This window comes from Massilia sp. METH4 (assembly GCF_037094685.1).
Taxonomy (GTDB): Bacteria; Pseudomonadota; Gammaproteobacteria; order Burkholderiales; family Burkholderiaceae_D; genus Rugamonas.
The window spans coordinates 114403-225358 of sequence record NZ_CP146614.1 but is presented as its reverse complement, the minus strand read 5'-3'; the positions used below and the strand labels follow the sequence as shown (position 1 = coordinate 225358).

At 66.2% G+C, this 110956-nt stretch carries 111 protein-coding genes, 1 tRNA gene and 1 pseudogene (2 of these 113 running past the window's edge); 81 read left to right on the top strand and 32 right to left on the bottom strand.

The window, feature by feature from the left end:
* The 5 genes from V6Z91_RS01090 to V6Z91_RS01070 form a co-directional block, all read left to right on the top strand.
* Window positions 1–983 carry the 3' portion of an ATP-dependent DNA ligase gene (locus V6Z91_RS01090; protein ID WP_338765493.1) on the top strand. Its footprint begins 652 nt before the window's first position, so 983 of the gene's 1635 nt are visible here — the last part of the coding sequence; its start codon lies beyond the left edge, outside the window; the stop codon is at window positions 981–983.
* Window positions 980–3427, top strand: a complete 2448-nt coding sequence (locus tag V6Z91_RS01085) for a ligase-associated DNA damage response DEXH box helicase (protein ID WP_338765490.1) — start codon at window positions 980–982, stop codon at window positions 3425–3427. The genes V6Z91_RS01090 and V6Z91_RS01085 overlap by 4 nt, the downstream gene beginning before the upstream one ends.
* Window positions 3424–4107, top strand: coding sequence for a ligase-associated DNA damage response endonuclease PdeM (gene pdeM, locus V6Z91_RS01080; RefSeq protein ID WP_338765487.1), 684 nt, complete (start codon window positions 3424–3426; stop codon window positions 4105–4107). The genes V6Z91_RS01085 and pdeM overlap by 4 nt, the downstream gene beginning before the upstream one ends.
* A gap of 194 nt (window positions 4108–4301) precedes the next feature.
* Window positions 4302–4613 carry a KGG domain-containing protein gene (locus V6Z91_RS01075; protein WP_338765484.1) on the top strand — a complete coding sequence of 104 codons (312 nt, stop codon included), beginning with the start codon at window positions 4302–4304 and terminating at the stop codon, window positions 4611–4613.
* Window positions 4614–4645: 32 nt separating this feature from the next.
* Window positions 4646–4912, top strand: a complete 267-nt coding sequence (locus V6Z91_RS01070) for a hypothetical protein (RefSeq protein ID WP_338765482.1) — start codon at window positions 4646–4648, stop codon at window positions 4910–4912.
* 107 nt (window positions 4913–5019) lie between these two features.
* Here V6Z91_RS01070 and V6Z91_RS01065 read toward each other — a convergent pair whose 3' ends face one another.
* Window positions 5020–5517 carry a pyridoxamine 5'-phosphate oxidase family protein gene (locus V6Z91_RS01065; RefSeq protein WP_338765479.1) on the bottom strand — a complete coding sequence of 166 codons (498 nt, stop codon included), beginning with the start codon at window positions 5515–5517 and terminating at the stop codon, window positions 5020–5022.
* Window positions 5518–5716: 199 nt separating this feature from the next.
* On the opposite strand from V6Z91_RS01065, the gene V6Z91_RS01060 reads away from it, so the two are divergent.
* Genes V6Z91_RS01060 through V6Z91_RS01040 form a run of 5 tightly spaced genes read left to right on the top strand, consistent with a single transcriptional unit; the run spans window position 5717 to window position 10110 of the window.
* Window positions 5717–6367 carry a PepSY-associated TM helix domain-containing protein gene (locus tag V6Z91_RS01060; RefSeq protein ID WP_338765475.1) on the top strand — a complete coding sequence of 217 codons (651 nt, stop codon included), beginning with the start codon at window positions 5717–5719 and terminating at the stop codon, window positions 6365–6367.
* Between the two features lie 15 nt (window positions 6368–6382).
* Window positions 6383–6898 carry a DUF2271 domain-containing protein gene (locus V6Z91_RS01055; protein WP_338765472.1) on the top strand — a complete coding sequence of 172 codons (516 nt, stop codon included), beginning with the start codon at window positions 6383–6385 and terminating at the stop codon, window positions 6896–6898.
* Window positions 6899–6908: 10 nt separating this feature from the next.
* Window positions 6909–7745, top strand: a complete 837-nt coding sequence (locus tag V6Z91_RS01050; protein WP_338765469.1) for a DUF4198 domain-containing protein — start codon at window positions 6909–6911, stop codon at window positions 7743–7745.
* The gene (locus V6Z91_RS01045) at window positions 7745–8764 is read left to right on the top strand and encodes an FAD:protein FMN transferase (protein ID WP_338765466.1); all 1020 of its coding nucleotides are present in this window, start codon (window positions 7745–7747) and stop codon (window positions 8762–8764) included. The genes V6Z91_RS01050 and V6Z91_RS01045 overlap by 1 nt, the downstream gene beginning before the upstream one ends.
* Window positions 8761–10110: a sulfite reductase subunit alpha gene (locus V6Z91_RS01040; protein WP_338765463.1), complete on the top strand. Its 1350-nt coding sequence runs from the start codon at window positions 8761–8763 to the stop codon at window positions 10108–10110. The genes V6Z91_RS01045 and V6Z91_RS01040 overlap by 4 nt, the downstream gene beginning before the upstream one ends.
* A 225-nt stretch (window positions 10111–10335) precedes the next feature.
* Here V6Z91_RS01040 and V6Z91_RS01035 read toward each other — a convergent pair whose 3' ends face one another.
* From V6Z91_RS01035 to V6Z91_RS01010, 6 genes are all read right to left on the bottom strand, one after another.
* Window positions 10336–11505 (bottom strand): DUF2325 domain-containing protein, encoded by a 1170-nt coding sequence (locus V6Z91_RS01035; protein ID WP_338765460.1) that lies wholly within the window; start codon window positions 11503–11505, stop codon window positions 10336–10338.
* 2 nt (window positions 11506–11507) lie between these two features.
* Window positions 11508–11837, bottom strand: coding sequence for a hypothetical protein (locus V6Z91_RS01030; RefSeq protein WP_338765458.1), 330 nt, complete (start codon window positions 11835–11837; stop codon window positions 11508–11510).
* A gap of 50 nt (window positions 11838–11887) precedes the next feature.
* Window positions 11888–12064 carry a hemin uptake protein HemP gene (gene hemP / locus V6Z91_RS01025; protein WP_338765456.1) on the bottom strand — a complete coding sequence of 59 codons (177 nt, stop codon included), beginning with the start codon at window positions 12062–12064 and terminating at the stop codon, window positions 11888–11890.
* 206 nt (window positions 12065–12270) lie between these two features.
* A complete protein-coding gene (locus V6Z91_RS01020; protein WP_338772137.1) occupies window positions 12271–13074 on the bottom strand; it encodes a helix-turn-helix domain-containing protein in 804 nt (267 codons plus the stop codon).
* A gap of 393 nt (window positions 13075–13467) precedes the next feature.
* Complete coding sequence (locus V6Z91_RS01015) at window positions 13468–14112, bottom strand: response regulator transcription factor (RefSeq protein ID WP_131144470.1); 645 nt, start codon at window positions 14110–14112, stop codon at window positions 13468–13470.
* A gap of 91 nt (window positions 14113–14203) precedes the next feature.
* Window positions 14204–14671: a universal stress protein gene (locus V6Z91_RS01010; protein ID WP_338765452.1), complete on the bottom strand. Its 468-nt coding sequence runs from the start codon at window positions 14669–14671 to the stop codon at window positions 14204–14206.
* A 341-nt stretch (window positions 14672–15012) separates the two neighbouring features.
* Here V6Z91_RS01010 and V6Z91_RS01005 point away from each other — a divergent pair, with 341 nt between their 5' ends.
* The 7 genes from V6Z91_RS01005 (at window position 15013) to asd (ending at window position 22837) form a co-directional block, all read left to right on the top strand.
* Window positions 15013–15852, top strand: coding sequence for a protein phosphatase CheZ (locus V6Z91_RS01005; RefSeq protein ID WP_338765450.1), 840 nt, complete (start codon window positions 15013–15015; stop codon window positions 15850–15852).
* Complete coding sequence (locus V6Z91_RS01000; protein ID WP_338765448.1) at window positions 15852–17753, top strand: chemotaxis protein CheA; 1902 nt, start codon at window positions 15852–15854, stop codon at window positions 17751–17753. Before V6Z91_RS01005 ends, V6Z91_RS01000 begins: the two co-directional genes overlap by 1 nt.
* A gap of 378 nt (window positions 17754–18131) precedes the next feature.
* On the top strand, window positions 18132–19532 hold the full coding sequence (gene leuC, locus V6Z91_RS00995; protein WP_338765445.1) for a 3-isopropylmalate dehydratase large subunit: 1401 nt from the start codon (window positions 18132–18134) through the stop codon (window positions 19530–19532).
* A 218-nt stretch (window positions 19533–19750) separates the two neighbouring features.
* Window positions 19751–19873, top strand: a complete 123-nt coding sequence (locus V6Z91_RS00990; protein WP_155710630.1) for an entericidin A/B family lipoprotein — start codon at window positions 19751–19753, stop codon at window positions 19871–19873.
* 43 nt (window positions 19874–19916) lie between these two features.
* Complete coding sequence (leuD, locus tag V6Z91_RS00985; RefSeq protein WP_338765437.1) at window positions 19917–20564, top strand: 3-isopropylmalate dehydratase small subunit; 648 nt, start codon at window positions 19917–19919, stop codon at window positions 20562–20564.
* 8 nt (window positions 20565–20572) lie between these two features.
* The gene (gene leuB / locus V6Z91_RS00980) at window positions 20573–21646 is read left to right on the top strand and encodes a 3-isopropylmalate dehydrogenase (RefSeq protein ID WP_338765434.1); all 1074 of its coding nucleotides are present in this window, start codon (window positions 20573–20575) and stop codon (window positions 21644–21646) included.
* Window positions 21647–21709: 63 nt separating this feature from the next.
* A complete protein-coding gene (gene asd, locus V6Z91_RS00975; RefSeq protein WP_338765431.1) occupies window positions 21710–22837 on the top strand; it encodes an aspartate-semialdehyde dehydrogenase in 1128 nt (375 codons plus the stop codon).
* 120 nt (window positions 22838–22957) lie between these two features.
* On the opposite strand, the gene V6Z91_RS00970 is transcribed toward asd, so the two are convergent.
* Window positions 22958–23932, bottom strand: a complete 975-nt coding sequence (locus tag V6Z91_RS00970) for an IS1595 family transposase (RefSeq protein ID WP_338765428.1) — start codon at window positions 23930–23932, stop codon at window positions 22958–22960.
* Between the two features lie 320 nt (window positions 23933–24252).
* Here V6Z91_RS00970 and V6Z91_RS00965 point away from each other — a divergent pair, with 320 nt between their 5' ends.
* The 12 genes from V6Z91_RS00965 to V6Z91_RS00910 all read left to right on the top strand — a co-directional run bounded on the left by V6Z91_RS00965 (window position 24253) and on the right by V6Z91_RS00910 (window position 38863).
* A complete protein-coding gene (locus V6Z91_RS00965) occupies window positions 24253–27021 on the top strand; it encodes a FimV/HubP family polar landmark protein (protein ID WP_338765426.1) in 2769 nt (922 codons plus the stop codon).
* An 82-nt stretch (window positions 27022–27103) separates the two neighbouring features.
* The gene (truA, locus tag V6Z91_RS00960) at window positions 27104–27928 is read left to right on the top strand and encodes a tRNA pseudouridine(38-40) synthase TruA (protein WP_338765424.1); all 825 of its coding nucleotides are present in this window, start codon (window positions 27104–27106) and stop codon (window positions 27926–27928) included.
* A 10-nt stretch (window positions 27929–27938) separates the two neighbouring features.
* Window positions 27939–28613, top strand: coding sequence for a phosphoribosylanthranilate isomerase (locus V6Z91_RS00955; RefSeq protein WP_338765421.1), 675 nt, complete (start codon window positions 27939–27941; stop codon window positions 28611–28613).
* 45 nt (window positions 28614–28658) lie between these two features.
* Window positions 28659–29894 carry a tryptophan synthase subunit beta gene (trpB, locus tag V6Z91_RS00950; protein WP_338765418.1) on the top strand — a complete coding sequence of 412 codons (1236 nt, stop codon included), beginning with the start codon at window positions 28659–28661 and terminating at the stop codon, window positions 29892–29894.
* A 205-nt stretch (window positions 29895–30099) separates the two neighbouring features.
* Window positions 30100–30897, top strand: a complete 798-nt coding sequence (trpA, locus tag V6Z91_RS00945; protein WP_338765415.1) for a tryptophan synthase subunit alpha — start codon at window positions 30100–30102, stop codon at window positions 30895–30897.
* Between the two features lie 315 nt (window positions 30898–31212).
* On the top strand, window positions 31213–32085 hold the full coding sequence (accD, locus tag V6Z91_RS00940; RefSeq protein WP_338765413.1) for an acetyl-CoA carboxylase, carboxyltransferase subunit beta: 873 nt from the start codon (window positions 31213–31215) through the stop codon (window positions 32083–32085).
* Between the two features lie 163 nt (window positions 32086–32248).
* Complete coding sequence (folC, locus tag V6Z91_RS00935) at window positions 32249–33535, top strand: bifunctional tetrahydrofolate synthase/dihydrofolate synthase (protein WP_338765410.1); 1287 nt, start codon at window positions 32249–32251, stop codon at window positions 33533–33535.
* Between the two features lie 7 nt (window positions 33536–33542).
* Window positions 33543–34520: an SPOR domain-containing protein gene (locus V6Z91_RS00930; protein ID WP_338765407.1), complete on the top strand. Its 978-nt coding sequence runs from the start codon at window positions 33543–33545 to the stop codon at window positions 34518–34520.
* A 48-nt stretch (window positions 34521–34568) separates the two neighbouring features.
* Window positions 34569–35057 carry a CvpA family protein gene (locus V6Z91_RS00925; protein ID WP_338765406.1) on the top strand — a complete coding sequence of 163 codons (489 nt, stop codon included), beginning with the start codon at window positions 34569–34571 and terminating at the stop codon, window positions 35055–35057.
* A 62-nt stretch (window positions 35058–35119) separates the two neighbouring features.
* Window positions 35120–36643: an amidophosphoribosyltransferase gene (gene purF, locus V6Z91_RS00920; protein ID WP_338765404.1), complete on the top strand. Its 1524-nt coding sequence runs from the start codon at window positions 35120–35122 to the stop codon at window positions 36641–36643.
* Between the two features lie 151 nt (window positions 36644–36794).
* Window positions 36795–38036 (top strand): cystathionine gamma-synthase family protein, encoded by a 1242-nt coding sequence (locus V6Z91_RS00915; protein ID WP_338765401.1) that lies wholly within the window; start codon window positions 36795–36797, stop codon window positions 38034–38036.
* Window positions 38033–38863 (top strand): hypothetical protein, encoded by an 831-nt coding sequence (locus tag V6Z91_RS00910; protein WP_338765398.1) that lies wholly within the window; start codon window positions 38033–38035, stop codon window positions 38861–38863. Before V6Z91_RS00915 ends, V6Z91_RS00910 begins: the two co-directional genes overlap by 4 nt.
* Before the next feature lie 244 nt (window positions 38864–39107).
* Here V6Z91_RS00910 and lexA read toward each other — a convergent pair whose 3' ends face one another.
* Window positions 39108–39785: a transcriptional repressor LexA gene (lexA, locus tag V6Z91_RS00905; RefSeq protein WP_338765395.1), complete on the bottom strand. Its 678-nt coding sequence runs from the start codon at window positions 39783–39785 to the stop codon at window positions 39108–39110.
* Window positions 39786–40106: 321 nt separating this feature from the next.
* Between lexA and rpsF the strand changes: the two genes are divergently transcribed.
* From rpsF to V6Z91_RS00855, 10 genes are all read left to right on the top strand, one after another.
* Window positions 40107–40490, top strand: coding sequence for a 30S ribosomal protein S6 (rpsF, locus tag V6Z91_RS00900; RefSeq protein ID WP_338765392.1), 384 nt, complete (start codon window positions 40107–40109; stop codon window positions 40488–40490).
* Between the two features lie 15 nt (window positions 40491–40505).
* Window positions 40506–40826 carry a primosomal replication protein N gene (gene priB, locus V6Z91_RS00895; RefSeq protein ID WP_338772136.1) on the top strand — a complete coding sequence of 107 codons (321 nt, stop codon included), beginning with the start codon at window positions 40506–40508 and terminating at the stop codon, window positions 40824–40826.
* Window position 40827: 1 nt separating this feature from the next.
* Window positions 40828–41118 carry a 30S ribosomal protein S18 gene (gene rpsR / locus V6Z91_RS00890; protein WP_107143310.1) on the top strand — a complete coding sequence of 97 codons (291 nt, stop codon included), beginning with the start codon at window positions 40828–40830 and terminating at the stop codon, window positions 41116–41118.
* A 33-nt stretch (window positions 41119–41151) separates the two neighbouring features.
* On the top strand, window positions 41152–41604 hold the full coding sequence (gene rplI, locus V6Z91_RS00885) for a 50S ribosomal protein L9 (protein WP_338765371.1): 453 nt from the start codon (window positions 41152–41154) through the stop codon (window positions 41602–41604).
* A gap of 243 nt (window positions 41605–41847) precedes the next feature.
* Window positions 41848–43233: a replicative DNA helicase gene (locus tag V6Z91_RS00880; RefSeq protein ID WP_338765368.1), complete on the top strand. Its 1386-nt coding sequence runs from the start codon at window positions 41848–41850 to the stop codon at window positions 43231–43233.
* Between the two features lie 72 nt (window positions 43234–43305).
* A complete protein-coding gene (locus V6Z91_RS00875; RefSeq protein WP_131144494.1) occupies window positions 43306–43932 on the top strand; it encodes a DUF47 domain-containing protein in 627 nt (208 codons plus the stop codon).
* A gap of 24 nt (window positions 43933–43956) precedes the next feature.
* Complete coding sequence (locus V6Z91_RS00870) at window positions 43957–44967, top strand: inorganic phosphate transporter (protein ID WP_338765364.1); 1011 nt, start codon at window positions 43957–43959, stop codon at window positions 44965–44967.
* A 66-nt stretch (window positions 44968–45033) separates the two neighbouring features.
* Entirely contained in the window at window positions 45034–46065 is a 1032-nt protein-coding gene (locus V6Z91_RS00865) for a bile acid:sodium symporter family protein (RefSeq protein ID WP_338765362.1), read from the top strand.
* A 33-nt stretch (window positions 46066–46098) separates the two neighbouring features.
* Window positions 46099–46665: an XRE family transcriptional regulator gene (locus tag V6Z91_RS00860; protein ID WP_338765360.1), complete on the top strand. Its 567-nt coding sequence runs from the start codon at window positions 46099–46101 to the stop codon at window positions 46663–46665.
* Window positions 46662–47624, top strand: a complete 963-nt coding sequence (locus V6Z91_RS00855; protein WP_338765358.1) for a GNAT family N-acetyltransferase — start codon at window positions 46662–46664, stop codon at window positions 47622–47624. The genes V6Z91_RS00860 and V6Z91_RS00855 overlap by 4 nt, the downstream gene beginning before the upstream one ends.
* A gap of 6 nt (window positions 47625–47630) precedes the next feature.
* On the opposite strand, the gene V6Z91_RS00850 is transcribed toward V6Z91_RS00855, so the two are convergent.
* The 3 genes from V6Z91_RS00850 to V6Z91_RS00840 are packed head-to-tail and all read right to left on the bottom strand — an operon-like array spanning window position 47631 to window position 50304.
* Window positions 47631–48017 carry a VOC family protein gene (locus tag V6Z91_RS00850; protein WP_338765357.1) on the bottom strand — a complete coding sequence of 129 codons (387 nt, stop codon included), beginning with the start codon at window positions 48015–48017 and terminating at the stop codon, window positions 47631–47633.
* 14 nt (window positions 48018–48031) lie between these two features.
* Window positions 48032–48457: a hypothetical protein gene (locus V6Z91_RS00845; RefSeq protein ID WP_338765354.1), complete on the bottom strand. Its 426-nt coding sequence runs from the start codon at window positions 48455–48457 to the stop codon at window positions 48032–48034.
* 8 nt (window positions 48458–48465) lie between these two features.
* Window positions 48466–50304, bottom strand: a complete 1839-nt coding sequence (locus tag V6Z91_RS00840; protein WP_338765351.1) for an ATPase, T2SS/T4P/T4SS family — start codon at window positions 50302–50304, stop codon at window positions 48466–48468.
* A gap of 379 nt (window positions 50305–50683) precedes the next feature.
* Here V6Z91_RS00840 and V6Z91_RS00835 point away from each other — a divergent pair, with 379 nt between their 5' ends.
* The 3 genes from V6Z91_RS00835 (at window position 50684) to V6Z91_RS00825 (ending at window position 54090) form a co-directional block, all read left to right on the top strand.
* A complete protein-coding gene (locus tag V6Z91_RS00835; protein WP_338765348.1) occupies window positions 50684–52903 on the top strand; it encodes a heavy metal translocating P-type ATPase in 2220 nt (739 codons plus the stop codon).
* Window positions 52900–53295: a Cu(I)-responsive transcriptional regulator gene (cueR, locus tag V6Z91_RS00830; RefSeq protein WP_338765345.1), complete on the top strand. Its 396-nt coding sequence runs from the start codon at window positions 52900–52902 to the stop codon at window positions 53293–53295. The genes V6Z91_RS00835 and cueR overlap by 4 nt, the downstream gene beginning before the upstream one ends.
* Before the next feature lie 75 nt (window positions 53296–53370).
* Window positions 53371–54090 carry a glutathione S-transferase gene (locus V6Z91_RS00825; protein WP_338765342.1) on the top strand — a complete coding sequence of 240 codons (720 nt, stop codon included), beginning with the start codon at window positions 53371–53373 and terminating at the stop codon, window positions 54088–54090.
* Window positions 54091–54093: 3 nt separating this feature from the next.
* Here V6Z91_RS00825 and V6Z91_RS00820 read toward each other — a convergent pair whose 3' ends face one another.
* Window positions 54094–54294 (bottom strand): heavy-metal-associated domain-containing protein, encoded by a 201-nt coding sequence (locus tag V6Z91_RS00820; RefSeq protein WP_131144510.1) that lies wholly within the window; start codon window positions 54292–54294, stop codon window positions 54094–54096.
* An 83-nt stretch (window positions 54295–54377) separates the two neighbouring features.
* Here V6Z91_RS00820 and V6Z91_RS00815 point away from each other — a divergent pair, with 83 nt between their 5' ends.
* Complete coding sequence (locus tag V6Z91_RS00815; RefSeq protein WP_338765334.1) at window positions 54378–54806, top strand: VOC family protein; 429 nt, start codon at window positions 54378–54380, stop codon at window positions 54804–54806.
* Between the two features lie 40 nt (window positions 54807–54846).
* Here the strand turns inward: V6Z91_RS00815 and V6Z91_RS00810 are convergent, their stop codons facing one another.
* A complete protein-coding gene (locus tag V6Z91_RS00810; protein WP_338765331.1) occupies window positions 54847–55599 on the bottom strand; it encodes a LytTR family DNA-binding domain-containing protein in 753 nt (250 codons plus the stop codon).
* A gap of 1 nt (window position 55600) precedes the next feature.
* On the bottom strand, window positions 55601–56683 hold the full coding sequence (locus V6Z91_RS00805) for a histidine kinase (RefSeq protein ID WP_338765328.1): 1083 nt from the start codon (window positions 56681–56683) through the stop codon (window positions 55601–55603).
* Between the two features lie 166 nt (window positions 56684–56849).
* On the opposite strand from V6Z91_RS00805, the gene V6Z91_RS00800 reads away from it, so the two are divergent.
* Entirely contained in the window at window positions 56850–57809 is a 960-nt protein-coding gene (locus V6Z91_RS00800; RefSeq protein WP_338765325.1) for an alpha/beta hydrolase-fold protein, read from the top strand.
* A gap of 168 nt (window positions 57810–57977) precedes the next feature.
* On the opposite strand, the gene V6Z91_RS00795 is transcribed toward V6Z91_RS00800, so the two are convergent.
* From V6Z91_RS00795 to V6Z91_RS00785, 3 genes are all read right to left on the bottom strand, one after another.
* A complete protein-coding gene (locus tag V6Z91_RS00795) occupies window positions 57978–59840 on the bottom strand; it encodes a PhoH family protein (protein ID WP_338765322.1) in 1863 nt (620 codons plus the stop codon).
* A 285-nt stretch (window positions 59841–60125) separates the two neighbouring features.
* Window positions 60126–60548: a peroxiredoxin gene (locus tag V6Z91_RS00790; protein WP_338772135.1), complete on the bottom strand. Its 423-nt coding sequence runs from the start codon at window positions 60546–60548 to the stop codon at window positions 60126–60128.
* Between the two features lie 202 nt (window positions 60549–60750).
* Complete coding sequence (locus tag V6Z91_RS00785; RefSeq protein WP_338765319.1) at window positions 60751–61125, bottom strand: Mth938-like domain-containing protein; 375 nt, start codon at window positions 61123–61125, stop codon at window positions 60751–60753.
* Between the two features lie 177 nt (window positions 61126–61302).
* On the opposite strand from V6Z91_RS00785, the gene V6Z91_RS00780 reads away from it, so the two are divergent.
* On the top strand, window positions 61303–62532 hold the full coding sequence (locus V6Z91_RS00780; protein WP_338765316.1) for a pyridoxal phosphate-dependent aminotransferase: 1230 nt from the start codon (window positions 61303–61305) through the stop codon (window positions 62530–62532).
* A 64-nt stretch (window positions 62533–62596) separates the two neighbouring features.
* On the top strand, window positions 62597–63919 hold the full coding sequence (locus V6Z91_RS00775) for a homoserine dehydrogenase (protein WP_338765314.1): 1323 nt from the start codon (window positions 62597–62599) through the stop codon (window positions 63917–63919).
* Between the two features lie 59 nt (window positions 63920–63978).
* Here the strand turns inward: V6Z91_RS00775 and V6Z91_RS00770 are convergent, their stop codons facing one another.
* The 7 genes from V6Z91_RS00770 to V6Z91_RS00740 form a co-directional block, all read right to left on the bottom strand.
* A complete protein-coding gene (locus V6Z91_RS00770) occupies window positions 63979–64728 on the bottom strand; it encodes a PEP-CTERM sorting domain-containing protein (protein ID WP_338765311.1) in 750 nt (249 codons plus the stop codon).
* 71 nt (window positions 64729–64799) lie between these two features.
* Window positions 64800–65603: a PEP-CTERM sorting domain-containing protein gene (locus V6Z91_RS00765; RefSeq protein ID WP_338765309.1), complete on the bottom strand. Its 804-nt coding sequence runs from the start codon at window positions 65601–65603 to the stop codon at window positions 64800–64802.
* Between the two features lie 90 nt (window positions 65604–65693).
* Window positions 65694–66482 carry a PEP-CTERM sorting domain-containing protein gene (locus V6Z91_RS00760; protein WP_338765307.1) on the bottom strand — a complete coding sequence of 263 codons (789 nt, stop codon included), beginning with the start codon at window positions 66480–66482 and terminating at the stop codon, window positions 65694–65696.
* A gap of 392 nt (window positions 66483–66874) precedes the next feature.
* Window positions 66875–67192 (bottom strand): BON domain-containing protein, encoded by a 318-nt coding sequence (locus tag V6Z91_RS00755; protein WP_338765304.1) that lies wholly within the window; start codon window positions 67190–67192, stop codon window positions 66875–66877.
* A gap of 223 nt (window positions 67193–67415) precedes the next feature.
* A complete protein-coding gene (locus V6Z91_RS00750; protein ID WP_338772133.1) occupies window positions 67416–68804 on the bottom strand; it encodes a sigma 54-interacting transcriptional regulator in 1389 nt (462 codons plus the stop codon).
* Entirely contained in the window at window positions 68804–69400 is a 597-nt protein-coding gene (locus tag V6Z91_RS00745) for a hypothetical protein (protein ID WP_338765301.1), read from the bottom strand. Before V6Z91_RS00745 ends, V6Z91_RS00750 begins: the two co-directional genes overlap by 1 nt.
* 7 nt (window positions 69401–69407) lie before the next feature.
* On the bottom strand, window positions 69408–70829 hold the full coding sequence (locus V6Z91_RS00740; RefSeq protein ID WP_338765298.1) for a HAMP domain-containing sensor histidine kinase: 1422 nt from the start codon (window positions 70827–70829) through the stop codon (window positions 69408–69410).
* A 435-nt stretch (window positions 70830–71264) separates the two neighbouring features.
* Between V6Z91_RS00740 and V6Z91_RS00735 the strand changes: the two genes are divergently transcribed.
* The 20 genes from V6Z91_RS00735 to V6Z91_RS00640 are packed head-to-tail and all read left to right on the top strand — an operon-like array spanning window position 71265 to window position 88881.
* Window positions 71265–71999, top strand: coding sequence for a beta-ketoacyl synthase chain length factor (locus tag V6Z91_RS00735; RefSeq protein ID WP_338765295.1), 735 nt, complete (start codon window positions 71265–71267; stop codon window positions 71997–71999).
* Complete coding sequence (locus V6Z91_RS00730; protein WP_338765292.1) at window positions 71992–72780, top strand: lysophospholipid acyltransferase family protein; 789 nt, start codon at window positions 71992–71994, stop codon at window positions 72778–72780. The genes V6Z91_RS00735 and V6Z91_RS00730 overlap by 8 nt, the downstream gene beginning before the upstream one ends.
* Window positions 72773–73027, top strand: a complete 255-nt coding sequence (locus V6Z91_RS00725; RefSeq protein WP_338765289.1) for a phosphopantetheine-binding protein — start codon at window positions 72773–72775, stop codon at window positions 73025–73027. Before V6Z91_RS00730 ends, V6Z91_RS00725 begins: the two co-directional genes overlap by 8 nt.
* Before the next feature lie 28 nt (window positions 73028–73055).
* A complete protein-coding gene (locus tag V6Z91_RS00720) occupies window positions 73056–73307 on the top strand; it encodes an acyl carrier protein (RefSeq protein WP_338772132.1) in 252 nt (83 codons plus the stop codon).
* Between the two features lie 4 nt (window positions 73308–73311).
* Window positions 73312–73872, top strand: a complete 561-nt coding sequence (locus tag V6Z91_RS00715) for a hypothetical protein (RefSeq protein WP_338765286.1) — start codon at window positions 73312–73314, stop codon at window positions 73870–73872.
* 6 nt (window positions 73873–73878) lie between these two features.
* Window positions 73879–75612, top strand: coding sequence for an AMP-binding protein (locus tag V6Z91_RS00710; RefSeq protein ID WP_338765283.1), 1734 nt, complete (start codon window positions 73879–73881; stop codon window positions 75610–75612).
* Complete coding sequence (locus tag V6Z91_RS00705; RefSeq protein ID WP_338765281.1) at window positions 75605–76348, top strand: glycosyltransferase family 2 protein; 744 nt, start codon at window positions 75605–75607, stop codon at window positions 76346–76348. The genes V6Z91_RS00710 and V6Z91_RS00705 overlap by 8 nt, the downstream gene beginning before the upstream one ends.
* Window positions 76345–77379 (top strand): acyltransferase, encoded by a 1035-nt coding sequence (locus V6Z91_RS00700; RefSeq protein ID WP_338765279.1) that lies wholly within the window; start codon window positions 76345–76347, stop codon window positions 77377–77379. Before V6Z91_RS00705 ends, V6Z91_RS00700 begins: the two co-directional genes overlap by 4 nt.
* Entirely contained in the window at window positions 77366–78916 is a 1551-nt protein-coding gene (locus V6Z91_RS00695; RefSeq protein WP_338765276.1) for an aromatic amino acid ammonia-lyase, read from the top strand. Before V6Z91_RS00700 ends, V6Z91_RS00695 begins: the two co-directional genes overlap by 14 nt.
* Window positions 78909–79358 carry an acyl-CoA thioesterase gene (locus V6Z91_RS00690; RefSeq protein ID WP_338765274.1) on the top strand — a complete coding sequence of 150 codons (450 nt, stop codon included), beginning with the start codon at window positions 78909–78911 and terminating at the stop codon, window positions 79356–79358. Before V6Z91_RS00695 ends, V6Z91_RS00690 begins: the two co-directional genes overlap by 8 nt.
* A 17-nt stretch (window positions 79359–79375) precedes the next feature.
* Window positions 79376–79987 (top strand): outer membrane lipoprotein carrier protein LolA, encoded by a 612-nt coding sequence (locus V6Z91_RS00685; protein ID WP_338772130.1) that lies wholly within the window; start codon window positions 79376–79378, stop codon window positions 79985–79987.
* Window positions 79987–82380: an MMPL family transporter gene (locus tag V6Z91_RS00680; RefSeq protein ID WP_338765272.1), complete on the top strand. Its 2394-nt coding sequence runs from the start codon at window positions 79987–79989 to the stop codon at window positions 82378–82380. The genes V6Z91_RS00685 and V6Z91_RS00680 overlap by 1 nt, the downstream gene beginning before the upstream one ends.
* Window positions 82361–83602 (top strand): NAD(P)/FAD-dependent oxidoreductase, encoded by a 1242-nt coding sequence (locus tag V6Z91_RS00675; RefSeq protein ID WP_338772128.1) that lies wholly within the window; start codon window positions 82361–82363, stop codon window positions 83600–83602. Before V6Z91_RS00680 ends, V6Z91_RS00675 begins: the two co-directional genes overlap by 20 nt.
* Window positions 83587–84120 carry a DUF3261 domain-containing protein gene (locus V6Z91_RS00670; protein WP_338765270.1) on the top strand — a complete coding sequence of 178 codons (534 nt, stop codon included), beginning with the start codon at window positions 83587–83589 and terminating at the stop codon, window positions 84118–84120. Before V6Z91_RS00675 ends, V6Z91_RS00670 begins: the two co-directional genes overlap by 16 nt.
* A gap of 14 nt (window positions 84121–84134) precedes the next feature.
* Complete coding sequence (locus tag V6Z91_RS00665; protein WP_338772126.1) at window positions 84135–85316, top strand: beta-ketoacyl-ACP synthase; 1182 nt, start codon at window positions 84135–84137, stop codon at window positions 85314–85316.
* Complete coding sequence (locus tag V6Z91_RS00660; protein ID WP_338765268.1) at window positions 85313–85777, top strand: hotdog family protein; 465 nt, start codon at window positions 85313–85315, stop codon at window positions 85775–85777. Before V6Z91_RS00665 ends, V6Z91_RS00660 begins: the two co-directional genes overlap by 4 nt.
* Entirely contained in the window at window positions 85774–86583 is an 810-nt protein-coding gene (locus tag V6Z91_RS00655) for a 3-ketoacyl-ACP reductase FabG2 (RefSeq protein ID WP_338765266.1), read from the top strand. Before V6Z91_RS00660 ends, V6Z91_RS00655 begins: the two co-directional genes overlap by 4 nt.
* On the top strand, window positions 86580–87809 hold the full coding sequence (locus tag V6Z91_RS00650; RefSeq protein WP_338765264.1) for a beta-ketoacyl-ACP synthase: 1230 nt from the start codon (window positions 86580–86582) through the stop codon (window positions 87807–87809). Before V6Z91_RS00655 ends, V6Z91_RS00650 begins: the two co-directional genes overlap by 4 nt.
* A gap of 43 nt (window positions 87810–87852) precedes the next feature.
* A complete protein-coding gene (locus V6Z91_RS00645; RefSeq protein ID WP_338765261.1) occupies window positions 87853–88284 on the top strand; it encodes an excinuclease ATPase subunit in 432 nt (143 codons plus the stop codon).
* Window positions 88285–88881 (top strand): 4-phosphopantetheinyl transferase, encoded by a 597-nt coding sequence (locus tag V6Z91_RS00640; protein WP_338765258.1) that lies wholly within the window; start codon window positions 88285–88287, stop codon window positions 88879–88881.
* A 169-nt stretch (window positions 88882–89050) separates the two neighbouring features.
* Here the strand turns inward: V6Z91_RS00640 and V6Z91_RS00635 are convergent, their stop codons facing one another.
* Window positions 89051–90055: a polysaccharide deacetylase family protein gene (locus V6Z91_RS00635; RefSeq protein ID WP_338765255.1), complete on the bottom strand. Its 1005-nt coding sequence runs from the start codon at window positions 90053–90055 to the stop codon at window positions 89051–89053.
* Window positions 90056–90135: 80 nt separating this feature from the next.
* Here V6Z91_RS00635 and V6Z91_RS00630 point away from each other — a divergent pair, with 80 nt between their 5' ends.
* The 6 genes from V6Z91_RS00630 (at window position 90136) to V6Z91_RS00605 (ending at window position 100051) form a co-directional block, all read left to right on the top strand.
* Window positions 90136–90858: a class I SAM-dependent methyltransferase gene (locus V6Z91_RS00630; RefSeq protein WP_338765253.1), complete on the top strand. Its 723-nt coding sequence runs from the start codon at window positions 90136–90138 to the stop codon at window positions 90856–90858.
* A 110-nt stretch (window positions 90859–90968) separates the two neighbouring features.
* Entirely contained in the window at window positions 90969–92885 is a 1917-nt protein-coding gene (locus tag V6Z91_RS00625; protein ID WP_338765251.1) for an MFS transporter, read from the top strand.
* Between the two features lie 107 nt (window positions 92886–92992).
* Entirely contained in the window at window positions 92993–93772 is a 780-nt protein-coding gene (locus V6Z91_RS00620; protein WP_338765248.1) for a hypothetical protein, read from the top strand.
* 494 nt (window positions 93773–94266) lie between these two features.
* Window positions 94267–95472, top strand: a complete 1206-nt coding sequence (locus V6Z91_RS00615) for an efflux RND transporter periplasmic adaptor subunit (protein ID WP_338765245.1) — start codon at window positions 94267–94269, stop codon at window positions 95470–95472.
* Window positions 95473–95487: 15 nt separating this feature from the next.
* Entirely contained in the window at window positions 95488–98628 is a 3141-nt protein-coding gene (locus tag V6Z91_RS00610; protein ID WP_338765243.1) for an efflux RND transporter permease subunit, read from the top strand.
* A 13-nt stretch (window positions 98629–98641) separates the two neighbouring features.
* Entirely contained in the window at window positions 98642–100051 is a 1410-nt protein-coding gene (locus tag V6Z91_RS00605; protein WP_338765240.1) for an efflux transporter outer membrane subunit, read from the top strand.
* 119 nt (window positions 100052–100170) lie between these two features.
* Here V6Z91_RS00605 and V6Z91_RS00600 read toward each other — a convergent pair whose 3' ends face one another.
* Complete coding sequence (locus tag V6Z91_RS00600) at window positions 100171–100665, bottom strand: GNAT family N-acetyltransferase (protein ID WP_338765237.1); 495 nt, start codon at window positions 100663–100665, stop codon at window positions 100171–100173.
* A 125-nt stretch (window positions 100666–100790) separates the two neighbouring features.
* Between V6Z91_RS00600 and V6Z91_RS00595 the strand changes: the two genes are divergently transcribed.
* Both V6Z91_RS00595 and V6Z91_RS00590 read left to right on the top strand, forming a co-directional pair.
* Window positions 100791–101402 carry a TetR/AcrR family transcriptional regulator gene (locus V6Z91_RS00595; protein ID WP_338765234.1) on the top strand — a complete coding sequence of 204 codons (612 nt, stop codon included), beginning with the start codon at window positions 100791–100793 and terminating at the stop codon, window positions 101400–101402.
* 44 nt (window positions 101403–101446) lie between these two features.
* Window positions 101447–102155 (top strand): annotated as a pseudogene (locus V6Z91_RS00590) (fumarylacetoacetate hydrolase family protein).
* On the opposite strand, the gene V6Z91_RS00585 reads toward V6Z91_RS00590, so the two are convergent.
* Complete coding sequence (locus V6Z91_RS00585; protein ID WP_338765232.1) at window positions 102156–102989, bottom strand: Sir2 family NAD-dependent protein deacetylase; 834 nt, start codon at window positions 102987–102989, stop codon at window positions 102156–102158.
* A gap of 125 nt (window positions 102990–103114) precedes the next feature.
* Here V6Z91_RS00585 and V6Z91_RS00580 point away from each other — a divergent pair.
* Window positions 103115–103191: transfer RNA gene (locus V6Z91_RS00580), tRNA-Pro, on the top strand.
* Window positions 103192–103682: 491 nt separating this feature from the next.
* Here V6Z91_RS00580 and V6Z91_RS00575 read toward each other — a convergent pair.
* Complete coding sequence (locus V6Z91_RS00575; RefSeq protein WP_338765230.1) at window positions 103683–104165, bottom strand: PEP-CTERM sorting domain-containing protein; 483 nt, start codon at window positions 104163–104165, stop codon at window positions 103683–103685.
* A gap of 461 nt (window positions 104166–104626) precedes the next feature.
* On the opposite strand from V6Z91_RS00575, the gene V6Z91_RS00570 reads away from it, so the two are divergent.
* Complete coding sequence (locus V6Z91_RS00570; protein ID WP_338765227.1) at window positions 104627–104971, top strand: DUF6152 family protein; 345 nt, start codon at window positions 104627–104629, stop codon at window positions 104969–104971.
* A complete protein-coding gene (locus V6Z91_RS00565) occupies window positions 104971–105465 on the top strand; it encodes a hypothetical protein (RefSeq protein ID WP_338765224.1) in 495 nt (164 codons plus the stop codon). The genes V6Z91_RS00570 and V6Z91_RS00565 overlap by 1 nt, the downstream gene beginning before the upstream one ends.
* On the opposite strand, the gene V6Z91_RS00560 is transcribed toward V6Z91_RS00565, so the two are convergent.
* Together V6Z91_RS00560 and V6Z91_RS00555 are read right to left on the bottom strand one after the other, a co-directional pair.
* Window positions 105456–105701 (bottom strand): hypothetical protein, encoded by a 246-nt coding sequence (locus V6Z91_RS00560; RefSeq protein ID WP_338765221.1) that lies wholly within the window; start codon window positions 105699–105701, stop codon window positions 105456–105458. The genes V6Z91_RS00565 and V6Z91_RS00560 overlap by 10 nt on opposite strands.
* Before the next feature lie 110 nt (window positions 105702–105811).
* Window positions 105812–106456: a PEP-CTERM sorting domain-containing protein gene (locus V6Z91_RS00555; protein ID WP_338765218.1), complete on the bottom strand. Its 645-nt coding sequence runs from the start codon at window positions 106454–106456 to the stop codon at window positions 105812–105814.
* Window positions 106457–106602: 146 nt separating this feature from the next.
* On the opposite strand from V6Z91_RS00555, the gene V6Z91_RS00550 reads away from it, so the two are divergent.
* From V6Z91_RS00550 to V6Z91_RS00540, 3 genes are all read left to right on the top strand, one after another.
* Entirely contained in the window at window positions 106603–107340 is a 738-nt protein-coding gene (locus tag V6Z91_RS00550) for a metallophosphoesterase family protein (RefSeq protein WP_338765215.1), read from the top strand.
* A 248-nt stretch (window positions 107341–107588) separates the two neighbouring features.
* Window positions 107589–108524, top strand: coding sequence for a nucleoside recognition domain-containing protein (locus V6Z91_RS00545; RefSeq protein WP_338765213.1), 936 nt, complete (start codon window positions 107589–107591; stop codon window positions 108522–108524).
* 330 nt (window positions 108525–108854) lie between these two features.
* Window positions 108855–109523, top strand: a complete 669-nt coding sequence (locus V6Z91_RS00540; RefSeq protein WP_338765210.1) for a PEP-CTERM sorting domain-containing protein — start codon at window positions 108855–108857, stop codon at window positions 109521–109523.
* A 255-nt stretch (window positions 109524–109778) separates the two neighbouring features.
* On the opposite strand, the gene V6Z91_RS00535 is transcribed toward V6Z91_RS00540, so the two are convergent.
* Window positions 109779–110657 (bottom strand): LysR family transcriptional regulator, encoded by an 879-nt coding sequence (locus V6Z91_RS00535; RefSeq protein WP_338765207.1) that lies wholly within the window; start codon window positions 110655–110657, stop codon window positions 109779–109781.
* A 109-nt stretch (window positions 110658–110766) separates the two neighbouring features.
* Between V6Z91_RS00535 and V6Z91_RS00530 the strand changes: the two genes are divergently transcribed.
* Window positions 110767–110956, top strand: partial view of an acetyl-CoA hydrolase/transferase family protein gene (locus V6Z91_RS00530; RefSeq protein ID WP_338765205.1) — the 5' portion only. Its footprint extends 1343 nt past the window's final position; the window shows 190 of its 1533 coding nt (coding positions 1–190); the start codon lies at window positions 110767–110769; the stop codon falls past the right edge of the window.

The window sequence follows — 110956 nt, the reverse complement described above, 5'->3', positions numbered from 1 at the left end:
TCAATGCCGATCCGGCCACGCTGGGCGAGCTCGATCGCTGGCAGGTCGAATGGAAGTACGACGGCATGCGCGCACAGATCGTCAACCGGGGCGGCAGCTGGGTATGGTCGCGCGGCGAAGACCTGATCACCGAGCGCTTTCCCGAACTGGCCGCGCTGCGCCTCCCTGATGGCACGGTAGTCGACGGTGAAATCCTGGTCTGGCGGGACGGCGATTCACCGGCGCCGTTCGCCGACCTGCAAAAGCGCATCGGCCGCAAATCGCTGTCGCCCAAGTTCCTGGCCGAGTATCCGGCCGTGCTGGTGGCCTACGACCTGCTTGAGCGCGATGGCGTCGATTTGCGCAAGCTGCCCCAGTGCGAACGCCGCACCCTGCTCGAGCAGCTGGTGGCGGAGATGAACGTGCCGCAACTGCGCCTGTCGCCACTGGTGGAGGCGCAGAGCTGGGAAGAACTGGCGACGATCCGCGAAGAATCGCGCGGGCGCGGTGTCGAGGGCATGATGCTCAAGGCCAAGGAGGCGCAATATGGCGTGGGGCGCACGAAGGACGTGGGCACGTGGTGGAAATGGAAGATCGACCCCTACAGCGTGGATGCGGTGCTGATCTACGCCCAGGCCGGCCATGGCCGCCGCGCCTCGCTGTACACGGATTACACGTTCGCGGTGTGGGCCAGCGACGGCAATGGCGGCCGCCAGCTGGTACCGTTCGCGAAGGCGTATTCCGGCCTCACGGATGCCGAGATCGCCCAGGTGGACAATGCGGTGCGCCGCACCACGGTCGAGCGCTTCGGCCCCGTGCGCCACGTGCGGCCGACGATGGTGTTCGAGATCGGCTTCGAAGGCATCCAGGCTTCGCCGCGCCACAAGTCGGGCATCGCCGTGCGCTTCCCGCGCATCCTGCGGCGGCGCGACGACAAGGCCGTGGAGGAGGCGGACACGCTCGACATGCTGCAAGGCTTGCTGGCGCAGGCATCGGGCGCATGACGGCGGTCGACGACTGGTTCGCCGCGCGTGGCTGGACGGTCTTCCCGTTCCAGCGCGCGGTGTGGGATGCCGCGCTGGCCGGGGAGTCGGGCATGCTGCACGCCACCACGGGTTCGGGCAAGACCTATGCCGTGTGGTTCGCCGCGCTGCTGCGGGCCATGGCCGCGCCGCAACGCCGGAAGGCGGGCTTGCGGGTGCTGTGGCTGACGCCGATGCGGGCGCTCGCCGCCGACACGTTGCGGGCGCTTGGCGAATCGGCGGCGGACCTGATGCCGGGGTGGAGCATCGACGCGCGCACCGGCGATACCTCGTCGGCCGCCCGGGCGCGGCAGGCGAAACGCTTGCCCGACGCGCTGGTGACGACGCCGGAAAGCCTGTCGCTGATGCTGTCGAAGGCCGACGCGCAGGAACAGTTCTCGCTGCTGGACATGGTGATCGTCGACGAATGGCACGAACTGATGGGCAACAAGCGGGGCGTGCAGGCGCAGCTCGCGCTGGCGCGGCTGCGGCGCTGGAATCCGAGCCTCGTCGTGTGGGGCCTGTCCGCCACGCTGGGAAACCTGCAACGGGCCCGGGAAGTGCTGCTGGGGCCCGAACTGCCCGGCACGATCGTCGAGGGCAGCCTGCGCAAGGAAATCGTCGTCGACACGCTGATTCCGGCGAATCCGTCGCGCTTTCCGTGGGCCGGCCACCTGGGCATCCAGATGCTGGGGCCCGTGATCGGCGAAATCGAGCGGCACGCCACCACGCTGGTGTTCTGCAACACCCGCTCGCAGGCCGAGCTGTGGTACCAGAACATGCTCGATGCGCGGCCCGACTGGGCCGGCCTGATCGCGCTGCACCACGGCTCGCTGGACAAGGAAGTGCGCGACTGGGTCGAGCTGGGCTTGAAGAAAGGGCAGCTCAAGGCCGTGGTGTGCACGTCGAGCCTCGACCTGGGCGTCGACTTCCTGCCCGTCGAGCGGGTATTGCAGATCGGCAGCGCCAAGGGCATCGCCCGCCTGTTGCAACGGGCCGGCCGCTCCGGCCATGCCCCCGGGCGCGTGTCGCGGGTGACCCTGGTGCCCACGCAAAGCCTGGAATTGCTGGAAGCGGCGGCCGCCATCCAGGCCGTGAAGGACCGCGACATCGAATCGCGCCCCGTGCCGGACAAGCCGCTCGACGTGCTCGTGCAGCACCTGGTGACCGTGGCGCTGGGCGGCGGCTTCCGTTCCGAGGCGCTGTACGAGGAAGTGCGCACGGCCTGGTCCTACCGCGACCTGACGCCGGAGGAATGGCAATGGGCGCTCGATTTCGTGGCCCGTGGCGGGCAGAGCCTGACCGTATATCCGGAATACCGGCGCGTGCTGCCGGACGAGGAGGGCGTCTACCGCGTGCCGGACGCGGCCATTGGGCGGCGGCACCGGATGGGCATCGGCACCATCGTCTCGGAGGCCATGATCCAGGTGAAGTTCCAGAGCGGCGGGCGGATCGGCACCGTCGAGGAAGGGTTTATCGCCCGGCTGAACAAGGGCGACCACTTCCTGTTCGGCGGGCGCATCCTCGAATTCATCCGCGTGCACGAGATGACGGCCTATGTGAAGCGCGCCACGGGCGCGAAGGGCGCGGTGCCGCGCTGGCAGGGCGGCAAGATGCCGATGTCGTCGGAACTGGCGCACGCCGCGCTGGAACAGATGCGGCTGGCCACGGAAGGCATCTACCGGGGCCCGGAGATGGAAGCGGTGCGGCCCTTGCTGGAAATCCAGGCGCGCTGGTCGGCATTGCCGACGCCGCAGCGCACCGTCATCGAAAGCGTGCACAGCCGCGAGGGACATCACCTGTTCATGTATCCGTTCGCCGGGCGTTCGGTGCACATCGGGCTGGCTTCGCTGCTGTCCTATCGGGTGGGGCGCATGCGGCCGGCCACGTTTTCGATCGCCGTCAACGACTACGGCTTCGAATTGCTGGCGCCGGAAGACATTCCTTGGCCGGACGTGTTCGCCGCCAGCGCGGGGCGGGACGTGGGCCTGTTCACGACGGAAGGCTTGCTGGAAGACGTGCTGGCCAGCCTGAACGCCACCGAGCTGTCGCAGCGGCGCTTCCGGGAGATCGCCCGCATTGCCGGACTGATCTTCCAGGGTTACCCGGGGCAGCCGAAAAGCAACCGGCAATTGCAGGCATCGTCATCGCTGTTCTTCGAAGTGTTCCGCAAGCATGACGCGGGCAACCTGCTGCTGACGCAGGCCCAGCGCGAAGTGCTGGAGCAGGAGCTGGAACTGAAGCGCCTGCGCGCCACGCTGGAGCAATTGCAGTCCCGCGCCGTCAGCTACCATGAGACGAAGCGGGCGACGCCATTCGGCTTCGCACTGATGGTGGAACGCTTCCGCGAAAAACTCAGTACCGAAAAGCTGTCGGACCGCGTGGTGCGCGTGCTGCGCGAACTGGAGAAGGCGGCCGGGCCATGAAGGAAGCGGCGGCGAACGGGGGCAAGGCGATCGAACTGGCCGGGGAGCAGGTAGCGCTGCTGCCGCAGAAGGCCCTGTACTGGCCACGGGCGCGCATGCTGGTGGTGGCCGACATTCACTTCGGCAAGGCCGCCTCGTTTCGCGCGCTCGGCGTGCCGGTGCCGCGCGGCACCACGAGCGAAAACCTGGCGGGCCTGGACGCGTTGCTGGCGGCCCACGATACCGGGCACATCCTGTTCCTGGGCGACTTCCTGCACGCGCGGGCGGCGCATGCCAGCGCCACGCTGCAGGCGATGCTGGCATGGCGCGAGCGCCACCCCACGCTGGCGCTGACGCTGGTGCGCGGCAACCACGACCGGCATGCGGGCGACCCGTCGCGCCTGCTGCGGATCGACCTGGTCGACGAGCCGCACCGGATCGGCCCGTTCGCGTTTTGCCACCACCCTGACCTGCCCGATGAACAGGTGGGTGACGGCTATGTGCTGGCGGGCCATGTGCATCCCGTGTACCGCCTGGCCGGGCGCCGCGAGAGCTTGCGGCTGCCCTGTTTCGCCGTCGGCGTGCGGCGCGCGATCCTGCCGTCGTTCGGCGCGTTCACTGGCGGGCATCCGGTCGAACCGGGGCCGGGCGAGCGGTTTTTTCTCGTGGCCGATGACGATATCCACTCGATAAGTCTTTAGTAGGCATTCTCCTACAGGTAGACATGTAGCCGTCCTATATTTGCTGTTCAGTGCTTCCACTACCATGAAGTCTCCTGTTGCCCGAACGTTATTACAAAGATCGTCGCTGGTCGGTATCCCGCTCGGGCACGGGAGCCTTCCTCACTGCACCCACGTCAACGTTCCCCCAATGCGTCACTTCAGGAGAATCCATCATGGCTTCAAATCAGGGTAACAATCGAGGCAATCGACAAGGCGAAGGACAAGGCAACAAGCAAAGCACGACCCGCAACCGCGGCTTCGCGTCGATGGACCCCCAGCGGCAGCGTGAAATCGCTTCCGAAGGCGGCCGCGCCGCGCACGCCAAGGGCACCGCCCACGAGTTCACCTCGGAAGAGGCACGCCGCGCCGGGGCCATGAGCCACAAGAACGGCAACCGCCAGAGCGCCGCGCGCTCGAACGCCAACAGCGACCAGGGCAACCAGGCCGGACAAAACGACACCCGCAACGACAATCGCCAGGGCTGATCCCACCGCAGGAACAGGCGCAGGAGAATTGCATGACTCCACCTGACACCTCCCGCAAGAACAAAAACAGCGAAGATACGTTCGTTCTGGTCGATACCGAGCACCCCGGCATCGGCAATGTCGACCTGCCCGAGACGGAAGTACGCCGCCTGGACAAGCCCATTCCCGGCAACCGCCAGGGAGCGGACCAGGGTTCACAGGGTTCACGACAGGGCGGCGACCACTCGTCCCGCCAGGGCGCGAATCCACCGGGTACCGAAGGCGGTGCCCCAGGACCGGAAGCCAGTTCCGGCGTATGACGATGCCCCGGCCACGCGCCGGGGTTTTTGCTTGGCTACAGGCTGACTACAGGCGCGGGAGACAGCGCCTTTCGTGTGCGCTGCCCGCGACGAGCAGCGCCTTCCTTTCAGTGCCCCAGGTGGCGGTGTTCGCCCACATTGGTCGGCGGCTTGCCGGTGATGGCGGCTTTCGCCATCGCGAACAGCGTGACCATCTTGCTGTTGGCGGTGTCCCAATATTCCGCCGCCTGCACGCGCACGCGCAGCAGGGCCAGATGCGGATCGTCCAATCCTTGCGGGAACCAGGCCTTCACCGCCGGATTCCACAGTTCTTCCGCCTTGGCGCGGTCGCGCAGCAGTTCGGCGCGGCCCGAGACGGAGACGTACAGGTGGTCGCCGACATCGGCGAACGACACATTGACCGACGGGTTGTCCACCAGTTCAAGGGTGAACGCTTCCTGGTCCGAGACGAAGAACCAGATGCTGCCTTCGTCATCGAGCTGCTGGGTGGTCAGGGGGCGGCTCGTCAGCAAGCCCGATGCGTCCTGCGTCGTTAACATGCCGAACTTCACGTCCTTGATACGGTCGCGCAACTCGTGCAATTCCTCGGTTGTGAATGTGGTCATGGTGCATCCTTTCAAATTGTCCAGTACAAGCAACGAGGGTAAGCCGCAACGGCTGGTACATCTGTACGCTGGCGTACTTAGCCCCCCGGCGGTCCGCGGAGATTTGTTTCGTTTGTAACAGCCGGGCTGCCGTCGGTTGACGCTCCAAATGATAATCATTATCATCTACTGATTAATACAAGATGCTATCGGGGAAAATTTGAGTAACAAGGAAACGCAGGCGGCGGCGAAGAGCGCCAGCCGGGCCGTCTGGTTGAAGCAATTGCACCAGTGGCATTGGATTTCCTCGGCGCTGTGCCTGCTCGGCATGTTCCTGTTCAGTATCACCGGCATCACGTTGAACCACGCCGCGCAGATCGAGGCCAAGCCGGTCGTCGTGCGCAAGCAGGCCGAGGCGCCCGCCGCGCTGGTGGCCCAACTCAAGGCGTTCGGCGAGCAGCGCGACGGCGAAAAGGCGCCGTTGCCCGAGACGGCCGAGCGCTGGCTGCTCGATACCTGGTCGGTAAAAGCCGGCGGCCGCGAAGCCGAATGGTCGGTCGACGAGGTGTATCTGCCGATGCCGAAGGCGGGCGGCGACGCCTGGGTGCGCATCGGCTTCGAGGACGGTGCCGCCGAATTCGAGAACACCGACCGCGGCTGGATCTCCTGGCTGAACGATGTGCACAAGGGCCGCAACACCGGCACCGCATGGAACTGGTTCATCGATATCTTCGCCGTCATCTGCCTGGTCTTTTGCATCACCGGTTTCCTGATCCTGAAATTCCATGCGGCCAACCGGCCATCGACCTGGCCCGTGGTCGGACTGGGCATGCTGGTGCCCATCGTCATCGCTTTGTTGTTCATCCATTAATAAAAAAGGCAAACCATGAAATTAAGCTATTCCATCGCGCTCGCCATGCCCCTGGCCGGTGCGCAGGCGATGGCGGCCGACCTGGCCCTGAAGCTCGATATCCCGCAGTTGAACGTGGCCGAATACCACAAGCCGTACATCGCCGCGTGGCTGGAAAACGCCGACCAGAAGGTGGTGACGAACCTGGCGGTGCTGTACGACATCAAGAAGAAGGACAAGGCCGGCGAGAAGTGGCTGAAGGACATGCGCCAGTGGTGGCGCAAGTCGGGCCGCGACCTGGCCATGCCGGTCGACGGCGTTTCCGGCGCCACGCGCGCGCCGGGCGAGCATACGCTGACATTCCCGGCCGCCAAGGATGCGCTGGCCAAGCTGCCGGCCGGCCAGTACACGGTGGTGGTCGAAGCTGCCCGCGAAGCCGGCGGCCGCGAGTTGGTGAAGGTGCCGGTGGCCTGGCCGCCGAAGGGCGCCAAGGAGTTCTCCGCCAAGGGCAAGGAAGAACTGGGCAATGTGGTGGTGCAGGTCAAGCCATAAGGAGAAAACGATGAATATGCAAAAAACCCTGATCGCGCTGGCACTGGCTGGCGCCGCCTTCAGCGCCCACGCGCACAAGCCCTGGATCCTGCCGTCGTCGACGTTCGTCGAGAACGACCGCGAGGCGTGGGTAACGGTCGACGCCGCCATCTCGGAAGGCTTGTTCGACATCGACCACGTGCCGCTCAAGCTCGATGGCTTGACGATCACCGGGCCGGATGGCGCGACGCTGCAACCGGAAAACGTGGCCAACGGCAAGCTGCGCAATTCCTTCGACGTGAAGATGGCGAAGAACGGCACCTACAAGATCGCCCTGGTGAACACGAACGTGTTCGCCAGCTACAAGGTGAATGGCGAGACGAAGCGCTGGCGCGGCCTGGAAGCGAACCTGTCCAAGGAAGTGCCGGCCGATGCGCAAGAGCTGAAGGTGACGCGCACGAACAGCCGCATCGAGACTTTCGTGACGGCCAACGAGCCGAGCAACGCCGTGCTGAAGCCGAGCGGCAATGGCCTGGAACTGGTGCCGGTGACGAACCCGACCGAGATGCGTGCGGGCGAGAAGGCCACGTGGCGCTTCCTGCTCGACGGCAAACCGGCCGCCAACCTGCCGTTCAGCCTGATTCCGGGCGGCGTGCGCTATCGCGGCACGTTGAACGAAGTGCGCTTCGCAACCGATGCCAAGGGCGAGATCACGTTCACGATCCCGGCCGCAGGCATGTACCTGGCCACGGCCAGCTGGCCAGCGCCGCCGCAGGGTCAAGCACAAGGCCAGGCACAGGGCCAGCCGCAGCAGCCGCCGGCACGCCGCGTGAGCTACGCGGCCACGGTGGAAGTGCTGCCCGAGTAATGCGCCCGCAGTTGCGCCGAACTCTGCTGCCGCACGCGATCTCGTCCGAGCCGCCCCCCGCGGGGGCAACCGTGCGCGAGTATCGCGGCCTCAGCATGGGTACCACCTGGTCGGCGCGCGTGGCGCAGGCGCCCGCCGCGCAGGATCTGGCTGAAGGCTTGCAGGCGCGGTTGGACGAAGTGGTGGCGCAGATGAGCCACTGGGAACCGGGTTCCGACCTGGGCCGCTTCAACCGCGCGCCGGCCGGCACCTGGCAGGTGCTGCCGCCGGCCTTCTTCCAGGTGCTGGCGTATGCGCTGGACGTGTGCCGCGATACCGGCGGCGCCTGCGATCCCTGTGCGGGGGCGCTGGTCAACCTGTGGGGCTTCGGCCCCGTCAACCGTCATGACGAACCGGGGTTTGCGCCGCCCACGCAGCAAGCCGTGCAGGCCGCGCTACGGCCGCGGGATATGCCGCGCGTGCGCCTCGATCCCGTCAGCCGCAGTGCGTTCCAGCCGGGTGGCGTGCAGCTCGACCTGTCCGCCGTGGCCAAGGGTTATGGCGTCGATTGCCTGGCGCGCTGGCTGGAAGGGCAGGGCATCCGCGACTACCTCGTCGAAGTAGGGGGAGAACTGCGCGGGGCCGGCGTGAAACCGGATGGCCAGCCCTGGTGGGTGGCGCTGGAAGAGGTCGATGACGGTGGCGCGCACGATGCCATCGTGGCCGCCCTGCACGGGCTGGCGGTGGCCACGTCCGGCGATTACCGCCGCTTTTTCCTGCACGACGGCCAGCGCCGTCCGCACACGATCGATCCCCGGACCGGCCTGCCGATCGATAATGGCCTCGCCTCGGTGACCGTGGTGGACGCCAGCTGCATGGCGTGCGATGCCTGGTCGACCGCACTGACCGTGCTGGGCCCGGTGGAAGGCCTGGCCCTGGCCGAACGGCGCGGCATCGCGGCCCGTTTCGTGGTGCGCACGCCCGATGGCCTCGTTGAATACCTGAGCTCGCACATGCGGGCGATGCTCGACCAAGCATGATCCTCACAAACGACACCACCCGGCTGGCGCTGACCGCCGCCTGCTTCGCCGCCTATGGCATCACCTGTTTCCTGCCGTGGCTGCGCTTGCGCCGCAAACGCGCCGCGGCCGGGGTGGCCGACCCGGCCGGCTGGATCGTCGCGTACGCCAGCCAGACCGGCAATGGCGAGGAACTGGCGCAGCAGACCGCGGCCACGCTGCGGCTGGCCGGCATCGGCGTGCGGGTGATGGAGCTGGGCGACGTGAATGCCGCCACCCTGCAAGGCGCCGAGCGGGCGCTGTTCATTGCCAGCACGTATGGCGAAGGCGATGCGCCCGACGGCGGCGCCGCGTTTGCCGGCAAACTGATGACACGCTCGCTGCCGCTGGCGCAGCTGCACTATGGAGTGCTGGCGCTGGGCGACAGCAGCTATGCCCACTTCTGCGGCTTCGGCCGCGCGCTCGACCGCTGGCTGGCAGCGCAGGGCGCGCAGCCGCTGTTCCCCCGCGTGGACGTGGACCGGGGCGCGACGGCCGACTTGGCGCCGTGGCGCCAGCACCTGTCGCACCTGGCCGGCACCAGCGACGCGCCGGACTGGGAAGCGCCGGCCTTCACGCCCTGGCGGCTGGCGCAACGCCGGGTGCTGAATCCGGGCAGCGCTGGTGCCCCGGTCTGCCACCTCGAGCTGGAACCGGCCGCGGGGCCGTTGCCGCCGTGGCAGTCGGGCGACCTGGTGCAGGTGGTGCCTCCCCGGCAGCCGGACCAGCCGCGCGAATTCTCGATCGCCTCGGTGCCGGGCGACGGCCGTGTCCACCTGCTGGTGCGCCTGCACCGGCATGACGATGGCAGCACCGGTGTCGCATCGGGCTGGCTGTGCGAGGAAGCGGAGGTGGGCGCGCTGGTGCCGCTGCGGCTGCGCCAGCACCGCCGCTTCCGGCTGGAAGGCAATGCAAGCCGGCCCTTGATCCTGATCGGCAACGGCAGCGGCATCGCCGGCTTGCGTGGCCACCTGCGCGCCCGCATCGCGGCCGGGCAGGAACGCAACTGGCTGCTGTTCGGCGAGCGCCAGCGCGCGCACGACCTGCATTACGGCGACGAACTGGCGGCCTGGCAGGCGCAGGGCATGCTGGAGCGCCTCGACCTGGCGTTCTCGCGCGACGGCGCCGAGCGCCTTTACGTGCAGGATCTGCTGCCACCGGCCGCCGCCACGCTGCGCGCGTGGATCGCGGACGGCGCCGCCATCTACGTCTGCGGCAGCCTGGAAGGCATGGCCGGCGGCGTCGACCGCGCCCTGCGCGACCTGCTCGGCACCGCCACCGTCGATGCGCTCGCCGCCGAAGGCCGCTACCGGCGCGACGTCTACTGACGCCTCCCACGCTGTCGTCCCCCAACAACAGGGGACTGTCCCCTTTTTTCCGGAAATATTTGCCACGAGCGGGTCGGCCCCGGTTCCAGGAAAAACTGGCTCCACCAGCGTCGCTTCTGAACAACAGGGACAGTCCCCGAATTTTTACAACACTTTGTGTGGGAAAAAAAAAGCCCCGCGTGAGCGGGGCCGAGGGAGTTCCGCGGAGAATGCGGACGAGAGGTATCAGGGGGCCAGCTCCTCGAGCCCGCGCTGCAGGCTGGAGATGCTCGGGTTGTCGATGAATACGCAGCGCTTGCCGGTGCGCTTGCAGAAGTCCTTCACGCGCCAGTAGGCGCTGTGGCTGATGCAGCCTGTCTGGCAGATCACCAGGTCGGCGGCGGCAAGGCTGGCTTCGAGCTTGCCGGCATTGTCTTCCAGGCCGCCGTCGTGGTGGGCGAACTGGGCGCCGGCGCGCTCGATCAGCGTGCGGTACGACGCGACGTTGCCGCTGCGGCCGCCCACGCACAGGATGCTGCGTTCGGCTAGGCGGATCGGCATGCGGATCACGTGTTCGACCGGCTCGGGCCGTGGCGGCTCCTCGTCGCGCACGGGTGCCTGGGCCTGGGCCTGGCCCAGTTCGCGGCGCAGTTCGGCAACCTGCTCGCGCAGCAGCCGCTCGCGCTCGTCGCTTTGTTCCAGCCTTTGCATCAGCCGCTCGCGCGCCGGCAGGTCCGGTACCGTGTTACGCAATTGCTCGAGTTCCTGGCGCAGGGCGTCGATGGTGCTGTCGCGGCTCACCAGTTGCGCGCGCAGTTGCATCAGCGCGCTCGCATGGCGCTCCTGTTCCGCCGTGCGCTCGATCTGCACGGCGGCGCTGCGTTGCTGCACCTTCGCCAGTTCCCGCGCCAGCTGGCCGTTTTCCTCGACCACCGCGTTGAAGCGGTTGATGTCGGCCCGGGCGCAGGCGCCGGCCTGGTGCTGGATCATGTGCAGGTCGCGGCACATGCGTTCTTCCAGTTCGGGCACGCAACGCGGATGGGTCAGGCCCGCCCAGAAGGCGCCGGCCACGTCGCCGCCCGCCACCGCGGCCTGCCACAGCTCGGCCACCGCCTCGGCGGTGCGCGCCGCACGAAAGCGCGCGATGATGGTTGCATAGCGCCGTTCCAGTTCCTTCTGCAAGGCTTCGGACAGCCGGTTGCGCGTGCCGCATTCACTGACGGCGCCGACGTGGATTTCGTAATCGTCCGCGATCACCTTGCCGGCGGTGACCTTGCCGACCAGCTTGCGCAAGGTGGCGAGCGGCAGCGAGACACCAACCAGCGGACAGTGGCACGTATGGCCCAGTTCCCAGATACGGCGCCGGCGCGACGTTTGCGCTTCCTGCGGCGGCATGGCCGCGTGCTTGTCGCACATGGTCACACCGCCTGGGGCGCCGTGCGGCCACGGGCCATCAGGCGGGAAAGGAAACCGTCGTCCTTCTTCTGCGGCGGCGGCAGCGAGCGCTCGACGACGCCGGCCCATTGTTCGGACAAATGCTGGCACGTGGCGGCCAGCACGGGCGACAGCCCGGGCAGCGTGGCCAGCGCCTTCAAGTGGCGCTCGATGACGGACGCGAGCTTCACGCAGCCCTTCCCGTCGGCCGTATAGTGGGACATCAGGTGCAGCACGGCGGACAGCATCAGCTCCGGCTGCTGCCCGCCGGTCGCGGGCGCCAGGTAGATCGGATCGGTATGGTCGATAGCCATCGGACTCTCCACGAAACTATGCAGCTGGCGGCGGCTGGCTGGAATGAAGTTCAGGCGGTAAGGATCAGCTTGTTCAGCTGCGTGATGCGCAAACGGTAGATGCGGCCCGCGTGCTCGATTTCGACTTCGCGCTGGTCCTGCATCAGGCCAGCGGTGGTGAGCCGGCGAACGGGAGCGGGCTGCCGGGGAGCAGGCGCCGGCTTGGTTTGGTTGGCTTGGGTCTGCATGGTCATTTGGCCTTAAATAAGAATGATTCGCATTTGCATTATTGGTCACCCCTGCCGGAAATGCAAGTGTTTTTTGGCGAACCCATGCAGAAATCGCCATGCGCGGCCGCCACGAAAAAAAGGCCCGCCGAAGCGGGCCCAAGCTGGGTAAGAGAAGGTGCCGGCGCGCCGCATTCGCTATCGCGGCGCGTCAGTCGGCAGTGCGATCAAACGGCGGCCACGAGTTGCACAGGCGGCGTGGGCGCGGCTTCGGCGGTGGCCGCCTTGTTACGCGACGGCGACTTGCTGCGCGAGCGGGAAGGCGGCAGGCGGCGCAGCGTTTTCAGCGCATCCGGATCCTTGATGCCGATCGTGCGCTGGTCGACCGTGATCAGGCCGATTTCATTGAAGGCGGACAAGGTGCGGCTCACGGTTTCCAGGGTCAGGCCCAGGTAGCTGCCGATTTCATGGCGCGTCATGCGCAGATTGAACAACTTGCTCGAATAGCCCATCTGCGCGAAGCGGTCGGCCAGCGAGACGAGGAAACGTGCAACACGGGCTTCGGCGCTCAGCGCACCCAGCATGCCGATCATTGCCTGTTCGCGCACCAGTTCGCGGCTCATCACGCCATACATCATGTGTTCCAGTTCCACGTGCACACGGCCCAGCGCGGTCAGCTTCTTGAACGGCAGCAGGATCAGGTCGCAATCGGACAGGGCCACGGCTTCGGACGAGTAATGGCGGCTGTGGATGCCATCGACGCCCAGCATGTCGCCCTTCATCGGGAAGCTCAGCACCTGTTCGTTGCCGAACTCGTCGATGAGGACGGTTTTCAGGAAGCCGGAATTGACGATGTACAGCGTATCGAATGGCTGGCCGATCGTGTGGATGCGCTGGCCGGTCTTGAACTGGACGTGCTGGAACAACAGTTCTTCGGCGTTGACGGAGCAGGCCGCCGGGATATGCAGGAGGTCGCAGACTTCCTTCAGGTTCGACCAGAGGCGGCCCTGGCGCTGGCGGCCCGCCTCCATGGCGGGCGATGGTGCGGCCTGGGCTGCGGCTCGGGCTTCGGACATTTGCGTGGGGAGCATGCTTATCTCCTGGTTTCAGGTCATGTGTGTTCGGATTTAAATCGTTTTTGCTCGAAACGACTTTCGAAACTACTTTGGAACTAGTCTGGACCCAAGCCCGGTTTTTTGAACTACCGGTTATTGTTTGCAATCGCTGCTCGCCGTGGTGGGTATGGGGCAACTACGCAGCAACTCGCTTGGAATGGTTTCAGTATGCCAACCGGGGTGGGGGATGGATATCGGTATGCGCTGAATATGCTCGTAGGAGCTAGCGTCAACCTGTAGGAATACTCCTACCGGCAGATATCGTTCTTCAGAGTGGAGAGGGTGGGGTGCCGTGCCGGCCGCGGCAGGTCAGGATTTGAACGGCGACAGTAGCTTGTGCGCAACTGCGTATTGGACCATTTCCGACAGCGAGCTCATTCCCATTTTCTGCATGATTCGCGTTTTATGTGTACTGACGGTTTTTACCGACAGGTGCAGGCTATTGGCGATCTCGGTAATCGACTTGCCGGATACGAGCAAGGAGAAAACCTCGAATTCGCGGTCGGATAACTGCTTATGCAACAGGCTTTCGTTGGGCATCATGATATTGAGCGCCAACTGTTCGGCCACTTCGGTGCTGATATAGGGCCGGCCGGAAGCGACCTTGCGGATGGCGCCCACGAGTTGCGTGCCGGCGCTTTCCTTCGTGAGGTAGCCCTGCGCGCCGGCGCGGATCGCGCGTACGGCATACTGTTCCTCTTCGTGCATCGTGAGGATCAGGACATTCAATTTCGGCGCTTCGCTGCGAATCTGCCGAATCAGGTCCACGCCGCTGCGGCCAGGCATCGACAAATCGAGCAGCAGCAGGTCGAAGCCGCCCTGGCGCACGTGACGCAATACTTCAAAGCCATCGACGGCCTCGCCGACAATGTCGATGTCGGGGGCGCCGTCGAGGATGCGCTTGAGGCCCTCGCGCATGATGGTGTGGTCGTCTGCGATGACTATTCTGATCATGGGTGGTTCGGTGACACTCCGGTGTTGCCAATCGTTCCGATGGCCCTTTTCGTATCGGCGCCATCGGGCAGCTTGAAGTGCAAGTGCAACATCAATCCGGCAGGGGTTCTTTCAGCAGGCGGTGCACGAGCACCGGGATCTTCGAGTGCGAGAGTACCTTGTTGGTAACACTGCCCAGCAATAATTGCCCCCAACCGCTGCGGCCGTGGGAGCCGATGAAGATCAGGTCGCAACCTTTCTGTTCGGCGATCTCGACGATCTTTAGCGCAGCGCTCTCGGAAAAGGCGGTCATGCTTTCGCAGCGCACGCCTTTCTTGTCGCACGAGGTCACGATCGACTGCACGTGGTCGCTGCCGGCCCGGCTCATCGCGGCGCGGTATTCCTCCTCGCTGGGATAGCTGGGCGGAATGATCTCGACGTAGATGGGGTACTGATATTCAGGCGCGACAAACAATGCGAGTACTTCGGCGCCGAGCTGCTGGGCGAACGAGACGCCGGCGCAGGCAGTCATGCGGGACACGGCGGACCCGTCTGTAGTAATCAGAATTTTCCGGTACATACCCGCTCCCAAGAATGCATGCGCTCTCACATTGTAGTCCCGAATCGCGCTCTTGTCTGGTTGTAAAGACTTGATCTTCCTCAATAGAGAGATGAGCTTGGCGCAAGCTTGTCTCCCAGGCCATGTTTGTACAAGACAAACATGTGCTCGCACGCGGCGACCCAAATACAACAGAAAGCGCCGCTTTTGCTGTTGCCGCACAGGATTGCCCCAACCGAGATTGAACAAGCGGACGACCCCCTGCTACACTCGCGGAAGTGCGTTAATATTGCCGGACGTCATCATGACCGACAGATAGGCAGTTGATACGAAAGCATTTTTTGATATGGAGAAGCAGGGAAATGACCGACGCCGCTGATGATTTCGACGCATTATTCGAGGAAGTGTCCGCGCAGCGTGCCAACGCCACCCCGGCACCGGCCCCGGCGCCCGCGCCGGCCGCCGCCGCAGCTGAAGACGACCTGGAAAGTCTGTTCGACGAAATCGCCTCGACCCGAAGCGAGCCCGCGGCACCCGCCGCCGCGCCCGCGGCCGTCCAGCCGGCCCACGCGCCGGCCGCCGAGGAAGGCCAGCACGATGGCACGATGTTCGAACGCCTGGGCGGCATCGTGCGCCTGTTGCACGACTCGCTGCGCGAACTGGGTTACGACAAGGCGCTGACCGAAGCGTCGTCGCAGATCGTCGACGCGCAGGACCGCCTGGAATACGTGGCCTCGCTGACCGAGCAGGCTGCCAACAAGGTGTTGAACACGCTGGACGATGGCATGCCGGCACAGGACGTGCTGTCGAAGAAGTCCAAGGAAATGGAAGACCGCTGGGCCGCGCTGTTCGCGGGCAAGCTCAGCATCGAAGAATTCAAGACGCTGGCCGGCGACTCGCGCGCGTTCGCGCAGGCGGTGTCCGAAGCCACGGAAGCCGAGAAGGCGCGCCTGCTGGAAATCATGATGGCACAGGACTTCCAGGATATCACCGGCCAGCTGATCAAGAAGGTGGTCGTGATCACCAAGACGGTCGAGCAGGAACTGGCGCAGCTGTTGAAGGACAACGCCCCGGCTGACAAGCGCGAGAAGATCGCGCAGAAAGAGGCCCTGGAAGTCGAGCTGATGAGCGGCCCCTCGGCCCCGTCGGTGGCGCTGAACCAGGACAGTGTGGACGATCTGCTTGCCGATCTGGGGTTCTGATGGACGATATGCTCAAGGAGTTCGTCGTCGAGGCGATGGACCTGGCGGTCAATGTCGAGGAGCACCTGCTGCGCCTCGAACGCGACCCCGACAACAAGGAAACGCTGAACGCCGTGTTCCGTTCGTTCCACACCATCAAGGGTGGCGCGGGCTTCATGAACCTGGGCGCGCTCGTTTCCGCCTGCCACCTGACGGAAAACCTGTTCGACGCGCTGCGCACCGGCGCCGCGCCGGTCACGCCGCTGTCGATCGAGGCGGCGCTGCAGGCGTCCGGCTTCGTGGCCGACCAGCTGGCTGAACTGAATAACGGTGCTGCCCCGGACAGCCTGGGCCCGATGCCGGCCGATCTGGAAGCGATCCTGACGGACGCCATCAGTGGCAAGGAAAGCTCGGCCAAGCCGGCCGCGAAGGCTGCTCCCGCCCCGGCACCGGCACCGGCACCGGCCCCTGTGGCAACGCCGGTCGCTGCACCCGTGCCATCCGCCGACGGCCTGGACTGGGAATCGATGTACGAAGCGGTAGTGCCGCCGGGCACGTTCCAGCGTCAGGCCGCCGTGCCGGCTGCTGCTGCCGTGGCCGCCGCCGCTGCTCCCGCGCCCGTTGCACCGGCTGCCGAAGCGCCGGCGCCCGCCGCCGCTTCCGCCGACGCCGCGTCCGGCAAGAAATGGGACGGCGTCGAGCGCCGCGAGGAAAACAAGGCCGCCCATGCCGCGCCTGTGAAAGAGGAAAGCATCCGTATCGACGCGGTCAAGCTGGACGCGCTCCTGGAAGTGGCCGGCGAGTCCGTGCAGGCCGCCAACCAGGCCGCCGTGCTGCTGGAGCGCCTGCAACAGTTCAAGTTCGAAGGCCAGGCGGCCACGTTGATGTCGGCACTGACCGAAACGCTGGAACGCGCCTCGCGCTATTCCACCGAACTGCAGCGCGCCACGCTGGCGACCCGCATGCAGCCGGTCGGCCGCCTGTTCCAGAAGTTCCCGCGCCTGGTGCGCGAGCTGGCGAAGGACCTGGGCAAGGAAGTCGAACTGGTGATCGAGGGCGCGGAAACGGAAGTGGACCGCGTCGTCGTCGACAGCCTGTACGATCCTCTCGTGCACATGCTGCGCAATGCGCTGGACCACGGCGTGGAAGGCCCGGATGCGCGCGTTGCCGCCGGCAAGAACCCCAAGGCAACGATCCTGCTGAAAGCGTGGCAGGAAGCCAACAGCGTAATGATCGTGCTGCAGGACGACGGCAAGGGCATGGACCCGGTCGCGCTGCGCCGCAAGGCGGGCGAAAAGGGCCTGATCTCGCCGACCGCCAGCATGACGGACGAAGAGTCCTACCAGCTGGTATTCCTGCCGGGCTTCTCGACGAAGGAAGTGGCGTCGTCGGTGTCCGGCCGCGGCGTGGGCATGGACGTGGTGAAGACCGCCGTGGAAAAGAACCGTGGCGCGATCCACATCGACTCCGCGCTGGGCAAGGGCACCAAGTTCGCGATCCGCCTGCCGATCGAACTGTCGATCGTGCCGACCATGCTGGTATCGACCTCCGGCGCGCTGCTGGCGCTGCCGATGGCCGTCGTCGAACGCGTGGTGGAGCTGCCGGAAACCTTCAACGAGGTGGGCGGCGCCCCCGTGATGAAGGATCAGGGCCGTCCGCTGCCGGTACGCTCGCTGGCGAATGCGCTGGGCTACGAGCTGTCCACCGAGCGCGTGGGCATCGTCATCAATGCACCGCAGCCATACATCCTCGCCGTGGGCGCCGTCGATGGCACCGCCGACCTGGTGATCAAGCCGATGACCGCGCTGACCGTGGAAGGCGTGACCGGTACCGCGCGCTCGGCCGAAGGCGAGCTGGTGCTCGTCGTGGGCCTATCGTTCCTGATGGATGGTTGCAGGAGCAGCGTGCGCATGGCAGCATAAGCGGTTTGCCAAGCAAGTCACCCCGAAAAGCCTGCGACCGCAATCGCAGGCTTTTTTGCTTTCTAAACTAAAATATTGCTGGAAAAATGGGGACGTACCCCATTTTCTCAGCAACATTGGCCAGAGATGCGCGGGCGGTTCGATCGCGGCTATCGGCTGCTCGGCAGGCAAGAGCATGGTCTTTCTGGAAATGTTGCCTGAAAAATGGGGTCTGTCCCCATTTTTCAGGCATTAAATTGCAACACCGGCGCCCTAGGCGCGCAGCAGGGAAATGCAAGAGGCAGCGGCCCAAAAGGCGGAAAGTCGGCTTGTTTTGCAGCGCACAAACTGTGGCATAATCAAAATGGAACTTTCTACACACAGGCAGCAAGCAGCACTATGAAGACGCTTTACGACAAACTCTGGGAGTCGCATGTGGTGCGTACCGAGGAAGACGGTACCGCCATCCTGTATATCGACCGCCACCTCGTGCACGAAGTCACCAGCCCGCAAGCCTTCGATGGCCTGCGTACCGCCGGCCGCAAGCCGTGGCGCCTGTCCGCCAACCTGGCCGTGGCCGACCACAATGTGCCCACCACCGACCGTTCGCACGGCATCGAGGACCCGGTGTCCCGCCTGCAGGTCGAAACGCTGGACCACAACACCAAGGAGTACGGCGTCACGTACTTCAACATGAACGACAAGCGCCAGGGCATCGTCCACGTGATCGGGCCGGAGCAGGGCGCCACCTTGCCGGGCATGACGGTGGTGTGCGGCGACTCGCACACGTCCACCCACGGCGCGTTCGGCGCGCTGGCGCACGGCATCGGCACTTCCGAAGTGGAGCACGTGCTGGCCACGCAGACGCTGCTGGCGAAGAAATCGAAGGCCATGCTGGTGCAGGTCGACGGCGAGCTGCCGCCCGGCGTGACGGCGAAGGACATCGTGCTGGCCATCATCGGCAAAATCGGCACCGCCGGCGGCACGGGTTACGCAATCGAGTTCGCCGGCTCGGCGATCCGCGCGCTGTCGATGGAAGGCCGCATGACGGTCTGTAACATGGCGATCGAGGCCGGCGCGCGCGCAGGCATGGTCGCGGTGGACGACACCACGATCGAGTACGTGAAAGGCCGCCCGTTCTCGCCGGCGGGCCCGCACTGGGACCGCGCCGTCGAATACTGGCGCACGCTGCACAGCGACCCGGGCGCGAAGTTCGACATGGTCGTCACCCTCGATGCCGCCGAGATCAAGCCGCAGGTCACCTGGGGCACGTCGCCCGAGATGGTCGTGCCGGTCGACGGCCGCGTGCCCGATCCGGACCAGGAAAAGGACACGGTCAAGCGCGAGGCGATGGAAAAGGCGCTCGTCTACATGCACCTCAAGCCCAATACGGCGATCGAGGATATTCGCATCGACAAGGTGTTCATCGGGTCCTGCACCAATTCGCGCATCGAGGACTTGCGCGCCGCCGCCGCCGTCGTGCGCGGCAAGCAGCGTGCCTCGAACGTGAAGCTGGCGATGGTGGTGCCGGGTTCGGGCCTCGTCAAGGAACAGGCCGAGCGCGAAGGGCTGGACGCGATCTTCAAGGCCGCCGGCTTCGAGTGGCGCGAACCGGGCTGCTCGATGTGCCTGGCAATGAACGCCGACCGGCTGGAGCCGGGCGAGCGCTGCGCCTCCACGTCGAACCGCAACTTCGAAGGCCGCCAGGGCCAGGGTGGCCGTACGCACCTGGTGTCGCCGGCCATGGCCGCCGCGGCCGGTATCGCCGGCCACTTCGTCGACGTTCGCGCGATCCGCTGAACCAAGACCCGGTTCGGCTGCGGGCCAATGGCCCGCAATCGAACCACGAAGCAAACCCTGCGGTCGGAAAGGAGTGACCGCTTATAAGCGGTCACCGCTGCGCAGGCGCGAAGCAGGCTTCACGAAACCCCTGCTACGCCCCGCCGGTCCGGCCCCGGCCTTCGCCGTGGGTTTTTGCGTAAATGCAGAAAACACTTTCACAAGAAGTCCCGAATATCATGAAAACCCTGTTCGCCATCGCCATCGCCACCATCGTCCTCACCGGCTGCAACACGGTCGCCGGCTTCGGCAAGGACGTCCAGAAAGTCGGCCAGGCCGTCGAAGGCGCCGGCAGAAAATAACATCGCGGCGCGGCCAGGTGCCGCGCCCCACCGAAAGAGCAGCATGGAAAAATTTACGATCTACGAGGGCCTCGTGGCCCCGCTCGACCGCTCGAACGTCGATACCGACGCGATTATCCCGAAGCAGTTCCTGAAATCGATCCGCCGCACCGGCTTCGGCCCCAACCTGTTCGACGAGTGGCGCTACCTGGATCACGGCGAGCCCGGCATGGACAATTCGAAGCGTCCGGTCAACCCGGACTTCGTGCTGAACCAGCCCCGCTACCAGGGCGCCTCGATCCTCCTCACGCGCAAGAACTTCGGCTGCGGCTCCTCGCGCGAGCACGCCCCGTGGGCGCTGGAACAATACGGCTTCCGCGCGATCCTGGCGCCGAGTTTCGCCGACATCTTCTTCAACAACTGCTTCAAGAACGGCCTGCTGCCCGTCGTGCTCACCGAAGCACAGATCGATCATCTGTTCGACGAAGTCAAGGCCTTCCCCGGTTACCGGCTGGTGGTCGACCTTGAGCAGCAAGTCATCCGCTCCCAGGACGGCAAGATCTCCTACCCCTTCCAGGTCGACGCCTTCCGTAAATACTGCCTGATGAACGGCCTCGACGACATCGGCCTGACGCTGCGCCACGCCGACAGCATCCGTGCCTTCGAAGAACGTCATCTGGCAAGCCAGCCCTGGCTGGCCAACTCGATCTGAAAACAACCATGAAAATCGCAATCCTGCCGGGCGACGGCATCGGCCCCGAGATCGTCACCCAGGCCGTCAAGGTGCTGAACGCACTGGACGAGAAGTTCGAACTGGAGACCGCACCCGTCGGCGGCGCAGGCTACGAGGCTGCCGGCCACCCGCTGCCGGAAGCCACGCTGGCGCTGGCGAAGGCGGCCGACGCCGTGCTGTTCGGCGCCGTCGGCGACTGGAAGTACGACACGCTCGACCGTCCGCTGCGCCCGGAACAGGCGATCCTCGGCCTGCGCAAGAACCTGGGCCTGTTCGCCAACCTGCGTCCGGCGATCCTGTACCCGGAACTGGCCGGCGCCTCCACGCTGAAACCCGAAGTGGTGTCGGGCCTGGATATCCTGATCATCCGCGAACTGACCGGCGACATCTACTTCGGCCAGCCGCGCGGCGTGCGCGAATGCCCGGACGGCCCCTTCAAGGGCCAGCGCGAAGGCTTCGACACGATGCGCTACGCCGAAGGCGAGATCCGCCGCATCGCCCACGTGGCCTTCCAGGCCGCGCAAAAGCGCGGCAAGCGCCTGACCAGCGTCGACAAGGCGAACGTCCTGGAGACCTTCCAGTTCTGGAAGGACATCGTGACCGACGTGCACAAGGAATACCCGGATGTCGCGCTGGACCACATGTACGTCGACAACGCCGCTATGCAGCTGGTCCGTGCCCCAAAGAAGTTCGACGTGATCGTCACCGGCAACATGTTCGGCGACATCCTGTCCGACGCGGCGGCCATGCTGACCGGTTCGATCGGCATGCTGCCGTCGGCCTCGCTGGACGCGAACAACAAGGGCCTGTACGAACCGTCGCACGGCTCGGCGCCGGACATCGCCGGCAAGGGCGTCGCCAATCCGCTGGCCACGATCCTCTCAAGCGCGATGATGCTGCGCTTCTCGCTGGGCCGCGCCGAACAGGCCGACCGCATCGAGAACGCCGTGAAGGCCGTGCTGGCGCAGGGCCTGCGCACGCCGGACATCCACGAGGAAGGCACCACCAGGGTGGGCACCGAGCAGATGGGCGACGCCGTCGTGAAGGCGCTGGCGAAATAATGTGCACCGAACGCGCGGGCTGCGCGTTCAACGAAAACATCCAAAACATCCGAGGGTAATCAAATGAAACTAGTAGGTCTGGTAGGCTGGCGCGGCATGGTCGGTTCCGTGCTGATGCAGCGCATGCAGGAAGAGGGCGACTTCGAGCACATCGAGCCGGTGTTCTTCTCCACTTCGAACACGGGCGGCAAGGCCCCGGCGATGGCGAAGAACGAAACCACGCTGAAGGATGCGACGAATATCGACGAACTGAAGCGCTGCGAGATCATTATCTCCTGCCAGGGCGGCGACTACACGAGCGAGGTATTCCCGAAGCTGCGCGCGGCAGGCTGGAACGGCTACTGGATCGACGCGGCTTCCACGCTGCGCATGGACAAGGAAGCCGTGATCGTGCTGGACCCGGTCAACCTGAACGTCATCAAGGATGCGATGACGAAGGGCGTGAAGAACTTCATCGGCGGTAACTGCACCGTGTCGTGCATGCTGATGGGCCTGGGCGGCCTGTTCAAGCAGGACCTGGTGGAGTGGATGACGTCGATGACGTACCAGGCCGCGTCGGGCGGCGGTGCGCAGCACATGCGCGAACTGCTGACGCAGTTCGGCACCATCAACGCTTCCGTGAAATCGCTGCTGGACAACCCGGCTTCGGCGATCCTGGAAATCGACCGCCAGGTGCTGGCGACCCAGCACGGCCTGTCGGCGGAAGAGACCAAGCAGTTCGGCGTGCCGCTGGCCGGCAACCTGATCCCGTGGATCGACAAGGACCTGAACAACGGCCAGTCGAAGGAAGAGTGGAAGGGCGGCGCCGAGACCAACAAGATCCTCGGCCGCGGCGAAGGCTTCGGTTCCAAGGCGATCTCGGTCGACGGCCTGTGCGTGCGCATCGGCGCGATGCGCTGCCATTCGCAGGCGCTGACCATCAAGCTGAAGAAGGACGTGCCGCTGGACGAGATCAACGACATCATCGCGGGCGACAACCAGTGGGTGAAGTTCGTGCCGAACACGCGCGAAGCGTCGGTGCGCGACCTGACCCCGGCCGCCGTCACGGGCAGCCTGACGATCCCGGTTGGCCGTGTGCGCAAGCTGTCGATGGGCCCGGAATACATTTCCGCGTTCACCGTCGGCGACCAGCTGCTGTGGGGTGCCGCCGAACCGCTGCGCCGCATGCTGCGCATCGTGCTGGACAAGTAATTGCCCTGCCGGGGCCCCGGCAGACATGAAGACCGGCTCCCAGTGGGCCGGTTTTTTTTGGGCGCTGTTCGCGGACGCTAGGCTTTCCCCTAATCACGGAACTTCTGAATCCGGTCGCTGTCAGTAGCGGCCTGAGCCTTGCTTGCCCGGCGCCACCCCGACGCGCAGCCAGTGCGACGGCGTGGTGAGCGCGGCAGCGTCCAGCACGCGTTGCCAGCCGGTGTAATTGGCCAGGTAGCGGCTGGCCACACCGTTGAACCGGCGCAGCCACGTCTTGAAGCGCCCATGCCATCCGTTAACATTTTGAATGTGGATGGCCTCTCGAACCCTCTCGCCGCGCTGCACGTTGACCGATTCGTGCGTGATGCCGGCCTGCCGCGCGAACGCCTGGTAGGCATTGGCGCCATCGCTGATGAGAATGACGTCTTGCGCCAATACGGGCAGCAGGTGCTTGGCCAGTTGCCCCGCGCTGACCGGTCCGCGCCCGGTCACGAAGTCGTACGTGAGCTTGTTGCGGTCGCGGGCGACGAGGATACAGTCGAGCTCGCGGCTGATGCCGCGCCGGGTCGCCTTGCCGCCGCGCTTGCGGGCCGGGCGATCCAAGTGGCGCGATCCCTTCTGCGATTCCAGGTGATAGGTTTCGTCGGCCTCCACGACCGTTGACAACTCGGCGCGCCGCTCCCGCCGGACGGCGGCAATGAACCGGTGCCGCCATCGAAAACTGGTCGACTTCGCCACCGCCACGCGTTTGGCCGCCGTGCGCACCGTCGTCGATTCGATCAGGCATTGCAGGTACGCCAGCCATTTGTCGCGCCGCTTGAGGTGGGCCAGGGGCGTGGCGGTCAGCGCGTTATAAGTGCTGCCGCATCCCGTGCACCGATAGCGTTGCAGGCCGTTGGCCTTGCCGCTGCGGTGGCAATGGGCGCAGGCGCAGTGCGGGCATGGCGGTCTTCCCGCTGCCGCCTCGATCAGGGCAAGGCATTGTCCAGGATGCGTGACCGTGGCCAGGTATTCACGCAAAGCTGCGATTTCGTCCGGCCCCAGCTGTAGCTGGACCAGTGCCTTGAACAAAAACTGGAAATCCGCAGTCCCCATTTCGGCCTCCTGATATGCATGAAGTAGCTCAACAGGAGGTCAGACAGCGTTGCGCGGAGGAAGTTCCCATAGCATTGGCGAACAGCGCCTTTTTTTGCCCGCGAGGCATGCAGGTGGCAACTCGTTGCATTGCGAACACAGCTTCCGATCCGCTACCGTTGCCGCCGATGGGCTGGCGGGTGCAAGCCGCCGTGCCGTTCCGGTTCCGCGACCCTCGCGTCCCACAGCGGAGCGTCGCTTGCATGCTCACGGGCATGATGTTATGTTGGGATGTCCGGGAGAGCATCCGGATGCCCGTTGCCAACTTAACACCACATAATATGCCCGTACAAAAACGCTCCAGGGTCGCTTCATTCGCGTTGTCTGCACTGGCCAGCGCCGTCATCGGCGCAGCCATTCTTCCGCCGGCGCATGCAGCCGGCCTCGGCAAGCTCACCGTACTGTCCGCCCTGGGGCAGCCGTTGCGCGCCGAGATCGAGCTGACGGCCGTGACGCCCGAGGAGGCCAACGGCCTGGCCGTGAAGCTGGCGCCGCCCGAAGCGTTCAAGGCCGCGAACATCGAATTCAATCCGGCGCTGAAGAACCTGCGGTTCGACATCGAACAGCGCGACGGGCGCCGCTTCATCCGCGTGACGTCCGCCCAGCCGGTCAACGAACCCTTCGTCGACATGCTGCTGGAGCTGACCTGGGCCAACGGGCGCCTGGTGCGTGAATACACCTTCCTGCTCGATCCGGCCGAGATGCGCAATGCGCAAGCGCCGCAGGTCGCGGCGCCGACGGAGGTCAACCGCGGCGCGGCGCAGGCGCCGGCGGCACCGCCCGCGCAGGCTCCGGCACGCCCCGCGGAGACCGCCCAAACCGACGATGTCCGCGTCAAGCGCGGCGATACGCTGTCGGGCATCGCCAGCGAGATCAAGCCGGCGGATGTGTCGCTGGACATGATGCTGGTGGCGCTGTACCGCGCCAACCCCGAGGCATTCATCGGCAAGAACATGAACCGGCTGCGGTCCGGCAAGATCCTGTCCGTGCCCGACGCCGACACGGTGCGTGCCACCGACCGCTCCGAGGCGCGCCGCGTCGTGGTCGCGCATGCGGCGGACTTCAATGCCTACCGCAACCGGCTTGCCGCCCAGGTCGAGGCCGCCACGCCGGCGCAGGCGCCGGAGGCGCAGCAGAGCGCTGGCGGCAAGATCACCGCCAAGGTCGAGGAGCGCCCCAGTGCCGTGACCGAGGCGCAGGACAAGTTGAAGCTGTCGAAGGCCGGCGAAACGTCCGGCAAGGCAGGCGGCACGGAAGACAAGATCGCCAAGGACCAGCAGGTGGCCGATGCCGCCGCGCGCGTCAAGGAACTGGAAAAGAACGTCAGCGACCTCGAGAAGCTGATGGCGGTGAAGAGCCAGACGGGCGCGGACGCGCAGAACAGCGCCACCGTGCCGGAAATGGATGGGCGGGGCGACGCGGTCGCGGCCGCACCCCAGCCGATGGCGCCAAGCGTGGCAGCCCCGGCCCCGGCGCCGGCCAAGCCGGCCGCGCCACCGCCCGTGATTGCTCCGGAGCGCATGGAGCCGGGCGTCATGGATGCGCTGAAGGACAATATGCAGGCGCTCGGCATCGCGCTCGCCGCGATCCTCGGCGGCACGGCGCTGATCCTGGCGCGGCGCCGCAAGGCGGGGAAAGCGACCACCGTCGTGCCGCGCGAGCCGGCGCCGCCGGCCGCGCCGGTCGAGCAGGAATCGCCCTCGCTGTTCGCCGAGCCGGGCGGCCAGAGCGTGGATACGAGCCACAGCGTGTTCAATTCGAACTTCGCCCCGTCGGCCAGCCAGCTGGACATGAACGAGGTCGATCCGGTGGCCGAGGCCGACGTGTATATCGCCTACGGCCGCGATGCGCAGGCCGAGGAAATCCTGAAGGAAGCGCTGCGCACGCATCCCGAACGCCACGCGGCGCGCCTGAAGCTGATGGAGATCTACGCCAACCGGAAGGACCTGCGCGCGTTCGAAGTACAGGCCAACGAGTTGCTCGCGCTGACCAGGGGGCAGGGCGATGAATGGGCGCAGGCGGCCGCGCTGGGCCGCTCGATCGATCCGGGCAACGCGCTGTATGCCGCGCCGGGTGGCGCCGGCCCGCTGGCCGCCACTGCCGCGGCGGCCGGCGCTGCCGCACTGGCCGCCGACGCGGCCGCGTCCGCCGACCTTGCCCCGCCGGCCCCGGCGCACGGAGATTTCGCGTCGGTGCTGGACGATGCTGCGCGCGCCCGTGCCGCCGAGCCGGCGCACGAGGGCCTCGATCTCGACCTTTCCAGCGAACCGGCGCCCGAGGCGGCCGTCAATGCGCTCGACTTCGATTTCGCCGATACCCCGGCGCCGAACCGGCAAGACGGCCTGGCCGACTTCGATGTCAGCGACGCCACCGCGCAGCCGGACTTCGCGCAGCCGCCCACGACGCCGGCGCAGCCGAAGGTGGAAGATGCCGAGCACTACCTCGACTTCGACCTGGGCGGCCTGGGCACCGAGCCGGCTGCCGAGGCTGGCGAGCCACCGGCCGCGAAGGCCGAGGCGCCGGCCGACCCGCTCGACTTCGGCTTCGACTTCCCGCCCGAACCGGCCCGGCCGGCCTCCGCGCCGGCCGACTCCGACTTCGACCTCGACCTGACGGCCGACGCGAAAGCCGCGCCGGCCCCGGCGGCGGCGCCCGGTACCGACCCGTTGGCCAAGCTGGACCTGATGGACTTCGACGTCGCCGGTACGACGCCGCCTGCCGCGAACCCGGCGCCGGCGCCGGACGACCCCGACTTCAACGTGGCCGACGTGCCGCCGGCGCCGGCTGCCGCGCCGCCGCCGCCGGAATTCGACCTGTCCGGCATCGACCTGGACCTGGATGAAACCGCCGCACCGCAAGGCGAGGCGGCACCTGCCCCTGCCGCGTTGACGCCGCTGCAGATGGAAATGGACACCAAGCTCGATCTGGCCGTCGCCTACCAGGAGATCGGCGACAAGGAAGGGGCCCGCGAACTGCTGGACGAAGTGCTGCGCGGCGGTACCGCGGAACAGGTGGCGCGCGCCAACCAGATGCTGGCGCAACTGGGCTGACGCGGCCATCCCCGGCCCCGCCGGCTCATGGGCCCATGCATGCGCGTATAATGCCCGCTCTTTCAACACACTCGGGCAGGCATTGAAACGCATCGCATTGGGCGTCCAGTACAACGGCGCCGACTGGCAGGGATACCAGGTCCAGCCCCACGGCCAGACCGTGCAGGACAAGCTGGAGGAGGCGATCGAGCGCTTCGCCTGCGTGCGCATCGGCACCACCTGCGCCGGCCGCACCGACGCGGGCGTGCACGCCTTGGGCCAGGTCGTCCACTTCGATACCGACCTGCGGCGCGAGCCGCATGCCTGGGTGCGCGGCATCAACGCCTTCCTGCCCGATTCGATCGGCGTTCGCTGGGCCAAGGAACTGCATGACGTGGTGCAGTTCGGCGACGCCGAATTCCAGCCCGAGCAGGATTTCCATGCACGCTTCTCGGCGCGCTCCCGCACCTACCACTACCTGCTGTACAACCATCCGGTGCGCGCGCCGCTGCTGGCCGGCCGCGCCGGCTTCACGCACCGGCCGCTGGACGTGGAACGCATGCGCGAGGCGGTCCGCCCGCTGCTGGGCCGGCACGACTTTTCCGCGTTCCGCGCCGCCGGCTGCCAGGCGAAGACGCCGGTCAAGGACATGTACGAGATCGGCATCGAGCGGCACGGCGACATGATCCTGTTCACGCTGCGCGCCAGCGCCTTTCTCCACCACATGGTGCGCAACCTGGTCGGTTCGCTGGTCTACGTGGGGCAGGGGCGCGAGAACACCGATTGGCTCGGTGAACTGCTGGAAGGGCGCAACCGCACGCTGGCCGCGCCCACGTTCATGCCGGACGGACTGTACCTGGCGCAGATCGAATACGATGCGAAGTGGGGCCTGCCGCAGGAAACGCCGCGCATCCTCCCCGCCTTCTGAAGGAACCATCATGCAGCGTACCCGCATCAAGATCTGCGGCCTGACCCGCGAAGAGGACGTAGCCGCCGCCGTGGCGGCCGGTGCCGACGCGATCGGCTTCGTGTTCTACCCGAAGAGCCCGCGCTACGTGACGCCGCAGCGCGCGGCCGAGCTGATCGCGACCCTGCCGCCGTTCGTGACGGCGGTCGGGCTGTTCGTCAACCATGCGCCGGAAGAGGTGGCCGGGATCGTGCGCGTGGCGCCGGTCGGCCTGCTGCAGTTCCACGGCGACGAGACGGCCGAACAATGCGCCCGGGCCGCCGCTGCCGCGCAGCGGCCCTACGTGCGGGTGTTCCGCGTAAAACCGTCCACGACCGGGACCGAGCTGCTAGAATATGACGCTCAATGCCGCGCCTCCTCGCCTCTTTTCACTGGAGTGCTGCTCGACACGTTCGTCGATGCCTATGGCGGCGCAGGAAAGGTTTTCGATTGGTCTCTCATTCCAAAAGAACTCGCGCATCGGGCCGTTTTGAGTGGTGGCTTGAGCGTGCAAAATGCGACTGGCGCGGTGGCGCAGGTTCGCCCCTACGCGGTTGACGTCAGTTCCGGCGTCGAGTCCGCGAAGGGCATCAAGGATGCCGGCCTGATCGCGCAATTCATTGCCGCGGTGAGGGCCGGCGATGCCACCCCCGGGAACGTCGCATAAGCTTCATGCAGCAACGGCGTTCCCAGTAACCGAGAGAACGCCAACATGACTTCCGCAAATTCGAAGGCGCTGTTCCACGCCACCGACTATCAACTGCCCGACGCCACCGGCCACTTCGGCCCCTACGGCGGTTCCTTCGTCGCCGAAACGCTCACCTATGCGCTGGCCGAGCTGAACGAGGCCTATGCCCGCTACAGCAAGGACCCCGAATTCCTCGACGAATTCCGCTACGAGCTGAAGCACTTCGTCGGCCGCCCGTCGCCGATCTACCACGCCAAGCGCTGGTCCGAGATCGCCGGCGGCGCGCAGATCTACTTCAAGCGCGAAGACCTGAACCACACGGGCGCGCACAAGATCAACAACGTGATCGGCCAGGCGCTGCTGGCCAAGCGCATGGGCAAGCCGCGCATCATCGCCGAAACGGGCGCCGGCCAGCACGGCGTGGCCACGGCCACGATCTGCGCCCGCTTCGGCCTGGAATGCGTGGTCTACATGGGCGCCGAGGACGTGAAACGCCAGGCCCAGAACGTCTACCGCATGAAGCTGCTGGGCGCCACCGTCGTGCCCGTCGAATCCGGCTCGAAGACGCTGAAGGATGCGCTGAACGAGGCGATGCGCGACTGGGTCACGAATATCGAGAACACGTTCTACATCATCGGCACCGTCGCCGGCCCGCACCCGTATCCGATGCTGGTGCGCGACTTCCAGTCCGTGATCGGCGAGGAATGCCTCGTGCAGATGCCGGAAATGGCGGGCCGCCAGCCCGACTACGTACTGGCCTGCATCGGCGGCGGCTCGAACGCGATGGGTATCTTCTATCCATACATCGACCAGAAGGACACGCAGCTGATCGGCGTGGAAGCGGCGGGCGAGGGTCTGGACACCGCCAAGCACGCCGCCTCGCTGACGAAGGGCTACCCGGGCGTCCTGCACGGCAACCGCACCTACCTGCTGCAGAGCGACGATGGCCAGATCATCGAAACCCACTCGGTCTCGGCCGGCCTCGACTATCCGGGCGTGGGCCCCGAACACGCGTGGCTGAAGGATTCCGGCCGCGCCCAGTACGTGTCGATCACCGACGAGGAAGCGCTGCAGGCTTTCCACGACTGCTGCCACATCGAAGGCATCATCCCCGCGCTGGAATCGTCGCACGCACTGGCCTACGCGGCCAAGCTGGCCGCCACGCTGCCGAAGGACAAGATCGTGCTGGCGAACCTGTCCGGGCGGGGTGACAAGGACATGCATACCGTTGCCGAGCGCATGGGGTTGAAGTTCGGGTAATCGTTGCCTGAAGCCGGGGTGAAGCAGGGAATTCGCGGAGCATGGCTGCGCGCCTGCGGAACGATATGGGCCTGCAGGCCCGTGCTCCTTCCGACCCCATTTCGAGGAAGCATTGCCTGATACCGGGGTCAGACCCCGGTTCCGAGAAACATTGCCTGGAACCTGGGTCAGACCCCGGTTCCGAGAAACATTTGCCGAGAACAACATGTCCCGTATCGCCCAGACTTTCGCCGCGCTGAAAGCGCACAACAAGACCGGTCTCGTGACCTTCATTACCGCCGGCGACCCGTCGCCCGCGCTGACGGTGCCGCTGCTGCACGCCCTGGTGGCGGGCGGTGCCGATGTGCTGGAACTCGGCGTGCCGTTTTCCGACCCGATGGCCGAGGGCCCCGTCATCCAGCGCGCCTGCGAGCGCGCGCTGGTGCACGGGATCGGCATCCGCCACGTGTTCGAGTACGTGCGCGAGTTCCGCAAGACCAACCAGCACACGCCCGTGGTGCTGATGGGCTATGCCAATCCGATCGAGCGCATCGGGGTCGATGCCTTTGTCGAGCAATCGCGCGAGGTGGGCGCCGACGGCGCGATCGTCGTCGACTACCCGCCCGAGGAGTGCGAGGAATTCGCCGCCAGGATGCGTGCCGCCGGCCTCGACCTGATCTTCCTGCTCGCGCCCACCTCGACCGAGGAGCGCGTGGCGCAGGTGGCCAAGGTCGGTAGCGGCTTCTCGTATTACGTGTCGCTGAAGGGCGTGACCGGCGCCGGCCACATCGACACCGCCCAGGTGGCCGAACGGATCGCCGCCATTCGCCGGCATGTGAGCCTGCCGATCGGCGTGGGCTTCGGCATCCGCGACGCCGCGACCGCCAAGGTCCTTGCCGGCGTGGCCGACGCGGTCGTGATCGGCAGCCGCATCATCCAGGAAATCGAAGCGTCCGAGCCCGAGCAGGCACCGGCCGCCGTGCAGGCCTTCGTCGCCGGCATCCGGCGAGCGCTGGACGAGTAAGCGCTAAAGCCGGGCTCGTGTCCCGTGGCCAGGCACCAAGGGACACAGCCTCAGCCATTCGTATTCGGCTAGGCGCGCCGCCAGACGGCGGCTTGTGCTCTGTCCATCGCGATCGGGCGGGCTTCAGATGACCACGGACAAGGCTGAGCTCGTGTCCCTCGGTGCCTGGCACCGTGAGACACAAGCTCAGCCATTAGAGCCCTGCGGACCGCATGAAATCTCACGTGCGTGCTAAAAATTGCCAATTTTGAATGTTCGACACGGCTGGCATAAACGGCTACACTTCGCCCCTAAGTTAGAGCAACAGGAGAAAATATGAGCTGGTTGGAAAAACTGCTTCCCCCCCGCATCCAGCGCTCGGAAGCTGCCGCTCGCAAGACGATGCCGGAAGGCCTGTGGGTCAAGTGCCCCTCCTGCGAGGCCGTCCTGTACCGTACGGACCTCGAGTCGAACCTGCACGTTTGCCCGAAGTGCGACCACCACATGCGCATCCGCGCCCGTGAGCGCCTCGACGCGCTGCTGGACGCCGGCGGCCGCTATGAAATCGGCCAGGAAACGCTGCCCGTCGATTCGCTGAAGTTCAAGGACAGCAAGAAATACCCGGATCGCCTGAAGCAAGCCATGGAAGCCACGGGCGAGACCGATGCGCTCGTGTGCCTGGGCGGTTCCATCATGAGCCTGCCGGTTGTCGTGGCATGTTTCGAGTTCGAATTCATGGGCGGCTCGATGGGTTCCGTCGTCGGCGAGCGCTTCGCCCGCGCGGCCCAGGTCGCCCTGGAACAGAAGGTGCCGTTCATCTGCATCACGGCTACCGGCGGTGCGCGCATGCAGGAAGGCTTGCTGTCGCTGATGCAGATGGCCAAGACCACCTCGATGCTGACCAAGCTGTCCGAGAAGAAGCTGCCGTTCATCAGCGTGCTGACCGACCCGACCATGGGCGGCGTGTCCGCCTCGTTCGCCTTCATGGGCGACGTGGTGATGGCCGAGCCGAAGGCGCTGATCGGCTTCGCCGGCCCGCGCGTGATCGAGAACACGGTGCGCGAAAAGCTGCCGGAAGGCTTCCAGCGCAGCGAATTCCTGCTGACCAAGGGCGCCATCGACATGATCGTCGACCGCCGCAAGATGCGCGAGGAAATCGCGCGCCTGCTGGCCTTGCTGCAGAACCAGGCTGCCGAAGTCATCGCCTGACCGTGCCGGCCTGACAAGGCCATGGTGCATGCCTGAAACGCATGCCTGAAACGCATGCTGATACAAGCCCGAACGGGGCCGGGTCCGCGAGGACCCGGCCCCGTTCTTCATGGTGCGCTAGAATGGCGCCTTTCCTGGTTTTTGCCGTTTTTCTCCCGACCCAATGCCCACCCCGACCACCCTGCCAGAATGGCTCGCGCTGCTCGAATCGCGCCATGCCGAAACCGTCATCAACATGGGCCTCGACCGCGTGCGCGCCGTCAAGGAACGCCTGCAACTGCAATTTTCCTGCCCGGTGATCATGGTGGCGGGCACCAATGGCAAGGGCTCCACCTGCGCGATGCTGGAGTCGATCCTGTTGCGCGCCGGCTACCGCGTCGGGCTGTACATCAAGCCGCACTTCCTCGACTTCAATGAGCGCGCCCGCGTCAATGGCGACCTGGCCACCGACGCGATGCTGGTCGAGGCCTTCGATGCCGTCGAGGCGGTGCGCGGCGATACGCCGCTGACGTATTTCGAGTTCACCACGCTGGCGATCCTGCACCTGATGAGCCGCGCGAACCTGGATGTGGCGATCCTCGAGGTAGGCCTGGGCGGCCGGCTGGATGCCGTCAACGTTGTCGATGCCGACGTGGCGATCGTCACCTCCGTCGACATCGACCACGTCGACTACCTGGGCGGCACGCGCGAGCAGATTGGCTTCGAGAAGGCCGGCATTTTCCGGCCGGGCAAGGCGGCCATCTGCAGCGACCCGGTGCCGCCGCAGGCGCTCATCGATCATGCGGCTGCGATTGGTGCGGACCTGTGGCTGATGGGCCGCGACTTCAACTACTCCGGCGACAAGCAGCAGTGGAACTACGGCGGCCGTTCGATGCGCCGCAATTCGCTGGCCTATCCGAGCCTGCGCGGCGCGAACCAGTTGCTCAACGCCTCGGCCGCACTGGCCGTGCTCGAAGTGCTCAAGCATGAGCTGCCGGTGGGCGCCCAGGAAGTGCGGCACGGCCTCGTCACCGTCGAGCTGCCGGGGCGCTTCCAGGTGCTGCCGGGCCGCCCGACCGTGATCCTGGACGTGGCGCACAATCCGCACGCAGCCTCGGCGCTGCACCAGAACCTGGGCAATATGGGCTTCCACCCGTACACGTTCGCGGTGTTCGGGTCCATGCACGACAAGGATATCGATGGCGTGATCAAGGCCATCGGCGGCTCGATCGACCACTGGTGCGTGACCACGCTGCCGTCGCCGCGCGCCGCGTCCGCGTCGGAACTGGCCGCCAAGGTGCAGGCAACCGTGCCGGACATGCATGAAAAGACCGTCAATATATTCGATACCCCGGCACAAGCTTTTGCAAATGCAATGAGCCGGGCGGGGGAGAATGATAGAATTGTGGTCTTTGGCTCGTTCCTGACGGTGGCTGGCGTCATGGCCGCCCGAAAATCCTCCCTTCACTGATTGATACATGGGCTTGTTCTCGAAATTCGGCAAAAACAAGCAGCAGTCCCCCGAAGACAGCGGCTATTACCGCGCCGCGGATGACCGCGCGATGACGGAGCGGGCCCGTTCCAAGCGCGCCTCCTCGAACGAGGCCGGGGCGGTCCCGGGCGCAACCCGTGGCCGCGGCCGCAAGGATGCGGCCGATCCCGTACTGCCCGAGAAGAAGCGCGCGCGCCGCCGCCTGGTAGGCGCCATCGCGCTGGCGCTCGCCGTGGCGATCGGCTTGCCGATGGTGCTGGACTCGGAGCCGAAGCCGCTGGCCAACGATATCGCGATCCAGATTCCTTCCAAGGAAAAGCCGCAGGCCGCGAAGCCCACGGTCGAGCCGGAGCCGGCAGTGGACCCGGCCGTCGAGGCGAAGACGGCCCAGGCCGAGGCGCTCGACCAGAGCGAGGAAATCGTCGAGCCGGAAGACAATACGCCGGTGGTGACGCCGCCGCCGCGCCGGGCCGAGCCGCCGCAGGCCGTGGCGCAGAAGGCCGAACCGAAGGCCGGGGCACCGAAGCTGGCCGAGCACAAGCCGGAACCGAAGCACGAGACCAAGCCCGAACAGAAGCCCGAACCCAAGCCGGAACCCAAGCCCGAGCCGAAGAAGGTGGCCGAAGCCAAGCCTGAACCGAAGAAGCCGGAAGCCAAGCCCGAAGCGAAGCCGAAGACGGATGACGCCGCCCGCGCATTGGCGCTGCTGGAGGGCAAGCCAGCCCCGGCGCCCGCCGACTCAGGGCGCTACGTGATCCAGGTGGCCGCGCTGGCCGCCAAGGACAAGGTCGAGGAATTGCAGGGCAAGCTGCGCGACGCCGGCATCAAGTCGTTCACGCAGAAGTCGCCATCGGGCGAGTTGACCCGCGTGAAAGTGGGCCCGTTCAGCAGCCGCGAAGAAGCGGAAAAGGCCAAGGCCAAGCTACAGAAGATCGGCCTGTCCGGCAGCCTGAGCCCCGCCTGACGCATCCCGATATTGCCCGTTATCCTGTCTTTACCGTGATAGACCGCTGTGACGATTTTCGATTACGTGGTGTTGTTCGTGCTGATCACTTCCATCATCGTCAGCACCTTGCGCGGCTTGGTGCGGGAGATGCTCTCGCTGCTGGGCTGGATCGTGGCCTTCGTGGTGGCCAACGCCTACGGCCCCGCGCTCGCCGACATGCTGCCGGACGCGATTCCTGGCGCGACCATCCGGCTGATCGTCGCATTCCTGGCCCTGTTCATCGGCGTGCGTATCCTGATGGGCTTGCTCTCCATGGCCGTGTCGGCCCTGGTCGAGGCGGGCGGCCTGAGCCTGGCGGACCGTGGCCTGGGCGGCCTGTTCGGCCTGGGGCGCGGGCTTGTAATCGTGCTGGCGGGCGTCATATTGTGTGGGATGACGTCGATCCCGCAACAGGACTTCTGGCGCCAGGCGCTGTTTTCCCCGATCGCGGAAACGGGCGTGCGCACCGTGAAACCATTCCTGCCAGCTGCCGTGGCGCAGCACGTGCAATTTTAGAATCAGTCAACTAAGTTCCAATCGAGTTTTCCAATCTTGTAGCACCTTTAGGAGCACAGCTTATGTGTGGCATCGTCGGCGTCGTTTCCCATCAACCTGTCAACCAGCTGCTGTATGACGCGCTGCTGCTGTTGCAACACCGCGGCCAGGACGCGGCCGGTATCGCAACGAACCACAGCAGCATGTTTACGATGCACAAGGCCAACGGCCTCGTGCGTGACGTGTTCCGCACCCGGAACATGCGTTCGCTGATGGGCAATTCTGGCATCGGCCACTGCCGCTACCCGACGGCCGGTTCGTCGTCGGAAGAGGAAGCGCAGCCGTTCTACGTCAACGCGCCGTTCGGCATCACGCTGGCGCATAACGGCAATCTCACCAATTGGGAACAGCTCAAGAACGAGATGTTCAAGAACGATCGCCGCCACATCAATACCGACTCGGATTCGGAAGTACTGCTGAATGTGCTGGCCCACGAAATCATGCGCGCCACCACTGGCTATGTGCTCGATTCGGGCACGCTGTTCGAAGCGGTCACGGCGGTGAACCGCCGCGTGCGCGGCGGCTACGCGGCCGTGGCGCAGATTGCCGGCGTGGGCCTGCTGGGCTTCCGCGATCCGTTCGGCATCCGCCCGCTGTGCCTGGGCATCAATGAAACGGAGCAAGGCACCGAGTACATGCTGGCCTCGGAATCGGTGGCGCTCGAAGGCGCCGGCTTCCGCTTCGAGCGCGACGTGAAGCCGGGCGAAGCCGTGTTCATCGATGCCGACAACCAGCTGCACAGCCGCATCTGCGCCGATAACCCGACGCTCAATCCCTGCGTGTTCGAATACGTGTACCTGGCGCGGCCGGACTCCGTGATCGACGGCGCCTCGGTCTACAACACGCGCCTGAAGATGGGCGAGTACCTGGCCGAGAAGATCAAGCGCGAAGGCCTGGCGGACGATATCGATGTCGTGATGCCTATCCCCGATTCCTCGCGCCCCGCCGCCATCCAGCTGGCGCTGCGCCTGGGCAAGGAATACCGCGAAGGCTTCATCAAGAACCGCTACATCGGCCGCACCTTCATCATGCCCGGCCAGGCGCTGCGCAAGAAATCGGTGCGCCAGAAGCTGAACGCGATCGGCGACGAGTTCAAGGGCAAGAACGTGCTGCTGGTCGACGATTCCATCGTGCGCGGTACCACCAGCCGCGAGATCGTGCAGATGGCGCGCGATTCCGGCGCCAAGAAGGTCATCTTCGCCTCCGCCGCGCCGCCGGTGCTGTACCCGAACGTGTACGGCATCGACATGCCGACCCGCGACGAACTGATTGCCCACGGCCGGACCGTCGAGGAAGTGTGCAAGGAAATCACGGCCGACGCGCTGGTCTACCAGGACCTGGACGACCTGAAGAAGGCGATCTCCGACGTCAACCCGGCACTGACGAGCTTCGAGGCTTCCTGCTTCGACGGCCACTACATCACCGGCGACGTGTCGCCCGATTACCTGGACCGCATCGAGCACGCCCGCCACAATCCGAAGACCAAGGTGGTCGAGGACGCCGCGCGCACGCAGCTGAACCTGAATCGGGTCGCGACCGAAGCATAAGCCCAGGGCTCCTCGCGGAGCCCTTTTTGTTGCGGAACCACCGAATGTCAAATCGGGGACAGTCCCTGCCGTTGTAATACAACCGAAATGTAAATTCGGGGACAGTCCCCTTGGGGCCTGTCCCCGTTGTTAAAACCACATTGCGCACGACATGAACGACAAGAAAAACTACGGTTTCACCACCACGATCCTGCACGGCGACCGCCAGAAGACCATCGAGCAGGGGTCGCTGCACAAGCCCGTGCACACGTCTGTCGCGTTCGGCTACACGGATGCGCGCCAGCTCGCTTCCGTGTTCCAGGGCCGCGAGCCGGGTTTCCGTTATGGCCGCCAGGGCAATCCCACGGTGTCCGCGCTGGAAGAGAAGGTCAACAAGATGGAGGGCGGCGTGGCCACGCTGTGCTTCGCCACCGGCATGGGCGCCATCGGCGCCGTATTCCAGGCGCTGCTGCGCGCCGGCGATCATGTGGTCTCGTCCTCGTTCCTGTTCGGTAACACGAACTCCCTGTGGCAGACGGTGGCGGGGCAGGGCGTCGGCGTCGATTTCGTCGACGCGACCGATGTCGCCAACGTCGAAGCCGCGCTGAAGGAAAACACGCGCATCGTGTTCGTCGAAACGATCGCCAATCCGCGCACGCAGATCGCCGACCTGAAGCGCATCGGCGAGCTGTGCGCGCAAAAAGGCATCCTGTACATCGTCGACAACACGATGACCACGCCCTACCTGTTCCGCCCGAAGGCGGTCGGTGCCGGGCTCGTCATCAACTCGCTGACGAAGTCGATCGCCGGCCACGGCAATGCGCTGGGCGGCAGCCTCACCGATACCGGCGCCTATGACTGGAACCGCTATCCGAACATCTTCGAGAACTACAAGAAGGCCGCGCCCGCCATGTGGGGCATCACGCAGGTCCGCGCCAAGGGCTTGCGCGACTTCGGCGCTTCGCTGGGGCCTGAGGCGGCGCACCACATCGCCGTCGGCGCCGAAACGCTGGCCCTGCGCATGGAGCGCACCTGCGCCAATGCCAAGGCGCTGGCCGAGATGCTGGAAGCCGATCCGCGCGTGGCCGCCGTCCACTATCCCGGCCTGCCGTCGCACCCGCAGCACGGTATCGCCACCGAGCTGTTCAAGGCCTATGGCTCGCTGTTCAGCTTTGAATTGAAGGAAGGAATCGACTGCTTCGATTACCTGAACCGCCTGAAGATCGCCGTGCCGGCGTCCAACCTGGGCGACACCCGCACGCTCGTCATCCCGGTCGCGCACACGATTTTCTACGAAATGGGCACGGAGCGCCGCGCGTCGATGGGCATCGCCGAATCGCTGATCCGCGTATCGGTCGGCATCGAGGATACGGCCGACCTGGTGGACGATTTCCGCCTGGCGCTGGACGCATGAGGCGCCGCTGGCTAGGCGCGGCGGCGCTGTGTGCCGCCGTGGCGGCGCACGCCGAAGTCTCGGTGCCGCTGGCGCTGGAGAAGGGCATTCCGGTCGTGCAGCTGACGGTCGGCGGCGCCACTTATCCATTCACGTTCGACATCGGCTCGTCGCGCACGCTGCACCTGACGCAGGAGGTGATGGCCAAGATCCCCAACCTGAAACTGACGGGCCGGAAAGTGAAAAGCGCCGACCTGGCCGGCAAGGTGCGCGAGGAGGAGGAATTCGTGATTCCCGACCTCGTCGTGAACGGCGTCTCGTTCGGCGAAGTGACGGGAGTGTCCCACGAGCCGTGGGGCTTGAGCATCGGCGAGGGTGCCGGGCCGCCGCCGCATTCCGTCGTCGGCCTCGGCCTGTTCGCGCGGCAGCCGTTCGTCTACGACCAGTCGAGCCGCACGCTGCGCTTCGGCGCGCCGCTCGACCCGGGGCCCGGCTGGCAGGCGCTGCCGCACGAGCGGGTCCATGAAAGCATCGTTGTCGCGCTGGCGAACGAGCGGGCGCGCTACCGCCTGGTGTTCGATTCGGCAGCGAATATTTCTCTGGTCAAGCCGCAGGCCGTGGAAAGACAGAAAGACCAGCGCTCGCCATGCGACCTGTTCGGGCCCGACAAGCCGTGCCAGACGGTAACGGTGGCGTTGCCGGGCGGCGTGGCGATCCAGCCCTACCTGATGCCGCTGCCCGACTTCTTCCAGCCGGACGGCATCCTGGGCGCCGACTTCTTCGGCCGCTATGCCGTGTTCGTGGACCAGGCCAACGGCAATGTCGCGGTGCGGCCGCCGTCGAAATAGGCGGCTGGCCGAGAGCCGGCGGCAGGACGATGCGGCAGCTGGAAGAGCGCCGCAGCACGCACCTGCCGAAATGAACCTGCCGAAATGAACCTGCCGGAATGACGTGCAAAGAAAGCGCGCCGCGGCGTGGCCGCAGCACTTGCGAAACGCGTGCTCGGCCGGCTAGTGCAAGCCGGCCACGGCAGGGGAAACGGTGACGATCAGTGCCGATTCAGCGCTTCACCAGTGCCAAAGCAGGTGCTGATCAGTGCCAGGTGCGCAGCAGGCCGACGGCCAGGCCTTCCAGCGCGAATTCGTCTTCCGGCGTGACCGTGATTACCTTGAAGTCCGGGTTTTCCGGCAGCAGTTCGATCGTGGAACCGGTGCGGCGGTAGCGCTTGACCGTCACTTCGTTGCCGATGCGCGCCACCACGATCTGGCCATTCTTGGCGTTGTCGACCTTTTTCACGGCCAGCAGGTCGCCGTCCATGATGCCCACGTCGCGCATCGATTCCCCGCGGACCTTCAACAGGAAATCGGGCTTCGCGGAAAACAGGGCCGGGTCGACGCTGTAGCTGTTTTCCAGGTTTTCCTGTGCCAGGATCGGCGAACCGGCGGCCACGCGGCCGATCAGCGGCAGCTGCATCAGCAGGCCGGCCGGCACTTGCGGAAGCTGGTCGGAAAGCGCGGGTGCCGGGCCCGACGAGGCCCCGGCGGACGGCGCGACGCGCTCGCCCAGCAGCCGGATGCCGCGCGAGGTGCCCGCGGTGATCTCGATCGCGCCCTTGCGCGCGAGCGCCTTCAGGTGTTCCTCGGCCGCATTGGCCGACTTGAAACCCAACTCGGCGGCAATCTCGGCGCGCGTCGGCGGGAAGCCGGTGGACTCGATGGCATCCCTGATCAGGTTGAGAATTTGTTCCTGCCTTGCGGTGAGCTTGATCATGATGCGATATCTGTGTATATAGACAGCCTGTATTTTTGTACAGTACCAAATGGAATGCAAGGGGAAACGTGCTTCAGTTGTGAAAAAATTCTGAAAAACCCGTGACAGGCACCGGTTTTCTGGAAATATTTCCTGCAGCGCCCTTTCCGAGGGGGCGCATGACTGGGGCCTGGCTGCACCGGCAGATGGCTCGCAGCCGGGTCTGGCGCCAGCTTGGCGGCTGGTAATCCCCCTAAAAACCTGCTATGCTTGCGGGCTTACCTCTTCCCACACCCGTCATGACGCCGGGGTGGGCTATCAACAGTCCTTAAGGGAGTTTGCATGCGTCACTACGAAATCGTATTTATCGTCCATCCGGACCAAAGCGAGCAAGTGCCCGCGATGATCGAACGTTACAAGGCCAGCGTGACCTCGCGCGGCGGTAACGTGCACCGCGTGGAAGATTGGGGCCGCCGTCAAATGGCGTACTCGATCCAGAAGCTGGCCAAGGCACACTACATCTGCATGAACATCGAGTGCGACAACGACACTCTGGTCGAACTGGAAACCGCGTTCAAATTCAATGATGCCGTGCTGCGCCACCTGACCGTCAAGATGAAGAAAGCGGAAACCGCTCCTTCGCCGATGATGAAGTCGGTCCAGCGTGAAGACGCCGCCAAGAGCCACCGCGCCGAAGCCGCGGCCGCTCCGGCAGCTGCAGCCTAATTCCGGGGAGTCTTGCTGAACGAGCTGAAGGTCACCGGCCTCATCGCCGAGCGGGAAGTGATTCGCTATACCCCCGCCGGGCTGCCGATCGTGAATGCAGTATTGCAGCACAGTTCGCAGCAGATCGAGGCAGGCATCGCGCGCCAGACGGAGTTCGAGATCGCCGCGGTCGCCGCGGGAGAAATCTCCGGCCGGTTCAGCGCGGCGCCGCTGGGAGGCACCTACGAATTCTCGGGGTTCCTCGCCCGGCGCAGCCGCAACAGCAAGAGCCTGGTATTTCACATCATTGATTTTCGTGCCGCCCCGGCGACACAACATTTAGATACAGGAGCCTAAAATGGCATTCGGTAAAAAGTTCGACAAAAACAAAGCCAAGCTGAAAGAAAAGCGCAAACAGCAAAACCCGCTGTTCAAGCGTAAGAAGTTCTGCCGCTTCACCGCCGCCGGCGTTGAGCAAGTGGACTACAAGGACGTCGACACGCTGAAAGATTTCATCCAGGAAAACGGCAAGATCATGCCGGCACGCCTGACCGGCACCAAGGCGCACTACCAGCGCCAAGTGGATACCGCCATCAAGCGCGCACGCTACCTGGCCCTGCTGCCGTACACCGATCTGCACCACGCCTAATCGGCAGCAGTACAGATAGAACTGGAGAACATTATGCAAATCATTCTGCTGGAAAAAGTTATCAACGTCGGCAACCTGGGCGACGTGGTGAAGGTCAAGGACGGCTACGCACGTAACTTCCTGATCCCGCAAAAGCTGGCACGCCGTGCCACCACGGCCGCCGTGGCCGAGTTCGAAGCCAAGCGCGCCGACCTGGAAAAGGCCGCAGCTGAAAAGCTGGCCGCTGCACAGGGCCAGGGCGAAAAGCTGAACGGCATGACCGTGACCGTGTCGCAGAAGGCCGGCGTCGACGGCCGCCTGTTCGGTTCCGTGACCAACTACGACATCGCCGAAGCCCTGACCAAGGCCGGCTTCGCCGTGGAAAAAGCTGCCGTGCGCATGCCGAACGGCCCGCTGAAGACCACCGGCGAGCACCCGGTGTCGGTGTCGCTGCACACGGACGTGGTGGTCGACGTGACCGTCGCCGTCGTGGGCGAAGCCGCCTAAGCCTGTCGGGAATCTTTCCGCGTCAGGATTGTCGTACACATGAAGAAGCCGGGTTCGCCCGGCTTTTTTATTGCCGCCACGCCGCGCGGCGCCGATGCCCCACGAGGGCGACAAGGCGGCGGCCCGGCTGTTATAAATGACGGGTACAAGCCCTTCCCAAGGCGATGACAACGCTGCCGCCAGGGCAGCGATCTTGCCAACCATTATGAACTTTGGCCTGCTTATGCAGGTATAATGCGCGCCATGAATTCCCCATCCGACCCGCAAGTCGATTCCCTCCGCATCCCGCCGCACTCCATCGAAGCCGAGCAATCGGTGATCGGCGGCCTGCTGCGCGACAATGCCGCCTGGGACCGCATCGCCGACTTCATGCATGCGGAGGATTTCTATCGCTACGACCACCGGATCATCTTCGAACAGATGATCCGCCTGATCAACTCCGGCAAACCGGCGGACGTGATTACCGTGTTCGAGGCGCTCTCGATGCTGGGCAAGGCCGATGAGGTCGGCGGTTTGCAATACCTGAACGCGATGGCGCAAAACACGCCGTCGGCGGCGAACATCCGCCGTTACGCCGAGATCGTGCGCGACCGCGGCGTGCTGCGCAAGCTGATCACGGTGGCCGATGAAATCTCCGGCAACGCCTTCAGCCCGCAGGGCAAGGAAGTCAAGCAGATGCTCGACGAGGCGGAGTCGAAGATCTTCGCGATCGCCGAGCAGGGCGCGCGCGGCGCGCAGGGCTGGCTGGCCGTGCAGCCGCTGCTGACGCAGGTGGTCGAACGCATCGACGAGCTGTACAGCCGCGACAGCGGCAGCGAGATCACCGGCGTACCGACCGGTTTCGCCGACCTGGACAAGATGACATCCGGCCTGCAGCCCGGCGACCTGGTCATCGTGGCCGGCCGCCCGTCGATGGGCAAGACGGCGTTTTCCGTCAACATCGGCGAGAACGTCGCGATCGAGGCAGGCTTGCCCGTCGCCGTGTTCTCGATGGAGATGGGCGGCGCGCAGCTGGCGATGCGTATGCTGGGCTCCGTTGGCCAGCTCGACCAGCATCGCCTGCGTACCGGCAAGCTGAACGACGAAGACTGGCCGCGGCTCACGCACGCGATCCAGAAAATGAATGAAGCCCAGCTCTACATCGACGAGACGCCGGCGCTGAACCCCATCGAGATGCGCGCGCGCGCGCGCCGCCTGGCGCGCCAGTGTGGCAAGCTGGGGCTGATCATCGTCGACTACCTGCAGCTGATGCAGGGTTCGCAGCCGGGCGACAACCGCGCCGCCGAGATCTCGGAAATCTCGCGCTCGCTGAAGGGCCTGGCGAAGGAATTGCACTGCCCGGTCATCGCGCTGTCGCAGCTGAACCGCTCGCTGGAACAGCGGCCCAACAAACGTCCCGTGATGTCCGACCTGCGCGAATCCGGCGCTATCGAACAGGATGCGGACGTGATCATCTTCCTTTACCGCGACGAGGTCTACAACCCCGACTCGCCGGACAAGGGCACCGCCGAAATCATCATCGGCAAGCAACGTAATGGCCCCATCGGCGCCATTCGCCTGACCTGGATGGGCATGTACACCAAGTTCGGCAACTACACCGGTAATCTGTCGATCTATCAGGGCGACTGATACCAGCACCAAGAGGGGCCGCTTAGAGCAACGGCCCCGGCAGCACCCCCGAATCAACCAACGGAGAATAAAATGTTTGGACGCCTGATGCCCACCGAGGGCAAATTCTTTGACCTGTTCAACCAGCATGCTGAACTGTGCGTCAAGGGCGCGAAAGAAATGCTGGGCCTGATGACCAATTTCGACGATCTGGAAAACCGGGTCCATGCCATCGAGAGCATCGAAAAACAGGCGGACAAGATCACGTACACCACGGTGGACCTGCTGCACAAGACGTTCATCACCCCGATCGACCGTGACGACATCCACAAGCTGATCACGAAGATGGATGACATCCTGGACATGATGGAAGACGCCGGCCAGACCGTGTCGCTGTACGACCTGCATGCCGTCACGCCGGAAGCGAAGCGCCTGGCCGAGCTGGTGCTGGCCTGCTGCGAGAAGGTGAAGGAAGCCGTGGCGCTGCTGTCGAACATGGACAATGCGCGCGACATCGTCGGCATCTGCGAAGAGATCGACCGCCTGGAGTCGGACGCAGACCACGTGATGCGCGCCGCGATGTCCAAGCTGTTCCGCGACGAGCCGGACGTGCGCAACCTGATCAAGATGAAGGCAATCTACGAGATCCTAGAAACCGTCACCGACCGCTGCGAAGACGTGGCCAACATCATCGAAGGCATCATCGTCGAGAACGCGTAAGCGCCGCACGATCAAAACAACAATATGCAGACCTTAGAAATCAGCATTTACGCGCTGGGGCTCCTGATCGCCCTCGCGCTGATCTTCGACTTCATGAACGGCTTCCATGACGCGGCGAATGCCATCGCCACCGTCGTGTCCACGGGCGTCCTGAAACCGCAGACCGCGGTGGCGATGGCCGCCTTCTTCAACTTCATCGCCATCTTCGTCGTCGGCCTGCACGTGGCCACCACGATCGGCAAGGGCACCATCGATCCGCACGTGGTCGACCATCATGTGATCTTCGGGGCACTCGTCGGCGCCATCGTGTGGAACGTGATTACCTGGTACTACGGCATCCCGTCGTCGTCGTCTCACGCGCTGATCGGCGGCCTGGTGGGCGCCGCCGTCGCCAAGGCCGGCACCGGCGCGCTGATCGCCGGCGGCTTGATCAAGACGGTGGTGTTCATCGTCGTGGCGCCGCTCCTGGGCTTCTTCCTGGGCACGCTGATCATGCTGCTGGTGTCGTGGGTGTTCGTGAAGTCCACGCCGCGCCGCATCGACACGTGGTTCCGCCGCCTGCAGCTGGCTTCCGCGGCAGCCTACAGCCTGGGCCATGGTGGCAACGACGCGCAAAAGACCATGGGCATCATCTGGATGCTGCTGATCGCTTCCGGCCACGTGGCCGCCGACGCGACCGAGCCGCCGACCTGGGTGATCGTGGCCTGCTACGGCATGATTTCCTTCGGCACGCTGTTCGGCGGCTGGCGCATCGTCAAGACGATGGGCCAGAAGATCACCAAGCTCAAACCCGTCGGCGGCTTCTGCGCCGAGACGGGCGGCGCGATCACGCTGCTGATGGCATCGGGCCTGGGCGTGCCCGTGTCCACCACGCACACGATCACCGGCGCCATCGTCGGCGTCGGTTCCGCGCAGCGCCTGTCGGCGGTGCGCTGGGGCGTGGCCGGCAATATCGTGTGGGCGTGGGTCTTCACGATTCCCGCCTCCGCCTTCGTGGCGGCGATCGGCTGGTGGATCGGCACGCAGATCCTGTAAGCGCGAGCCGCTTCGGAAAGAAAGGGAGCCGCGGCTCCCTTTTTTCTTATGCGATAAAATCCCTGGATGCCTTCCGTTCTCTCCTCTCTCTCCCAGTTCAAGCCCGACAATTTCACGCTGGTCCTGCTCGCCACCGTCGCCGTCGCCACCGTGCTGCCGGTCACCGGCCAGACGGCCGTGGTCCTTGGCGACGTCACCGCGGTCGTCATCGGCCTGCTGTTCTTCCTGCACGGCGCCAAGCTGTCGCGCCAGGCGGTCATTGCCGGCATCACGCACTGGCGCCTGCACCTGACCGTGCTGTGCTCCACCTTCGTGCTGTTCCCCATCCTCGGCCTGGCCATGAAGCCGCTTGCGCTGGCGGTGCTCACGCCCGAGTTGTACGTGGGCCTGCTGTTCCTGTGCATGCTGCCATCGACCGTGCAATCGTCGATCGCGCTGACGGCGATGGGGCGCGGCAACGTGCCGGCCGCGATCTGCAGCGCCTCGGCCTCGAACTTCCTCGGCATCTTCATCACGCCGCTCCTGGTCTCGGCCTTCATCGTGCAAGGCCCCACGGGCCGCTCGACCGGCGACGCGGTGCTGGCCATCGTGCTGCAGTTGCTGGTGCCGTTCCTGGCCGGCCAGCTGCTGCGCCCGGTCATCGGCGGCTGGGTCGACCGGCACAAACCGATGCTCAGGTTCGTCGACCAGGGCTCGATCCTGCTGGTCATCTATACCGCCTTTTCCGAAGCGGTCAACGAGGGGCTGTGGCACAAGCTGTCGACGCAAGTGCTGGTCACGCTGGGCGTGATCTGCTGCGTGCTGCTGGCGGTCGTGCTGGCGCTGACGACGCTCGCCAGCCGCAAGTTCGGTTTTTCCCGCGAGGACGAGGTGACGATCGTGTTCTGCGGCTCCAAGAAAAGCCTCGCCTCCGGCGTGCCGATGGCGAAAGTGCTGTTCGCCTCTTCGTCGCTGGGCATGGTCATCCTGCCCGTCATGCTGTTTCACCAGATCCAGCTGATGGTGTGCGCCGTGCTGGCCCAGCGCTTCGCCCGGCGCGCGGAGCTCGCCGAGCCCCACGTTGCGCATCCCGTCCCCCAGGCGCCACGCCGCCCTTGATTTTCTTCTCATATTCGAGATATTCTCTCGAATATGAGAAATGACGAACGCTTCGAACAAAAACTGGTGGCCCGGCTGGCCGCGCTGCGCGAGGGCCGTGGCTGGTCGCTGGAACAGCTGGCGCAGGCGAGCGGCATCAGCCGCGCCACCTTGTCGCGCATGGAGCGCGGCGAATCGAGTCCGACGGCGGCGCTGCTGGGCAAGCTGTGCGCCGCCTACGGCTTGCCGATGTCGCGCCTCATTGCCGAGGTGGAGGAGCAGGGCGCCCAGCTGATCAAGTCGGTCGACCAGGCCACCTGGACGGACCCTGCCACCGGCTTCACGCGCCGCATGGTGTCGCCGCCGGCGAAAGGCTTGCGCGGCGAATTGATCGAAGGCCGGCTGCCTGCCGGTGCGGTGATCGACTACGAACAGCCGCCGCAGCCGGGCCTGGAGCAGCACATCTGGATGCTGGACGGGCTGCTCGACTACACGCTCGATGGCGTCACGTACCGGCTGCAGGTGGGCGACTGCCTGCGCTTTCGCCTGTACGGTCCCACGCGCTTTTCCTGCCCCGGGCCGCTGGGTGCCCATTACCTGATAGCGATCTGCGAACCATGATCACGATAGCCGAACTCGATGGCGAGGGCGTGCGCGCCGCCGCCGATGCCCTGGCCGATGTGCTGCACGACTGCGTCGCACATGGCGCCAGCGTCGGCTTCCTGCCGCCGTTCACGGTGGACGATGCGCGGCGCTTCTGGCTGGACGTGGCCGCGCAGGTCGATGCCCGTGCGCGCACCTTGTTCGCGGCGCGCGACGAGGCAGGCACGGTCTGCGGCACCGTGCAGTTGGCGCTGGCCACGCCGGCCAACGGCGCGCACCGCGCCGAAGTGAACAAGATGCTGGTACACACGCGTTGGCGGCGCCGCGGCGTCGGGCGAAGGCTGCTGCAGGCGGCCGAAGCGCGCGCCAGGGAGCTGGGGCGCACGCTGCTGGTGCTCGACACCTGGGTGGGCAGCGGCGCCCAGCACCTGTATGCAGGCCTCGGTTACCGCACCAGCGGCGACATCCCGCGCTACGCGATCCTGCGCGAGAACACGCTGGGCGCCACGCGCGTGATGTACAAGCTGCTCGGACCGGAGTTCGACGTGGCAGCGGCCGATCCCGCCTCGCCGGATGCCGTCGCGCTGATGCGCGAACTGTCCGAGACCCTGCGCGGCATCACGGGCGACGATGGCACGGCCTCGTTCGATCCCGCCGGCTGCACCCTGTTCGCGATCGCCCGCGACGATCGGGGCCGGGCGGTCGGCTGCGGCGCGCTGCGGCCCATCGATGGCGAGATCGCCGAGATCAAGCGCATGTACGCGCGGCCCGGCGCGGGGGCCGGCATCGGCTCGGCCGTGCTGGCCTTCCTGGAAGCGCAGGCCGCGGCGCTGGGTTGCCGGGGGCTATGGCTGGAAACGCGCAAGGTCAACGAGCGGGCGATCCGGTTCTACGACGCGCAAGGCTACCTGCGCATCCCGAACTTCGGCAAGTACGTGGGCAATGACGCGGCGGTGTGCTTCGGCAAGCGGCTGTAGGCACCGTCAATGGTGGCACACCACGCACAGCTTGTTGCCGTCCGGGTCGCGGAAGTAGGCGCCGTAATAGTGCGCGTGGTACTCGGGCCGCGGGCCCGGTGGGCCTTCGCAGGTGCCGCCGTTCGCCAGCGCCGCGGCGTGCGCGCGGTCGACCGTGGCGTGGTCGGGCGCCAGCAGCGCCGTCATCGCGCCATTGCCCACGGTGGCGGGCATGCCGTCGAAGGGCGCGCCGACCAGCAGCAGCGGTCGCGGTGCATCGCACGGCATCCAGCCGGCCCATGGGCGGCTGTCGTCGCGAAAGCGCAGCGGCTGGCCCAGTGTCTCCATCAGGGCGGAATAAAAGGCGAAGGCGCGTTCGAAGTCCGTCACGCCGATGAATACATGGGACAGCATCTTTTCCTCCTGCGTCAGCGGCGCAACATGACCAGCGCCTGCACCACTTCCAGCGAACGCCAGGCCATGGCGATGCCGAGCGCGACGAAGGTGGCGCCGAACACCACCGCATAGTCGCCGCCCATCAGGCTGCCCAGCCACAGCGCGCCCGTCACCACGAGGATCGTCACCACGAGCCGCGTGGCCCAGCCTTCGTGCCCTTCCTGGCCCGTGGTGAGATTGCGGTGGGCATAGGCCGTGAACAGCTTGGCGCGGCGGCGGCCCACCACCACCAGTTCCTGCCCCTCGGCGATCACGAGCGGCGCGTTCGAGACGATCTTCACCAGTTGCCCGTCGAGCCGGAACACGGCCGCGTGGATGGTGCTGGTGCCTGTGCTGGGGTTGTACGATACGGTCTTTCCACGCCGCAGCTCGCTCACGGTACCTCTCAGTTTCTCCATGTGTTTCCTTACCTGGCGCAGGCCGCGCGCACCGACCCGATATCGGTGATCCCGGCCAGCACCTTGTCGATGCCATCCATCTTCAGCGTGCGCATGCCGTCATCCTGCGCCGCCGTGGCCAGGCGTGCCGCGTCCGGCCGCTGCGCCAGCAGCCGGGCCATGCCCGCGCCGCCCGCCATCAGCTCGAACAGGGCGCTGCGGCCCCGGTAGCCGCCCGCGCATGCGGCGCAGCCGACCTGGCGATACAGCGTGATGCTGCCACCATCGCCGTGGAGCCGGCGCCAGCTCGCCAGCAGGTGGTCGCGCATGGCGGCGGTGGCGGCCTCGCCGGCCGCCGGCATTTCCGCGCAATATTCCGTCAGCAGCAGTTCCAGTTCGGCCGCACCGGGGTGGTAGGGCTGCCGGCATGCAGTGCACAGTCGCCGCACCAGCCGCTGCGCCAGCACGCCGGCCAGCGCGTCGCCCACCGCGAACGGGTCGGCAACCAGGTCCAGCAGCCGCAACGCGCCCTCCGCGGCACCGCGTGCGGGCAGCGCGGCCAGTACCAGCCGGCCGGCGAGGGCCGCCTCGATGGCCAGCCCTGCCGCCACGCCCCCACGCAGCGCATCGACCATGATCACGTCGGCATCGGCCTGCCGGAACGCTTCGAGCGCGGCGGCGGCGTCGAGCCCGGCGGCGCCGCCGAGCCGCACCTGGCACAGGCCGGGCTGCGGTGGCGCCGGATCGTCTTCGGCCGTGCAGACCTTGCGGTGCGGGCCGGCCAGGCCGCCCAGCAGCGCATGCAGGGTAGTGCTCTTGCCGGCATCCTGCGGGCCGCATACCAGCAGCAGGCCGCGCGGCAGTTCCAGGATGGCCTGCAGGCGGGCGAGATCGTCCGGCGCCATGTCCAGTTGCGCCAGCGGTATCGGTGGCCGCGCCTCGGCCAACCGCAGCACCAGGTCCATGCCGGCCGCGGACGGGATCGCGGTGGCGTGCAGCAGCACGTCCGGCCAGCCGTGCGCGCGGCCGTCGAGGGTGCCCTGGCGCGGCTGGCCCGGCCCACCGCGGGCAAGGCCGCCGGCAGCCGCCAGGTGCTGCACGAGGGCGTCGGCACGCCCGGCGGGCAGGGTGGCATAGGGGGCCAGGACGCCGTCGCGGCGCAGGCGAATCATGGCGCCGCCGGGTGCCGGCTCGATATGGATCGCGCGGGCCCCGAGGCGCCGCGCATCGGCCACGATGCGGGCAAGCAGGCGCGCCGCATCGCCGCCCGCCCGTGCCGGCGCGGCGGCAGGCAGGGCGGGCGGCTGCTCCACCGCCTGCGCCGCCGCCTGTCGCGCGTGGGGCGCGTGGGGCGCCAATCGCGGCGCGAGCGCTTCGCCCAGGCGTGCCGCCGCCTCGGCGGCCAGGGCCGGGAAGGGATCGCCGTCGCGCGTGTTGACGAGCTGGATCACGCCCAGCAGCGCGCCGCTGTCCGGTGCCACGAGCGGCACGGCCAGCACCTGCCTGGTGCGGTAACCGGTGCGCTCGTCCACGCCGCGCGGGAAGCGCAGGCCGGGCGCGATGCGCGCCAGTTCGGCATCGTCATGGGCGTCCGCCACGTGGACGGGGTTGCGCGTCTGCGCCGCCAGGCCGGCGATGCTGTGCGGCCCGATCGCCACCTTCACGTCGCGGCAGGCATCCTGCGTCCTTGCCTTCGAGATGAGGTAATCGCCGTCGGCGTCCACGGCATACAGCGTGAGCCGGTCGCAGCCGAACACGGCGGCGGCGTCATGCGCAGCGAGCATGATCTCGTCCAGGCTGGCCGTCTGCCGCCACTGCGCGGCCAGTGCCGCCACGGCCGGCTGGAACGGGTCCGCAAGCGTGTTCATCCCGCCATCGGCGCGTCCACGCCGCGCGCCGGCCGGTCGATCGCGCCGCGCATCGCCCAAAATCTGAATTTCATGCGTTGTCCATTCCTGTTTCGTTACGGCCCGGCAAGGCCGGCGAATCTCCCCGGATGATAGCGTTTTTTTCAACGCCTCTGGCCGCTTTCAGGGAAATGATTTCTTGTGGCAAGGATGTGCTGACGAACCGGCTCGCATGCACACCATGCGTCCTTGCAATGCTCGAGCCCGTGTCCCGCGGTGCCTGGCACCGGGAGACACCGCGGGACTCGGGCTCGGCAATAAGAACGCCTTTGAAAACCGCTTGACCTTCCCATCATGGGATACTCCATCCTGACGACATCATGGCAGCAGGAGTATCGAGATGAGCACTGAACTTTCCCAGGACGTCCGCATCGGCGGCATGAGTTGCGCGGCTTGCGTCGGCCGCGTCGAGAGGGCGCTGGCCGCCGTGCCGGGCGTCACGAGCGCCAGCGTCAACCTGGCGACCGAGACGGCGCGTGTGGAAACCGAGGCGCCGCTGGCGTTCGACGCGTTGCGCGCCGCCGTCGAGAAGGCGGGCTACGAGGCCGAGCCGGTCGCCGCGGCAGCCGCCCCGGTGCCGGCACCGGAACGACCGGCCGATGCGAAGGCCACCCTGCAGGGCTGGCTGCGCGGCGCCAACGAAGGCTTGCCGGTGCTGCTGTCCGCGCTGCTGTCGCTGCCGCTGGTGCTGCCGATGCTGCTGGCGCCGCTGGGCGTGACATGGGCGGCGGCGCCCTGGGTGCAATGGCTGCTGGCCACGCCCGTGCAGTTCCTGTTCGGTGCCCGGTTCTACCGTGCCGGCTGGAAGGCGGCGCGCGCAGGCGCGGGCAATATGGACCTGCTGGTGGCGCTCGGCACCAGCGCGGCGTACGGCCTGTCCGGGTACCTGCTGCTGGCCGGGCACGGCGGGCACCTGTATTTCGAGGCCGCCTCGGTCGTCATCACGCTGGTCCTTCTCGGCAAGTGGCTGGAAGCGCGCGCCAAGCGCCAGACCACGGCGGCGATCCGCGCGCTGCGCACGCTGCGCCCCGAGTCGGCGCGCGTGCGGCGCGGCGGCCAGGACGTCGACGTGCCGGTGGCCAGCGTGCGCCCGGGTGACCTCGTGGTGGTGCGTCCCGGTGAGCGCATCGCCGTCGATGGCGAAGTGGTGGAAGGGGCGAGCGATGTCGACGAATCGCTGATCACCGGCGAGAGCCTGCCGGTGGCGCGCCGGCAGGGCGAACGGGTGACTGGCGGCGCGATCAATGGCGCCGGCCTGCTGGTCGTGCGCACCACGGCCACGGGCGCCGAGAGCACGCTGGAACGCATCATCCGCCTCGTCGAGGATGCCCAGGCGGCCAAGGCGCCGGTGCAGCAGCTGGTGGACCGTGTCAGCGCCGTGTTCGTGCCCGTCGTGCTGGGAATCGCCGCGCTCACGCTGCTCGGCTGGTGGTTCGTGTCCGGCAGCCTGGAAACGGCCACGATCAACGCGGTGGCCGTGCTGGTGATCGCCTGTCCATGTGCGCTGGGGCTGGCCACGCCCGCGGCGATCATGGCCGGCACCGGCGTGGCGGCCCGCCACGGCATCCTGATCAAGGATGCCCAGGCGCTGGAGACGGCGCACGGGGTCACGGCGGTGGTGTTCGACAAGACCGGAACGCTGACCCAGGGCCGCCCCGCGCTGGCGGGCCTGCGCGCGCACGGCATCGGTGAAGCGGACCTGCTGGCGCTGGCGGCCGCGGTGCAACAGGGCAGCGAGCACTCACTGGCGCGCGCCGTGCTGGACGCGGCGCGCGAACGGGTGCTCGCCGTGCCGGTGGCCCAGGCGGTGACGGCATTGCCGGGCCGCGGCCTGGCAGCCGCCGTCGGCGAGCGCGAGCTCGTGCTGGGCAGCACGCGGCTGATGGGCGAGCGGCACATCGATCTCGAGCCGCTGCGGGCGGACGCTGTTGCGCTCGAGCAGTCCGGCCATACCGTATCGTGGCTCGCCGATGCCGGCAAGCGCCAGCTGCTGGGGCTCGTGGCCTTCAACGATCCGCCCAAGCCCACGGCGCGGGCAGCGGTGGCGCGCCTGCACGCGCAGGGCATCGCCACCACCATGCTGACCGGCGATAACGCAGGCAGCGCGGCCGCCGTGGCGACGGCCGTTGGCATCGGCGGCGTGGCGGCAAACCTGCTCCCGGCTGACAAGACCGCCCATATCGCCGGCCTGAAGGCGCAGGGCGCCCGGGTGGCGATGGTGGGCGACGGCATCAACGACGCACCGGCACTGGCCGCGGCCGACGTGGGCATCGCGATGTCCACCGGTACCGACGTGGCGATGCACGCGGCCGGCATCACGCTGATGCGCGGCGACCCGGCGCTGGTGGCCGACGCGCTCGACATCTCGCGGCGCACGTTCGCAAAGATCCGCCAGAACCTGTTCTGGGCGTTCGTCTACAACCTGGCAGGCATTCCGCTGGCGGCGCTCGGCATGCTGAACCCCGTGGTGGCAGGTGCGGCGATGGCGCTGTCGTCGGTCAGCGTCATCACCAATGCATTGCTGCTGCGCCGCTGGCAGCCGAAGAAGGAGGGAGCATGAATATCGGGCAGGCCGCCACCGCCTCGGGCGTGACGGCGAAGATGATCCGCTACTATGAAAGCATCGGCCTGGTGCCTGCGGCGCAGCGCACCGACAGCGGCTACCGCGTGTATGGCCAGCGCGAAGTGCACACGCTGCGCTTCATCCGGCGCGCGCGCAAGCTGGGGTTCTCGCTGGAGCGCATCGCCGAGCTGCTGTCGCTGTGGCAGGACGGCAGCCGCGCCAGCGCCGACGTGAAGCGCATCGCGCTGGACCACGTGGCCGAACTGGAGGAGCGCATCCGCGAGCTGACGGAAATGCGCGACACGATCGCCACGCTGGCTGCGTGCTGCCATGGCGACGAGCGGCCCGATTGCCCGATCCTGCAGGGGATCGCCAGCAGCGCCGCGTAGCATTCCCGAAGCTTCCAGCGATGCGCCGCCGGCCAGCGCGGCCGGGCTAGAATCGCCATATTCAATGGAGGCGCTGTGGAACCCTACACCCTGTATTACTGGCCCACGATCCAGGGCCGCGGCGAATTCGTGCGGCTGGCGCTGGAAGAAGCGGGCGTGCCTTACCGCGACGTGGCGCGCGCCCCGAAAGGCATGCCGCAACTGGAAGCCTCGCTCGACTTTCGTTGCGAGCCGCTGGCCGCGTTCGCGCCGCCCGTGCTGCGCGCCGGCGAACTGCTGATCGGGCAGACCACCAACATCCTGCTGTTCCTTGGTGCCCGTCACGGCCTTGCGCCGCGCAACGAAAAAGGGCGCCTGTGGTGCAATCAGTTGCAGCTGACGATCGCCGACATCGTGGCCGAGGCGCACGACACCCACCACCCCATCTCGGTGAACAGCTATTACGAGGAACAGAAGAAGGAAGCGAAGGCGCGCGCCAGGGACTTCTGCGCGGCGCGCATACCGAAGTTCCTGGGGTATTTCGAGAACGTGCTGGCGGCCAATCCGGGCCGCGGCAATTTCGCGGTGGGCTCGAAGCTCACTTATGTGGACCTGTCGCTGTTCCAGCTTGTGGCGGGCTTGCGCTATGCGTTCCCGAAGACGATGGCGCGGCTGGAGCCGCAGTGGCCGCGCCTGGCGGCGCTGCACGACGAGGTGGCCGCGCGGCCGAACATCGCCGCCTACCTGAAGTCGAAGCGGCGGATTTCCTTCAACGAGGAAGGGATATTCCGCCGCTATCCGGAGCTGGAGAAGTAGTGTTCAGCGGGCGCTGGTGACGGGGTAGCCCGCGTCCACGATCGCCGCCTTCACGGCGTCCAGCGGCGCGCCGGATTGCACCTTCACGCCCTTGGCTGCCAGGTCGACGTCGACCTGGGCATTGCCGTCGACCGCCTTGACGGCTTTCGTGACGGCCGCGACGCAGTGGCCGCAGCTCATGTTTTCCACTTGCAGTTCGTACATGCGATACTCCTTTCAATGTCGATGGGCGTACTGTAAGCCTTCCCATGGGGGGAAGGTCAAGCGCGCGCGCTGAAGGGAGACGGATGAAACAGGCGATCGTACACATTGCCCTCGTGGTGCGCGATTACGACGAAGCGATCGACTTCTACGTGAACAAGCTCGGTTTCGAGCTGCTCGACGATACCTACCAGCCCGCGCAGGACAAGCGCTGGGTCGTCGTGGCGCCGCAGGGCGGCGCGGGGACGACCATCCTGCTGGCACGCGCGGCACGGCCGGAGCAGGAGGCGGCGATCGGCAACCAGGCCGGCGGGAGGGTGTTCCTGTTCCTGAACACCGACGACTTCTGGCGCGATATCGAACGCTTGCGCACCCAGGGCGTGCGCTTCGTTCGCGAGCCGAAGGAAGAGGATTACGGCCTGGTGGCCGTTTTCGAGGATTTGTACGGCAACCTGTGGGACCTGCTGCAACTGAAGGATGGGCATCCGATCGCCCGCAGGGTCGCCATGGCGTAACTGGTCGGGGCGACGGGGGCGCCCGAGCCGGCGGCCTGCCTCAAGCTGCCATGGCCGCCTTGAGCGCAGCCAGGTAGCTGGCGCTGACGGGCACCACGCCGCCGCAGCGCAGCATCAGCTTGTGGCTGCCCTCGCCGCCGGTGACGAGGCTGCCGATCTGGTCGCGGCGCACGATCGCGCCGCGATGCACACGCAGGAAGAGCGCCGGGTCGAGCAGGGCTTCCAGGCGGTTCAGCGTGATCCGGTGCAGCACGGTGCGGCCCGGCAGGCGCAGCTCGACATAGTTGCCGGCCGCTTCCATCCACAGGATATCGGCGACGAGCACCTGCTCGATGCGGCCCACGGAGCGCACGCCGATGCGTTCCGGATAGGTGGCGGCTTCGGCATGGTCGCGCAGGGCCGTGCCGTAGGCTTCGCGCTGGCGCTGCCGCAGCATCGCCGCCGCGCGCTCGACGGCCTGGGCCAGCCGCGCGTCGTCCAGGGGCTTCAGCAGGTAGTCCAGCGCATGCACCTCGAACGCATCGATCGCATGTTCGCTGAAAGCGGTGACGAACACGATGAGCGGCGGCTCGCGCAGCCGCGACAGCTCGCGGGCCAGCGCCAGGCCCGGTTCTCTGGGCATCTGCACGTCGAGGAAGATCACGTCGACGTCATGCCGCGCCAGGCAGGCGCGCGCTTGCGCGTTGCCGTCGCATTCGGCGGCCAGCTCCCAGCCGGGGTGGTCGGCCAGGGCCATGCGCAGGTTGGCACGGCCGGGTTCCTCGTCGTCGACGATCAGGTAGCGGATCGCCATGTCACTCTTTCGCCAACGGCAGCCGCACTTCGGCCACGAAGCGCGTGCCGCGCACGCCGGCATGCAGCGCGGCGCCGGGCGTGAGCCGCTCCAGCCGGTCGCGCGTGTTGGCCAGCCCGAGGCCGGCGCCGGGATTCGGCGACGCCTGTGTGCTCACGGGATTGGTGACCGTCACGACCATCTCGTTGACCTCGCGGGCGAACGATAGCGTGATGTCGCCCGGGCCTTCGTGGCAATCGAGGTCGTGGCGCAGCGCGTTCTCCACGAGCGGCTGCAGGGACAGCGGCGGGCAGTCGACGTCGTGCAGCAGCGTGTCGTCGGCGCCTTCGATGGCCACGCGCAGCCGGTCGCCGTAGCGCAGCCGTTGCAGGTCGAGGTAGTCGCGCACGAATTGCAACTCCGCCGCCAGCGTCGCCGTCTGGTCCGTGCTGGCCGCCAGCGCATAGCGCAGCAGCGTGCTGAGGCGGCCGATGCCGGCCAGCGCCACCGGCTTGTCGCCGGCGCGCACCAGGGCGCTGATGGCGTTGAGCGCGTTGAACAGGAAGTGCGGCTCGAGCTGGGCGCGCAGCGCCAGCATGCGCTGTTCCTCCAGTTGCAGGCGCAGGTTGAGCATGTCGTTCTGGGCGCGCTGCCACGCGAGCTCGCGCTCCTTGGCCTGGCGCCAGTAGTGGATCGCCAGGATGGCGGCGAAGGTGGCGGTGGTGGTGAACCAGCCGACCAGCAGCATCTTCATCAGCAGGCGGCGCGCGTCGTCCAGGCTGGCGATATCGAGGTAGCCGCGCAGCCAGGCGATGTACAGCCATTGCGCCGGCTGGAACAGCAGCACCAGGCCGACGAAGAGCAGCACCACGTGGCGGGGGCGTGCCACCAGCACGGGCCAGCGGCCCAGCGCCGTGACCAGCACGGCCGACAGCACCATCAGCGGGATCGCATATTCGATGAACCAGGTGGCCAGCAGCACCGGGTAGCGGCTGGCCACGCCCGTGCGCAGGTTGTCGCTGTACGTTTGCAGGGCGCCCAGGGCACTGATCGCCGTCCAGACCAGGGCGCTCAGGATCACGGTGCGCGCCGCGGGTTTCGGCATGCTGGAAGGGCGGGGAAGGGCGGGCGTGTTCATCGGCCAAAAGTATAGCAGCGGGCTCGATGGCTCCAGGCGGCGGCCATCCCCGGGATAGGCAATTCCATCCCAGGGATATCGGCTGCGGCAACGAAGCGCGGCACAATCGCCCGCTTACTTCTGGAGGAATACCTTGACATTGCCGATGATCCTGCTCGCCGCATGGTGCGTTGTCGCGCCTGCCGCCGCCGCCAACGCTGCCACGTCCACCGCCCCGGCACCTGCCGGACCAGCACTCGCCCCTGCCCAGCCGCTGCCCGCGTATGTCCTCGACAATACGGAGGTGCGCGACATCCGCGCCACGGCGCTCAAGCGCGACTACCAGCTTTTCGTGGCGCTGCCCGATTCCTACCGCACGTCCGGCAGGCGCTATCCGGTGATCTTCGTTGTCGACGCCAATTATGCGTTTCCCCTGGCGCGCAGCATCGCGTCGCGTTTGCACAAGCATGCCGGACTGGAGGAGTCGATCGTGGTGGGCCTCTCGTATGCGATGGGCGACACACCGGTGTACAGCCGCCGCCGCGACTACACGCCCAGTGTGCCGCGCAACGCCGACTTCCGCGGCTACCGCGCCGACATGCCGGGCCGCCCGGTGGTACTGGGCGAGGCCGGCGCCTACGCCCGCTTCATCGCCGATGACGTGTTCCCGCATATCGCGTCTGCCTATCGGGCCGACATGGGCCGCAAGATCTTCATGGGCCATTCCTACGGCAGCCTGCTGGGTTTGCAAGTGCTGCTGACGCGCCCGCGCACTTTCGAGCATTACATCCTCGGCAGCCCGTCACTCTGGTTCGACCGCGGCGTGATGTTCGACCGCTTGCGGGACTACGCCGGCGCGCACAGGGACTTGCCGGCTTCGGTCTTCTTCGGCATCGGCAGCCGCGAAACGCTGGCGCCGGGCAAGCGGCGCTCGCGCAGCGAGGAGCAGGCCGACATGGTCGCCGACCTGCGCGATTTTCACGGAGCCCTGGCCGCGCACCGCTACGCGGGTTTGACCACGAGGCTGAAGGTGTTCGCGGATGAAGACCACGCCAGCGTGTTTCCCCTCGTGCTGACCCACGGCCTGCGCGCGTATCTCAAGAAAGAGAAATAGTTGCCTAAAACCGGGGGGGAGCAGGGGTTTCAAGGAGCATCGCTCCCTGCCGGCGCAGCGGTACCGCCATGCATGGCGGTACTCCTTCCAGACCCCGGTCTTTGGAACATTGCGGCAAGAAAAAGCCCCGCCGGCTTGCGCGGGCGGGGCTTGGGGGAGCGAAGAGGCTTACAGCACGTCGCTGGCGTGGTCGGCCAGGCGCGAGCGTTCGCCGCGCGCCAGGGTGACGTGGCCGCTGTGCGCCCAGCCCTTGAAGCGGTCGACTACGTAGGTCAGGCCGCTCGAGCCTTCGGTCAGGTACGGCGTGTCGATCTGGGCGATATTGCCCAGGCAAAGGATCTTCGTGCCCGGACCGGCGCGCGTCACCAGGGTCTTGATCTGCTTCGGCGTCAGGTTCTGCGCCTCGTCGATGATGAGGAACTTGTTGACGAAGGTGCGGCCCCGCATGAAGTTCAGCGACTTGATCTTGATGCGCGAGCGGATCAGGTCCTGCGTGGCGGCGCGGCCCCACTCGCCGGCGTCGTTGTCGGACTTGTTCAGCACTTCCAGGTTGTCGTCGAAGGCACCCATCCACGGGCCCATCTTCTCTTCCTCGGTGCCCGGCAGGAAGCCGATGTCCTCGCCCACCGGCACGGTGACGCGGGTGACGATGATTTCGTTGTACAGCTTCGTTTCCAGCACCTGCGCCAGGCCGGACGCCAGCGCCAGCAGGGTTTTACCCGTGCCGGCCTGGCCCAGCAGCGTGACGAAGTCGCATTCCGGGTCCATCAGCAGGTTCAGCGCGAAGTTCTGCTCGCGGTTGCGCGCCGTGACGCCCCACACATTGTTCTTGTTGTGCGAGTAGTCGCGCAGCACGCGGATCACGGCCGTCTTGCCGTTCAGCTGCTTGACCTGGCCGTAGAACGAAGCCTCGCCATTGTTCGGCTCCAGGTAGACGAACTGGTTCACCAGCAGCGAAGGCACGAACGGCCCCGTCACGCGGTAGTACGTGGTGCTGTAGCCGTTCTTGTTTTCCTGCCAGGACTCCATGTCCTTGCCGTGCTTGTTCCAGAAGTCGTCCGGCAGCTGCACGATGCCGGAGTACAGCAGGTCCGTGTCTTCCAGCACGTGGTCGTTGAAGTAATCCTCGGCCGGCAGGCCCAGGGCGCGCGCCTTGATGCGCATGTTGATGTCCTTCGACACCAGCACCACGGCACGGCCCGGCTGGTCGCCCTCGAGCGAGCGCACCACGGCCAGGATCTGGTTGTCCGCCTTCCCTTGCGGCAGGCCTTCCGGCAGGTCGGCGATCTGCAGCTTGGTCTGGAAGAACAGGCGGCCCTTGGCATCCTTGTTGCCCAGCTTGGACAGGGGAATGCCCTGCTCGATCGCGTCGTCGTCGGTGTTGGCAACGAGCGCGTCCAGCGTGCGCGAGACCTGGCGCGCATTGCGCGCGACTTCGGACATGCCCTTCTTGTGGTTGTCCAGTTCTTCCAGCGTCATCATCGGCAGGTACACATCGTGTTCCTCGAAGCGGAACAGCGACGTCGGGTCGTGCATCAGCACGTTCGTATCGAGCACGAACAGCTTGGTGCCGCCGATCTGGTCGGCGTGGCGGCTCGTCGAGGACTTGATCGTGACCTCGACCGGCTTGTGCTTGGCCGGGTGCGGCGCCTCGGCCTTGATCGGGGTGACCTTCGCGCGCGGCGCCTTGGCGGTGGCGGGAGCAGCTTCGGCGGCTGCGGGATATTCGACCGTCGCGGGCGGCACGGCGGCGACGGCGGGGACAGCGGGGACAGCGGCAGGAGCTTCGGCCGCGGTCTTCGCGGCGCTCTTGCGCGTGGTCTTCTTCGCGGGCGGCGCCGGCGGCAACGCCTCGGCCAGCACGGTCGGCGTCACGGTGTCCAGCACCTCGGCGGTGCGGCCACGGGTCGATTTCTTCTGTGGCGCCGTGTCATGCTCGGGGAACGGAACCGGGTTGGCGCCGCTCGCCTTCGGGTAATCTTTTGCCAGCAGCAGGGTGGCCGGCTTGGTAGGCAGTTTTGGCAGTGGCATCAGGATCTCGTCTTAAAAAAGTCCACCATGGCCGGTACGGGCCACGAAAGACAGGTCGATGGGGAATACAGGGGATGCCAAGAGGGCAGCAGGGTGCCCGGATAGCGAAGTCACCGCGGTGACTACAGTAGGGAGAGGAGAACGCTGTAGACTCAAAAGCTGTAGACTCAAAAGCTCCAGACTCAAAAGCTCCAGACTCGAAAACTCTAGACTCTAAATCTGGCTGCAAGAACATCCGTTTAGGGAAGCCGGATCGCTCGCGCCGCGCCTTGTCGGTGACGACAATTAGCCCCGGCGCGCTACAAATTCCAGCACTTCATCGACGTGACCGGGTACCTTCACGCCACGCCATTCTTTCACCAACCTGCCTTGGGCGTCAATGACAAACGTACTGCGCTCGACCCCCCGTACTTCCTTGCCGTACATCTTCTTCTGCTTCATCACGCCAAACGCCTGGCATACCGCTTCGTCCGGGTCGGAGATCAGCTCGAACGGCAGTCCCAGCTTGGCCTTGAAATTCTCGTGCGAACGCAGCGAATCGCGCGAAACGCCGTAGATTTCCACTCCAGCGGCCTTGAACTGGTCGTGCAGGTCGCGAAACGCCATGTTTTCCGTCGTGCAGCCGGGCGTGTTGTCCTTCGGGTAAAAGAACAGCACGGTCGCCTGTGCCGGGCGGCCGGACAGCGTGAAGGTCTGGCCGCTCGTCATGGCGGCGGAGAAATCGGGCAAGGCCGAATGGGACGATACTTCGGCGGGCAGGGGGGCGGTGGTTTGGTCGGGGCTATCGGCCACGCTTTTTCTCCTGGAAGGCATGTGGTGCGCAACGCCGGATGGGCGGCGATGCAGTATTGATATGGCGGCGCCCCCGCGCTAAATCAAGGGCGGCCGAAGTTGGCTTACTTTTGTTCGCTTACTTTTCGATGATCAGGGCGAGCAGGGCCTTGCGGCCTTCGCCCATCAGGATGTTGTAGGTGCGGCAGGCGGCATTCGTGTCCATGCACTCGACGCCGATCCGCTCCGAGGTCAGCGGCGCCGACAGGCGCGGGTGCACGAAGCGCTGGCGCTCCCCGGTGCCGAGGATCACCACGTCCGGCCGCTCCGCCAGCAACTGCTCGAAGTGCTCCACCTTCAGTTCGGCGAAGCTGGCCACGGGCCAGGGCTGGGGCGCCTTTTCGGGCAACACGACCAGGCTGTGGTCGAAGGGCTGGGCATTGATCTCGACGCCGCCGGCGAAATAACCGGTGACGGTCTGGTATTGCTGGGTATTACTGGAATGAAGCTTCATGGGTTTCGCCGTTCTCGAATGCAGTCTGGTCGCGAAGAGGCTCTATTGTAACGTTTTGCCATCGGCACCGGCCTCTCGCGGTTGCCTAATCGAACTTTATTCGGCAGAATGGGTCATTTTCGCATTGCAGCAATGGTGTGCGCGGGCGCGCCGCACCAGTACTTTCGGGGATAGATTTTGCGACCGATTCAGAAATCGAACAAGCTGGCAGAAGTCTGTTATGAAATCCGTGGTCCGGTGCCGGAAAAGGCCCGGCAGATGGAAGAGGAAGGCCACAAGATCACCAAGCTCAACATCGGCAACCTGGCCGTGTTCGGCTTCGATCCTCCGGACGAGATCGTGCAGGACATGAAGATCCAGCTGCCGAACGCGGCCGGCTACACGGATTCGAAAGGCATGTTCGCGCCGCGCAAGGCGGTGGTGCACTACACGCAGGGCAAGAACATCGCCGGCGTGACGATCGACGACGTCTATCTGGGCAATGGCGCCTCCGAGCTGATCGTGATGTCGATGAACGCGCTGCTCAACAACGGCGACGAAGTGCTGGTGCCCGCGCCCGACTACCCGCTGTGGACGGCCGCCGTGAGCCTGTCCGGCGGCCGCCCCGTGCACTATATCTGCGACGAGCAGCAGGACTGGTACCCGGACATCGACGATATCCGCAAGAAGATCACGCCGAACACGCGCGCGATCGTCGTCATCAACCCGAACAACCCCACCGGCGCGCTGTACCCGGACGAGGTGCTGCTGCAGATCATCGAGCTGGCGCGCCAGCACCAGCTGATCATCTATGCCGACGAAATCTACGACAAGGTGCTGTACGACGGAGCGAAGCACACGTCGATCGCCTCGCTGTGCGAGGACGTGCTGTGCGTGACCTTCAACGGCCTGTCGAAGAATTACCGCGCCTGCGGCTACCGCGCCGGCTGGATGGTCGTCTCGGGCGAGAAGAAACATGCGAAGGATTACATCGAAGGCTTGAACATGCTCGCCTCGATGCGCCTTTGCGCCAATGCACCGGGCCAGTTTGCGATCCAGACTGCGCTCGGCGGCTACCAGAGCATTCACGACCTGGTCGGCCCCGGCGGGCGCCTGCTCAAGCAGCGCGACCTCGCCTACAAACTGCTGACGGAAATCCCCGGCGTCAGCGTGGTGAAACCGAAGGCGGCGCTGTACATGTTCCCCCGCCTCGATCCGAAGATCTACCCGATCGCGGATGACCAGCAATTCGCATACGACCTGCTGGCCGAAACCAAGGTGCTGATCGTCCAGGGCACGGGCTTCAACTGGATCGCGCCGGATCATTTCCGCGTCGTGTTCCTGCCCAACACGGACGACATGACGGAAGCGTTCGGCCGCATCGCGCGCTTCCTCGAAAGCTATCGCCGCAAGCATGGACATGCATAAACAGGGACACGGCTGACCGATCAATCCGGCGCGCGGCCAGCGCGCCAGCAATGAAATGTAGAACATGAACTCGATCAAAATTGGCTTGCTGGGTGTGGGCAATGTCGGAGGCGGTACCTTCGACGTCCTGAAACGTAACCAGGAAGAGATCCGCCGCCGCGCCGGCCGCGGCATCGAAGTGGTGGCCGTCTCGGCCCGCAACCTGGAACGCGCCAGGACGCGTACCCATGGCGAAGTGAAGGTGGTTGCCGATCCGTTCGAGATCGTCGACGATCCGTCCATCGACATCGTCGTCGAACTGATCGGCGGCTATGACATTGCCCGCGAGCTGGTGATGCGCGCGATCGCCAACGGCAAGCACGTGGTCACCGCCAACAAGGCGCTGCTCGCCGTGCACGGCAACGAAATCTTCAAGGCCGCCCAGGAAAAGGGTGTGATGGTGGCATTCGAGGCGGCGGTGGCCGGCGGGATCCCCATCATCAAGGCGCTGCGCGAAGGCTTGACGGCCAACCGCGTGCAGTGGCTGGCCGGCATCATCAACGGCACCACGAACTTCATCCTGTCCGAGATGCGCGACAAGGGCCTGGACTTCGACACGGTGCTGAAGGAAGCGCAGGCGCTGGGCTACGCCGAAGCCGATCCCACCTTCGACATCGAAGGCGTGGACGCGGCGCACAAGGCCACGATTCTCTCGGCCATCGCCTTCGGCATTCCCGTGCAGTTCGCGAAGGCGCACGTGGAAGGCATCACCAAGCTGGAAGCGGTGGACATCAAGTACGCCGAGCAGCTGGGCTACCGCATCAAGCTGCTGGGCATCGCCAAGCGCACCCGCGTGGACGGCAACGAAGGCATCGAATTGCGCGTGCACCCCACGCTGATCCCGGCCAAGCGCCTGATCGCCAACGTGGAGGGCGCGATGAACGCTGTGCTGGTGCAGGGCGACGCCATCGGCGCCACGCTGTACTACGGCAAGGGCGCAGGCGCGGAACCGACCGCCTCGGCCGTGATCGCCGACCTGGTCGACATCACCCGCCTGGCCACGGCCGACCCGGAGCACCGCGTGCCGCACCTGGCGTTCCAGCCGGACGAGCTGGCCGATATCGCCATCGTGCCGATGGCCGAGATCACCACCAGCTACTACCTGCGCATGCGCGTGGCCGACCAGCCGGGCGTGCTGGCGGACCTGACCCGCATCCTGGCCGACAGCGAAATCTCCATCGACGCGATGATGCAGAAGGAGCCGGCGGAAGGGGAGACCCAGGCCGACATCATCATGCTCACGCACCAGACGCAGGAAAAGAAGGTGCTGGCCGCCATCGCCCGCATGGAAGGCCTGCCGACCGTGCTGGGCAGCGTGACCAAGATCCGCCTGGAAAACCTGAGCTGACGCGGCCGGGCGCCGGCGATGAAGGACGGCCGAGGCCGTCCTTTTTTTCGTCCCTTTGCCTACCTGTGGGCGGCCGCCCCGTTGCGGCGGCGTGCGCAGGTGCCGATGGTCAACAGGCCGGCACCCAGCATCAGCCAGGTGGTGGGTTCGGGCACCTGGCTGACCGAGCCGACTACCCGCGTGTTGGCAGTGAGCGTGAGGTATACAGATTGTGCGGTCGTGTTGGCGAAGGCCATGACGAAGGTATCGCTGGACTCGAATACGCTTCGGCTGATCAGGTTGTAGTAATTCGATTCGAACGTCCAATGGTCCAGCTTGATGTCGATCAGCGAAGACACGAGGAACGGACCGTCGCCGACCGCGGTGGCGGACTGGAACACGTCGCCCGTAATGACGATCCTCGAATTGGCATCGAGCCTGATGAACGACTCGTGCTGCGACAACGCCGTGGCGATGCCATCGAGATTGTCCTGCAGATGGATGGACAGCTCGCTCTCGCCCGGTACGCCGGTCCAGCCTGCCGCCACCTCCGAGCCTTTGCGATCCACGCTGATCACGCCATCGAGCCGCTCGCCCGTGTCCGTGAAATGCAGCTGCCCCGTGCTGTGCGTGATGTCCACCTCGCGCCGGTAATCCGTGTAGGTGGTGAAGCCGGCGGCAATGCCGTCGTCCGGCGTCAGGTCGATGACCTGATAGCTCAGCCCGACGCGGGTCGTAATATCCAGTTCCGATGGCTGGGGCCCGGCGGCGGACGCGGCGCCGGGAATCAGGAATGCGGCAAGGGCCGCAAGGCAAAGCAAACGTTGCATGAATGTCTCCTGGAGCGGCCGCACGGCAGCCGCGATCGATGAGGGAAATGAGCCACCGGGGCGCTGGCCGGTCAGGCGCGGTCCATGGTTGTCTTGCGCCGGCGCGCGTGCAGGGCGAGCAGGGACAGGCCCGCACCCAGCATCAGGTAAGCGCCCGGCTCGGGAACGGCACTGACCGCGCCGGCGGCGGGTGCCCGCGCGGCACCATACACCTTGAAGCGGAGGGACAGCTCGCGAGCGCTGTCGCTATCGTTGAGATATGTCAGGTTGAACGGGTCGGCGATATCGTAAGCGGCACTGGTCACATCTTCGCCGCTGAATTGCTTGTTGTATCGGATCTCGTTGAACGGGTCGAGCGGGTCGTACAGCGACATATTGATATACGACGAATAATTCGATGGCCAGGGCGCCGCGGCCGCCGGCGCGCTGGCGAACTGCGAGGCGAGGCCGGTGAAGGCGAACCCCGTGTTGGCCGACAGGATGAGCTTCACGGAGTAGGTGACTTCGCCCTCGAGGTAGGTTGCCGGACTGTCGCTGTGCACCGATACGGCGATCTCGGCCGGGAGCCCGAGCCAGCTCGCATGCACCGCGGCGTCGCCGCGCTCGAGCCCGACGGTTCCGGCCTCGGTCAGGTTCTCGTGCGCGGTGCCGATCAGGTTCTGTCGAAAACCGCGCTCGCTCGTGAAGCGCGTGTATGCGTATGCCTGGCCGGGATCGATCGTATAGCCCGGCGCAACGCCGTCCATCGTGTTCAAGTCGAACGTGAACATTTGAACGTTGGAAATATTGACGTTCGTGACGCCACTGGGGGCGGCTGCGGCCATGCCTGCCAGCATCAGGCCGGCGAGCAGCGTGGGGTAGGTTGCATTTCTCAAGGCGACTCCTTCCAAACGGCTATATTGGACAATGAATGCAGCGGAAAACAGCGGACGGCGCGCGCCGGCTGCCGTGCTGCCAAAGTGGGGTTATCGTTCCCGCAGTGGCGCGTGCCGGATGTGGCGCAGCCGCCAGCCGACCGCCAGCAGGCCGGACGCGAGCATCCACCAGGTCGACGGCTCGGGCACGCCAGGCAGTGGCTGGCTCAGGTACCCATACGCAGACAAGCGGTAACTGAGCGTGACGTTGCGTACGGTGTCGGTGGCGTTCGTGAAGCCTATGCTGAACGGAATGCTCATGTCGAAGTCCGGGTATGCCGGAGACGAGCTGAAGAATCTCGAAATGGTGGATGCGCCGTCATGCGGATCGATCCGCAGCGCAAGGCTCGACTGGAACGAGCCGCCCTGCCGCGTGCCATAGCCGTCACCGGTCAGCAGCGACAGGCCGCTGAAGACAAACGCGGTGTGCGGCGCGATGGCGATCGCGACAGTCTGGCGCCCATCGGCGTACATTTCGACGGTCGTGCCGGCCGGTCCGGCGGCCGCCTCGACCGAAAAATCGCCGGGGCCGCCCCAGCTTGCCCCCATATGGATGTGTGCGCCATCCAAGGCGAATGTTCCGGGCGCGTCGAAGGTTCCCCAGTCCGAGTCGCGCACGCCCGCGGCGCTGTACAAAAACGAGACGGAATTGCTGACGGCACCGATCGTATATCCCGCCGCCATGCCATCGGCTGGCGTCAGGTCATAGACGTGCATGCGAACGTTGCCGAGACTTGAACCGTAACGTATCAAGGCCGGCTCGGCCAGCGGCTCGGCTGCGTGCGCAGCGCTCGCGAAAACCGGTCCGCACAACAGGACAGCAGCGATCTTGTTCTTCATTGTCCCCCCAAGGCACGGTGCTGCCGCAAGCACCGTCGGTTTGCTTGGCTGCCACGGCGGCAGGAAGTGTCGCAGTTGCTATTAAAACGATAGCAAAATGACATCATTCCCAACCATTCTACGCCCTGAAAAGCGCTTCTCGACAAGGTTTTGTGTGCCGCTGGCGGCCGAGTGCGCGCTTACAACACGGCGGGGTGGTGGCGCGGTGCGTGAGGGAAAGTGGTGCGAACGTTTGCAAGAAAAAAAAAGCGGGCAACACTTGCGTGCGCCCGCTGGAAGGGGAGGTACTTCTGCTACTCTCAGATGCTACTTACTACCGTACTACTACTACTTCCAACCGGCCCCTGCTCCGGGGCCGGCAAAAACCGGAATTCGGGGAATGCTCTCCTGGGTTACTTGGACGCGACGGTCAGTTCGCTCTTCACTTCCTTCACGCCTTCCACGGCGGAGGCAGCCTGGATAGCCTTGGTGCCCTCGTCGGTGGTCGGCACGGAGCCGGTCAGCGTAACGATGCCTTGATTAGCGGAAACACCGATCTGTTTCTGGTCGGCCAGGGCGGCCTTGACCTTCGCGGTCAGCGCGCTGTCGCCGGCGGCGGCAGCTGCGCCTGCCATGGCGGCATCCTGTTGCGGTTCGGCGGCGAAAGCGGCGGAACCGAAGGACAGGGAAGCTGCTGCCAGCACGGATGCGATCAGTTTGGTGTTCGTCATGGTATGAATCTCCATCGTAGTTTAAGGAACGCCGTGTGACGTTGCGCTACTACTTGCAAGCCCCGTGCCAGCTCAAATAAACCGAGTGAAATCAAGGGGTTGGAGATTCTACCGTAGGAATGTTTCCGAGGGGAATTGAAATCGGTGCGATGCGGGACCGGTTTTGTCGTGACACGGCGACAGGTTCCGGTCCAGCTAAGCCAACTATTTGATTATTAACAACTTATTCTTGTCGCTCCTCGGCGACAGTGCCCCCTTCGCGGAATTGCGCGGCGTTCAGGTCATACTTCGATAGCAAGCGGTAGAACTCGGTGCGGTTGCGCTCGGCCAGCCGCGCGGCATCCGAGACGTTGCCGTCGGTGAGCTTGAGCAGTTGCACGAGATAGTTGCGCTCGAAGCGCTGCTTCGCTTCCGTGTAGCTGAGCACCTCCAGCGTCGGCACGCGCAGTGCCCGCTGCACCAGCGTCAACGGTACCAGCGGCGCGGTAGCGAGGGCGCACACGTGTTCGACCACGTTGTACAGCTGCCGCACATTGCCTGGCCAGGCGGCGCGCGTAAGCGCCTCCAGCGCGTCCGGCGCGAAGCCGTTGACGGTCTTGCCGTATTTCGAGGCAAGCATCTGCAGGAAGCGCGTGGCGAGCAGGCCGATATCCTCGCGGCGCTGCGCCAGCGGCGGCAGCGTCAGCGTGATCACGTTCAGCCGGTAATACAGGTCTTCGCGGAACTGCCCCTCGAGCATCGCCGCGTCCAGGTCGCGGTGCGTGGCGGAGAGCACGCGCACGTCGACCGGCCGGCCCACGTCGGAACCGAGCTGGCGTACCACGCGTTCCTGCAGCACGCGCAGCAGCTTCACCTGCAGGAGCAGCGGCATGTCGCCGATCTCGTCGAGGAACAGGGTGCCGCCGTCGGCCGCCTGCACCAGGCCCTCGCGGCTGCTCACGGCGCCCGTGTAGGCACCCTTGACGTGGCCGAACAGCTCCGATTCCAGCAACTGCTCGGGAATCGCGCCGCAATTGACCGCGATGAACGGCGCGCTGGCGCGGCGGCTGGCGCGGTGGATCGCGCGCGCCAGCAATTCCTTGCCGGTACCGCTCTCGCCGCGGATCAACACGCTGGCATCGGAAGCGGCCACCAGCCGCGCCTCCGCCAGCAGTTCGGCCATCGCATGGCTGCGGCTGATGATCTCGGCGCGCCAGGCGTCGTCGCCCTCGGCGCCGGCCGTGGCGGGGGCCGTCAGCGCCAGGGCCTGGCTGATCCGGTCCAGCAGCACCTTCGCGTCGAAGGGTTTCGTCAGGTAGGCGTAGGCCCCCAGCGTGGTGGCCTCGACCGCGTCGGGAATCGTGCCGTGCGCGGTCAGCAGGATCACGGGCAGCGCCGGATATTGGCTGCGGATTTCCTGGAACAGCGCCATGCCGTCGCGGTCCGGCAGCCGGATGTCGCTGATGACGAGCGAGGGCAGTTCGATGGAGAGGCGGGCCAGCGCGGCTTCGGCGCTCCCCACGGCCGTCACGCGGTAGCCGTTGGCCGTCAGCCGCATCGACAGCAGGCGCAGCAGGTCATCGTCGTCGTCGACCAGCAGCAGGTGCGCGGAGCGCGCCATGGTAGTCGTCATCATCGTCCTCCCGGCGCCGCCGCGCCGTTCGCGCCGTTGGCCGGCCGCACCGGCAGGCCCCGTTCGATGGCTTTCAGCGCCTCGACCGTGTCGCTCAATTGTTCCGTTCTCTTGGTCGTGTCCTTCAGCTGCACGGATAGCCGGTCGGCCTGGTCATACAGCCGGCGCGCTTCCGCGCAATGGCTCCCCAGCAGCTGCGCGAAGGCGCGCAAGCCCTGCGAGCCCGGGTCGTTCGAGGCGGCCACGCCGTCGAACAGGCCCTGGGCGCGCGCCAGGTCGCCGCCGCCGCGCGTGAGCATCAGGATCATGCCGGTCTGCAGCGTCACTTTCGGCGTGCGCTGCTGCTGCAGCAAGCCGGAAAGCTCCTTCAGCAGTTCGCCCTGCGTCATCCTGCGCAGCGACTGATGGTAGACCAGCAGCGGCATCACCTCGTCGGGCAGCGCCACCGGCTCCACCTTGATGGGCATTGGCTTGACGGGCGGCGGGGCGCCGTAGTGCGCCAGCACGCTGGGCTGCGAGCCGCAGGCCGACAGCAGCAGGAGCAGCGGCACGAGCAGGGACAACGCAAGCAGGCGATACAGCGTTGGACTCGTCATTCTTGGATCATTTTTCATAAGGCAGTTCGAGACGGAAATGGGCCCCCGGCGAGGAGGGCAGGAGTTGCAGCGTGCCGCCATGGGCAATCACGTATTCGCGCACGATCGAGAGGCCGATGCCGTTGCCGCGCCGTGCGCCGGGCGGCTGGCGTTCACCCTGGTAAAACGGTTCGAAGACCCGCTGGGCATCGGCCGGGGCCACGCCGGGACCCTGGTCGATGCAATCGAGGCGCAGCATGCCATTCTCGCGGGCGATGATGAACCGCACCGTGCCACCCTCGGGCGAGAAGCGCACGGCGTTCGACAGCAGATTGCTGGCGACGATGGAAAGCTTGGCGGCATCCACCGCGATCTCGGGCGCGCCGCCTTCGACCATCACGATCAGGCTGCGTGCCTGGTACTGCAGGCGCTGGCTGTCGACGACCCGGCGCACGAGGGCGGCCATGTCGACTGGCTCGCGCAGCAGGTGCTGCGCATCGAAACTGGCGGCATTGTAACGCAGCAGATCCTCGATCTGGTTTTGCAACGACGCCGTATTCTGCCGCAGGATCGTGGTGATTTCGTGCTGCTTCGGGCCGAGCGGGCCGGCCACTTCGTCTTCCAGCAGGGCCACGCCCTCGACCAGCGCGGCCAGCGGCGTTTTCAGCTCGTGCGAGATATGGCGCAGGAAACGCGCCTTGTCCGCTTCCAGGTCGGCCAGCCGCTGGCGCAGCCAGTCCAGGTGGCGGCCCAGCCGCCGCAGGTCGGCCGGCCCCGTCACCTCGATCGGTACGTCGTAGCGGTTGCCGCCCAGCTGGCCGATCGCGCTCTCGATCTGGCGCAAGGGCCGCGCCAGCCAGACACCGAACGCGATGGACAGCAGGGCAGCCAGCGCGATCGCCAGCGCCAGCTGGCCGCGCAGCACGTTGCGGCGCGTTTCGAGCTCCTCGGTGATCGCGGCATTGCGGCGATCCACCTCGGCCTGCACATGGTGGGCGAGCTCGCTGTTGATGGCGGGCAGCTGCGCCAGCGCGGCGTCAAGCCGCAGTTGCGCGGCGCCGTGGTGGCTGGCAGGCATGTCCAGTGCCGCGCGCGCCGCCTCGCCGTTGCGGCGCCAGTCCGCGAAGGCCGGCGGCGCCTCCCCCGGCAGTTGGGCGGCGATCGCGTCCAGCGCCGCCAGCGCATCGCGCCATGCTTCGCCGAAGCGCTCCAGGAAGGCCGGATCGTCCAGCACGAGGAACTGGCGGGCGCTGCGCTCCATCGCCACGCTGCGCTCGGCGACCCGCTGCGCATTTGCTGTCAACGCGATCGCATCGTTGCCCGTTTCACGGCTGTGCTCGGCAAGCCGGTTCAGCGTCAGGAGCGCGAGCACCGAAGCGGCGCTCAGCAGGGCGGCAATCAACAGGAAGGCCAGTAACGACAGCACGCGGAAGGAAAGCTTGATGGGCATGGATGGTAAGGCGTGTCCGTGATGAGAGTTAACCAAGGAATAATAGTTGAATTCGCCGCCGCGTTGTTGCCTTATTGATCAGCAAGCTGGTGGTGGACCGCCGTGCAATTAGCTGTCGTACCAAGTTAATAATCGAATATCGGCTTTTCATCGCGGTCGCGAATAATAGCGTGACATTTGGTGAGAATTCACCGCGGTGTGTGGCATCGTTACAAAAAAATGGACCCTTCGTGACAATTCATCGAACTTTGGCGCGGCTTGTGGCGGTAGACTCCCTTCCGTTCGCCAGGCGGCGCGACTGACCCAAAAGCAACGCCGGGAGTCGAATTTTTGTGATTTACGGCATCACTCGCTTATAATTTCCATTGATTACCTGCCACAGATTCGCTCGCAGTGGCGCACGAATGAGTTTCACCACCGCGACGGGGATAGTTAATGCACAGGCGTGTCAGTTTTTCCATTCTCGGGCATGCGGCCTGGGCACCCGGCCTGGCATCGACCGACGATTGGGCCGCCTGGGCGGCCGCACCCCGGACCATCCCCGCAGAAGGCGAACCGGGTGTCCGCGCCATGCCGCCGATGTTGCGGCGGCGCCTCGGCCAGCTCGGCAAGATGGCGCTCGAGGTCGCCTATGGCGCGCTCGACGGCCGTACCGGCGTTCCCACCGTGTTCTGTTCGCGCCATGGCGAAACGCCGCGCGCGATCGCGCTGCTGGAAGACATGGCGACCGGCACGCCGCTGTCGCCGACCGCGTTCGGCATGTCGGTGCATAACGCGAACGCCGGCCTGTTTTCCATCGCGCGCGGCGACCGGGCCAACCACATCGCGCTGGCGGCCGGCACCGCCACGCTGGAGCATGCGGTGATCGAGGCTTGCGGCTTGCTGGCGGACGGCGAACCGGCGGTGCTGCTGGTGGCGGCGGACTGCCCGTTGCCGCCGACTTTCGCCCCGTTCGCCGACCGCGCGGAACAGCCGCACGCGTTTGCCTGGCTGATGGCCGCCGATGGCGGAACGGAGCGCCTGTCGCTGGGCTGGCAGGCCGCGGACGAAGGCGAGGACCACGGCGGCCTGCCCGGCACGCTGGACGTGCTGCGGTTTTACGCCGCCGGCGCCGCGCAGCTGGAACGCGTGGCGGGCCGCCAGCGCTGGCGCTGGAGCCGCGATGGTTGAAAGGCTGGGGCGGTACTGGCGCGTTGGCGCCACCGGCCTGTCTTTCGCGTTGTTCGGTGTCGGCGGCCTGGTGCTGCGGCTGGTGGTGTTCCCGCTGCTGCACGTGATGGTGTGGCGGCGCGAGCGGCGCGTGGCGGCGGCGCGCTCGATCATCCGCCTGGCGTTTCGCGCCTATGTGGACGTGATGCGCGCCCTGGGCGTGCTGCGCTACGAAGTGCGGGGGCTGGAAAAGCTGGACCGTCAGGGGCTCTTGATCCTGGCGAACCATCCGACCCTGATCGACACGGTGTTCCTGATGGCCTTCGTGCGCAATGCCGATTGCATCGTCAAGGGCGCGCTGTGGAACAACCCGTTTACGCGGGGGCCCGTGCGGGCGGCAGGTTACATCAGCAATGAAGGTGGAAAAAACGGCAGCGATGCCGACGCCCTGGTGAAGGATTGCATCGCCTCACTGGAGGGCGGCAACAACCTGATCGTGTTCCCGGAAGGGACGCGTACCCCGGCCAGCGGCGTGATCAGCCTGAAGCGGGGTGCCGCTAATGTCGCGGTGCGCGGCGCGCGCCCGATCACGCCGGTGGTGATCCGCTGCGATCCGCCCACGCTCGGCAAGGGTGAAAAGTGGTGGCGGGTACCGCCGCGCCGCGTGCGCTTCTCGCTCCACGTGCAGGACGACGTGGCCGTGGAGCCGTTTTTGCAGGACACGAGCGACGTGCTGGCAGCGCGCCGCTTGACGGAGTTTTTACAAGATTATTTTACGGGGAAGTACCAAGGCCATGCTTGAACAGGAAGTGAAGGAACTGATCATCGACGTGCTCCAGCTGGAGGACATCAGCCCGAAGGAGATCGACACGGACGCGCCGCTGTTCGTGGACGGGCTGGGGCTCGATTCGATCGACGCGCTGGAACTGGGCGTGGCCCTGCAGAAGAAGTACGGCATCTCGCTGTCGGCCGACTCGGAAGAAACGCGCCGCCATTTCGCCTCGGTGCGTGCATTGGCGGCCATGATCGAAGCCCATCGCAAGGCGTGAGGAGAGCAACATGATTGATTTGAACGCAATGAGCAGCGACGAACTGCAGGCCTGGGTGATCGACCTGCTGGCCGAGATGTTCGAACTGGACAAGGCCGACCTGTCCGCCGAGTCGAACCTGTACGAAGACCTGGACATCGACAGCATCGACGCCGTCGACCTGGCCGTGAAGCTGAAACAGCTGACGGGCAAGCGCCTGCAGCCCGAAGTGTTCAAGACGATCCGCACGATCGGCGACGTGGTCGACGCGCTGGCCGGCATGACGGAGCCGGTGGCCTGATCGGATGCTGGGCAATGTCGTGGCCGCGGCCATCACGGTGCTGTACCCGCTCGCGATCTGGCTGGGGCACGGCCGTTTCGAGCCGCGCTGGCTCGCGCTGCTGCTGCTCGTTGCCGCCGCGGCCCGGCTGCCGGCCCTGAAGATTTCGGCCGGGGCGCGCTGGTCGGCCGGCGGCGCCCTGGTGCTGGTGGCGTGCGCGGCGTGGAGCAATGTGCTGCTGCCGCTGAAACTGTACCCGGTGCTGGTGAATCTGGCGCTGCTGGCGGCCTTCGGCGCCAGCCTCGCCACGCCCGTTTCCGCGATCGAGCGCATGGCGCGCCTGTCCGGACAGGCGCAGTCATCGTCCGGATTTCCGGCCATCGCCAGCGCCTACATGCGCACCGTCACGCAGGTGTGGTGCGGCTTCTTCGTTGTCAACGGCGCGCTGGCGCTCGGAACGGCGCTATGGGCGAGCGAAGCGGTATGGTCGCTGTACACGGGCCTCGTTTCCTACATCCTGATGGGAGTGCTGTTCGGCGGCGAATACCTGGTCCGCCTGCGCTTCAAGCGACTGCATCATATTTGATAATCCATGTCTGATTCGTTGGCCCTCGTTGCCGTGCGCCTTGCCGCGCGGGCGTCCTCCATTCCCGTCGGCGTGCGCGCCGGCGCGGGCGTCGGCACGGCCGCCTTCCTGGCGCGCCTGCACGCATGGCGTGCGCTGCTGGTCAGCCACCCCGGCACCCGCTTCGCGCTCTACATCGAGGACAGCATCGAATTCGCCGCGGCCCTGCTGGGCGCCTGGCAGGCCGGCAAGACAGTCTGGCTGGCGGCCGATACGCTGCCGGCCACCTGTGCCAACCTGCGCGGGCACGTGCACGGCTTCCTCGGCGAATTTCCCGCCCCGCATGAGCCGATGAACCCCTTCGGCGAGGCCGCGGCCGCGCCGCTGGGCGAACTCGATCCCGAAAGCGACGCGCTGGTGGTGTTCACGTCCGGCAGTACCGGCGCGGCCCAGGCGATTCCGAAGAAGCTGCGCCAGCTGGCCAGCGAGGTGGCCACGCTCGAAGTGTTGTTCGGCGCGCGCACGCAAGGCGCCGAAATCATCGCCACCGTCTCCCACCAGCACATCTACGGCCTGCTGTTCAAAGTGCTGTGGCCGCTCGATACGGGACGGCCCATCCACGCGGCCGGCATTGCCTTCCCGGAAGCCCTGGCGCCGGCGCTGGCCGCGCAGCGCAGCGTGCTGGTCGCCAGCCCGGCGCACCTGAAGCGCCTGCCGGCGCACCTGGACTGGCAGGGCGCCCGCGCGCGGCTGGCCGCCGTGTTCTCGTCCGGCGGCCCGCTGCCGGCCGACACGGCGCAAGCCTGCGGCAGCCTGCTCGGCAGCGTGCCGATCGAAGTATTCGGCAGCTCGGAAACGGGCGGCATCGCCTGGCGCCAGCGCGCCGCCTTGCCGGCCGTGGACGATGACGCCTGGACGCCGTTCCCGACCGTGGCCTGGCGCCTGGTCGACGGTTTCCTCGAAGTGCGCTCGCCGCACCTGCCCGACGATGAATGGCTGGCGCTGGCCGACCGCGCCCGCGCGTGGCAGGGCAAGCGCTTCCAGCTGCTGGGCCGCGGCGACCGCATTGCCAAGATCGAGGAAAAGCGCATCTCGCTCGACGCCATGGAAGGGGCCTTGCTGGCCACCGGACTGGCGCTTGAGGCGCGCGTGGTGCTGTGCGAGCCGGAAGGCCACCAGCGCCAGGTGTTGGCCGCCTTCGTGGTGCCCAGCGCCGCCGGGCGTGCCTTGCTCGATGGCGACGGCAAGCTGGCGCTGAACGGCCGCCTGCGGGCCGCGCTGGCCGGCGTGGTCGATGCGGTGGCGCTGCCGCGCCGCTGGCGCTACCTCGACGCCATGCCCGTCAACGCGCAGGGCAAGACCACCGTGGCCGCATTGCTGGCGCTGCTGGCGCCGCCGCCGCGCCTGCCGCGCGTGCGCGAGCTGGAGCGCGGCAACGAGGGCCGCCGCGTGCTGCTGGAGGTCGTCGCTCCCGCCGATCTCGTCTACTTCGATGGCCATTTCACCGAGGCGCCGATCCTGCCCGGCGTGGCGCAGGTGGACTGGGCGATGCGTTACGGCCGCGAGCTGTTCGCGCTGCCGCCCGTGTTCCGTGCCATGCACGCACTGAAGTTCCAGCATGTGATCCAGCCCGGCCTGCCGGTGCAGCTGGAATTGCTGCACGACCCCGCGAAAGGGCAGCTGACGTTCGCCTACCGTTCCGCGGCCGGCCAGCATGCCAGCGGCCGGATCCTGTTCCAGGCGGAGGCCGGCGATGTTTAAGGCCTGCGCCGTCGTCCCCGTCTATAACCACGAAGGCGCCATCGGCGCCGTCGCGCGCCGCCTGCTGGCGCACGGCCTGCATTGCGTGCTCGTCGACGACGGCAGCACGGCCCCGTGCGCGCGCGTGCTCGACGACATCGCCGCCGCGCACCCCGGCCGCGTGACGCTGGTGCGCCTTGCCGTCAACGGCGGCAAGGGTGCCGCCGTGATGGCCGGCATCGCCCGCGCCACGGAGCTTGGCTACAGCCATGTGCTGCAGATCGACGCCGACGGCCAGCACGACACGGCCGACGTGCCGCGCTTCCTGGAGCGGGGCGCGGCGCAGCCGGACGCAGTGATCTGCGGCTGCCCGGTGTACGACGACTCGGTGCCGAAGGCGCGGCTGTATGGCCGCTATGCCACCCACATCTGGGTATGGATCAACACGCTGTCGTTCGACATCAAGGATTCCATGTGCGGTTTCCGCATCTACCCGGTGGGGGCCATCAACGCGCTGGCGGCACGCACGCGGCTGGGCCGCCGCATGAACTTCGATACCGACGTGCTGGTGCGGCTGCACTGGCAGGGCGTGAAGATCGTCAACCAGCCCACGCGCGTGCGCTATCCGGAGGACGGCGTGTCGCACTTCCTCGTCTGGCGCGACAACCTCCTGATCTCCGCCATGCACACGGCGCTGTTCTTTGGCATGCTGCCGCGCATTCCCATGCTGCTGGCCCGGAAGTGGAGGCGCCGATGAGCGGGACACGCACCGCGGCGAACGACACCCGCCGCCACTGGGCCTCGATCGACGAAGTCAGCTTCGTCGCCGGCATGCGCTTCCTGTTCTGGATCTGCCGCCGCTTCGGCCGCTGGCCGTTCCGCATGGCCCTGTATCCCGTGCTGGCGTGGTACCTGGCCACGCAGGGGCGGGCACGGCGCGCCTCGCGCGACTACCTGCGCCGCGTGCGGGCCCACACGGGAAAGCCGGTGCCCGGCGTGCTTGCGCACTTCGCCAGCTTCGGCGAAAACCTGCTGGACAAGCTGCTGCTGTGGGGCGGCCTGTACCGGCTCGACGACGTGAAGTTCCACGGGGCCGACGTGATCGAGCGCTCCATCGCACAGGGCAATGGCGGCGTGCTGATCTGCGCCCACCTGGGCAACGTCGAACTGACGCGCGTGCTGTCGCGCCAGCGCAATGACATCCGCTCCACGGTGCTGGTGCATACCAAGCATGCGCAAGCCTTCAACCGCCTGATGGGCAAGCTCAATCCCGAGAGCCAGACGGATTTGCTGCAGGTGACGGAGATGACGCCGGCCACGGCGATGATGCTGTCCGAGCGCGTGGGCCGCGGCGAATTCGTCGTCATCGCCGGCGACCGCGTGCCAGTGTCCGGCAACGAGCATGTGGCCACCGCCGAATTCATGGGCGAGCCGGCACCGTTCCCGGTCGGCCCCTATCTGCTGGCCGGCATCCTCCAGTGCCCGGTCTACCTGTTGTTCACGGTGCGCGTGGGCGGTGTCACCGAGGTGCACATCGAACATTTCCGCGACGGGGTGCGGCTGCCCCGCAAGAACCGGAAGGAAGCACTCGCGGAACTGGCGCGCGCCTATGCGCGCCGGCTGGAATACCATGCCGCCCGCGCGCCGCTGCAGTGGTTCAATTTCTTCGACTTCTGGCACCTGCCGGAGCCGGGCACGCCGCCAGCGGCACCGCGGGCAGAAACGCAAGTAGAAAAACAAGCAGAAAAACAATCAGACACACAGGACGACTACGATGCAACTCGCTGACATTCAATCCGCGCGCCGCGCGGTCCGCTTCGACCGCGATCGCCTGACGATCGAGGACATCGTCGACATCGCGCAGGGCCGCGCCAGCGCCGAGCTGTCGCCGGACCCGGCGTTCCGCGCCGCGATCGCGCGCGGCGCGGACTTCCTCGACCGCCTGCTGCGCGAGGATGGCACCGTGTACGGCGTGACGACCGGCTACGGCGATTCCTGCACCGTGACCGTGCCGCCCGAGCTGGTGCCGGAACTGCCGCATCACCTGTACACGTACCACGGCTGCGGCCTCGGCCAGCATTTCGACCCGGCGCAGACGCGTGCGATCCTGGGCGCGCGCCTGGCTTCGCTGGCCAAGGGCTATTCGGGCGTGTCGGTCGATCTGCTGCTGCAGATTACCCGCCTGCTCGACGCCGGCCTGCTGCCGCTGATCCCTTCCGAGGGCTCGGTGGGCGCCTCGGGCGACCTGACGCCCCTGTCCTACCTGGCGGCCGTGATGTGCGGCGAGCGCGAGGTGTGGCGCAACGGCGACATCGTCGACGCGGCGGTGGCGCTGCGCGAAGCGGGCATCACGCCGCTCAAGCTGCGCCCGAAGGAAGGCCTGGCGATCATGAACGGCACCGCCGTGATGACGGCGCTGGCCTGCCTGGCCTACGACCGCGCCGAATACCTGGTGAAGCTGGCCACCCGCATCACGGCGCTCGCTTCCTACACGCTGGACGGCAATGCCCATCACTTCGACGAGGTGCTGTTCTCGGTGAAGCCCCATCCGGGCATGGGGCGCGTGGCCGCCATGCTGCGCGAGGACTTGCCCACCACCGTCTGGGAGCGCAACGGCAAGCGGCTGCAGGACCGCTACTCGATCCGCTGCGCGCCGCACGTGATCGGCGTGCTGGCCGATGCGATGCCGCTGTTCCGCGCCAATATCGAAAATGAGCTCAACAGCGCCAACGACAACCCGCTGATCGATGGCGACAACGAACGCGTGCTGCACGGCGGCCATTTCTACGGCGGCCACGTGGCGTTCGCCATGGATGGCATGAAGAACGCGCTGGCCAATGTGGCGGACCTGCTGGACCGCCAGATGGCGCTCCTGGTCGATGCCCGCTACAACAACGGCCTGCCGGCGAACCTGTCCGGCAGCCGCGGCCCGCGCGCGCCCATCAACCACGGCCTGAAGGCCCTGCAGATCAGCGCTTCCGCCTGGACGGCCGAGGCGTTGAAACTGACGATGCCGGCTTCCGTGTTCTCCCGCTCGACCGAATGCCATAACCAGGACAAGGTGAGCATGGGCACCATCGCCGCGCGTGACTGCCTGCGCGTGCTGGAATTGACGGAACAGGTCGTGGCGGCGCTGCTGATCACCGTGCGCCAGGGCGCCTGGCTGCGCGGCCTGGCAAGCCCGGACCTGGCGTTGCAGCCGCACCTGGCGGCGATGATCGAGGCGCTGGACATCGCGCCGATCGATGAAGACCGCCGGCTCGACGGCGAGCTGCGCTCGCTGGTGAACCGTATCCGCGGCAAGGCCTGGGAACTGTATGCGTAACGGTGTACAAAGGGGAGCACGAGCGCGCGAGGAAAGCCGCTGGTTCGCCGAGGTCGACATGGAAGTCCAGTTCTTCGACCTGGACCCGATGGAGATCGTCTGGCACGGCAACTATGTGAAGTACCTCGAAGTGGTGCGCTGCGCGCTGCTCGACAAGATCGGCTACAACTACCCGCAGATGAAGGAATCGGGCTATGCCTGGCCGGTGGTCGACATGCACCTGCGCTACGTGGCGCCGGCCACGTTCGGCCAGAAGATCCGGCTGCGCGCCGACATCGTGGAGTGGGAGAACTGCCTGAAGATCGATTACCTGATCACGGATGCGGCATCGGGCAAGCGCCTGAACCGGGCCACCACGACGATGGTGGCGGTGAACATGGCCACGCAGGAAATGTGCTACGTGTCGCCGCCCGTGCTGATGAAGAAACTGGGACTGGCATGAAGGAATCCGGCATGACGATGAAACTGAGGAAGAAACTGACGATGACGCTGGCGCTGGCCGTTGCCGCCGCGGGCGCGCAGGCCGCCGTGCCGGTCGCGAAGATCCAGGCGATGCTGGCCAAGCCGAAGGTGATGTGCGGCCGCTTCGACCAGAGCAAGACGCTGGCCGGCATGAAGAAGCCGCTGGCCGCGAACGGCCGCTTCTGCGTGGTGCAGGAGAAGGGCGTACTGTGGCGGACGCTGGCGCCGTTCCCGAACACGCTGCGCCTGACCAAGGGCGAGATCGTCCACTACCAGGGCGACCGCGTGGCGATGCGGCTCGATGCAAAGACGGAGCCGACGGTGCGCATGATCAACCAGGTGCTGTTCTCGCTGCTGGCCGGCGACCTCGCGCAGCTGGAGCAATTGTTCAAGGTCGACGGCACCGTGGGGGCGGACAGCTGGAACGTGACGCTGGAAGCGCGCGAGCCGGCGCTGGCCAAGGCAATCGGCACCATCAAGCTCGATGGCGGCGCCTACGTGAACAATATCGTTATCAGCGAGGCCTCGGGTGACCGCACCAGCATCGTGTTCTCGAAGATCGAGTCGGGCGACAGGGCATTGAGCCCCGAAGAGGCGGCGCTGTTCTGATGATGAACAAGGGACGCTCGCTGGCGCTGCTCTGGCTCGTGGCCGTTGCCCTGCTGCTGGGGCATAACGGCTACCTGTGGCTGGTGAAGCGCATCGTGCCGGATACGGACATCATGGCCCTCCTGCCCGTGCAGGAGCGCGATCCGATCCTGCAGCGCTCGTTCGCCCACATGGTGGATGCGGCGCAGCAGCGCGTGATCGTGCTGGTGGGCGCCGCCGAATGGGACGACGCGAAGCGTGCCGCCGACGCTTACTCGGCCGTGCTGGCGCAGCGTCCCGACCTGTTCGACACCGCCAACGCCTCCGACTCCGTGCAGGCCGAATGGCTGTCGCTGTTCCAGCGCCACCGGCTGGTGCTGATGACGCCCGGCCAGCAGGAGCAGTTGCAGAAGGAAGGCGCCGCCTTCTGGACGCAGGCGGCGCTGGCCAAGCTGTATGCGCCGTTCGGTGGCCCCAAGCTGAGCGCCTGGCAGGATGACCCGTTCGGCCTGTTCTCCGGCTGGGTGCAGGAGCGCGCGCAGGAAACGCCCGTGCGGCCGCGCGACGGGCACCTGTTCGTGGCCGACAATGAAAAGCAGTACGTACTGTTGCCGCTGACCCTGAAGGTGCCCGCGCTGTCGATGACGGCCCAGGGCCGGGTGCTGCCGTTGCTGGAGGAAGCCGTGGCCGCCGCCCGCAAGGCCGCGCCGCAGGCCCGCGTGATCCAGGCCGGCGTGATCCTGCACGCGGCCAATGCCGGGTCGCAGGCCAGCCGCGAGATGCACACGATCGGCGTGGGATCGATTGCCGGCATCGTCCTCCTCATCTGGTTCACGTTCCGCACCCTGAAGCCCATCGCACTGATCCTGCTGTCGATCGGTGTCGGCGTGCTGGGCGCGCTGTCGGTCTGCTGGCTGCTGTTCGGACAGATCCACCTGATGACGCTCGTGTTCGGTGCCAGCCTGGTGGGCGTGGCGCAGGACTACGGCATCTACTACCTGTGCAACCGCCTCTCTGCTTTCCCCGTGCTCGATTCGCGCGCGCTGCTGAAAAAGCTGCTGCCGGGCCTGTCGCTGACCCTGCTGGCCGCCGTGATCGGCTACATGGGCCTGGCCTTCACGCCGTTCCCCGGCCTGCGCCAGATGGCCGTGTTCTCCGCACTGGGCCTCGTGTTCGCCTGGCTCACCGTCGTCTTCTGGTTCCCCCAGCTGATCGGACCCCACAGCCTGAAGGGGGGAGCACTGGTGCGGCGCTATGGCGCATTGCTGTACCGCTGGCCGGTGCTGCGCGCCAATGCCGGCACGTGGCTGGCCGTGGCGATGTTCGCCGTTCTGGCCGCCTTCGGCATCGCCCGGCTGGGCGCCAACGACGATATCCGCCTGCTGCAAAACCCGCCGAAGCACCTGGTGGACGACCAGATCAAGCTGGGCAAGCTGCTCGACGCGCCCACGCCGGTGCAATTCTTCCTCGTGCGCGGTGCATCGGCCGAAACGGTGCTGCAGCGTGAAGAGGCGCTGAAGCGGCGGCTCGACAAACTGATCGGAGAGGGCAGGCTGACCGGCTACCAGGCGCTGTCGAACTGGGTGCCGTCGGCCCGCACGCAGGCCGAGCGCCGCGCGCTCGTCGACCTGAAGCTGCTCGGGCCGGGCGGCCCGCTGGCTGCCGTCGCGCAGCAGGCCGGCGAAGACGACGCCTGGGTGCAAGCCACCGCCGCCGCGCTGCGCGCCGCCGGCGCGCCGCTCGACATCGATACCTTCCTGGCGGCGCCCGCCAGCGAACCGTGGCGCCACCTGTGGCTGGGCAAGGAACATGGCGAATTCGCGAGCATTGTCGCACTGCGCGGCCTGTCGATGGCTGACGTGCCGCGGGTGCGGCCGCTGGCCGACGGCCTGGCCGGCGTGCAGTGGGTCGACAAGGTCGAGGAAATCTCCTCGGTGCTGGGCCGCTACCGGGTCAACATGGGCTTCGTCGTGCTGGGTGCCTACGGCGTGGTGTTCGTGCTGCTGCTGCCGCGCTACCGGGGCCGCGCCTGGCGCGTGCTCGCGCCGACCGCGCTGGCCAGCGTCGCCACGCTGGCGATCCTCGGCTACGCGGGTCAGGACCTGCAATTGTTCCACGTGCTGGCGCTGATGCTGTTGCTCGGCGTGGGCGTCGACTACGGCATCTTCATGCAGGAAGGCGCGGAGAAAAGCGATGAAGGGAAGGACACGACACCCTGGCTGGCGGTCGGCCTGTCGGCGGCCAACACGCTGCTGGCGTTCGGCCTGCTCGGCCTGTCGAACACCCCGGCGCTGCGCGCTTTCGGGCTGACGATGTTGCTGGGCACGCTGCTGGTGTGGCTGGCGGTTCCCTGTTTCGCACTAACGATTATCAAAAAAGAGAAAGCACATGCAGATGCAATTGGAATCAGCTGAGATCCTCATCGTCGGCGCCGGCCCGGCCGGCTCCGTGGCCGCCGCGCTGCTGCGCAAGCAGGGCCGCCAGGTGCTCGTGATCGAGCGCGAGGCGTTCCCGCGCTTTTCGATCGGCGAGAGCCTGCTGCCGCAGAGCATGCAGTACCTGGAGGAGGCGGGCATGCTGCGCGCCGTCGTCGAGGCAGGGTTCCAGTACAAGAACGGCGCCGCGTTCATGAAGAACGGCGTGTACACGGACTTCGATTTCCGCGACAAGCATTCGGAAGGCTGGGGCACGACGTACCAGGTGCAGCGCGCCGATTTCGACCACCTGCTGGCGAAGGAAGCCGAGAAGCAGGGCGCCGAGATCCGCTTCCGGCACGAGGTGCTGGACATCGCGCTGGGGCAGCCGGGCGGGCGCTCGCTCGTCACGGTGAAGCGGCCGGACGGCGAACAGTACCAGGTCGACGCGGGCTTCATCCTCGACGCCAGCGGGTTCGGCCGCATCCTGCCGCGCCTGCTGAAGCTGGAGACGCCGTCGAACTTCCCGGTGCGCGGCGCGATCTTCACGCACGTGGCCGATGGGATCGGACCGCGGGCGGGCTTCGACCGCAACAAGATCCGCGTCACCGTGCACCCGAAACATTGCAATGTGTGGTTCTGGACCATCCCGTTCGCCGGCGGCCGCTGCTCGCTGGGCGTCGTCGCCGAAACGGCCTTCCTGGAACAGTACAAGGGCTCGCCGACCGAGCGCCTGCAGATGATCGTGGCCGAGGAACCGTCGCTGGCCGAACTGCTCAAGGACGCCACGTGGGATACGCCGGCGCGCCAGATCGTGGGCTACTCGGCCAACGTCGACAAGCTGTGGGGCGAAGGCTACGCACTGCTGGGCAATGCGGGCGAGTTCCTCGATCCCGTGTTCTCGTCCGGCGTGACGATCGCGGTGCGCTCGGCCAGCCTGGCCGCGGCCGCGCTGAAACGCCAGTTCGCCGGTGAGGCGGTGGACTGGCAGGCGGACTACGGCACCCCGCTGCGCCGCGGCGTCGACACCTTCCGCGCCTTCGTCGAGTCCTGGTACCGGGGCGGTTTCCAGACCATCATCTTCCACGACCGCCAGCAGCCGGAAATCCGGCGCATGATCTCGGCGATCCTGGCCGGCTATGCCTGGGACCTGACCAACCCCTATGTCAAGGAGACGGCACGGCGGCTGGCTGCGCTGGAGGCAACGTGCGAGCTTACGTAATCGCCGCCCTGCTGGCCACGCTGGCCGGTTGCGCCTCGGCGCCGCCTCCGCCGGCCCGGTTGGGCCTGAGGCTGGCGCCGGCCGCGCTGGGCGAGTCGATCAGCGTGCAGCAGCACCTGAAGGTGGAGCGCGAAGGCCGAACCGACGACCTGGACGTGGCCTTGCAGGTCGAGCCGGACGCGGTCGACGTGGTCGGCCTGGCGTTCGGCCAGCGCGTGCTGTCGCTGCACTACGACGGCAAGGACATGAAGGAATGGCGGCACGTGATGCTGCCGCGCCAGGTACGCGCGGAAGACGTGCTGGAAGACATGCAGCTCACGCTGTGGCCGGTGGACGCGGTGGCGCGCGCGCTGCCGCCCGGCTGGCGCATCGCCGAGGAAGGCTTGCGCCGCACGCTGTACCTGGATGAGCAACCGATCATGCGGATCGCCTACAGCGGCAGCCCGCGCTGGAGCGGCACCGTGGTGCTGGAAAACCTGCGCTACAAATACCGGCTGACGATCCAGTTCGCCGAATGACAGAGATGAATACGATGAACGTCTACCTGAACGAATGCGGCATCGTCTGCGCCCTGGGCAGCGGCATCGACGAGGTGCGCGCGAACCTGTTCGCCGGGGCCTCCGGCGTGCTGCCCACGACGGGGTGCCTGCCCGGCCGCGAATTGCCGCTGGGGCAGGTGCGCGGCGTGCTGCCGTCGCTGGCGCACCTGCCGCTGGAACGCCGCAGCCGCAACAACGCGCTGGCGCTGGCCGCGCTGGCGCAGATCCGGCCGGCCGTGGACGCGGCGGTGGCGCGCCATGGCGCCGACCGGGTGGGCGTCATCATCGGCACCAGCACCTCCGGCATCGCCGAAACGGAAGCGGCGTTCCTGCACCGCGCCGCGCATGGCGAACTGCCGGAAAGCTTCCATTACGGCCAGCAGGAAATGGGTTCGCCGGCCGCGATGCTGGCCGACGAGCTGGGCATCGCCGGGCCGGCCTACGTGCATTCGAGCGCGTGCTCGTCCAGCGCGAAGGCCATGGCCAGCGCGGCGCGCCTGATCCGCATGGGCCTGTGCGACGCGGTCGTGACCGGCGGCGCCGACTCGCTGTGCGGCTTCACGGTGGCCGGCTTCGCGTCCCTGGAATCGGTCAGCGCGGCGCGCTGCAATCCGATGAGCGCGAACCGCAACGGCATCAATATCGGCGAAGGCGCCGCGCTGTTCCTGCTCACCCGCGAACCGGCGCCCGTGCTGCTGGCCGGCTGGGGGGAATCGTCGGACGGGCACCACATGTCGGCGCCCGACCCGGAAGGCGCCGGCGCGCGGATCGCCATGATCGATGCGCTGCGCCGCGCCGGGCTGCAGCCGGGGGATATCGACTACATCAACATGCACGGCACCGCCACGCCGCAGAACGATGCGATGGAATCGAAGGTGATCGCCGGCCTGTTCGGCTGCGAGGTGCCGGCCAGCTCGACCAAGCCGCTGACGGGCCACACGCTGGGCGCGGCGGCCGCCATCGAGGCGGCGCTGTGCTGGCTGGCGCTGCAGCCGGAGAACGGGCAGGGCGCCTTGCCGCCGCATCTGTACGACGGCGCCGCCGATGCCGCGCTGCCGGCGCTGAACCTGGTGCCCACCGGCGCCACGCTGGGCCGCCCGCTGCGCAACGTGATGAGCAATTCGTTTGCGTTCGGCGGCTCGAACGCGGTACTGGTGCTGGGGAGGGCGCGATGAGCGACACGACATTACCGCCCATCGCGGATCTGTTGCCGCATTCCGGCAAGATGGTGCTGCTCGACGCCGTCGTCAGCGCCGGCGACGACGACCTGTGCGCCGAGGTGACGATCCGGCCAGACAGCATGTTCAGCGACGGCTCCGCCGTCGGCGCCTGGGTCGGCATCGAGTACATGGCGCAAGCCATCGCCGCGCACGCGGGCTGGCTGGCGCTGCGCCGCGGCGATCCCGTCAAGGTGGGCTTCCTGCTGGGATCGCGCAAGTATGAAGCGAAGGTGCCGGCGTTCGCCGCCGGCAGCGTGCTGCGGGTGCATGCGCACCGCGCGCTGCAGGGCGAGAACGGCCTGGGCGCCTTCGAATGCAGGATAGAACAAGGGGGCGGCACGGTGGCCACGGCGACGGTGACGGTGTACCAGCCCGAGAATGTCAATGAGTTTCTTTCAGGTGGAACAGCAGTATGAATGAGTCCAATGGCGCGTCGAACGGCGCAGGCAATGGTGGTGGCAACAGCGGTGGCAACAGCGCCGGCAACAGCGCCGGCAACAGCAAGAGCGTACTCGTGACGGGTTCGTCGCGCGGCATCGGCAAGGCGGTCGCACTGCGCCTGGCGCGCGACGGCTACGATGTGGTGATCCATTGCCGCAGCGGCCGCGCCGAGGCTGAGGCGGTGGCCGCGCAGGTCGCCGACCTGGGGCGCGCTTCCCGTGTCCTGCAATTCGACGTGGGCGACCGGGCTGCGGCGGCGGCTGTGCTGGAGGCCGATATCGCCGAACACGGTTGCTACTACGGCGTGGTGACCAACGCGGGCATCGCGCGCGACAACGCGTTTCCCGCAATGAGCGGCGAAGACTGGGATCTCGTGCTGCGTACCAACCTGGATGGGTTCTACAATGTGCTCAATCCACTGGTGATGCCGATGGTACAGCGGCGCAAGCCGGGCCGCATCGTCACGCTCGCTTCCGTGTCGGGCCTGGTCGGCAACCGCGGCCAGGTGAACTACAGTGCCGCCAAGGCCGGCATCATCGGCGCCACGAAGGCGCTGGCGCTGGAACTGGCCAAGCGCGCCATCACGGTGAACTGCGTGGCCCCAGGCCTGATCGAGACCGACATGACGAGCGAGGTGCCGATGGACGAGGCATTGAAGATGATTCCCGCGCGCCGCGTGGGCAAGCCGCACGAGGTGGCCGCCGCCGTCAGCTTCCTGATGAGCGAGGATGCCGGCTACGTCACCCGGCAGGTCATCTCCGTCAATGGTGGCCTGGCATGAGCCGGCGCGTCGTCGTCACCGGCATGGCCGGGATCAGCCCGATCGGCAACGACTGGGCCAGCGTGCGCCAGCGGCTGGGCGAATACCGCAATGCGGTCCAGCGCATGGAAGAGTGGGCCCACTACGAGGGCTTGAACACGAACCTGGCCGCGCCGGCCGCGCCGTTCGAACTCTCGGCGCGCTACAACCGCAAGACCACGCGCAGCATGGGCCGCGTGGCGCTGATGGCCACGCGCGCCAGCGAACTGGCCCTGCAGGATGCTGGCCTGGAGGGCCATCCGCTGCTCACGTCCGGCCGCATGGGTGTCTCGTTCGGGTCCTCGGCCGGCACGCCCAGCGCCATCGGCGACTTCGGCCGCATGATGGACGAGCGCAGCACGAAGGGCATCAATGCCACCACCTACATCAAGATGATGGCCCACACGGCCCCCGTCAACATCGGCGTGTTCTTCGGCATGACGGGGCGGGTCTACACCACCTCGTCGGCCTGCACTTCGGGCAGCCAGGGCATCGGCTATGCCTACGAGGCGATCAAGAGCGGCGCGCAGACGGCGATGCTGGCCGGCGGCGCCGAGGAACTGGACGCCACCGAGGCGGCCGTGTTCGACACGCTGTTCGCCACCAGCACGCGCAACGACGCGCCGCACACGTCGCCGCGGCCGTTCGACGCCAGCCGCGACGGCCTGGTGATCGGCGAAGGCGCCGGCGCGCTGGTACTGGAAGAGCGCGAGCACGCGCTGGCGCGCGGCGCCACGATCCACGCCGAACTGGTGGGCTTCGGCACCAACAGCGACGGTGTGCACGTGACGCAGCCGAACGCCGACACGATGAAGACGGCCATGCTGCTGGCGCTGGAGGATGCCGGGCTGGCACCCTCCGCCATCGGTTACGTCAATGCGCACGGCACCGGCACGGCGCAGGGCGACGTGGCCGAGTCCCACGCCACGCAACAGGTGTTCGGCGCGGGCGTGCCGATCAGCTCACTGAAGAGCTATATGGGCCACACGCTGGGCGCCTGCGGCGCGCTGGAAGCCTGGATCAGCATCGAGATGATGCGCGAGGGCTGGTTCGCGCCCACGCTGAACCTGGACGGCGTGGACCCGGAATGCGCGGCGCTCGACTACATCGCCGGCGCGGGCCGCGCGCTGCAATGCGAGTATGTGATGTCGAATAACTTCGCGTTCGGCGGCATCAACACTTCGCTCATCTTCAAGCGCGTGTCCTGAAAAATTTACCCACCACAGCAAAGGAAGAAAAATGAAAAAAACGATGTTGACGTTGGTCCTGGCAGCCTCCGCTGCCGCTTCGCTGCCGGCCGCCGCCGCGGACCGCCAGATGATGATGCCGATCGAAGGCGCCTTCAATGTGAACGACGCCAAGGGCCGCCTGGGCGACGACGTGAAGTTCTTCTTTGGCGACCAGAAGACGCCGAAGGTGCTGTCCAAGATCACGTCCGACAGCACGAGCCAGAAGACCAACAGCGTGGGCAAGTCGCCGGAAGAGGCGTGCAACTGGGCCTTCCTGTCCGCCATGCTGGCATTGAAGAAGAAGGCCGAGTCGGTGGGCGCCAACGGCGTGATCAACATCGTGAGCAACTACAAGCACAAGGAAATGTCGAGCCAGACCGAATTCGAATGCCATGACGGCAATATCGTCAGCGGCGTGGCCTTGAAGGCGGACTTCGTCAAGCTCGCCGAGTAAGTGGACCATGCCGCCGGCGTGTGGCTGGCCGCGATCGACAGCCTCGACGATGCGCGCATTGCGCGCTACGAAGGCTGGCTGAGCGCCACCGAGCGGGCGCGCTCCTTCACGCGGCCGGCGCGCCGGCGGCAGTTCATCGCTGCTCGCGCGCTGCTGCGGATCGCCATCGGCGAAGTGCTTGGCGCGGCGCCGTCCGAGGTGGAGCTGGGCGGGCAGTCCGGGCGAGCGCCATGGCTGATCGCGCCGGCCGTGCCGATGCCCGGCCTGTCGGTGTCGCACAGCGGGCACTGGGTGGCTTGCGCGGTCAGTACGACGACGGCGCTGGGACTGGATATCGAAGTCGAGGATGCCGGGCGGGATGTCGGTGCGCTCGCGGAGCATGCGTTCGATGCCGAGACGTGTGCGCGGCTGGCGGCGCTGCCGGCCCGCGAGCGGGTCGCGGCGTTCTATCGGGAATGGAGCGGGCAGGAGGCGCGGATCAAGCTGGGCGCGCAGGCGGGTGCGTGTTACGCATTGCCGCACGCCGGGCTGGCGGTGGAGGTGTGCAGTGCTGACGAACTGAGCGCCGTGCCTCGGCTGGCGGTGGTGTCGCTGTAGCGAATCTGGGCCGGCGGCACTCGCGGGTTGGTGTCTGACACTATTTTCGCAAGCGAAAATAGTGTCAGACACCGGTTTTCTCGTGAGGCTTCCATGGACGGACGCGAACACCGGTGTCGTACACCTTTTCCGTGCCGGAAAAGGTGTACGACACCAGGGCCGGGGAACGCTACTGCCACAACCAGTTCCAGAACCCCGGCAATTTCGGATGCTCCGCCGCGCTCTTCACGGTACTGGCCAATGCCGCCCGCTCGAGCGCGTCGTGCTCGTCGTAGAAGGGATTGTCGGCCACCGGCATGTCGAGTTCGCGGGCGACGTCGAGCAGGATCCGCAGGTAGACCTCGAGATTGCGCGCCGTGTAGCTGTTCACGTCGTGGAAGGTGACGACGACGGGGGTGTTCCCGTCGACCGTGTGCATGGCGCCGGCCGCCCAGCGGGCCCGCGTTTCCGTGAGCATCTTGAGCATGTTGGAACGCTTGTGCCAGTTGAAGTTGACGCCCCAGATCTTGCCGTCGTTGGCGTTCAGGTCCGTCAGCAGCATGTGCAAGCCATGGCGGTGATAGCCTTCCAGCGTGGCGGCGTCGTAGGCCCAGAAAGGGGGACGCACGAGGACCGGTGCCACGCCGGTCAGCGTGCGCAGGTCGTCCACGCCGCGCCGCAGCGATTCGTCGAGCTCCTCGGCGGCCATGAAGCGGTGGTTCGCGTGCGTGGCGGTGGCCGAATGCAGCGCAACGACGTGGCCGGCTTCGTGCTCGCGCCGGATCAGCGCACGGCCCACGCGGGTGCCGCCGCCGCGCCAGTGGCGCGTCTGGGTGAAGAACACCGCCTTGATGCCGTCCTGCACGCCGTTCCGGGCGAGGGTGTCGAGGATGCGCACCGTGGGGTTGTCGCCGGCCGAGGCGCTGGGGCCGTCGTCAAAGGTGAGCAGGAAGCGGATCGGCGCCGGAACGGAAGGCGCCGCCGCCGGGGGCGAAATTGAAGCCGGCGCGGACGGCGCGGAAACAAAAGCTGGCGCGGCCGGCGCGAGAGAGGAAGCTGGCGCAGCCGGCGCGGGAGTGGCAGCCGGCGCGGCCGGCGCCAGTGGAACAGGTGCCGGCGCGGCGCCGTCGGGAGCGGCATGCGCGAGGTGCGCGGCGGCGGCAAGGGTGAAAGACAGCAGCAGGCGGTACGACACGTTTGAGGCTCCCGATGAAAACGGGCAGCATTATAGATTGGCAACGCGGGCAGGCCCGCACCAAAGTTGAGGGAAATTGTATGAATATTCAGTCACACCGCCTGCAGCCGCCGGCCGATCCGCATGTGCCGGAAACGGAATTCGGCAAATGGTTCCTGCGCACCGAAACGTGGACCGTGCACGTGCTGGAGCGCGCACTCGACGACCTCGAGCGCCTGATGCCGGCGGGCCCCAGGAGCTACGAGGTGGTCGCCGACGTCGGCTGCGGCTACGGGCGCTCGCTGCCCCGGCTGCACGCGCGCTTCGCGCCCCGCCGGCTGATCGGCATGGATATCGACCCCGAGATGATCGAGGCTTCCGGCAAGGAGGTGGCGCAGCATGGCGTTCCGGCCGAATTCGTTTGCTGCTCCAGCTCGAACATCGCCCTGCCGGATGCGTCGGTGGACCTGCTGTTCTGCCACCAGACGTTCCACCACCTGATCGACCAGGAGCGGGCCATCGCCGAATTCTTCCGCGTGCTCAAGCCCGGCGGCGTGCTGCTGTTCGCGGAATCGACGCGGCGCTACATCCACTCGTGGATCATCCGCCTGCTGTTCCGCCACCCGATGGACGTGCAGAAGACGGCGCCCGAATATCTCGCCATGGTGCGCGACGCCGGCTTCCACGTGCCGGACAGCGCGGTATCCTACCCGTTCCTGTGGTGGAGTCGCGAAGACCTGGGCCTGCTGGAGCGGGTTTTCAAGATCAAGCCCCCGGCGGTGCGCGAGGAAACGCTGATCAACCTGGTGGCGAGGAAGCCTTGACCCCCTGTCGCGACCATGCGCAGGCTTGCAGTCCGGGAGGCGGGCACGGGTTGTCGGTGCTCCGGTTGTGCTGTATTTTGTGCATCTCATTTCATTCTTAACGCGTGCCCATGAGCCAGTCGCATCACGCCCAATCGAGCCATGTCAGCCAGTTCAAGCTGCTGGCGCAGCGCCGTTTCGCGCCCTTCTTCTGGACCCAGTTCCTGGGTGCCTTCAACGACAACCTGTTCAAGACGGCGCTGATCGTCGTGCTCACGTTCGACGCGGCCAGCTGGACGACGCTGTCGCCGTCGATGGTGACGAACCTGATTCCGGGTCTCTTCATCCTGCCGTACGTGCTGTTCTCGGCCACGTCCGGCCAGATCGCCGAGAAGTTCGAGAAATCGGCGCTGGTGCGCTTCGTCAAGTGGGCCGAGATCGCCATCATGGGCATTGCCGCCCTCGGATGGATGACGCATACCTTGTGGCTGCTGGTGCTGGCCGTGTTCGCGATGGGCACGCACTCCACGCTGTTCGGGCCGGTGAAGTACTCGTACATGCCGCAACAGCTCAAGGCCGAGGAGCTCACCGGCGGCAACGGCATGGTGGAGATGGGTACCTTCGTGGGCATCCTGCTCGGGCAGGTGTTCGGTGACGTGCTGGTGATGCACGGCGGGATGGGCATCCCCGTGGTGGCCGCGGGCACCGTGGGCTTCGCGGTACTGGGCCTGCTGGCGAGCTACCAGATTCCCGTCACGCCGGCCAGCGCGCCCGACCTGCGGATCTCCTGGAATCCGCTCATGGAAACGGTGCGCAACCTGAAGTACTCGTCCGGCAATCGTACCGTGTTCCTGTCGATGCTGGGCAATTCCTGGTTCTGGTTCTATGGCGCGATGGTGCTGGCCCAGTTCCCCGTGTACGCGATGAACGACCTGAAGGGCGACCACAGCGTGTTCGTGCTGCTGCTCACGGTGTTCTCGCTGGGCATCGGCGTGGGCTCCCTGCTGTGCGAGAAGCTATCGGGCCGCAAGGTGGAGATCGGCCTGGTGCCGTTCGGGTCGATCGGCCTGACCCTGTTCGGCATCGACCTGTATTTCGCCAGCCGTGGTTACGGCGCTCCCGCTGCCGGTACCGTGGATGCGCTGGGCATGCTGGCGCAGCCGGGCAGCTGGCGCATCCTGTTCGACGTGGTGATGATCGGCGTGTTCGGCGGCTTCTTCATCGTGCCGTTGTTCGCGCTGATCCAGCTGCGTTGCGATCCCAGGCACCTGTCCCGCACGATCGCCGGGATGAATATCCTGAACGCGCTGTTCATGGTGGCCGCGGCCGGCGTGGCGATCCTGCTGCTGGGGCAGGGCCTCACGATTCCCGAACTGTTCCTCGCCACTGCGATCATGAACGGCCTGGTGGCCGTGTACATCTTCTCGCTGGTGCCGGAATTCCTGATGCGCTTCCTGGCCTGGCTGCTGATCCACACGGTGCACAAGGTGAAGGTGATCGAGCCTGGCCGCATCCCGGAGGAAGGCGCGGCGGTCCTCGTCTGCAACCATGTCAGTTACGTGGATGCGGTCGTGATCATGGCCGCCAGCCCGCGCCCGATCCGCTTCGTGATGGACCATCGCATCTTCAAGACGCCCGTGCTGGGCTGGATCTTCCGTACCGGGAAGGCGATTCCGATCGCCCCGGCCAAGGAAGACCCGTGGCTGCTGGAAAAGGCCTACGTGGACATCGCCCATGCATTGCACGAAGGTGAACTGGTATGCATCTTCCCCGAGGGGCGCCTGACGACGACTGGCGAGATAAACGAATTCAAGGGCGGGATCGCCAAGATTGTGGAGCGCTCGCACGTGCCGGTAATCCCGATGGCACTGCGCGGCCTGTGGGGCCACCTGCTCTCGCGCAGCAAGGACAATGTGTTCGAACGCGCGTTCCGCAAGGGCTTGCGTTCGCGCCTGGCGCTGGCGGTGGGCCAGCCGGTGGCGCCGCATGCGGCCACGCCGGAGCGCTTGCAGCAGGAAGTGCTGGCGCTGCGTGGCGAATGGAAGTAGGGCGGAGATAGGCAAAATACAACTAGTTACAATAAGCTCACACGAGTTGCATTTTGTTTCTTAAAATGGCCGCTTTCGTTCCCACGTAAAGAGAAGAGACCATTACGATGATCCGTACCTGGAAAGCCGCTTTGTCGGTAGCGACCCTGGCCTTGCTGGCCGCCTGTGGCGGCGATGACGACGATCCGGCGGGCACCTCGACGGGCACCGGCGGCACGACCGCCTACTCCGTGCTGCTGACGCAGGATTTCAGGGCCGAGACGGGCGGCTGGACCGGCGAGTCGAGCGACTACACGGCTGCCACAGCACCGACCGACGTCGTCTTCGAACTGCGCGATATCTACCGCATCAACAACGTCGAGAACGCGGCCTACAAGGACACCAAGGCGTACTACGTCAGCGGCACCAACCGCAGCGACGATCTGCTGCTGTATGTGAAAAAGCAGGTCACGGGCCTGGTGGCCAATACGGAATACACCTTCACCGTGGCGTCGCTGAACCTGCTGTCCAACGCGCCGTCCGGCTGCGCGGGAGCCGGCGGCGCGCCCGGCGAATCCGTGCACGTGATCGCCGCAGCTTCGGCGACCGAGCCGAAAGCCGTCACCACGAATGGCGAAACGCGCCTGAACATCGACCGCGGCAACCAGGCCACGGCGGGTGCCGCTTCGGTGGTGCTGGGCGATATCGCCAACGGCCTGCAGTGCCAGGGTGATCGGAAATACGCTTCGAAACTGATTCGCGGCGGCACCGGCGTCAAGGTCAAGACCGATGGAGAAGGCAAGGCGTGGGTATTGCTGGGCATCGATTCCGGCTTCGAGGGCACGACCAGCATTTATCTGCAGAACGTGACGATGACGTTCGTGCCGGTGACGACCACGGCGACCTGAGCGGCAACAGCTGAACACGGAGCCTCCCCGCCGCATGGCCGGGAGGCTTTTTCTTTCGCGCTGTTCGCCGTACAGCACCTTTTCTTTGACGATGTTCTGCGCGCAGCGCCTTTCCCTTGCGCTGCTGCCAGTGCCGGGGGCTTCATCCGAATCCTGGCGCGCCGCTCGGGAATCCGGGCGACACTCGCGGGCACCTGCAGGCCGACAGCGCTTGGCGGTACCGCTGCGGCAACAGGCAATACTGTTGCTTCGTTACTTTAATCGTTGCCCATATACAACTTGTGCGCAACAACGCCTGGCAGGGAGGCGCTTCATGGCTCGCCCTCCCGCCAGCTCGACTATAGTCAATGCGCCGCTTCTTCATGCGGCATCCTTTGTGATAGCGCTCCCGTAGATACATGACTCTAAAGTCAGTTAATGCACGGGTTTCCGATTTGTATTAGAATGATCGTTCATTCTATTGCGCGCTACCCCTTACAACAGAAAGACCAGGTATGGAACACACGCTCTCCCGCCCGCCGCTGCGTTCGGCCGGCATTCTTTTCCTCGCATGCGCGGCGGCGCTGACCGCCGGCTGCGACTCCAACAAGCAACAGGCCGGCGCGCCGGCCGGCAAGATGCCGCCGCCGCAGGTGGCCGTGTACACGATCCAGCCGCAGGCGCTGCCGGTCGTCACCGAGCTGCCGGGCCGTACGTCGGCCTACCAGATCGCCGAGGTGCGCCCGCAGGTCGCCGGCATCGTGCAGAAACGCCTGTTCACCGAGGGCGCCGACGTGAAGGCGGGCACCCAGCTGTACCAGATCGACCCGGCCACTTACCAGGCCGCGTTCAACAGTGCGAAAGCCGCGCTGGCGCGCGCCGAGGCGAACCTGCTGACGGCTGGCCCGAAAGTGAAGCGCTACAAGGAGCTGGTGGAGATCGAAGGCGTGAGCCGCCAGGACTATGACGATGCGGTTGCCGCCGAAGCGCAGGCACGCGCCGACGTGGAATCGGCCAAGGCCCAGCTGCAGACCGCGCGCATCAACCTCGATTACACCAAGGTGCACGCGCCGATCTCCGGCCGCATCAGCCGCTCGAACGTGACGCCTGGCGCGCTGGTGACCGCCGGCCAGGAAACGGCACTGACGACCGTGCAGCAGCTCGATCCGATCTATGTCGACGTCACGCAGTCTTCCGAAGAACTGCTGCGCCTGAAGAAATCGCTGGAGAGCGGCGGCGTGAAGAAGGCGGAAGGCAAGGTCACGCTGAAGCTGGCCGACGGCACCACCTACGCCCAGGAAGGCAAGCTGCAGTTCGCCGACGCGGCCGTGGATCCGGGCACGGGCAACGTCACGCTGCGCGCACTGTTCCCGAATCCGAAACATGACCTGCTGCCGGGCATGTTCGTGCGAGCCATCGTGGAAAACGGCGTGAACGAGCAGGCCATCGCCGTGCCGCAGCAGGGCGTGACGCGCAACCAGAAAGGCGAAGCCACCACGCTGGTGCTGAACCAGCAGGGCATCGTGGAGCAGCGCGTGATCGCCACCACCGGCACGCTGGGCGACAAGTGGCTGGTGAAATCCGGCCTGAATGCCGGCGACCGCGTGATCGTCGAAGGCATCCAGAAGGTGAAGCCGGGCGCGCCCGCAACCGTGGCACAGAACGCAGCACCTGCCGCCGCCAATACGGCAGCCGCCAAGCCCGCTGCCGCCGCTCACTAAGCAGGAGTCCATTCCATGGCAAGATTTTTCATCGATCGCCCCATCTTCGCGTGGGTGATCGCCATCGTCATCATGCTCGGCGGCGCGCTCGCGATCTGGAGCCTGCCGATCGCGCAGTACCCCAGCATCGCCCCGCCTTCGATCTCGATCACCGGTTCGTATCCGGGCGCTTCCGCGAAGACCGTGGAAGACGCCGTCACGCAGGTCATCGAACAGAAGATGAAGGGCATCGACGGGCTGCGCTACATGAGCTCGTCCTCCGACTCGACCGGCGGCATCAACATCACGCTCACGTTCAAGAGCGGCACCAACCCCGACATCGCGCAGGTGCAGGTGCAGAACAAGCTGCAGCTGGCCACGCCGCTGCTGCCGACCGCCGTCACGCAACAGGGCCTGGTGGTGTCGAAAGCCACCAAGAACTTCCTGCTGGTGATCGGCTTCGTGTCGGAAGACGGCAGCATGAACAACGCCGACCTGGGCGATTACGTGGCGGCCAACGTGCTCGACCCGCTGTCGCGCGTGGAAGGCGTGGGCGACGTCACGCTGTTCGGTTCCCAGTACGCGATGCGCATCTGGCTCGACCCGACCAAGCTCACGAGCTATCAACTCACCCCGGCGGACGTGATCACGGCCGTGCAGGCGCAGAACGCCGAAGTCTCGGCCGGTGAACTGGGCGGCGCGCCCGCCGTGCCGGGCCAGCAGCTGAACGCCACCGTGACGGCGCAAAGCCGCCTGCAGACTGCCGAGCAGTTCGGCGCCATCCTGCTCAAGACCGAAGCCAACGGCGCCACCGTGCACCTGCGCGACGTGGCGAAGATGGAACTGGGCCGCGAGAACTACGCCACCGTGGCGCGTTTCAACGGCAAGCCGGCCACCGGTATCGCCCTGAAGCTGGCCACCGGCGCCAACGCGCTGGACACCGCCGAGCTGGTGAAAGCCCGCGTCGACGAGATGAGCAAGCTGTTCCCGAAAGGCATGAAGGCCGTGGTGGCCTTCGACACCACGCCGTTCGTCGAACTGTCCATCGAGGAAGTGGTGAAGACGCTGGCCGAGGCCATCGTGCTGGTGTTCCTCGTGATGTACCTGTTCCTGCAGAACTTCCGCGCCACGCTGATCCCGACGATGGCGGTGCCGGTCGTGCTGCTGGGTACCTTCGCCGTGCTGTCGTCGCTGGGTTATTCGATCAACACGCTGACGATGTTCGCCATGGTCCTGGCCATTGGCCTCCTGGTCGACGATGCGATCGTGGTGGTGGAAAACGTCGAGCGCGTGATGACGGAAGAGGGCTTGTCGCCGAAGGAAGCGACCAAGAAATCGATGGGCCAGATCTCCGGCGCCCTGGTCGGTATCGCCATGGTGCTGTCCGCCGTGTTCGTGCCGATGGCGTTCTTCGGCGGCTCCACCGGCGTGATCTACCGCCAGTTCTCGATCACGATCGTGTCGGCCATGGTGCTGTCCGTGCTGGTGGCGATGATCTTCACGCCGGCGCTGTGCGCGACCATCCTGAAACCGGTCGAGAAAGGCCACCACCTGACCAACCGCGGCTTCTTCGGCTGGTTCAACCGCACGTTCGAGAAGAGCACCGACAAGTACCAGGGCGTGGTGGCCGGCATGATCCGCCGCCGCGCGCCGTCGATGCTCATGTATGCCGTGCTGCTGGCCGTGCTGGCCGTGGTGTTCATGCGCCTCCCGACTTCCTTCCTGCCGGAAGAAGACCAGGGCGTGCTGTTCTCGCAGATCCAGCTGCCGACCGGCGCCACCCAGGAACGCACGCTGAAGACCATCGAGAAGGTCGAGAATTATTTCCTTGAGCAGGAAAAGGCCAACGTGGCTTCCGTGTTCGCCGTGGCCGGCTTCTCGTTCGGCGGCAATGGCCAGAACACCGGTATCGCCTTCGTGCGGATGAAGGACTGGTCCGAGCGCCAGGGCGCCGAGAACAAGGTCGGTGCCATCGCCGGCCGCGCCATGGGCGCGCTGATGCAGCTGCGCGATTCGATGGTGTTCGCGTTCGCTCCGCCGGCCGTGCTCGAGCTGGGTAACGCCTCGGGCTTCGACCTGCAGCTGCAGGACGTGGGCGGCGTAGGCCACCAGGCGCTGATGGCCGCGCGCAACCAGCTGCTCGGCATGGCCGCGCAGAACAAGATGCTGGCGGGCGTGCGCCCGAACGGCCAGGAAGACACGCCGCAGTACAAGGTGACGATCGACCAGCAGAAGGCGACCGCGCTGGGCCTGACCGTGGCCGACGTGAACAAGGTGCTGTCGGTGGGCTGGGGTTCCTCGTACGTGAACGACTTCGTCGACCGCGGCCGCGTGAAGAAGGTGTTCATGCAGGGCCAGGCCGACTCGCGCATGGTGCCCGAAGACCTCAACAAATGGTTCGTGCGCAACAGCGCCGGCGAGATGGTGCCGTTCTCCGCCTTCGCCAGCGGCGAGTGGATCTACGCATCGCCGCGCCTGGAGCGCTACAACGGCCTGTCGTCGGTGAACATCCAGGGCAGCCCGGCACCGGGTGTGAGCTCGGGCGCCGCCATGGCCGAAGTGGAAAAGATGATCGCGCAACTGCCGCCGGGCATCGGCTTCGAATGGACCGGCCTGTCGGTGGAAGAACGCGAATCCGGTTCGCAGACGCCGATGCTGTATACGATCTCGATCCTCATCGTGTTCCTGTGCCTGGCCGCGCTGTATGAAAGCTGGTCGGTGCCGTTCTCCGTGCTGCTGGTGATCCCGCTGGGCATCATCGGTACCGTGATCGCGACGTGGGGCTTCCACCTGGCGAACGACGTGTACTTCCAGGTCGGCCTGCTGACCGTGGTGGGCCTGTCGGCGAAGAACGCGATCCTGATCGTGGAATTCGCCAAGGAACTGCAGGAATCGGGCCGCGACCTGCGCGAAGCGACACTGGAAGCCGTGAAGCTGCGCCTGCGCCCGATCCTGATGACGTCGATCGCCTTTGGCCTGGGCGTGCTGCCGCTGGCCTTGGCGAGCGGCGCCGGGTCCGGCAGCCAGAACGCCATCGGCGTGGGCGTGCTGGGCGGGATGTTGACGGCCACGTTCCTCGGCATCTTCTTCGTGCCGGTGTTCTTCGTGCTGGTGCGCAGCTGGTTCGCCCCGAAGGGCGAGAAGCACGCGCAGGCGGCCGCTGGCAGCAACGTATAAGAGAGTGAGAAATATGAGCAAGACATTGATTACCCTGGCCGTGACGGCACTGCTGGCCGGTTGCAGCCTGGCGCCCGTGTATGAGCGCCCGGCAGCGCCGGTGACGCCGAGCTGGCCGCAGGGCGACGCATACAAGCCGGCCGCCGCGCCGGCCGACGCCAAACAGGCCTACGACATCGGCTGGCGCGAGTTCATCGCCAACGAGCAGCTGGAACAGCTGGTTGCGCTGGCGTTGGAGAACAACCGCGACCTGCGCGTGTCGATCCTCAATATCGAGGCCGCGCGCGCCCAGTACGGCGTGACCCGCGCCGAGCGCGTGCCTGGCGTGAACGCCTCGGTGGGGCAGACGGCCCAGCGCGTGCCGTCCAATTCCTCGGCCACCGGCGAAGGCTATATCACGCGCCAGTACACGGCGGGCCTGGGCATCCCGGCCTTCGAACTGGACTTCTTCGGCCGGGTGAAGAACCTGTCCGAAGCAGCGCTGCAACAGTACCTGGGCACCGAAGAGGCCCGCCGCTCTCAGCAGATCAGCCTGGTGGCTGAAGTGGCCAACGCCTGGCTGACGCTGGCGGCGGACCAGGAGCGCCTGCGCCTGGCGCAGGACACGCTGAAGAGCCAGCAGATCACCTTCGAGCTCAGCAAGCGCCGCTTCGAGGCGGGCGCCACGTCGGGCCTGGACATGTACGAGGCGCAAACCAGCGTGGAAACGGCGCGCAGCGACGTGGCCGTGTACACGGCGCAGGTGGCGGCCGACCAGAACGCGCTGGCGCTGCTGGCCGGCGCCCCGGTGCCTGCCGAGCTGCTGCCGCAAGGGTCGCTGGAATCGGTGACTCAGCTGGCTCAGCTGCCGGAAGGCGTGCCGTCCGAAGTGCTGGCTCGCCGGCCGGACGTGCTGTCCGCCGAGCGCACGCTGCAGGCGCAAAATGCCAATATCGGCGTGGCCCGTGCCGCGTTCTTCCCACGCATCTCGCTGACGGCGTCGGCCGGCGCGGCGAGCGGCGACCTGTCGAACCTGTTCAAGGCCGGCGCGGGTACGTGGTCGTTCATTCCGCAGCTGACCCTGCCGATCTTCGCGGGCGGCGCAAACCAGGCCAACCTGGACCTGGCCAAGGCCAACCGCGACATCGCCGTGGCGCAGTATGAAAAGGCCATCCAGTCGGCATTCCGCGAAGTGGCGGACGCGCTGGCCCAGCGCGGCACGCTCGATGAGCGCGTGGCTTCGCAGGCCGCACTGGTGGAGGCTTCGGGCAAGAGCTACCGCATCCACGAGCAGCGCTACCAGAAAGGCGCGGAGTCATACCTGAACGCGCTGGTATCGCAGCGCACGCTGTATGGGGCGCAGCAGAGCCTCATCAGTGCAAGGCTCGCGCAGGCGAGCAACCAGGTGACGCTCTACAAAGTGCTGGGTGGGGGCTGGCAGTAAACGCCGGCGAGCCCGTCAACACTGTAGAGGTTGACGGCCTTGATCTGGTGTCAGACACCCTGCAAGGGTGTCTGACACCGGTTTTCAAAACCGGCAGTCCGAACGGCTGAGTAGCCGGGTCAAGTCAACAACGGCGGCGTCCACTCCATACACAGAAACAGCCCATTCGCTCCGTTGAGCGTAAAGCCGCAGCGCTGGAACAAGCGCTGCGCGCGGGTGCCGGGCAGCACGTCCAGCCGCACGGGCACGCGCATGCGCACACCCTGGGCTTGCAGGCTGCGCAGCAGCCCGAGGCCGATGCCGCGGCTGCGGCATTCCGGGAGCAGGCTGATGTCGAGGATGCGGATTTCGTCGGAGCCGTAATTGACGTGCAGGGCGCCGATGGGGCGCTCGCGCTCGACGATGACGGCGGCGTCGGCATAGGGGTAGAGCGCGTGCAGCTGCGTCTGGCGCGCGCGGCATTGCAGGGCCATCAGCAGCGCCTCCGTGTGCGCATCGCAGGCGCCCATCCGCTGGTCGGCGGTGCGGGTGCTCGCGTAGAGCTGCTCCATGAAGGCCTGGTCGGCGGCTTCCGCCGGCCGCATTTCGATCGTGCGGGAGGTCCTGGTAGACATGGTCGTCCTTGCGCAAGTAGCGGTCGTAGAAAATGATAGCATCCGTGCGCACGCACGGGCGATCCGTTTGACAAACCCGGGGTGGCCAGCCGCCAGCGCAGCCGCCAGCACCCCTGAAAGGCAGTATGAGCAATACCGAAAAACGCCATCACGATCCGGAAAAGGCGCGCCACCGGCGCCGCCAGGTGCTCGATGCTGCGGCCGCGTGCTTTGGCCGCAGCGGCTTCCATGGTGCGAGCATGGCCGAGATCTCGAAGGCGGCCGGGATGAGCGCCGGCCATATCTATAACTATTTCGACAGCAAGGATGCGATCATTGCCGCGTTCGTCGAGGAAAACGTGGAGCGCGTGTCCGCGCTGATGCGCGACCTGGAATTGAAGGACGATCCGCTGCAGGCGCTGCTGGACGAAGTGCCGCGCAGCGTGCGTGACGACCTCGATCCGCAGACCTGGATCCTGCCGCTGGAAATCACGGCCGAAGCGTCGCGCAACCCGAAGATCGCGGCGGTGGCGCGCGACGCGGACCGCCGCACGCGCGAACAGTTCCGCAAGATCCTGAAGGCGGGGCGGATGAAACACGGCCTGCCGGTCGACGACGCCGTGCTGGAAGCGCGCATGAACGTTATCATCACGATGTTCCAGGGGCTGCCCGTGCGCGCCGTGCACAACCCGGAAATGAATGCGGAAATGCTGATCGACTCGTTCCGCATGGCGTTGCGGCCCCTGTTGTTCAGCTGACTTCCAGGCAATCGAGCATCTAACAGAGGATCAACCGGAGCACCATGACCAACTACGTCTTCCCGCCGCACCAGGCGGCCGCGCTGGCGATTGCCGGCAGCGACGCCCGCTTCCCCGTCCGCCGCGTCTACTGCGTAGGCCGCAACTATGCCGGCCATGCACGCGAAATGGGTTCCGACCCGAACCGCGAACCGCCGTTCTTCTTCACCAAGCCGGGCGATGCGAACGCCGTCGTGGCGGTGGCGCCGGGCACCACGGCCGAGCTGCCGTTCCCGCCGCTCACGAGCGATTTTCACCATGAATGCGAACTGGTGGTCGCGATCGGCAAGGGGGGGCACGAACATTGCCGTGGAAGACGCGGCATCGCATGTCTTCGGCTATGCAGTCGGCTTCGACATGACGCGCCGCGACCTGCAAGCCAAGATGAAGGAAGCGGGCCGTCCCTGGGAAATCGGCAAGGCGTTCGATTTTTCGGCGCCGGTCGGCACCGTGCATCCCGCCGCCGGCGTGCCCGCCATCGGGCAGGCGGCGATCACCCTGCAAGTGGACGACGTAACGAAACAGTCGGGCCACGTCGCCGACATGATCTGGTCGATCCCCGAAACGATCGCCAATCTCTCCACCTATTTCACGCTGCAGCCGGGCGACCTGATTTTCACGGGCACGCCCGAGGGCGTGGGCGCCGTGCAACGCGGCCAGGTGCTGGCGGGCCATGTCGATGGCCTGACCGATATCGCCGTCCGCTACGTGTGATCACAGGCGCGCGGCGATGGCCGACAGGCCGTCGAGCGCGCCGCTCGCCAGTCCCACGTCATGCCGCGTGGGCACTTCCGGCTCGCGCGGATTGATCCGCACGAGCCGGCCGCCGCGCCGGATCACCTGGTGGCTGAAGTGCCGCACCGAGGGAATCGCCGTGCCGGCGCCCAGCTCGATGACCACCGGCCGCTCCACCCCGTCCAGCCAGCGCTCCAGGCGCGCCCCCTGCCGCGCGCTGCGCCGCTCGATCCAGCCCCAGTCGCCGAACATCAGTATGTTAGGCCGCGCCAGGCCGCCGCAGTGCGGGCAGCGCGGCGCCGCGTTCGCGAGCCGGCAAGCCCGTTCATCGACCGACGGCGCAAAATCGTCCGCCGGCCAGATCGCGTCGCCGCACGGTTCCAGGCATTGCAGGTGGTGGATCGAACCGTGGCATTCGTGGATGCGCTTCGGGTCGAAGCCGGCCTTCTGGAACTGGCCGTCCACATTGCTGGTAAAGACGTGGCAGCCATGCGGCATGCGTTCCCCCCAGCGCTTCAGCAGCGCGAAGCCCGCGTGGGGAATCGTGTTCCGGTAGAGGGCCAGGCGGTGGCCGTAGAAACCCCAGGCCAGGCCGGGGTTCTCATGGAACGTGGCAGGGGAGGCGGCGCTGGCGAAATCGATGCGCGCTGCGCCGAGGGCCGGGTAGGCGCGCCAGAAGCCTTCGTTGCCGCGAAAATCCGGCAAGCCGGAATCGACGCCCATGCCGGCGCCGGCGGCCACGACCAGGCCGTCGGCCTGGCGGATCAGTTCCGCCGCGCGGTCGAGCAGGATAGGGTCGATTGGGTCCGTCATGCCCGCAATTCTAGCGCCGTCCATGATTCCGGCGGCGGAGCGGCACTGCTGCGGACAGGCAAGCCTTCTCACGTGCAAAATGGCATGGCAAAAACTCAACCTGGCTGCTATAATGCGCCACTCGTCGGGGCGTAGCGCAGCCTGGTAGCGTACCTGCATGGGGTGCAGGGGGTCGGAGGTTCGAATCCTCTCGCCCCGACCAGTAGATTCAATGACATACGGCATTTGCTGTACATAACCCACCACTGTATATTAGACAGTTGTCTAATTTTCGGATGGTGGGTTTGTCATTTCTGGCCTCCCGAAATGTAGTCGTCTAGCCTCGGCACTCCTCAGGTGCCGAGATCCCGGCAAGCACTGTCACACTTGGTAAGCTAGCGATGCGCGTCATCAATGTTGAATCGCCACCGGCGACATGGCATCGCTGAAGCGGTGCCGTCGTTTCGGATCGTAGAACATCTCGATATAGTCGAAGATGTCTTGGCATCGTCTCAGTAACGTAGATGGGCGGCGAACGCGCTCCACTACGAGCGTCGGGTATCCGATTGTGCCAGAGGTGGCTGGCGACATTCTCAGCCTCGCCGCAGATACAGGACGAGTCGTGCGGAAGTACCAGCGCTTGGTCGGGCGATTCGAAGCCTGCCGAGCGCTGAATAACGAGCCGCATCTGGCGCAGGTGGCCGAAGAGTGAGATTACCCTTTTCGCCAGCGCGCTGCGCAGCTAATAAGGCCTAGGCCGCCCAGCAGCATGGCGTACGTGCTGGGCTCGGGCACAGCAGAGGAAATGTCGAATGTTGTGGCATCCACAAAACTGTATGTGTAACCGTCCCCTAAATTCGCAGGGTACATCGTTATAGAATGTTCTGGCCAGAAGGAATACTCATAGAGCGGATAGCCACCCGTTGTGATTTGATACGCAGCGCTGAAAGTCAGAGGGCCGCCTATCTGGTAGCTGAACGCTGAAAACTTGCAATCGGTGGGGCCAATGCCGTCGACACCCGCCGGAGGGCAGCCAACGACGAAGTCGGGCGGGAATGGCGTGTCAACAATCAAGCTCGAAATTTCATCCAGCATAATGAAGCCGTCACTATTGGTATCTTCGCCCCGGAAGGTACCGCCGAACGTGACATTAGGATGCCAAACTGCAACGTCGCCCCACGCGCCAAGATATTCCATGAACCCAGTCCATCGGAATGTGTAAATTCGTTCGCTTGCATGTGTGGCACCCATACTCGCGAACAAGCAGCCCGACAAAACAAGTTGCCTTAGCATATACCCTCCACTGTATCGATGGTCGGCCTCGCAGTGCACCATGTGTGACGCGCTGCTACGATCAACATACACCTGCGTGGTCGCGAGGTGGCTCGACCGGAAAATATTCATGCGCCTATGTGCACGAACAGCCCACCGTTGTGGCAGGACCAAGTCACGATATCTCCTCCGATATGCTGTAGTTACGCACAGTATTCCCTCAATGCAACATGAACGGCAGTACCGCGACAGTTCATCCAGGGAATGGCAAGCGCGTTGAAACGCGCGGCCGCTCGTTCGCACCTCACCTGCGGCGCCGTAAGGGCGCGCTTGCGTTTCTCACGCGTTCGTTTACAGTTCGGCCATACGCACAGCTGGAGAGACCCATGAAGCGATCCCTCGCCGTTGCCCTGGCCCTCGGCGCCGCCGCCACTGCTTTTGCCCACCATGGCTGGAGCGAATACGACGCCGACAAACCCCTCACCCTCACCGGCACCATCACCGAAAGCGGCTACTCGCAGCCGCACGGCCACGTCGCGCTGAAAACGGCGGACAAGACCTGGCACGTGGTCCTGGCGCCGCCGTCGCGCATGGAAAGCCGCGGCTTGCCGAAGGAAGCGCTTGCCGCGGGCGGGCAGGCCACCGTGGTCGGCTACCCGCACCGCAGCAAGGGTGACGAACTGCGCGCCGAGCGCATCACCATCAGGGACAAGACGACCGAGCTGCGCTGATGGCGGGCGGTGCGCTCGCCACCTGGGCAGCCTGGCTGGCCGCCACGCCCGTGGCGGCGGCAATGCGCGACGGCGTGTGGCTGTATCCGATCGTCGAAACGGTCCACATCGCCGGCTTCGCGGTGCTCGTGGGTGCCGTAGCGATGTTCGACCTGCGCGTGCTGGGTTGTGCGCGCAACCTCCCTGTACGCGGACTGGGCGCGCACCTGCTGCCGTGGGCGGTGGCAAGTCTGCTGCTGGTGGTGCCGGCCGGCCTGCTGATGTTCGCCACCCAGCCCGCCGATTTCATCGACAACCCCACCTTCCGGCTGAAGCTGGCGCTGATCGCGCTGGCGGGCGTAAACGCGCTGGCCTTTCACCTTGGCGTCTATCGCCGGGTGGCTGCGTGGGACGTGGCAACGCCTGCGCCGGCGGGCGCAAAGGCGCACGCGGCACTGTCGCTGCTGCTGTGGTTCGGCGTGATCGCCTGCGGCCGGCTGCTGGCCTATACCTGAGCGTTTCCCTGCCCGGAGCCGGCCAGCTTCGCGTCGACATATTCGCGCGCAATGGCGGCGGCGCCTTGCTCGGCGGCGGCAAGGCTGCCGAACCGCTGCTCGGCAGTGAAGCGGTCGCGCCAGGTGTCGACGTGCCCGGTGACATTGATGGTGCAGTGCCACGCGTGATCGTGCACGGCGGCCGTGTCCTCATAGGCCTCGATGCGGATCGTGTAACCCCGGTATTCGAATTCCATCGCCAGTTCCTCGTGAATGATGGGCTACTGTAGCATCGCGAGCGGGCGGACGCCGCCCGCTTATCTGCTCCGCCCTTGTTCTTCACATGGCACGAACCCGTGGGGTATCGTCAGGCGGTGTTGCGGCGCCTTGCCGCAAAGCCCAGCGCCGCCAGGCCGGCGAGCAGCATGGCATAGGTTCCGGGTTCGGGTACCGGGCTGACGGTCATGCCCAGGCTGGAAGTACGCAAGATGACGCCGTTGTCCTGTGAGCCCAGGCTGTCCCACATGGTGATCTTCGATTCTCCGACGCGCGGCCCGGTGTAGGAGACCGACATCGGGGCGGTCGGTAGAGCGAATGGCAACACCTGGGCGGGGAAGGCCAGGCTGACGTCGATGGAGCGCCCGGTCGCCTCGCTCCAGAATGTCGGCGACACCACTGTTGGCGATTGGGCCTGGTCCCACGTCGCGCGATACATCGATACGCCGGTGTACTGATACAGCTCGTCCAGGTAGAGGCGGTTGCCGATAGTGATCTTGAGTTCCCCGGACAGGGCGGGAGCCGAGGTGCCGCTCGGACGAATCTGGTCCGTGTCGTACACCGCGCTCCACTCGACATGGAACGGCGTGTCCGCTCCCTGCCAGCCGAATTCGACGGAGTCCAGGGAATTGAATAAGGTACCCGTGGCCGTCACGGTCATTTTCAGGTTTTCCGCCATGGCAGCCGGCAACACAGCCGTGAATGCGAGGGCGATCAGCGCGTTTTTATAGCTCATTTGTTTTCCGGAAGGGGGGAGGAATGATCGAGGTAGCTCAGCCGACAGATGATACGGAAGAGTTAGTTGGTTGTAAATAAACTAACATTTTGCAAGTTAGCGGGAGACGATCAAAATAGCGGAAGGTCCAACAAAAGGGGAATGGGATGAAGATCGCGGCAATCTCGGATATCCATGGCAACCTCGGCGCACTGGAGGCGGTGCTGGCCGATATCGAACGGCGCGGCGCGACCGTGACAGTGAACCTGGGCGACATCGTCTCCGGCCCGCTGCAGCCGCGCGAGACGGCCGAACGGCTGATGGCACTGGACATGCCCACCATCGCGGGCAACCATGAGCGGCAAGTGCTGATGCACGTGCCGGAAAAGATGGGGACGTCCGACCGTTACGCGCATGAGCAGATCACCGAGGTGCAGCGGGCCTGGCTGCATTCGCTGCCGGCCACGCTGAAGCTGACGGACGATGTGCTGCTGGTGCATGGCACACCCTCGTCGGACCTGGTCTACTGGACCGAAACGGTCACCGAGGCCGGCATGCGCCGCGCCACCCACGACGAAGTGCTGGAACGCGCCGGGGATGCACTGGCCTCGCTGATCCTGTGTGGCCACACGCACGTGCCGCGCAGCATGCTGCTGGACGACGGGCGCCTCATTGTCAATCCCGGCAGCGTGGGGCTGCAGGCGTTCAATCACGACCAACCCTTACCGCACCAGTCGCAGAACTTCACGCCACAGGCGAAATACGCCATCGTCGAGCGCACGGCCGCCGGCTGGCTCGTCGAGCACATCGCCGTGCCGTACGACTACGAATTCGCGGCGCAGCTGGCCGAGGGCAACGGCCGGCCCGATTGGGGGCACGCGCTGCGCACGGGGCGCATGCCGTAGCCGGACGCCGGGTCCTTCATGGTCTTCGCCGAGCTGCCGCGCCGCGCATCGCGAGGGCAAGCATGGCGGCACGCAGGTCCAGGCCGATGTCGGCGCCGCGTGAACCCTCACGCGCGACTGCCAGGTCGACGCCATGTATTGGCGGGGGGGTGAACGGCCGCACGCCGGATCACGCCATTACCGACGGCCTGTCGTTCCGCGTGTAACCGCGCCGCGGCCGGAGCGGACCGGCCGCGTACAATGGCGCCATGGAGCTCATCGACCTCGTACTGAAAGCCGGCCGTTCGGCCGTCGAACTGTCGCTGTTCGTGCTGCTGCCCATCATGGTCCTGATGCTGTGCGTGATGCGCCTGCTGGAAGCGCGCGGCGTGATGGACTGGGTGGTGGCAAGGCTGGCACCGGTACTGAGGCCGGTCGGCCTCACGGGCCTTTCCGTGTTCGCGGCCTTGCAGATCAGCTTCGTAAGCTTTGCCGCGCCGCTGGCCACGCTGGCGATGATGGAGCAGCGCGGCGTGTCGGACCGCCACCTCGCGGCCACGCTCGCGATGGTCTTCGCCATGGGCCAAGCCAACGTGATGTTTCCCATGGCGGCGCTGGACCTGCGGCTTGGCGCGGCGCTCGTGTTCTCGCTGGCCGGCGGACTGCTTGCCGCGGCCGCGACCTACCACGTCTTCGGCCGGAACCTGCCCGCCTTCGAAAAACCCTTCGATGAAACCGTGAAGCACCCGACCGCCGAGGATGGCAAGGGCGTGCTGGACGTGATCAACCGGGCCGGCGCGGAAGCATTCCGGATCGCGGTGGGCGTGATCCCGATGCTCGTGCTGTCGCTCGTCGCCATCACCTTCCTGCGCCAGCTCGGGCTGTTCGCCTGGCTCACCGGCCTGCTCGGGCCGCTCTTGCAGGCGGTTGCCATCGACCCGAACATGATCGTGCTGACGCTGACGAAAGCGCTGGCTGGCGGCACGGCGGTGCTCGGCCTGGTGGACGACATGCTGCGCGAAGGAGCCATCGGCACGCCCCTCGTCAACCAGAGCGCGGGATGGCTCGTCCACACGCTGGACGTACCTGGGTTCGCGATCCTCATCTCGGCGGGGAAGCGGGTAGCGAGGGTCGCCCGGCCCGCCGTGCTCGGCGCATGCGTGGGCATTGCGCTGCGTACCGTGGCGCACTTGGCGGTGGGGTAGCCCGGCAAGGCGCGACCGCTGCCGTAGCCATCGATTGCCGTCGGATCGCAGAAGCACTCGTCACGCGCGTCGAGAGTAGTTACTTCATTGATGAAAGTATTGTTTTATTTACATTTTTTGAATAGGCTGGCGTAGAATTGCTCGGCTCGGCTGTGATCGGTCCGGATCGCGGCGAGTACCCACATCTCATCAATGCACATGGAGCTATCTATGCGGTTTTCCGTTACTTTCGCGGCATGCGCGATCCTGGCGCTTGCATCCACATTGCCGGCGCACGCCGCATCCCGAATCGAAGCGAGTACTGCCTACAGTAACGTCCAGCTGAGCGTCGTGGACCTGACTCCCGGTGACGGCGTCGAGGCAGGTTACACGATCGTCCCGACGTCGTACACTTCCCTTGCCTCGTTTGCCGCGCTCGGCCCGAACGACGACGAGTTGATCCGCTACGACGAAGAAAGCAGGGCAGCACTTGGCCAGGCCGGCAGCACGGTGTTGTCCGAGGGGCAGGCCAGCACGTGGGCCCGGACCGATGGCAACCTGGGAAGCCTGCAGACGTATGCTTCCTACCCCGGCCCGTCGCCGGCCGGCCACCTGTACAGCAGCGGCATCCAGTACTTCCAGGTCGTCCTGGGCGCGCATAGCGAAGTGCGCCTGTCGGGCGACTATGCGCTGTCCATCCTGCGCGAAGGCGATGACCTGGGCACGCAGAGCGGCAGCGTGTCCATGCTCGCCTCGTTCTACGCCAACGGCACGACCGTCGAGGACCGGCAGTCCCTCCTGGTCTACCAGGAAGAGCCGGGCGCCCAACGGTCCGGCAGCTTCGACATCGGTTTCGCCAACGACAGCGACACGTCGACCACCGTTTACCTGTACATGACATCGGGCTCGAGCACATACGGCAACGAGCCGCTAGTGCCTGTGCCCGAGCCGGAGACCTATGCCATGTTCGGTGCCGGCCTGCTGTTGCTGGCTGCGCGTCGCAAATTCTTCCGCAAGTAAGCAGCACCGCGCGGTGGCCTCGGCGCGCTTCGCGCCGGGGCGCCAGGCCGCGCGAGCGGGACGAATGCCGCGCTAGCCCAGCACCTCGCCACACACGTCCAGCCAGGCCCGCGCAAGAGGGACGAATGCCGCGCTAGCCCAGCACCTCCCCACATACCTCCAGCCAGGCCCGCGCAAGAGGGACGAATGCCGCGCTAGCCCAGCACCTCCCCACATACCTCCAGCCAGGCCCGCGCAAGAGGGACGAATGCCGCGCTAGCCCAGCACCTCGCCACGCACGTCCAGCCAGGCCCGCGCGGCGTGCGACAGGTATCGCCCGCTCCACACGTGTGCCACCTGCCACGGCAGGTCGGGCTCCACGATCCGCACCGCGTGCAGCGCCTCGTCGGCCAGCCGGTCGATGAAAGGTTCCGGCAGCAGCGCCACGCCGATGCCGGCCGAGGCCATCTCCACCAGCCAATCCCATTGGCCGCTTTGCGCCGCCACGACAGGCTCGAATCCCGCCTGGGCGAAAGCGCGGCGCAGGGAACGGGTCAGCGCGAAATCGTCGGTGAGCATCACCAGCGGCAAGTCCTTCAGTGCCGCCAGCTTCAGCGTGCGCCGCTGGCGCTGGAAGGTACCGTGCGCGGCCAGTGCCCACATCGGGTAGCTGGCCACCGGCAGCGTTTCGACCGGCAGGCTGGGCTCGGCCGGCAACACCGTCATCCCGATTTCCAGTTCTCCGGAAGCGACCAGCCGTTCCACGTCCTGCCCGGTGACTTCGCGCAGCACCAGCCGGATATCGGGGTGGCGCTCGCGGAACGCTTTCAGCACGGGCGTGAACAGCAGGTTGATCATCGGCGGAATGCCGACCGTGAGCGTGCCGCGGCGCACGGCCTGGATATCGCGCACCTCGGCCGCCAGCGTGCGCATGGTCGCCAGCATTTCCTGGCCGCGCTCGTAGACCACGCGGCCGGTATCCGTCAGGCCCAGGCGGCGGCCGTCGCGCACGAACAGCGGCGTGCCCAGCTCTTCCTCGAGCTGGTGCACCATCTTGCTGATCGTCGATTGCGTCACGTGCAGCAGTTCGGCCGCCTGGGTGAAGCTGGAGAGGCGCGCGGTTTCGATGAAGTAGCGCAGGGAGCGGATATCCATGCTGCGAGTCCCATGAATTTTTCGAATGGAAGCGGTGAATATAAGTCATATTCCCCATGAATAGCGATTCTATACTGCCCTCATTCGATCAAGAATAGTGGAGGACAGGATGGTGGAGAACGAGGCGAAGAACAGCGCGGCCGATACCGATGTGAGCGCACGGATCCGCCGCGCCGAACTGCTGGCCCGCATCCAGCCCGCCGGGCGGGCCGCGCGCCTCTTCAAGCCCGGCATGACGGTCGGCATGAGCGGCTTCACGAAAGCGGGCGACGCGAAGGCATTGCCGCGCGCGCTGGTGG

Excerpts from the sequence above, each read along its gene's own strand:
- V6Z91_RS01085 (WP_338765490.1), top strand. The coding sequence starts at position 980 with ATGACGGCGGTCGACGACTGGTTCGCCGCGCGTGGCTGGACGGTCTTC.
- pdeM (WP_338765487.1), top strand. The coding sequence starts at position 3,424 with ATGAAGGAAGCGGCGGCGAACGGGGGCAAGGCGATCGAACTGGCCGGG.
- V6Z91_RS01075 (WP_338765484.1), top strand. The coding sequence starts at position 4,302 with ATGGCTTCAAATCAGGGTAACAATCGAGGCAATCGACAAGGCGAAGGA.
- V6Z91_RS01070 (WP_338765482.1), top strand. The coding sequence starts at position 4,646 with ATGACTCCACCTGACACCTCCCGCAAGAACAAAAACAGCGAAGATACG.
- V6Z91_RS01065 (WP_338765479.1), bottom strand. The coding sequence starts at position 5,517 with ATGACCACATTCACAACCGAGGAATTGCACGAGTTGCGCGACCGTATC.
- V6Z91_RS01055 (WP_338765472.1), top strand. The coding sequence starts at position 6,383 with ATGAAATTAAGCTATTCCATCGCGCTCGCCATGCCCCTGGCCGGTGCG.
- V6Z91_RS01050 (WP_338765469.1), top strand. The coding sequence starts at position 6,909 with ATGAATATGCAAAAAACCCTGATCGCGCTGGCACTGGCTGGCGCCGCC.
- V6Z91_RS01045 (WP_338765466.1), top strand. The coding sequence starts at position 7,745 with ATGCGCCCGCAGTTGCGCCGAACTCTGCTGCCGCACGCGATCTCGTCC.
- V6Z91_RS01040 (WP_338765463.1), top strand. The coding sequence starts at position 8,761 with ATGATCCTCACAAACGACACCACCCGGCTGGCGCTGACCGCCGCCTGC.
- V6Z91_RS01035 (WP_338765460.1), bottom strand. The coding sequence starts at position 11,505 with ATGTGCGACAAGCACGCGGCCATGCCGCCGCAGGAAGCGCAAACGTCG.
- V6Z91_RS01030 (WP_338765458.1), bottom strand. The coding sequence starts at position 11,837 with ATGGCTATCGACCATACCGATCCGATCTACCTGGCGCCCGCGACCGGC.
- hemP (WP_338765456.1), bottom strand. The coding sequence starts at position 12,064 with ATGCAGACCCAAGCCAACCAAACCAAGCCGGCGCCTGCTCCCCGGCAG.
- V6Z91_RS01020 (WP_338772137.1), bottom strand. The coding sequence starts at position 13,074 with ATGGAGGCGGGCCGCCAGCGCCAGGGCCGCCTCTGGTCGAACCTGAAG.
- V6Z91_RS01015 (WP_131144470.1), bottom strand. The coding sequence starts at position 14,112 with ATGATCAGAATAGTCATCGCAGACGACCACACCATCATGCGCGAGGGC.
- V6Z91_RS01010 (WP_338765452.1), bottom strand. The coding sequence starts at position 14,671 with ATGTACCGGAAAATTCTGATTACTACAGACGGGTCCGCCGTGTCCCGC.
- V6Z91_RS01005 (WP_338765450.1), top strand. The coding sequence starts at position 15,013 with ATGACCGACGCCGCTGATGATTTCGACGCATTATTCGAGGAAGTGTCC.
- V6Z91_RS01000 (WP_338765448.1), top strand. The coding sequence starts at position 15,852 with ATGGACGATATGCTCAAGGAGTTCGTCGTCGAGGCGATGGACCTGGCG.
- leuC (WP_338765445.1), top strand. The coding sequence starts at position 18,132 with ATGAAGACGCTTTACGACAAACTCTGGGAGTCGCATGTGGTGCGTACC.
- V6Z91_RS00990 (WP_155710630.1), top strand. The coding sequence starts at position 19,751 with ATGAAAACCCTGTTCGCCATCGCCATCGCCACCATCGTCCTCACCGGC.
- leuD (WP_338765437.1), top strand. The coding sequence starts at position 19,917 with ATGGAAAAATTTACGATCTACGAGGGCCTCGTGGCCCCGCTCGACCGC.
- leuB (WP_338765434.1), top strand. The coding sequence starts at position 20,573 with ATGAAAATCGCAATCCTGCCGGGCGACGGCATCGGCCCCGAGATCGTC.
- asd (WP_338765431.1), top strand. The coding sequence starts at position 21,710 with ATGAAACTAGTAGGTCTGGTAGGCTGGCGCGGCATGGTCGGTTCCGTG.
- V6Z91_RS00970 (WP_338765428.1), bottom strand. The coding sequence starts at position 23,932 with ATGGGGACTGCGGATTTCCAGTTTTTGTTCAAGGCACTGGTCCAGCTA.
- V6Z91_RS00965 (WP_338765426.1), top strand. The coding sequence starts at position 24,253 with ATGCCCGTACAAAAACGCTCCAGGGTCGCTTCATTCGCGTTGTCTGCA.
- V6Z91_RS00955 (WP_338765421.1), top strand. The coding sequence starts at position 27,939 with ATGCAGCGTACCCGCATCAAGATCTGCGGCCTGACCCGCGAAGAGGAC.
- trpB (WP_338765418.1), top strand. The coding sequence starts at position 28,659 with ATGACTTCCGCAAATTCGAAGGCGCTGTTCCACGCCACCGACTATCAA.
- trpA (WP_338765415.1), top strand. The coding sequence starts at position 30,100 with ATGTCCCGTATCGCCCAGACTTTCGCCGCGCTGAAAGCGCACAACAAG.
- accD (WP_338765413.1), top strand. The coding sequence starts at position 31,213 with ATGAGCTGGTTGGAAAAACTGCTTCCCCCCCGCATCCAGCGCTCGGAA.
- folC (WP_338765410.1), top strand. The coding sequence starts at position 32,249 with ATGCCCACCCCGACCACCCTGCCAGAATGGCTCGCGCTGCTCGAATCG.
- V6Z91_RS00930 (WP_338765407.1), top strand. The coding sequence starts at position 33,543 with ATGGGCTTGTTCTCGAAATTCGGCAAAAACAAGCAGCAGTCCCCCGAA.
- purF (WP_338765404.1), top strand. The coding sequence starts at position 35,120 with ATGTGTGGCATCGTCGGCGTCGTTTCCCATCAACCTGTCAACCAGCTG.
- V6Z91_RS00915 (WP_338765401.1), top strand. The coding sequence starts at position 36,795 with ATGAACGACAAGAAAAACTACGGTTTCACCACCACGATCCTGCACGGC.
- V6Z91_RS00910 (WP_338765398.1), top strand. The coding sequence starts at position 38,033 with ATGAGGCGCCGCTGGCTAGGCGCGGCGGCGCTGTGTGCCGCCGTGGCG.
- lexA (WP_338765395.1), bottom strand. The coding sequence starts at position 39,785 with ATGATCAAGCTCACCGCAAGGCAGGAACAAATTCTCAACCTGATCAGG.
- rpsF (WP_338765392.1), top strand. The coding sequence starts at position 40,107 with ATGCGTCACTACGAAATCGTATTTATCGTCCATCCGGACCAAAGCGAG.
- rpsR (WP_107143310.1), top strand. The coding sequence starts at position 40,828 with ATGGCATTCGGTAAAAAGTTCGACAAAAACAAAGCCAAGCTGAAAGAA.
- rplI (WP_338765371.1), top strand. The coding sequence starts at position 41,152 with ATGCAAATCATTCTGCTGGAAAAAGTTATCAACGTCGGCAACCTGGGC.
- V6Z91_RS00880 (WP_338765368.1), top strand. The coding sequence starts at position 41,848 with ATGAATTCCCCATCCGACCCGCAAGTCGATTCCCTCCGCATCCCGCCG.
- V6Z91_RS00875 (WP_131144494.1), top strand. The coding sequence starts at position 43,306 with ATGTTTGGACGCCTGATGCCCACCGAGGGCAAATTCTTTGACCTGTTC.
- V6Z91_RS00870 (WP_338765364.1), top strand. The coding sequence starts at position 43,957 with ATGCAGACCTTAGAAATCAGCATTTACGCGCTGGGGCTCCTGATCGCC.
- V6Z91_RS00865 (WP_338765362.1), top strand. The coding sequence starts at position 45,034 with ATGCCTTCCGTTCTCTCCTCTCTCTCCCAGTTCAAGCCCGACAATTTC.
- V6Z91_RS00860 (WP_338765360.1), top strand. The coding sequence starts at position 46,099 with ATGAGAAATGACGAACGCTTCGAACAAAAACTGGTGGCCCGGCTGGCC.
- V6Z91_RS00855 (WP_338765358.1), top strand. The coding sequence starts at position 46,662 with ATGATCACGATAGCCGAACTCGATGGCGAGGGCGTGCGCGCCGCCGCC.
- V6Z91_RS00850 (WP_338765357.1), bottom strand. The coding sequence starts at position 48,017 with ATGCTGTCCCATGTATTCATCGGCGTGACGGACTTCGAACGCGCCTTC.
- V6Z91_RS00845 (WP_338765354.1), bottom strand. The coding sequence starts at position 48,457 with ATGGAGAAACTGAGAGGTACCGTGAGCGAGCTGCGGCGTGGAAAGACC.
- V6Z91_RS00840 (WP_338765351.1), bottom strand. The coding sequence starts at position 50,304 with ATGAACACGCTTGCGGACCCGTTCCAGCCGGCCGTGGCGGCACTGGCC.
- V6Z91_RS00835 (WP_338765348.1), top strand. The coding sequence starts at position 50,684 with ATGAGCACTGAACTTTCCCAGGACGTCCGCATCGGCGGCATGAGTTGC.
- cueR (WP_338765345.1), top strand. The coding sequence starts at position 52,900 with ATGAATATCGGGCAGGCCGCCACCGCCTCGGGCGTGACGGCGAAGATG.
- V6Z91_RS00820 (WP_131144510.1), bottom strand. The coding sequence starts at position 54,294 with ATGTACGAACTGCAAGTGGAAAACATGAGCTGCGGCCACTGCGTCGCG.
- V6Z91_RS00815 (WP_338765334.1), top strand. The coding sequence starts at position 54,378 with ATGAAACAGGCGATCGTACACATTGCCCTCGTGGTGCGCGATTACGAC.
- V6Z91_RS00810 (WP_338765331.1), bottom strand. The coding sequence starts at position 55,599 with ATGGCGATCCGCTACCTGATCGTCGACGACGAGGAACCCGGCCGTGCC.
- V6Z91_RS00805 (WP_338765328.1), bottom strand. The coding sequence starts at position 56,683 with ATGCCGAAACCCGCGGCGCGCACCGTGATCCTGAGCGCCCTGGTCTGG.
- V6Z91_RS00795 (WP_338765322.1), bottom strand. The coding sequence starts at position 59,840 with ATGCCACTGCCAAAACTGCCTACCAAGCCGGCCACCCTGCTGCTGGCA.
- V6Z91_RS00790 (WP_338772135.1), bottom strand. The coding sequence starts at position 60,548 with ATGACGAGCGGCCAGACCTTCACGCTGTCCGGCCGCCCGGCACAGGCG.
- V6Z91_RS00785 (WP_338765319.1), bottom strand. The coding sequence starts at position 61,125 with ATGAAGCTTCATTCCAGTAATACCCAGCAATACCAGACCGTCACCGGT.
- V6Z91_RS00775 (WP_338765314.1), top strand. The coding sequence starts at position 62,597 with ATGAACTCGATCAAAATTGGCTTGCTGGGTGTGGGCAATGTCGGAGGC.
- V6Z91_RS00770 (WP_338765311.1), bottom strand. The coding sequence starts at position 64,728 with ATGCAACGTTTGCTTTGCCTTGCGGCCCTTGCCGCATTCCTGATTCCC.
- V6Z91_RS00760 (WP_338765307.1), bottom strand. The coding sequence starts at position 66,482 with ATGAAGAACAAGATCGCTGCTGTCCTGTTGTGCGGACCGGTTTTCGCG.
- V6Z91_RS00755 (WP_338765304.1), bottom strand. The coding sequence starts at position 67,192 with ATGACGAACACCAAACTGATCGCATCCGTGCTGGCAGCAGCTTCCCTG.
- V6Z91_RS00750 (WP_338772133.1), bottom strand. The coding sequence starts at position 68,804 with ATGACGACTACCATGGCGCGCTCCGCGCACCTGCTGCTGGTCGACGAC.
- V6Z91_RS00745 (WP_338765301.1), bottom strand. The coding sequence starts at position 69,400 with ATGACGAGTCCAACGCTGTATCGCCTGCTTGCGTTGTCCCTGCTCGTG.
- V6Z91_RS00740 (WP_338765298.1), bottom strand. The coding sequence starts at position 70,829 with ATGCCCATCAAGCTTTCCTTCCGCGTGCTGTCGTTACTGGCCTTCCTG.
- V6Z91_RS00735 (WP_338765295.1), top strand. The coding sequence starts at position 71,265 with ATGCACAGGCGTGTCAGTTTTTCCATTCTCGGGCATGCGGCCTGGGCA.
- V6Z91_RS00730 (WP_338765292.1), top strand. The coding sequence starts at position 71,992 with ATGGTTGAAAGGCTGGGGCGGTACTGGCGCGTTGGCGCCACCGGCCTG.
- V6Z91_RS00725 (WP_338765289.1), top strand. The coding sequence starts at position 72,773 with ATGCTTGAACAGGAAGTGAAGGAACTGATCATCGACGTGCTCCAGCTG.
- V6Z91_RS00720 (WP_338772132.1), top strand. The coding sequence starts at position 73,056 with ATGAGCAGCGACGAACTGCAGGCCTGGGTGATCGACCTGCTGGCCGAG.
- V6Z91_RS00715 (WP_338765286.1), top strand. The coding sequence starts at position 73,312 with ATGCTGGGCAATGTCGTGGCCGCGGCCATCACGGTGCTGTACCCGCTC.
- V6Z91_RS00710 (WP_338765283.1), top strand. The coding sequence starts at position 73,879 with ATGTCTGATTCGTTGGCCCTCGTTGCCGTGCGCCTTGCCGCGCGGGCG.
- V6Z91_RS00705 (WP_338765281.1), top strand. The coding sequence starts at position 75,605 with ATGTTTAAGGCCTGCGCCGTCGTCCCCGTCTATAACCACGAAGGCGCC.
- V6Z91_RS00700 (WP_338765279.1), top strand. The coding sequence starts at position 76,345 with ATGAGCGGGACACGCACCGCGGCGAACGACACCCGCCGCCACTGGGCC.
- V6Z91_RS00695 (WP_338765276.1), top strand. The coding sequence starts at position 77,366 with ATGCAACTCGCTGACATTCAATCCGCGCGCCGCGCGGTCCGCTTCGAC.
- V6Z91_RS00690 (WP_338765274.1), top strand. The coding sequence starts at position 78,909 with ATGCGTAACGGTGTACAAAGGGGAGCACGAGCGCGCGAGGAAAGCCGC.
- V6Z91_RS00685 (WP_338772130.1), top strand. The coding sequence starts at position 79,376 with ATGAAACTGAGGAAGAAACTGACGATGACGCTGGCGCTGGCCGTTGCC.
- V6Z91_RS00680 (WP_338765272.1), top strand. The coding sequence starts at position 79,987 with ATGATGAACAAGGGACGCTCGCTGGCGCTGCTCTGGCTCGTGGCCGTT.
- V6Z91_RS00675 (WP_338772128.1), top strand. The coding sequence starts at position 82,361 with ATGCAATTGGAATCAGCTGAGATCCTCATCGTCGGCGCCGGCCCGGCC.
- V6Z91_RS00665 (WP_338772126.1), top strand. The coding sequence starts at position 84,135 with ATGAACGTCTACCTGAACGAATGCGGCATCGTCTGCGCCCTGGGCAGC.
- V6Z91_RS00660 (WP_338765268.1), top strand. The coding sequence starts at position 85,313 with ATGAGCGACACGACATTACCGCCCATCGCGGATCTGTTGCCGCATTCC.
- V6Z91_RS00655 (WP_338765266.1), top strand. The coding sequence starts at position 85,774 with ATGAATGAGTCCAATGGCGCGTCGAACGGCGCAGGCAATGGTGGTGGC.
- V6Z91_RS00650 (WP_338765264.1), top strand. The coding sequence starts at position 86,580 with ATGAGCCGGCGCGTCGTCGTCACCGGCATGGCCGGGATCAGCCCGATC.
- V6Z91_RS00645 (WP_338765261.1), top strand. The coding sequence starts at position 87,853 with ATGTTGACGTTGGTCCTGGCAGCCTCCGCTGCCGCTTCGCTGCCGGCC.
- V6Z91_RS00630 (WP_338765253.1), top strand. The coding sequence starts at position 90,136 with ATGAATATTCAGTCACACCGCCTGCAGCCGCCGGCCGATCCGCATGTG.
- V6Z91_RS00625 (WP_338765251.1), top strand. The coding sequence starts at position 90,969 with ATGAGCCAGTCGCATCACGCCCAATCGAGCCATGTCAGCCAGTTCAAG.
- V6Z91_RS00620 (WP_338765248.1), top strand. The coding sequence starts at position 92,993 with ATGATCCGTACCTGGAAAGCCGCTTTGTCGGTAGCGACCCTGGCCTTG.
- V6Z91_RS00615 (WP_338765245.1), top strand. The coding sequence starts at position 94,267 with ATGGAACACACGCTCTCCCGCCCGCCGCTGCGTTCGGCCGGCATTCTT.
- V6Z91_RS00610 (WP_338765243.1), top strand. The coding sequence starts at position 95,488 with ATGGCAAGATTTTTCATCGATCGCCCCATCTTCGCGTGGGTGATCGCC.
- V6Z91_RS00605 (WP_338765240.1), top strand. The coding sequence starts at position 98,642 with ATGAGCAAGACATTGATTACCCTGGCCGTGACGGCACTGCTGGCCGGT.
- V6Z91_RS00600 (WP_338765237.1), bottom strand. The coding sequence starts at position 100,665 with ATGTCTACCAGGACCTCCCGCACGATCGAAATGCGGCCGGCGGAAGCC.
- V6Z91_RS00595 (WP_338765234.1), top strand. The coding sequence starts at position 100,791 with ATGAGCAATACCGAAAAACGCCATCACGATCCGGAAAAGGCGCGCCAC.
- V6Z91_RS00585 (WP_338765232.1), bottom strand. The coding sequence starts at position 102,989 with ATGACGGACCCAATCGACCCTATCCTGCTCGACCGCGCGGCGGAACTG.
- V6Z91_RS00575 (WP_338765230.1), bottom strand. The coding sequence starts at position 104,165 with ATGGAATATCTTGGCGCGTGGGGCGACGTTGCAGTTTGGCATCCTAAT.
- V6Z91_RS00570 (WP_338765227.1), top strand. The coding sequence starts at position 104,627 with ATGAAGCGATCCCTCGCCGTTGCCCTGGCCCTCGGCGCCGCCGCCACT.
- V6Z91_RS00565 (WP_338765224.1), top strand. The coding sequence starts at position 104,971 with ATGGCGGGCGGTGCGCTCGCCACCTGGGCAGCCTGGCTGGCCGCCACG.
- V6Z91_RS00560 (WP_338765221.1), bottom strand. The coding sequence starts at position 105,701 with ATGGAATTCGAATACCGGGGTTACACGATCCGCATCGAGGCCTATGAG.
- V6Z91_RS00555 (WP_338765218.1), bottom strand. The coding sequence starts at position 106,456 with ATGAGCTATAAAAACGCGCTGATCGCCCTCGCATTCACGGCTGTGTTG.
- V6Z91_RS00550 (WP_338765215.1), top strand. The coding sequence starts at position 106,603 with ATGAAGATCGCGGCAATCTCGGATATCCATGGCAACCTCGGCGCACTG.
- V6Z91_RS00545 (WP_338765213.1), top strand. The coding sequence starts at position 107,589 with ATGGAGCTCATCGACCTCGTACTGAAAGCCGGCCGTTCGGCCGTCGAA.
- V6Z91_RS00535 (WP_338765207.1), bottom strand. The coding sequence starts at position 110,657 with ATGGATATCCGCTCCCTGCGCTACTTCATCGAAACCGCGCGCCTCTCC.